The sequence below is a fragment of the Ramlibacter cellulosilyticus genome, from assembly GCF_014297465.1.
GTDB lineage: Bacteria > Pseudomonadota > Gammaproteobacteria > Burkholderiales > Burkholderiaceae_C > Ramlibacter > Ramlibacter cellulosilyticus.
The window spans coordinates 168,521-276,592 of the sequence record NZ_JACORT010000007.1 but is presented as its reverse complement, the minus strand read 5'-3'; the positions used below and the strand labels follow the sequence as shown (position 1 = coordinate 276,592).

112 protein-coding genes (2 of these 112 only partly in view) are annotated in these 108,072 nt (G+C 70.1%); 62 read left to right on the top strand and 50 right to left on the bottom strand.

Features of this window, described 5'->3' with window-relative positions; translation table 11 throughout:
- Positions 1-183 carry the start of a M23 family metallopeptidase gene (locus H8N03_RS17450; protein ID WP_187077478.1) on the bottom strand. It extends 1,173 nt beyond the left edge of the window, so 183 of the gene's 1,356 nt are visible here — the first part of the coding sequence; the start codon lies at positions 181-183; the stop codon falls past the left edge of the window.
- A 182-nt stretch (positions 184-365) separates the two neighbouring features.
- Here H8N03_RS17450 and tyrS point away from each other — a divergent pair, with 182 nt between their 5' ends.
- Genes tyrS through vapC form a run of 3 tightly spaced genes read left to right on the top strand, consistent with a single transcriptional unit; the run spans position 366 to position 2,337 of the window.
- The gene (tyrS, locus tag H8N03_RS17445) at positions 366-1,601 is read left to right on the top strand and encodes a tyrosine--tRNA ligase (protein ID WP_187077477.1); all 1,236 of its coding nucleotides are present in this window, start codon (positions 366-368) and stop codon (positions 1,599-1,601) included.
- Positions 1,602-1,642: 41 nt separating this feature from the next.
- Positions 1,643-1,930 (top strand): type II toxin-antitoxin system VapB family antitoxin, encoded by a 288-nt coding sequence (locus tag H8N03_RS17440; RefSeq protein ID WP_187077476.1) that lies wholly within the window; start codon positions 1,643-1,645, stop codon positions 1,928-1,930.
- Positions 1,930-2,337, top strand: coding sequence for a type II toxin-antitoxin system VapC family toxin (gene vapC, locus H8N03_RS17435; protein WP_187077475.1), 408 nt, complete (start codon positions 1,930-1,932; stop codon positions 2,335-2,337). The genes H8N03_RS17440 and vapC overlap by 1 nt, the downstream gene beginning before the upstream one ends.
- Before the next feature lie 4 nt (positions 2,338-2,341).
- Here the strand turns inward: vapC and H8N03_RS17430 are convergent, their stop codons facing one another.
- The 4 genes from H8N03_RS17430 to H8N03_RS17415 all read right to left on the bottom strand — a co-directional run bounded on the left by H8N03_RS17430 (position 2,342) and on the right by H8N03_RS17415 (position 5,699).
- Positions 2,342-3,028, bottom strand: a complete 687-nt coding sequence (locus H8N03_RS17430) for an ankyrin repeat domain-containing protein (RefSeq protein WP_187077474.1) — start codon at positions 3,026-3,028, stop codon at positions 2,342-2,344.
- Complete coding sequence (locus tag H8N03_RS17425) at positions 3,025-3,516, bottom strand: GlcG/HbpS family heme-binding protein (protein ID WP_187077473.1); 492 nt, start codon at positions 3,514-3,516, stop codon at positions 3,025-3,027. Before H8N03_RS17425 ends, H8N03_RS17430 begins: the two co-directional genes overlap by 4 nt.
- Before the next feature lie 111 nt (positions 3,517-3,627).
- Complete coding sequence (locus H8N03_RS17420; protein WP_187077472.1) at positions 3,628-4,254, bottom strand: response regulator transcription factor; 627 nt, start codon at positions 4,252-4,254, stop codon at positions 3,628-3,630.
- Positions 4,251-5,699: a sensor histidine kinase gene (locus H8N03_RS17415; RefSeq protein WP_187077471.1), complete on the bottom strand. Its 1,449-nt coding sequence runs from the start codon at positions 5,697-5,699 to the stop codon at positions 4,251-4,253. The genes H8N03_RS17420 and H8N03_RS17415 overlap by 4 nt, the downstream gene beginning before the upstream one ends.
- 39 nt (positions 5,700-5,738) lie before the next feature.
- On the opposite strand from H8N03_RS17415, the gene H8N03_RS17410 reads away from it, so the two are divergent.
- Positions 5,739-6,656, top strand: a complete 918-nt coding sequence (locus H8N03_RS17410; RefSeq protein ID WP_187077470.1) for a cation diffusion facilitator family transporter — start codon at positions 5,739-5,741, stop codon at positions 6,654-6,656.
- Entirely contained in the window at positions 6,656-7,096 is a 441-nt protein-coding gene (dtd, locus tag H8N03_RS17405; protein WP_187077469.1) for a D-aminoacyl-tRNA deacylase, read from the top strand. The genes H8N03_RS17410 and dtd overlap by 1 nt, the downstream gene beginning before the upstream one ends.
- Positions 7,097-7,222: 126 nt before the next feature.
- Here the strand turns inward: dtd and ybeY are convergent, their stop codons facing one another.
- Both ybeY and H8N03_RS17395 read right to left on the bottom strand, forming a co-directional pair.
- A complete protein-coding gene (gene ybeY, locus H8N03_RS17400; RefSeq protein ID WP_187077468.1) occupies positions 7,223-7,669 on the bottom strand; it encodes an rRNA maturation RNase YbeY in 447 nt (148 codons plus the stop codon).
- A complete protein-coding gene (locus H8N03_RS17395; protein WP_187077467.1) occupies positions 7,669-8,613 on the bottom strand; it encodes a PhoH family protein in 945 nt (314 codons plus the stop codon). The genes ybeY and H8N03_RS17395 overlap by 1 nt, the downstream gene beginning before the upstream one ends.
- Before the next feature lie 27 nt (positions 8,614-8,640).
- Here H8N03_RS17395 and ruvA point away from each other — a divergent pair, with 27 nt between their 5' ends.
- Genes ruvA through H8N03_RS26540 form a run of 3 tightly spaced genes read left to right on the top strand, consistent with a single transcriptional unit; the run spans position 8,641 to position 12,013 of the window.
- Positions 8,641-9,216, top strand: coding sequence for a Holliday junction branch migration protein RuvA (gene ruvA, locus H8N03_RS17390; RefSeq protein ID WP_187077466.1), 576 nt, complete (start codon positions 8,641-8,643; stop codon positions 9,214-9,216).
- Positions 9,217-9,223: 7 nt separating this feature from the next.
- Positions 9,224-10,288: a Holliday junction branch migration DNA helicase RuvB gene (gene ruvB / locus H8N03_RS17385; protein ID WP_187077465.1), complete on the top strand. Its 1,065-nt coding sequence runs from the start codon at positions 9,224-9,226 to the stop codon at positions 10,286-10,288.
- 60 nt (positions 10,289-10,348) lie between these two features.
- Complete coding sequence (locus H8N03_RS26540) at positions 10,349-12,013, top strand: rhomboid family intramembrane serine protease (RefSeq protein ID WP_187077464.1); 1,665 nt, start codon at positions 10,349-10,351, stop codon at positions 12,011-12,013.
- 55 nt (positions 12,014-12,068) lie between these two features.
- On the opposite strand, the gene H8N03_RS17375 is transcribed toward H8N03_RS26540, so the two are convergent.
- The 17 genes from H8N03_RS17375 to H8N03_RS17295 all read right to left on the bottom strand — a co-directional run bounded on the left by H8N03_RS17375 (position 12,069) and on the right by H8N03_RS17295 (position 27,624).
- Positions 12,069-13,511 (bottom strand): iron-containing redox enzyme family protein, encoded by a 1,443-nt coding sequence (locus tag H8N03_RS17375; RefSeq protein WP_435531671.1) that lies wholly within the window; start codon positions 13,509-13,511, stop codon positions 12,069-12,071.
- Between the two features lie 130 nt (positions 13,512-13,641).
- Complete coding sequence (locus H8N03_RS17370) at positions 13,642-15,438, bottom strand: lysoplasmalogenase family protein (protein ID WP_187077463.1); 1,797 nt, start codon at positions 15,436-15,438, stop codon at positions 13,642-13,644.
- A gap of 19 nt (positions 15,439-15,457) precedes the next feature.
- Complete coding sequence (locus H8N03_RS17365; protein ID WP_187077462.1) at positions 15,458-16,651, bottom strand: DSD1 family PLP-dependent enzyme; 1,194 nt, start codon at positions 16,649-16,651, stop codon at positions 15,458-15,460.
- Positions 16,620-17,264 (bottom strand): histidine phosphatase family protein, encoded by a 645-nt coding sequence (locus H8N03_RS17360; protein WP_187077461.1) that lies wholly within the window; start codon positions 17,262-17,264, stop codon positions 16,620-16,622. The genes H8N03_RS17365 and H8N03_RS17360 overlap by 32 nt, the downstream gene beginning before the upstream one ends.
- Positions 17,265-17,318: 54 nt before the next feature.
- Entirely contained in the window at positions 17,319-17,909 is a 591-nt protein-coding gene (locus H8N03_RS17355; RefSeq protein ID WP_255428263.1) for a DUF4136 domain-containing protein, read from the bottom strand.
- 40 nt (positions 17,910-17,949) lie between these two features.
- Positions 17,950-18,867 (bottom strand): tRNA 2-thiocytidine(32) synthetase TtcA, encoded by a 918-nt coding sequence (gene ttcA, locus H8N03_RS17350; protein ID WP_187077459.1) that lies wholly within the window; start codon positions 18,865-18,867, stop codon positions 17,950-17,952.
- 44 nt (positions 18,868-18,911) lie between these two features.
- Entirely contained in the window at positions 18,912-19,052 is a 141-nt protein-coding gene (locus H8N03_RS17345) for a hypothetical protein (RefSeq protein ID WP_187077458.1), read from the bottom strand.
- 63 nt (positions 19,053-19,115) lie between these two features.
- Positions 19,116-20,465 (bottom strand): ATP-binding protein, encoded by a 1,350-nt coding sequence (locus tag H8N03_RS17340; RefSeq protein ID WP_187077457.1) that lies wholly within the window; start codon positions 20,463-20,465, stop codon positions 19,116-19,118.
- Positions 20,462-21,130: a winged helix-turn-helix domain-containing protein gene (locus tag H8N03_RS17335; protein ID WP_187077456.1), complete on the bottom strand. Its 669-nt coding sequence runs from the start codon at positions 21,128-21,130 to the stop codon at positions 20,462-20,464. The genes H8N03_RS17340 and H8N03_RS17335 overlap by 4 nt, the downstream gene beginning before the upstream one ends.
- 4 nt (positions 21,131-21,134) lie before the next feature.
- Positions 21,135-21,830 (bottom strand): cytochrome b/b6 domain-containing protein, encoded by a 696-nt coding sequence (locus H8N03_RS17330; protein ID WP_187077455.1) that lies wholly within the window; start codon positions 21,828-21,830, stop codon positions 21,135-21,137.
- Positions 21,802-22,275: a diheme cytochrome c gene (locus H8N03_RS17325; protein ID WP_187077454.1), complete on the bottom strand. Its 474-nt coding sequence runs from the start codon at positions 22,273-22,275 to the stop codon at positions 21,802-21,804. Before H8N03_RS17325 ends, H8N03_RS17330 begins: the two co-directional genes overlap by 29 nt.
- 7 nt (positions 22,276-22,282) lie before the next feature.
- Positions 22,283-22,693, bottom strand: coding sequence for a DUF1924 domain-containing protein (locus H8N03_RS17320; protein WP_187077453.1), 411 nt, complete (start codon positions 22,691-22,693; stop codon positions 22,283-22,285).
- A 52-nt stretch (positions 22,694-22,745) separates the two neighbouring features.
- Positions 22,746-23,714, bottom strand: a complete 969-nt coding sequence (locus H8N03_RS17315) for a Bug family tripartite tricarboxylate transporter substrate binding protein (protein WP_187077452.1) — start codon at positions 23,712-23,714, stop codon at positions 22,746-22,748.
- Positions 23,715-25,118 (bottom strand): sensor histidine kinase, encoded by a 1,404-nt coding sequence (locus H8N03_RS17310; RefSeq protein WP_187077451.1) that lies wholly within the window; start codon positions 25,116-25,118, stop codon positions 23,715-23,717.
- On the bottom strand, positions 25,099-25,764 hold the full coding sequence (locus tag H8N03_RS17305; protein ID WP_187077450.1) for a response regulator: 666 nt from the start codon (positions 25,762-25,764) through the stop codon (positions 25,099-25,101). Before H8N03_RS17305 ends, H8N03_RS17310 begins: the two co-directional genes overlap by 20 nt.
- 43 nt (positions 25,765-25,807) lie before the next feature.
- Complete coding sequence (locus tag H8N03_RS17300; RefSeq protein ID WP_187077449.1) at positions 25,808-26,788, bottom strand: Bug family tripartite tricarboxylate transporter substrate binding protein; 981 nt, start codon at positions 26,786-26,788, stop codon at positions 25,808-25,810.
- A gap of 134 nt (positions 26,789-26,922) precedes the next feature.
- Entirely contained in the window at positions 26,923-27,624 is a 702-nt protein-coding gene (locus H8N03_RS17295; RefSeq protein ID WP_187077448.1) for a CBS domain-containing protein, read from the bottom strand.
- Between the two features lie 98 nt (positions 27,625-27,722).
- On the opposite strand from H8N03_RS17295, the gene H8N03_RS17290 reads away from it, so the two are divergent.
- Entirely contained in the window at positions 27,723-28,613 is an 891-nt protein-coding gene (locus H8N03_RS17290; RefSeq protein WP_187077447.1) for a LysR family transcriptional regulator, read from the top strand.
- 44 nt (positions 28,614-28,657) lie between these two features.
- A complete protein-coding gene (locus H8N03_RS17285) occupies positions 28,658-29,926 on the top strand; it encodes a sensor histidine kinase (protein WP_187077446.1) in 1,269 nt (422 codons plus the stop codon).
- 35 nt (positions 29,927-29,961) lie between these two features.
- Here the strand turns inward: H8N03_RS17285 and serA are convergent, their stop codons facing one another.
- The 8 genes from serA to H8N03_RS17245 are packed head-to-tail and all read right to left on the bottom strand — an operon-like array spanning position 29,962 to position 37,667.
- A complete protein-coding gene (gene serA / locus H8N03_RS17280; protein WP_187077445.1) occupies positions 29,962-31,182 on the bottom strand; it encodes a phosphoglycerate dehydrogenase in 1,221 nt (406 codons plus the stop codon).
- Positions 31,183-31,200: 18 nt separating this feature from the next.
- Complete coding sequence (gene sufT, locus H8N03_RS17275; RefSeq protein WP_187077444.1) at positions 31,201-31,743, bottom strand: putative Fe-S cluster assembly protein SufT; 543 nt, start codon at positions 31,741-31,743, stop codon at positions 31,201-31,203.
- Positions 31,740-32,204 carry a Fe-S cluster assembly sulfur transfer protein SufU gene (sufU, locus tag H8N03_RS17270; protein ID WP_187077443.1) on the bottom strand — a complete coding sequence of 155 codons (465 nt, stop codon included), beginning with the start codon at positions 32,202-32,204 and terminating at the stop codon, positions 31,740-31,742. Before sufU ends, sufT begins: the two co-directional genes overlap by 4 nt.
- Entirely contained in the window at positions 32,201-33,442 is a 1,242-nt protein-coding gene (locus H8N03_RS17265) for an aminotransferase class V-fold PLP-dependent enzyme (RefSeq protein ID WP_187077442.1), read from the bottom strand. Before H8N03_RS17265 ends, sufU begins: the two co-directional genes overlap by 4 nt.
- The gene (locus H8N03_RS17260) at positions 33,435-34,649 is read right to left on the bottom strand and encodes a SufD family Fe-S cluster assembly protein (RefSeq protein WP_187077441.1); all 1,215 of its coding nucleotides are present in this window, start codon (positions 34,647-34,649) and stop codon (positions 33,435-33,437) included. The genes H8N03_RS17265 and H8N03_RS17260 overlap by 8 nt, the downstream gene beginning before the upstream one ends.
- Positions 34,650-35,420, bottom strand: coding sequence for a Fe-S cluster assembly ATPase SufC (gene sufC, locus H8N03_RS17255; protein ID WP_187077440.1), 771 nt, complete (start codon positions 35,418-35,420; stop codon positions 34,650-34,652).
- Positions 35,421-35,443: 23 nt separating this feature from the next.
- The gene (gene sufB, locus H8N03_RS17250) at positions 35,444-36,898 is read right to left on the bottom strand and encodes a Fe-S cluster assembly protein SufB (protein WP_187077439.1); all 1,455 of its coding nucleotides are present in this window, start codon (positions 36,896-36,898) and stop codon (positions 35,444-35,446) included.
- Positions 36,891-37,667 carry a helix-turn-helix domain-containing protein gene (locus tag H8N03_RS17245; protein WP_187077438.1) on the bottom strand — a complete coding sequence of 259 codons (777 nt, stop codon included), beginning with the start codon at positions 37,665-37,667 and terminating at the stop codon, positions 36,891-36,893. Before H8N03_RS17245 ends, sufB begins: the two co-directional genes overlap by 8 nt.
- A 303-nt stretch (positions 37,668-37,970) precedes the next feature.
- Between H8N03_RS17245 and H8N03_RS17240 the strand changes: the two genes are divergently transcribed.
- The 7 genes from H8N03_RS17240 to H8N03_RS17210 are packed head-to-tail and all read left to right on the top strand — an operon-like array spanning position 37,971 to position 42,932.
- A complete protein-coding gene (locus H8N03_RS17240; protein ID WP_187077437.1) occupies positions 37,971-38,363 on the top strand; it encodes a group III truncated hemoglobin in 393 nt (130 codons plus the stop codon).
- Complete coding sequence (locus H8N03_RS17235) at positions 38,363-40,009, top strand: cbb3-type cytochrome c oxidase subunit I (protein WP_187077436.1); 1,647 nt, start codon at positions 38,363-38,365, stop codon at positions 40,007-40,009. Before H8N03_RS17240 ends, H8N03_RS17235 begins: the two co-directional genes overlap by 1 nt.
- The gene (locus H8N03_RS17230; protein ID WP_187077435.1) at positions 39,999-40,601 is read left to right on the top strand and encodes a cbb3-type cytochrome c oxidase subunit II; all 603 of its coding nucleotides are present in this window, start codon (positions 39,999-40,001) and stop codon (positions 40,599-40,601) included. The genes H8N03_RS17235 and H8N03_RS17230 overlap by 11 nt, the downstream gene beginning before the upstream one ends.
- Before the next feature lie 16 nt (positions 40,602-40,617).
- Positions 40,618-41,220: a c-type cytochrome gene (locus tag H8N03_RS17225; RefSeq protein WP_187077434.1), complete on the top strand. Its 603-nt coding sequence runs from the start codon at positions 40,618-40,620 to the stop codon at positions 41,218-41,220.
- A 16-nt stretch (positions 41,221-41,236) separates the two neighbouring features.
- Positions 41,237-41,698, top strand: a complete 462-nt coding sequence (locus tag H8N03_RS17220) for an RrF2 family transcriptional regulator (RefSeq protein ID WP_187077433.1) — start codon at positions 41,237-41,239, stop codon at positions 41,696-41,698.
- Positions 41,698-42,333, top strand: a complete 636-nt coding sequence (locus H8N03_RS17215; RefSeq protein ID WP_187077432.1) for an SCO family protein — start codon at positions 41,698-41,700, stop codon at positions 42,331-42,333. The genes H8N03_RS17220 and H8N03_RS17215 overlap by 1 nt, the downstream gene beginning before the upstream one ends.
- The gene (locus tag H8N03_RS17210) at positions 42,330-42,932 is read left to right on the top strand and encodes a hypothetical protein (RefSeq protein WP_187077431.1); all 603 of its coding nucleotides are present in this window, start codon (positions 42,330-42,332) and stop codon (positions 42,930-42,932) included. Before H8N03_RS17215 ends, H8N03_RS17210 begins: the two co-directional genes overlap by 4 nt.
- Positions 42,933-42,995: 63 nt before the next feature.
- Here the strand turns inward: H8N03_RS17210 and H8N03_RS17205 are convergent, their stop codons facing one another.
- Together H8N03_RS17205 and H8N03_RS17200 are read right to left on the bottom strand one after the other, a co-directional pair.
- Positions 42,996-43,364 carry a dihydroneopterin aldolase gene (locus tag H8N03_RS17205; protein WP_187077430.1) on the bottom strand — a complete coding sequence of 123 codons (369 nt, stop codon included), beginning with the start codon at positions 43,362-43,364 and terminating at the stop codon, positions 42,996-42,998.
- The gene (locus tag H8N03_RS17200) at positions 43,361-44,125 is read right to left on the bottom strand and encodes an SDR family oxidoreductase (protein ID WP_187077429.1); all 765 of its coding nucleotides are present in this window, start codon (positions 44,123-44,125) and stop codon (positions 43,361-43,363) included. The genes H8N03_RS17205 and H8N03_RS17200 overlap by 4 nt, the downstream gene beginning before the upstream one ends.
- Positions 44,126-44,142: 17 nt before the next feature.
- On the opposite strand from H8N03_RS17200, the gene H8N03_RS17195 reads away from it, so the two are divergent.
- From H8N03_RS17195 to H8N03_RS17155, 9 genes are all read left to right on the top strand, one after another.
- Entirely contained in the window at positions 44,143-45,237 is a 1,095-nt protein-coding gene (locus H8N03_RS17195; RefSeq protein ID WP_354005138.1) for a class I SAM-dependent methyltransferase, read from the top strand.
- A gap of 334 nt (positions 45,238-45,571) precedes the next feature.
- On the top strand, positions 45,572-46,741 hold the full coding sequence (locus H8N03_RS17190) for an ROK family protein (RefSeq protein WP_187077526.1): 1,170 nt from the start codon (positions 45,572-45,574) through the stop codon (positions 46,739-46,741).
- A 58-nt stretch (positions 46,742-46,799) separates the two neighbouring features.
- Positions 46,800-48,284: a sugar ABC transporter ATP-binding protein gene (locus H8N03_RS17185; protein ID WP_187077428.1), complete on the top strand. Its 1,485-nt coding sequence runs from the start codon at positions 46,800-46,802 to the stop codon at positions 48,282-48,284.
- Entirely contained in the window at positions 48,265-49,269 is a 1,005-nt protein-coding gene (locus tag H8N03_RS17180) for an ABC transporter permease (RefSeq protein ID WP_187077427.1), read from the top strand. Before H8N03_RS17185 ends, H8N03_RS17180 begins: the two co-directional genes overlap by 20 nt.
- 53 nt (positions 49,270-49,322) lie before the next feature.
- Positions 49,323-50,291 carry a substrate-binding domain-containing protein gene (locus H8N03_RS17175; protein ID WP_187077426.1) on the top strand — a complete coding sequence of 323 codons (969 nt, stop codon included), beginning with the start codon at positions 49,323-49,325 and terminating at the stop codon, positions 50,289-50,291.
- Positions 50,292-50,484: 193 nt separating this feature from the next.
- The gene (locus H8N03_RS17170) at positions 50,485-51,495 is read left to right on the top strand and encodes a sugar phosphate isomerase/epimerase family protein (protein WP_187077425.1); all 1,011 of its coding nucleotides are present in this window, start codon (positions 50,485-50,487) and stop codon (positions 51,493-51,495) included.
- 29 nt (positions 51,496-51,524) lie between these two features.
- The gene (locus tag H8N03_RS17165) at positions 51,525-52,634 is read left to right on the top strand and encodes a Gfo/Idh/MocA family protein (RefSeq protein WP_187077525.1); all 1,110 of its coding nucleotides are present in this window, start codon (positions 51,525-51,527) and stop codon (positions 52,632-52,634) included.
- A 170-nt stretch (positions 52,635-52,804) separates the two neighbouring features.
- Positions 52,805-52,999, top strand: a complete 195-nt coding sequence (locus H8N03_RS17160) for a DUF2905 domain-containing protein (RefSeq protein ID WP_187077424.1) — start codon at positions 52,805-52,807, stop codon at positions 52,997-52,999.
- 4 nt (positions 53,000-53,003) lie between these two features.
- Positions 53,004-53,930 (top strand): ROK family protein, encoded by a 927-nt coding sequence (locus H8N03_RS17155; protein WP_187077423.1) that lies wholly within the window; start codon positions 53,004-53,006, stop codon positions 53,928-53,930.
- Here H8N03_RS17155 and H8N03_RS17150 read toward each other — a convergent pair.
- The 4 genes from H8N03_RS17150 to H8N03_RS17135 all read right to left on the bottom strand — a co-directional run bounded on the left by H8N03_RS17150 (position 53,903) and on the right by H8N03_RS17135 (position 58,381).
- On the bottom strand, positions 53,903-55,033 hold the full coding sequence (locus H8N03_RS17150; protein WP_187077422.1) for a multifunctional CCA addition/repair protein: 1,131 nt from the start codon (positions 55,031-55,033) through the stop codon (positions 53,903-53,905). The two genes, H8N03_RS17155 and H8N03_RS17150, sit on opposite strands and share 28 nt — an antisense overlap.
- A 77-nt stretch (positions 55,034-55,110) precedes the next feature.
- Positions 55,111-55,797, bottom strand: coding sequence for a glutathione S-transferase family protein (locus H8N03_RS17145; RefSeq protein WP_187077421.1), 687 nt, complete (start codon positions 55,795-55,797; stop codon positions 55,111-55,113).
- 82 nt (positions 55,798-55,879) lie between these two features.
- Positions 55,880-56,380: an MgtC/SapB family protein gene (locus H8N03_RS17140; RefSeq protein ID WP_187077420.1), complete on the bottom strand. Its 501-nt coding sequence runs from the start codon at positions 56,378-56,380 to the stop codon at positions 55,880-55,882.
- A 3-nt stretch (positions 56,381-56,383) separates the two neighbouring features.
- Complete coding sequence (locus H8N03_RS17135; protein ID WP_187077419.1) at positions 56,384-58,381, bottom strand: lytic transglycosylase domain-containing protein; 1,998 nt, start codon at positions 58,379-58,381, stop codon at positions 56,384-56,386.
- Between the two features lie 9 nt (positions 58,382-58,390).
- Between H8N03_RS17135 and H8N03_RS17130 the strand changes: the two genes are divergently transcribed.
- A complete protein-coding gene (locus H8N03_RS17130; protein WP_187077418.1) occupies positions 58,391-58,987 on the top strand; it encodes a 5-formyltetrahydrofolate cyclo-ligase in 597 nt (198 codons plus the stop codon).
- Positions 58,988-59,143: 156 nt separating this feature from the next.
- On the opposite strand, the gene H8N03_RS17125 is transcribed toward H8N03_RS17130, so the two are convergent.
- Positions 59,144-60,127: a LysR substrate-binding domain-containing protein gene (locus tag H8N03_RS17125; protein WP_187077417.1), complete on the bottom strand. Its 984-nt coding sequence runs from the start codon at positions 60,125-60,127 to the stop codon at positions 59,144-59,146.
- Positions 60,128-60,242: 115 nt separating this feature from the next.
- On the opposite strand from H8N03_RS17125, the gene H8N03_RS17120 reads away from it, so the two are divergent.
- The 3 genes from H8N03_RS17120 (at position 60,243) to H8N03_RS17110 (ending at position 62,369) form a co-directional block, all read left to right on the top strand.
- Positions 60,243-60,737, top strand: coding sequence for a DUF2917 domain-containing protein (locus tag H8N03_RS17120; RefSeq protein WP_187077416.1), 495 nt, complete (start codon positions 60,243-60,245; stop codon positions 60,735-60,737).
- Positions 60,738-60,816: 79 nt separating this feature from the next.
- Positions 60,817-61,806: an MBL fold metallo-hydrolase gene (locus tag H8N03_RS17115; RefSeq protein ID WP_187077415.1), complete on the top strand. Its 990-nt coding sequence runs from the start codon at positions 60,817-60,819 to the stop codon at positions 61,804-61,806.
- 260 nt (positions 61,807-62,066) lie between these two features.
- Positions 62,067-62,369, top strand: a complete 303-nt coding sequence (locus H8N03_RS17110) for a hypothetical protein (RefSeq protein WP_187077414.1) — start codon at positions 62,067-62,069, stop codon at positions 62,367-62,369.
- Between the two features lie 171 nt (positions 62,370-62,540).
- Here H8N03_RS17110 and H8N03_RS17105 read toward each other — a convergent pair whose 3' ends face one another.
- Together H8N03_RS17105 and H8N03_RS17100 are read right to left on the bottom strand one after the other, a co-directional pair.
- Complete coding sequence (locus H8N03_RS17105; protein ID WP_187077413.1) at positions 62,541-63,674, bottom strand: MFS transporter; 1,134 nt, start codon at positions 63,672-63,674, stop codon at positions 62,541-62,543.
- Entirely contained in the window at positions 63,671-64,552 is an 882-nt protein-coding gene (locus H8N03_RS17100) for a DUF6279 family lipoprotein (RefSeq protein ID WP_187077412.1), read from the bottom strand. The genes H8N03_RS17105 and H8N03_RS17100 overlap by 4 nt, the downstream gene beginning before the upstream one ends.
- Before the next feature lie 18 nt (positions 64,553-64,570).
- Here H8N03_RS17100 and glmU point away from each other — a divergent pair, with 18 nt between their 5' ends.
- A complete protein-coding gene (glmU, locus tag H8N03_RS17095; RefSeq protein WP_187077411.1) occupies positions 64,571-65,974 on the top strand; it encodes a bifunctional UDP-N-acetylglucosamine diphosphorylase/glucosamine-1-phosphate N-acetyltransferase GlmU in 1,404 nt (467 codons plus the stop codon).
- A 137-nt stretch (positions 65,975-66,111) separates the two neighbouring features.
- Here glmU and H8N03_RS17090 read toward each other — a convergent pair whose 3' ends face one another.
- Positions 66,112-66,609: an Lrp/AsnC family transcriptional regulator gene (locus H8N03_RS17090; protein WP_187077410.1), complete on the bottom strand. Its 498-nt coding sequence runs from the start codon at positions 66,607-66,609 to the stop codon at positions 66,112-66,114.
- A 129-nt stretch (positions 66,610-66,738) separates the two neighbouring features.
- On the opposite strand from H8N03_RS17090, the gene glmS reads away from it, so the two are divergent.
- The gene (gene glmS / locus H8N03_RS17085) at positions 66,739-68,583 is read left to right on the top strand and encodes a glutamine--fructose-6-phosphate transaminase (isomerizing) (RefSeq protein WP_187077409.1); all 1,845 of its coding nucleotides are present in this window, start codon (positions 66,739-66,741) and stop codon (positions 68,581-68,583) included.
- 200 nt (positions 68,584-68,783) lie between these two features.
- Here glmS and H8N03_RS17080 read toward each other — a convergent pair whose 3' ends face one another.
- Positions 68,784-68,969: a hypothetical protein gene (locus H8N03_RS17080; RefSeq protein WP_187077408.1), complete on the bottom strand. Its 186-nt coding sequence runs from the start codon at positions 68,967-68,969 to the stop codon at positions 68,784-68,786.
- Between the two features lie 175 nt (positions 68,970-69,144).
- On the opposite strand from H8N03_RS17080, the gene H8N03_RS17075 reads away from it, so the two are divergent.
- From H8N03_RS17075 to H8N03_RS17065, 3 genes are all read left to right on the top strand, one after another.
- Positions 69,145-71,550, top strand: a complete 2,406-nt coding sequence (locus H8N03_RS17075) for a type I restriction-modification system subunit M (RefSeq protein ID WP_187077407.1) — start codon at positions 69,145-69,147, stop codon at positions 71,548-71,550.
- Between the two features lie 95 nt (positions 71,551-71,645).
- The gene (locus H8N03_RS17070; protein WP_187077406.1) at positions 71,646-72,815 is read left to right on the top strand and encodes a Fic family protein; all 1,170 of its coding nucleotides are present in this window, start codon (positions 71,646-71,648) and stop codon (positions 72,813-72,815) included.
- A 110-nt stretch (positions 72,816-72,925) separates the two neighbouring features.
- Entirely contained in the window at positions 72,926-73,483 is a 558-nt protein-coding gene (locus H8N03_RS17065) for a restriction endonuclease subunit S (RefSeq protein WP_187077405.1), read from the top strand.
- Positions 73,484-73,593: 110 nt separating this feature from the next.
- Here H8N03_RS17065 and H8N03_RS17060 read toward each other — a convergent pair whose 3' ends face one another.
- Positions 73,594-73,854: a helix-turn-helix domain-containing protein gene (locus H8N03_RS17060; RefSeq protein ID WP_187077404.1), complete on the bottom strand. Its 261-nt coding sequence runs from the start codon at positions 73,852-73,854 to the stop codon at positions 73,594-73,596.
- A 299-nt stretch (positions 73,855-74,153) separates the two neighbouring features.
- On the opposite strand from H8N03_RS17060, the gene H8N03_RS17055 reads away from it, so the two are divergent.
- Positions 74,154-74,990, top strand: a complete 837-nt coding sequence (locus H8N03_RS17055; protein ID WP_187077403.1) for a cyclic nucleotide-binding domain-containing protein — start codon at positions 74,154-74,156, stop codon at positions 74,988-74,990.
- Positions 74,991-75,102: 112 nt separating this feature from the next.
- Here the strand turns inward: H8N03_RS17055 and H8N03_RS17050 are convergent, their stop codons facing one another.
- The gene (locus H8N03_RS17050; protein WP_187077402.1) at positions 75,103-77,064 is read right to left on the bottom strand and encodes a helix-turn-helix domain-containing protein; all 1,962 of its coding nucleotides are present in this window, start codon (positions 77,062-77,064) and stop codon (positions 75,103-75,105) included.
- A 181-nt stretch (positions 77,065-77,245) separates the two neighbouring features.
- On the opposite strand from H8N03_RS17050, the gene H8N03_RS17045 reads away from it, so the two are divergent.
- The 21 genes from H8N03_RS17045 (at position 77,246) to H8N03_RS16945 (ending at position 98,892) form a co-directional block, all read left to right on the top strand.
- Positions 77,246-78,037, top strand: a complete 792-nt coding sequence (locus H8N03_RS17045) for an SDR family oxidoreductase (RefSeq protein ID WP_187077401.1) — start codon at positions 77,246-77,248, stop codon at positions 78,035-78,037.
- A gap of 25 nt (positions 78,038-78,062) precedes the next feature.
- Positions 78,063-79,310, top strand: coding sequence for a branched-chain amino acid ABC transporter substrate-binding protein (locus H8N03_RS17040; RefSeq protein WP_187077400.1), 1,248 nt, complete (start codon positions 78,063-78,065; stop codon positions 79,308-79,310).
- A gap of 3 nt (positions 79,311-79,313) precedes the next feature.
- Entirely contained in the window at positions 79,314-80,255 is a 942-nt protein-coding gene (locus tag H8N03_RS17035; RefSeq protein WP_187077399.1) for a branched-chain amino acid ABC transporter permease, read from the top strand.
- Between the two features lie 4 nt (positions 80,256-80,259).
- Positions 80,260-81,522, top strand: coding sequence for a branched-chain amino acid ABC transporter permease (locus H8N03_RS17030; protein WP_187077398.1), 1,263 nt, complete (start codon positions 80,260-80,262; stop codon positions 81,520-81,522).
- A complete protein-coding gene (locus tag H8N03_RS17025; protein ID WP_187077397.1) occupies positions 81,519-82,274 on the top strand; it encodes an ABC transporter ATP-binding protein in 756 nt (251 codons plus the stop codon). The genes H8N03_RS17030 and H8N03_RS17025 overlap by 4 nt, the downstream gene beginning before the upstream one ends.
- Positions 82,271-82,987, top strand: coding sequence for an ABC transporter ATP-binding protein (locus H8N03_RS17020; RefSeq protein WP_187077396.1), 717 nt, complete (start codon positions 82,271-82,273; stop codon positions 82,985-82,987). The genes H8N03_RS17025 and H8N03_RS17020 overlap by 4 nt, the downstream gene beginning before the upstream one ends.
- Before the next feature lie 12 nt (positions 82,988-82,999).
- A complete protein-coding gene (gene kce / locus H8N03_RS17015) occupies positions 83,000-83,932 on the top strand; it encodes a 3,5-dioxohexanoate:acetyl-CoA acetone transferase (RefSeq protein ID WP_187077395.1) in 933 nt (310 codons plus the stop codon).
- Positions 83,929-84,837: an SDR family NAD(P)-dependent oxidoreductase gene (locus tag H8N03_RS17010; RefSeq protein WP_187077394.1), complete on the top strand. Its 909-nt coding sequence runs from the start codon at positions 83,929-83,931 to the stop codon at positions 84,835-84,837. Before kce ends, H8N03_RS17010 begins: the two co-directional genes overlap by 4 nt.
- A 149-nt stretch (positions 84,838-84,986) precedes the next feature.
- Positions 84,987-86,714 carry a tannase/feruloyl esterase family alpha/beta hydrolase gene (locus H8N03_RS17005; protein WP_255428261.1) on the top strand — a complete coding sequence of 576 codons (1,728 nt, stop codon included), beginning with the start codon at positions 84,987-84,989 and terminating at the stop codon, positions 86,712-86,714.
- Positions 86,715-86,753: 39 nt separating this feature from the next.
- Positions 86,754-88,670, top strand: coding sequence for a PAS domain-containing hybrid sensor histidine kinase/response regulator (locus H8N03_RS26640; protein WP_187077393.1), 1,917 nt, complete (start codon positions 86,754-86,756; stop codon positions 88,668-88,670).
- A gap of 97 nt (positions 88,671-88,767) precedes the next feature.
- A complete protein-coding gene (locus H8N03_RS16995; RefSeq protein ID WP_187077392.1) occupies positions 88,768-90,084 on the top strand; it encodes an aromatic ring-hydroxylating oxygenase subunit alpha in 1,317 nt (438 codons plus the stop codon).
- Positions 90,081-90,584 carry an aromatic-ring-hydroxylating dioxygenase subunit beta gene (locus H8N03_RS16990; protein ID WP_187077391.1) on the top strand — a complete coding sequence of 168 codons (504 nt, stop codon included), beginning with the start codon at positions 90,081-90,083 and terminating at the stop codon, positions 90,582-90,584. The genes H8N03_RS16995 and H8N03_RS16990 overlap by 4 nt, the downstream gene beginning before the upstream one ends.
- 9 nt (positions 90,585-90,593) lie before the next feature.
- Positions 90,594-91,289: a GntR family transcriptional regulator gene (locus H8N03_RS16985; protein WP_187077390.1), complete on the top strand. Its 696-nt coding sequence runs from the start codon at positions 90,594-90,596 to the stop codon at positions 91,287-91,289.
- Between the two features lie 29 nt (positions 91,290-91,318).
- Entirely contained in the window at positions 91,319-93,031 is a 1,713-nt protein-coding gene (ilvD, locus tag H8N03_RS16980) for a dihydroxy-acid dehydratase (RefSeq protein WP_187077389.1), read from the top strand.
- 21 nt (positions 93,032-93,052) lie between these two features.
- The gene (locus H8N03_RS16975; protein ID WP_187077388.1) at positions 93,053-93,943 is read left to right on the top strand and encodes an NAD(P)-dependent oxidoreductase; all 891 of its coding nucleotides are present in this window, start codon (positions 93,053-93,055) and stop codon (positions 93,941-93,943) included.
- Between the two features lie 3 nt (positions 93,944-93,946).
- The gene (locus H8N03_RS16970; protein WP_255428260.1) at positions 93,947-94,738 is read left to right on the top strand and encodes a hydroxypyruvate isomerase family protein; all 792 of its coding nucleotides are present in this window, start codon (positions 93,947-93,949) and stop codon (positions 94,736-94,738) included.
- The gene (locus tag H8N03_RS16965; protein WP_187077387.1) at positions 94,735-95,697 is read left to right on the top strand and encodes an NAD-dependent epimerase/dehydratase family protein; all 963 of its coding nucleotides are present in this window, start codon (positions 94,735-94,737) and stop codon (positions 95,695-95,697) included. Before H8N03_RS16970 ends, H8N03_RS16965 begins: the two co-directional genes overlap by 4 nt.
- 26 nt (positions 95,698-95,723) lie before the next feature.
- Positions 95,724-96,764 (top strand): TRAP transporter substrate-binding protein, encoded by a 1,041-nt coding sequence (locus H8N03_RS16960; protein WP_187077386.1) that lies wholly within the window; start codon positions 95,724-95,726, stop codon positions 96,762-96,764.
- 9 nt (positions 96,765-96,773) lie between these two features.
- Positions 96,774-97,256, top strand: coding sequence for a TRAP transporter small permease (locus H8N03_RS16955; protein ID WP_187077385.1), 483 nt, complete (start codon positions 96,774-96,776; stop codon positions 97,254-97,256).
- Positions 97,249-98,541 carry a TRAP transporter large permease gene (locus H8N03_RS16950; protein WP_187077384.1) on the top strand — a complete coding sequence of 431 codons (1,293 nt, stop codon included), beginning with the start codon at positions 97,249-97,251 and terminating at the stop codon, positions 98,539-98,541. Before H8N03_RS16955 ends, H8N03_RS16950 begins: the two co-directional genes overlap by 8 nt.
- A gap of 15 nt (positions 98,542-98,556) precedes the next feature.
- Positions 98,557-98,892, top strand: coding sequence for an NIPSNAP family protein (locus H8N03_RS16945; RefSeq protein WP_187077383.1), 336 nt, complete (start codon positions 98,557-98,559; stop codon positions 98,890-98,892).
- Positions 98,893-98,901: 9 nt separating this feature from the next.
- On the opposite strand, the gene H8N03_RS16940 is transcribed toward H8N03_RS16945, so the two are convergent.
- Entirely contained in the window at positions 98,902-99,459 is a 558-nt protein-coding gene (locus tag H8N03_RS16940) for a DUF2062 domain-containing protein (RefSeq protein WP_187077382.1), read from the bottom strand.
- A 104-nt stretch (positions 99,460-99,563) separates the two neighbouring features.
- Here H8N03_RS16940 and H8N03_RS16935 point away from each other — a divergent pair, with 104 nt between their 5' ends.
- Positions 99,564-100,673, top strand: a complete 1,110-nt coding sequence (locus tag H8N03_RS16935; RefSeq protein ID WP_187077522.1) for an S-(hydroxymethyl)glutathione dehydrogenase/class III alcohol dehydrogenase — start codon at positions 99,564-99,566, stop codon at positions 100,671-100,673.
- Positions 100,674-100,682: 9 nt separating this feature from the next.
- Here the strand turns inward: H8N03_RS16935 and H8N03_RS16930 are convergent, their stop codons facing one another.
- Positions 100,683-101,996: a flavin-dependent oxidoreductase gene (locus H8N03_RS16930; protein ID WP_187077381.1), complete on the bottom strand. Its 1,314-nt coding sequence runs from the start codon at positions 101,994-101,996 to the stop codon at positions 100,683-100,685.
- Between the two features lie 119 nt (positions 101,997-102,115).
- Here H8N03_RS16930 and otsB point away from each other — a divergent pair, with 119 nt between their 5' ends.
- Positions 102,116-102,871 carry a trehalose-phosphatase gene (otsB, locus tag H8N03_RS16925; protein ID WP_187077380.1) on the top strand — a complete coding sequence of 252 codons (756 nt, stop codon included), beginning with the start codon at positions 102,116-102,118 and terminating at the stop codon, positions 102,869-102,871.
- Between the two features lie 145 nt (positions 102,872-103,016).
- Here otsB and H8N03_RS16920 read toward each other — a convergent pair whose 3' ends face one another.
- The 3 genes from H8N03_RS16920 to H8N03_RS16910 all read right to left on the bottom strand — a co-directional run bounded on the left by H8N03_RS16920 (position 103,017) and on the right by H8N03_RS16910 (position 105,724).
- Positions 103,017-103,631 carry a response regulator transcription factor gene (locus tag H8N03_RS16920; protein ID WP_187077379.1) on the bottom strand — a complete coding sequence of 205 codons (615 nt, stop codon included), beginning with the start codon at positions 103,629-103,631 and terminating at the stop codon, positions 103,017-103,019.
- The gene (locus H8N03_RS16915) at positions 103,624-105,255 is read right to left on the bottom strand and encodes an ATP-binding protein (protein ID WP_187077378.1); all 1,632 of its coding nucleotides are present in this window, start codon (positions 105,253-105,255) and stop codon (positions 103,624-103,626) included. Before H8N03_RS16915 ends, H8N03_RS16920 begins: the two co-directional genes overlap by 8 nt.
- 91 nt (positions 105,256-105,346) lie before the next feature.
- A complete protein-coding gene (locus H8N03_RS16910; protein WP_187077377.1) occupies positions 105,347-105,724 on the bottom strand; it encodes a hypothetical protein in 378 nt (125 codons plus the stop codon).
- 209 nt (positions 105,725-105,933) lie between these two features.
- On the opposite strand from H8N03_RS16910, the gene H8N03_RS16905 reads away from it, so the two are divergent.
- The 3 genes from H8N03_RS16905 to H8N03_RS16895 form a co-directional block, all read left to right on the top strand.
- A complete protein-coding gene (locus H8N03_RS16905; RefSeq protein ID WP_187077376.1) occupies positions 105,934-106,749 on the top strand; it encodes a dioxygenase family protein in 816 nt (271 codons plus the stop codon).
- An 81-nt stretch (positions 106,750-106,830) separates the two neighbouring features.
- Entirely contained in the window at positions 106,831-107,214 is a 384-nt protein-coding gene (locus H8N03_RS16900) for a dienelactone hydrolase family protein (RefSeq protein ID WP_187077375.1), read from the top strand.
- A 24-nt stretch (positions 107,215-107,238) separates the two neighbouring features.
- Positions 107,239-108,072 carry the 5' portion of a BaiN/RdsA family NAD(P)/FAD-dependent oxidoreductase gene (locus tag H8N03_RS16895; RefSeq protein ID WP_354005137.1) on the top strand. The gene runs 426 nt beyond the window's last position, so only the first 834 of its 1,260 coding nucleotides appear in the window; the start codon lies at positions 107,239-107,241; its stop codon lies beyond the right edge, outside the window.

Below are 108,072 nucleotides of genomic sequence, written 5' to 3'. Positions count from 1 at the left end.
CAGGATCTCGCGCACCGGCAGGGCGGCGGGATCCGGACCGAGGGAAGCCACCGCGAACGCACCGCCACCGCCGGTCAGCAGCAGGGCGGCGACGAGCGCCGTGACCTTGCGGGGATGGTGTTCCAGCGCATGGGCTGCGCGGGACACGAACTGCTCCCCGAGGGTCCACCAGGTTTGCTTCACTCAAGTTTCCTTGTCGCCCGCCGGCGGTTTGTCCTACAAGCCGGTCGGGTGTTGCCCTGCACACTGGCGCGGTGCGCGCCGATGGCGGGAGAGGTCGAAAGGCTGCCGCAACTAGAATCGGCAGCCACAAAACGAGCCGCAGTATAGCCAGCTGAACCGGCCGAGCCCCTGTAAAACCCCTTATGAATCAAGAGCTTGTTACAAAAAAATTCCCGGTGACCGACGCGGTCCGGGAGGCGATGGCGGTCAGCCTGCGGGGGGCCGAGGAGCTGCTGCCGAAGGAGGACTGGGAGCAGAAGCTGGCCCGGTCCGCCGCCACCGGCGTGCCCCTGCGGATCAAGCTGGGGCTGGACCCCACCGCGCCGGACATCCACATCGGCCACACGGTCGTGCTGAACAAGATGCGCCAGCTGCAGGACCTGGGGCACCAGGTGATCTTCCTCATCGGCGACTTCACCTCGATGATCGGCGACCCGTCCGGGCGCAACACGACCCGGCCGCCGCTGACGGCCGAGCAGATCAAGGCGAACGCCGAGACCTACCGCGCGCAGGCCGACAAGATCCTGGATCCTGCGAAGACCGAGCTTCGCTACAACTCGGAGTGGAGCGACCCGCTGGGCGCCCGCGGGATGATCCAGCTGGCGGCGAAGTACACGGTGGCGCGGATGATGGAACGGGACGACTTCCATAAGCGATTCACCGAAGGCCGCCCGATCTCCATTCACGAATTTCTCTATCCCCTGATGCAGGGTTACGACAGCGTGGCGCTGAAGTCGGACCTGGAACTCGGGGGCACGGACCAGAAATTCAACCTGCTCATGGGCCGCCACCTGCAGCAGGAATACGGCCAGGAGCCGCAGTGCATCCTGACCATGCCGCTGCTGGAAGGCCTGGACGGCGTCGAGAAGATGTCCAAGAGCAAGGGCAACTACATCGGCGTGACCGAGGAGCCGAACACCATGTTCGCCAAGGTGATGTCCATTTCGGACACGCTCATGTGGCGGTGGTACACGCTCCTGAGCTTCCGCAGCCAGGCGGAGATCGAGAAACTGAAGTCCGAGATCGACGGCGGGCGCAACCCGCGCGACGCCAAGGTGATGCTCGCGAAGGAGATCACGGCGCGCTTCCACGATGCCGCCGCGGCGGAGGGCGCCGAGCAGGATTTCGTGAACCGCAGCAAGGGCGGGGTGCCGGACGACATCCCGGAGGTGACGCTCTCGGGCGCGCCCCTGGGCATTGCGCAGCTGCTGAAGCAGGCGGGCCTGGCGCCGTCGACCAGCGAGGCCAACCGCCTGATCGACGGCGGCGGCGTGCGGGTGGATTCCAGCGCGGTCAGCGACAAGGGGCTGAAGCTCGAGGCCGGCAAGTACGTCGTGCAGGTCGGCAAGCGGAAATTTGCACGGGTGACGCTCGGATAGATGGTGTGTCGTCCATGTGGGTCGGATGTACAATCGACCCCATGATCACCAACATCGACATCGATGAAGACCTCGTCGCAGAGGCGATGAAGGTGTCGGGCGCGCGTACCAAGCGCGAGGTCGTCGATCGCGCCCTGCGGGACATGGTGGCGCGGGCCAGGCGGCCGCGCCTGAAGGATGTCTGGGGGCGGGCGACGGAGGAGACCTACTGGCCGGACTACGACCCCAAGACGCAGCCGGGCGAGCCCGCGGGCGCGCACCGCGTGGAACAGGGCGTCGCCAGCTACCGGGTCGTGCCCCCGCCGCCGCGGACGTCCAGGAAGAAGTGATGCTGCTCCTCGATTCCAGCGTATGGGTCGACATCCACCGGGCCCGGTCGACGGCAGCGACGCGCTACGTCGAGGCGCGGGAAGAAAGCGAAGAGCTCGCCACCACCGGCATCATCTTCCAGGAGGTGCTGCAAGGCATCCGTTCGGAATCCGAGTACGAGTACATGCGGGAGGTGCTCTGGTCGACCCTCCTGCTCCACCCGCGCGAGCTCTCAACGTACGAGGTGGCCGCGCAACTGCACCGAAGCGCGCGCGCCGCCGGCTTCACGATCCGCAGTCCCAACGACTGCCTCATCGCTGCACTCGCACTGGAGCACGGCGCGCTGCTGGTCCACAACGACCGCGATTTCTTCGCGCTCGCGCAGGTGGAACCGGCCCTCATGATCTTCCCGGGCCGGCCCCACTGAACTTTCAGCGGCCTTTCGCGGCCTGCAGCATCTTCACCATCTCTGCGTAGCCGCGCGCCTGCGCGAGCTGCAGCGGCGTGCGGCCTTCGCGGTCGCCGAGCTGCAGGTTCGCGCCCGCATCCACCAGCGCCTTCAGCGTCGCCTGGTGCCTCGGTCCGCCGTCGCCCAGCACGATGGACTCGATCACGGCCGTCCAGTGCAGGTTGTTCACGTGGTCCAGCGGCGCGCCGGCGGCGATCAGCTGCTGCACCACGCCCGCGTGACCCAGGTGGGCCGCGGCGATGAGCGCCGTCCCGTCGTAGCGGCTCGTCACCTGCTTCGCGCTCGCGCCCAGCGACAGCAGCAGCCGCAGCGTCTCCTCGTCGTTCGCGACCGAGGCGATGGTGACCGCGTCGTAGCGGTCGTTCTCCAGCAGGTCCAGCTTCGCGCCGGCCTTGGCCAGCGCCTGGATCGCCGCGCGCTTCTGGGCGAAGGTGGCGACGTGCAGCGGCGTGCGGCCGTGCGCGTCGCGCGCGTCCAGGTCGGCGCCGGCGGTCGCCAGCGAAGCGATGCGCGCGGCATCGCCTGCCTGCGCCGCCGCGTGCAGGCCCTGGTAGCGGGCCGCCTCGGCGGCCGTGGGGCCGACCTGCGCGTGCACGGAGGCCGTGCCCGCGAGGCACAGCGCCAGCATCAGGGCCTGCAGCGTCTTCATTGCAGCTGGCCCTTCACCTTCTCGATCGCGGCGACGGCGCACTGCTCGTCGAGGTGGCCGCCCGGCGCGCCGCCCACGCCCACCGCGCCGATCGTGTCGTTGCCCACCTTGACCGGCACGCCGCCGCCCAGGAGCAGGAAGCCGGGCAGGTAGACGAGGTTGGCGGCCGCGGGGTTCTTCTGCGCGCCTTCCATCATGGCTTGCGTGGCGTTCTTCGCGGAAGCGGATGTCCACGCCTTGCGCTCGCTGGAAGCCAGCGTGTGCGGGCCGGCATTGTCGGCGCGCATGACGGCGCGCACGGTGCCGGCGCGGTCGACCACCGTCGCGGCCACGGCATAGCCGTTCGCGGCGCAGGCGTTCACGGCTTCCGTGGCGATCTGGCCGGCGAGGGCGAGCGAGATGTTGCGTTCGCTGCGGACGGCCTGGGCATTGGCCGCGAGGGCGGTGAAGGCCAGGGCGGCGGCGAGGGTGGCGGGGATGAGGCGCATGGGTTCTCCTTCGTGGTTGGTGGGAGAACTGTAGGAATTGCGGAGGGTGGCGAACATTCGTACGGCTACGCCGCGGGTTCCGTAGAAATACGGAGCGGTGGGTTTGCTTCCCTACCCATCCCCTTCATCGACCACCGCCGCATACTGGCGGATCAACTGCGCCAGCGACTCCGCCTGCAGCTTCGCGAACAGGTTCGCGCGATGCGTCTCCACCGTGCGCGGCGAGAGCGAGAGCGCCCGCCCGATCTCCTTGTTCGTGAGCCCCTGCACGATCAGCCCCACGACTTCCTTCTCGCGCTCGGACAGCTGCGCATACCGTTCGCGCGCGACCCGGTCCGCGGACAGCCGCTCGCGCGACTGCACGTGCTGCCGCACCGCGTTCTGCACGGCCTCCAGCAAGGCCTCGTCGTCGACGGGCTTCTCCAGGAACTCCGCCGCGCCGGCCTTGAACGCGCGCCGGCACATCTCCACCGTCCCGTGCCCGGTCAGCATGATCACCGGCTGGTCCACGCCTTGGGCGACCAGCGTGTCCAGCACCGTGAGCCCGCTGATGCCCGGCATGCGCACGTCCAGCACGATCGCGCCGATGTCCTGCCGCGGGAAGTCGCGCAGGAAGGCCTGCGGGTCCGCCCAGCCCTGCACGCGCAGGCCCACGGTGGAGATCAGCAGCGCGAGGCTGCTGCGCACCGCCTCGTCGTCGTCGATCAGGTGGACCAGGGGCGAGAGCGGGGCGTTCATGCAGGGGATGCGAGCGGAAGTCTCAAGGTGAAGGCGGCGCCGCGCGGCGCGCGGGGCTGCACGCCGAGCTCGCCACCCATGCCGGCCGCAAGGCTCTCGCACAGGCTGAGGCCCAAGCCGAGCCCGTTCTCGCGCGTGGTGAAGAAGGGTTCGAAGATGCGCGGCAGCACCTCGGGCGCGATGCCCGGGCCGCTGTCGCCCACGGTGAGCATGCCCTGGCCGCGGTCCTGCTGCAGTTCCACCGAGAGCTCGCGTTCCTGGGCGGGCACCTGGTCCAGCGCCTGCAGCGCGTTCGTGAGCAGGTTGTGGATGATCTGTTCCAGCGCGACGGGCTCCGCCTGCACGGCGAGCGATGCGCCGCCGGCCTGCAACTTCGGCGCGACCTGGCGCCTGGCGAACTCCGGCTCCAGCAGGTAGAAGGCGTTGCGCACCGCGTCCTGCAGCACCACGGGCTGCAGTGCGGCGGAGTCCGCGGGGCGCTCCACGCCGCGGCGCAGGCGCGCGAGCACGTCGGCCGCGCGCTTCGCCTGTTCCTCCGCCTGGCGCATCGCGCCCTGCGCGGTCGCGAGCTCCGGCGGATCGTCGTCCAGCAGCCGGCGCGCGGCCTGCGTGTTCGCGAGCAGCGCAGCGAGCGGCTGGTTCAACTCGTGCGCCATGCCCGCGGCGAGTTCGCCGAGCGTGTTGAGCCGCGCCACCTGTCCCAGGCGCAGCAGCTCCTCGGCGCGCTCCCGTTCCGCACGCTGCCGACGCGACCATTGCCACAGCGCCACGCCCAGCGCCATCGCGGCGGCCCAGGCGACCATCGCGCGCCAGGGCAGCTCCGCCCAGCCGACGGTGCGTTCCGCGACGACGTCGAAAGGCTGGCTCTCCGCCGCGAGGTGCTTGCGGAAGGTGAAGCGCCACGGGCCTTCGCCGCGCCCCGGCTGCACCGTGAACTGCTGGCCGCCGTTTTCGAGCGCGACGCGCACCGGGCTCGTGTCGACGGCCATCGGCCATTCGTTCCAGGGCACGACCTGGCGCAGGTCGAGGGCGGCGGCGAAGCTGGCTGGCTCCGCGGCGAGGACGAGGCGATAACGGCCGGCGGCCAGGTCCGCATCGGCGAGCGCCGGCCGCCGCTCCACGCGGGACCGCGCTTCGGCCGCGGCGAGCGCCACGTCCGGCCAGGAAGCGCCGGCATCGCGCCGCTGCACGGACAGGATCTGCGGGTACAGCGCCGGCAGCCGCTGCTCCGGCGCGCCGTCGCCCGGCTGCAGCAGGGCCAGCGTGGCCAGCACCGCGTCGTGCTGCACCGCGCGCTGGCTGAGGAGACGGTGCGCGATGCGCGCGTCGGTCTCGAAGGCTTCGCGCAACCGCTGCAGTTCCGCGCGCGCGAGCAGCACGCCGCCCGCCACGCTCAGGGCGAGCCAGAGGGCCAGCGGGGCGCGATGGCGGCCGGGCAGTCGCATGCGGCCATTCTTGCACGCGCCATCCCCCACAATGCAGGCATGACCCTGGCCTCCTCCGCGCAGCGCATCCCGCCCCAGGTGCTCCTGCGCTGGTCCGTCGCGGTCGCGGCGGTGACCATCGCCCTGAAGACGCTCGCGTGGTGGCTCACCGGGTCGGTCGGCCTGCTGTCGGATGCGATGGAATCCATCGTCAACCTGGCGAGCGCCGCCTTCGCGCTGCTGATGGTGAAGATCGCGGCGCGCCCCGCCGACGAGGACCACCCGTACGGCCACCACAAGGCGGAATACTTCTCGGCGGGCTTCGAGGGCCTGATGATCATCGTGGCCGCGGCAGGCATTGCCTGGGCTGCGCTGCTGCGCTTCCGCGCCCCGCAGCCGCTGGAGCAGGTCGGCATAGGCCTGGTGCTGTCGGTGGTGAGTTCGGCCTTCAACGGCGGGCTGGCCTGGCTGATGTTCCAGTCGGGGCGGGCGCACAGGTCGATGGCGCTGGAAGGCGACGCGCGCCACCTGATGACGGACGTGTGGACCTCGGTCGGCGTGATCGTCGGCGTGGGGCTCGTGGCCGCCACGGACTGGCTCTGGCTCGACCCCGTGATTGCCATCGCGGTCGCGGCCAACATCCTGCGCGAAGGCGTGCACCTGATGTGGAAGTCCACGGAAGGCCTGATGGACCGCGCGCTGGAACCCGAGGTGCTGGCGGAGATCGACAGGACGCTGGAGCAGTTCCGCCACCACACGATCCGCTTCGACCACGTGTCCACCCGCCGCTCCGGCAAGCGGCGCTTCGTGGACATGCACATGCACATGCCGGCCAACTGGACTCTCGGCCGGGCGGCAGCGCTGCGCACGACCGTGGAGCAGGCGCTCATGAGCGCCGTGCCGGGGCTGCGCGCTTCCATCCAGCTGCTTCCCAGCGACGTGGAGGCGCATTTCGACGACGAAGAGGACCTGATCTGATGCTGGCGGTGGTGCAGCGCGTGCGCGAGGCGAAGGTGGTGGTGGCCGGCGGGACGACGGGCGCGATCGGCCAGGGCCTGCTGGTGCTGGTCTGCGCGGAGCGCGGCGACGGCGAGGCGCAGGCCGACAAGCTGCTCGCGAAGCTGCTGAAGCTGCGGATCTTCAGCGACGAGGCGGGCAAGATGAACCGCAGCGTGCAGGACGTGGGCGGCGGGCTGCTGGTGGTCAGCCAGTTCACGCTGGCGGCGGAAACCAGCGGCGGGAACCGCCCCAGTTTCACGAATGCCGCGCCGCCGGACGAGGGCAGGCGGCTCTACGAATACTTCGTGGCGAAAGCGCGCGAGGCGCATCCCGTGGTGCAGACCGGCGAGTTCGCGGCGGACATGCAGGTGCACCTGGTGAACGATGGGCCGGTGACGATCCCGATGACCGTGCGGTGAAGCTGGGGTGCGCTGCGCGCAACCCAGCCTACGGGGCGGGCACGCGGCTGGCGCGGTCTTCGTAGGCTGGGTTGCGCGCAGTCTTCGTAGGCTGGGTTGCGCGAAGCGCACCCCAGCATGCCGCGCTCAATAGGGATTCGGATACCCCAACACCCCCATCAGCAGGATCTCCAGCGCCTCCATCTCCAGCGCCCCCTGCTCCCCCGCCTCATGGTCGAACCCTTGCGCATGCAAGGCCCCATGCACCAGCAAATGCGCGTAGTGCGCTTCCAGCGTCTTGCCCTGTTCCTTCGCCTCGCGCTCCACCACCGGCGCGCACAGCACCAGGTCGGCGGAGACGACGGGTTCGCGCGTGTAGTCGAAGGTGAGCACGTTGGTCGCGTAGTCCTTGCTGCGGTACTGGCGGTTCAGCGTCCGGCCTTCCTCCACGCCCACGATGCGCACCGCGATCTCCGCCGGCGCGTCCAGCGCCATGCCCACCCACTTGCGCACGCGCGCGGGGCTCAGGATCGCCTTGTGCACGCCCGCGCCCGGAAAGGTGCCGAACTGCAGCGAGATGTCCGCCTCCGGCATCACGCGTCCTTCTTGCGCGCGGCGTCGTAGGCGTCGACGATGCGCGCCACCAGCGGGTGCCGCACCACGTCGGCGCTCGTGAAGCGCGTGTGGGCGATGCCCTTCACGCGGCGGAGCACGCGCTCGGCATCGACGAGGCCGGACAGGGAGCCCTTGGGCAGGTCGATCTGGCTGATGTCGCCCGTGACCACGCACTTGCTGCCGAAGCCGATGCGGGTGAGGAACATCTTCATCTGCTCCGGCGTCGTGTTCTGCGCCTCGTCCAGGATCACGAAGGCGTTGTTCAGCGTGCGGCCGCGCATGAAGGCCAAGGGCGCGATCTCCAGCGCGTTGCGTTCGAACGCCTTGGTGACGCGGTCGAAGCCCATGAGGTCGTAGAGCGCGTCGTACAGCGGCCGCAGGTAGGGGTCGACCTTCTGCGTCAGGTCGCCGGGCAGGAAGCCCAGCTTCTCGCCGGCTTCCACCGCGGGACGCGTGAGCACGATGCGCTGCACGGCGCTGCGCTCCAGCGCGTCCACCGCGCAGGCGACGGCGAGGTAGGTCTTGCCCGTGCCGGCGGGGCCGATGCCGAAGGTGATGTCGTGGTTGGCGATGTTGTCCAGGTACACGCTCTGGTTGGGCGTGCGCGCCTTGAGGTCGGTGCGGCGCGTGTGCAGCACCAGCGCGCCATCCTCGTCCTCGACCAGCGGGGCCGATTCGCCGGCCACCATCAGCTGCACCTTCTCCTTGGAGATGCTCCGGCCCGCCATCTCGTACAGGGCCTGCAGCACGTCCAGGGCGCGTTCGGCCTTGGCCTTGGGCCCTTCGACGCGGAAGTGTTCCTGCCGGTGGGAGATGCGCACCTGCAGCGCCGTCTCGATCGTCCGCAGGTGTTCGTCCATGGGCCCGCACAGGTGCATGAGGCGGGTGTTGTTCAGGGGGCTGAAGGCGTGGCGGAGAATCAAGCTGATAATCCCGGCAGAGGGACCGCAATGATAGGCAGATTGACGGGGACGTTGGCCGAAAAGAACCCGCCGCAGGTGCTGGTGGACTGCCATGGCGTCGGCTACGAAGTCGACGTGCCCATGAGCACGTTCTACAACCTGCCCGGGCTGGGAGAGAAGGTGTCGCTGCTCACGCACTTCGTCGTGCGCGAGGACGCGCAGATCCTGTTCGGCTTCGGCTCGGCGGGCGAGCGCGAGGCCTTCCGCCAGCTGATCAAGATCTCGGGCGTCGGCCCGCGCACGGCGCTCGCCGTCCTGAGCGGCATGAGCGTGGGCGACATAGCCCAGGCCGTCACGCAGCAGGAGGCGAGCCGGCTCGTGAAAATTCCCGGCATCGGCAAGAAGACGGCGGAGCGCCTGCTGCTGGAGCTCAAGGGCAAGATCGGCGCCGACATCGGCGTCGCCGCCGGCCACGTGGTCGACGATGCGCAGGGCGACATCCTGCAGGCGCTCGTGGCGTTGGGGTACAGCGACAAGGAAGCGCAGGCTGCCCTGAAGCCGCTGCCCAAGGACGTCGGCGTGAGCGAAGGCATCAAGCTGGCGCTGAAGGCGCTGGCAAGATAGCGGGCCAATGGCCATCCAGACCGACGATTTCGCCCCGGCGCCTTCCAAGCGCGTGGTCTCGGCCGCGCCCGCTTCGCCCCAGGAAGAAGCGCTGGAACGCGCCCTGCGGCCCAAGGGCCTGAAGGAGTACGTCGGCCAGGCCAAGACCCGCGAGCAGCTGGAGATCTTCATCGGCGCGGCGCGCAAGCGCGGCGAGGCGCTGGACCACGTGCTGCTGTTCGGCCCGCCGGGCCTGGGCAAGACGACGCTGTCGCACATCATCGCCAACGAGCTGGGCGTGAACCTGCGCCAGACCTCCGGCCCCGTGCTGGAAAAGCCCAAGGACCTCGCGGCGCTGCTGACGAACCTGGAACGCAACGACGTCCTGTTCATCGACGAGATCCATCGACTCTCACCCGTGGTGGAGGAAATCCTCTATCCCGCGCTGGAGGACTACCAGATCGACATCATGATCGGCGAGGGCCCGGCCGCCCGCTCGATCAAGCTGGACCTGCAGCCTTTCACGCTCGTGGGCGCCACGACGCGCGCGGGCATGCTCACCAACCCGCTGCGCGACCGCTTCGGCATCGTCGCGCGGCTGGAGTTCTACACGGCGGAGGAGCTCACGCGCATCGTCCACCGCAGCGCGGGCCTGCTGAATGCGCCGATCGACGAACAGGGCGCCGCCGAGATCGCGCGGCGCTCGCGCGGCACGCCCCGCATCGCCAACCGCCTGCTGCGCCGCGTGCGCGACTACGCGGACGTGAAGGGCACGGGCCGCATCGACCAGGCCATCGCGCAGAAGGCGCTGGCCATGCTGGACGTGGACCCGCTCGGCTTCGACGTCATGGACCGCAAGCTGCTGGAGGCGGTGATCCACCGCTTCGACGGCGGCCCGGTGGGACTGGACAACGTCGCGGCTTCGATCGGCGAGGAGCGCGACACCATCGAGGACGTGATCGAGCCCTACCTGATCCAGCAGGGCTACCTGCAGCGCACGCCGCGCGGCCGGATCGCCACGATGGCGGCGTACCGCCATTTGGGGGTGGTGCCGCCGAATGCGGGCGGGGGAGAATTGTTCGACGCGAACTAGGCTCGCGGGGAAGGGGACCACGGGGCGACACACGTCCCGGGCCCGCAGGGAGAAGAAGCAGTGAAAGACAAGGAAGCCACGCCCGAGGGCGTCTGGCAATACAAGGCGAGCTGGCGCAGCACGCTCGGCTCGCTCACCATCGCGATGCTGGTGTTCGCGCTGTTCACGGCGCTCGTCGCGCTCGCGGCGCCGCGCGGCGGCATCCTCTTCTGGCTGGGCGTCCTGTTCTTCGGCGGCCTGGCGTGGCTGCTCGGCAAGCCCCTCTTCACCCGCGACTGGATCGTGCGCGTCGGGCCGCGCGGCATCAGCGGCTACCTGCTGAATGGGCGCACCGTGCCGTGGCGCGACGTGCGTGACCTGCGCGTGGAGACCGTGCAGGGCAACACCTTCCTCGTCGTCGACATCGCGCCCGGAGCGACGGATTCCCTGGAGAAGACGAAGCGCTGGCTGAGTGGACGCAAGACGGAGCGGCGCATCGTGCTGAACGGCCTGCGCAAGGCGCAGGCGGCCGAGGCGGCCGAGGCCGCCATGGCGACTTTTGCGGAGCGGGCTCGCGACCATGCGGCAGCGGCCATCGAAGCCCGCCAGGAGGAGGCCCGCGCCGAGGCCGAGTTCGAGCAGCAGCTCGCGCGGCACACGAAGGTGACCTGGGCCTTGTACCTCGTCGTCGCCCTGAACGTCGGCATCTGGGTCCTGAATCTCGCAGCCGGCATGTCGCCCATGCGGCCCTCGTCGCAGGACCTGTTCCGCTGGGGCGCGATCTCCGCGTGGGCCGTGACGCACGACCACGAGTACTGGCGGCTGCTGGCCGGCACCTTCCTGCACGGCGGGGCCGTCCACCTGTTCATGAACATGCTGGGCCTGTGGGGCGCGGGCAAGCTGCTGAACCGGATGGTCGGCAACGGGCAGTTCCTGCTGGTCTACCTGCTCAGCGCGCTGGCGGGCGCGTCGGCGAGCCTGCACTTCGGCGCGCAGACGGCGGTCTCGGTCGGCGCTTCCGGCGCCGTGTTCGGCGTCGTCGGCGCACTGGTCGCCGCCGTGCGCCGGCGCCGCGAACACCTGCCCAAGGCGATGGTGCAGCAGATCATGACCAGCGAAGCGGTGTTCCTGGCCTATGCGCTGCTCAATGGCTTCACCCGGCAGGGCATCGACAACGCCGCGCACGTGGGCGGCCTGCTGGCGGGTGCCGCGATGGGCGTGGTGCTCGCGGGCGCCGGGGAGTCGGGCGGCAGGGACATGCGCCGGCTGCGTGCCACCTTCGCCGCCATCGTGCTGGCCGCGGCCGTGGGCCTGGTGGTGGCCACGACCCCGGCGCCGCGCGTGGACCACGGCCGCATGTTCGCGGCGACGCGCATGATGACGGACGTCATGCCGCGCGCGCAGGCGGCCATCGCGGCGACGCAGAAGGACGTCGAGGCCGCCAAGGCGCAGCGCATCACCGAGGACGAATTCATTCGCCGTGTGGAAACCGTGCACCTGCCCGCGATGCGCCGCACGCAGGCCGAGCTGGCGCAGGTCCCGCGCGGCGAAGGCGATCCGCGCGCCTTCATCACCGTGGCCATGGAATCGCTCGCGGCGAAGATGATCGAGGGCCTCGAGGTGGCGCTGCGGCAGCATCGCGGCGAGGCCCGGCCGGGCGACGACATGCGCGCGGAAGCGCTCAAGGGCGAGATCGAGGCGATCCACCGCCGCATGAACGAGCAGGCAGCGGCCCTCAGGAAGTAGGGTGGCGCGGCGAAGCCGCGGAAGGTGAGCGGCAGCGAACCCCACCGGTGGGCGCTTACCCCGCCAGCGCCCCCCAGAACACCCGCGTCGCCTCCAGCCCCGCCGGCGTCCAGTGCTGCGCGGGCGACATGGCCCGCACCAGCAAGGCCGTGCGCTGCTCGTCGTCCGCCGTGCGCATCTGCTCGCGCAGCAGCATCAGGTCGGGGTCGAGCGCGTCATCGGCCGGCGCGGCCAGGCCGGCACCGTTGCGCGCCAGCGCGCGGAAGGTGGCGCGCCGCTTCGGCTTGTCGCCCGCCGGCGCGGTCTCCGTGAACGGGCGCCCGTCGGCACTCGCCGGGCCGCGCATCCAGTCGTGCAGCACCTGCAGCTCGTAGGTGGAGAACACGCCGAACATCTCGGCGCGCGGGCCTTGCAGCAGGCTCCAGAAGCGGCTGTTCTCCGCCGGCTCGCCGAAGCGGATCCAGCCCGCCTGCTCCAGCGCCGCGACGAAACCGGGCATGTCCTGCGGCGTGCCGAGCCAGTCGTTGATGCTGCGGCCCGCGACGCGGCAGTATTCGGAATGCGCGCCGTGGCCGGCCGTCGCCTTGCGCGCGAGGATGCGCAGCGCCTCGCGCTCGCCGTCGAAGCTCGCGATGACGTCGGTCGTGCCCAGCCCCGCGCACGAGAGCTTCGCCCCGGCACGTACGCGCTGCCAGAATGCGCCGCCATCGTCCAGGCGCGGCAGCATGTCCAGCACGGCCTGGCAGGCGCGGCGCGCGTGCCCGGTGTCGCCGTTGTCGACGGTGACGTGCAGCGTGAAGTAATAGGGATCGAGCCCCAGCTCGTTCAATTCGTACGAGGTGATCAGCAGGTGCAGCGGCAGCTGCTCGTAGCCGAGGTTGAAGCCGACCACCTCCGGCAGGAAGGCCTCGGCATTCCACGCGAGCGCCAGCTGGATGAGGCCCTGTTCGTACAGCGCGTCGTCGAGGTCGTCGAGCGGGTCCAGCGCGTAGCGCGCCAGCAGGTTGCGATAGAGCACGACGTGGTTCTTGTCCACGGCGCCTTCGCCGAGTTCCTCCACGTAGGTGCGGACCAGGTCGCCCAGGCGCGGGCTTTGCCAGTGCGGCAGCAGGCCGTACAGCCACGCGCCGTCGACGAGCTTGGTGGGTGCGACGGAGCGCAGGACGTAGAGCGCGTGGGCGCGGTTGAAGAAGTAGCGGCGCGGCGCGCCGGCCTTGCGCTCTTGCAGGTAGGCGGCGTATCGCGCGTGCACGTCGCGCGTGTTCTGCTCCATCCAGGCGACGAGGCCTTCGGGGGCATCCGGCAGGTCGCCGGGCTCGGACGCGACGTCCAGCAGCTTGGCGCGCAGGAAGTCGGCGGCCTCGCGCCGCGTGCCTTCGTCAGGCTCGCGATCGGCGAGTCGGTGGTACAGCTCCTTGTGGAAGGAAGCGGGTCCCGCCGCTTCCTCCGCTCCCGGCATGGACTGCAATTGCCGCCATTCTTGTTGTCCGATGTGCATCCGGCCACTGTGCTATCACGTGGGGTCGCGCGCCATCGGGCCGGTGCGCTCGTGTGCGTGCGGTGGGTCCTACGGTATGGCTGGGCCAGGGGGTGTGGTGCTGCTGGGGTTCGCTGGCGCGAAACCCAGCCTACGGGGTCACCCTCGCATTCGCCGCATTCGCCGCACTCGCCGCACTCGTAGGCTGGGTTGAGCGAAGCTCACCCCAGCGCTCCGCCCCCACCCCCCGCACGTTCCGCACGATCAGCACCTGCGCCACGTAATAGGTCGCCAGCACCAGGAACTGCGCCATCGGCAGCGGCTGCGCGAAGCGGTTGATCGCCAGCAGCGCGTCGCTGAGCATGAAGAACACCGCGCCCACCGCGACGCCCATCGCCGCGGGATCGCGCAGCACCGTGGCGCGGCCGATCGCCTGCGCCGCCATCAGGGCGATCACCAGCGCGTACGCCGCTACGGCCACCTGCAGCACCGGCCCGAGGTGCGGGAACAGGATCGCGTACATCACGACGGCCGCTGCCAACGTCCCCGCGAGGGCGCGCCGGCTCGCGAACCACGGCTGGCCCTGCCGGAACAAGGCCAGGTAGCACAGGTGCGCGCACAGGAAGCTCACCAGTCCCGGAATGAACGGTCCGGGCAGCATCAGGAACACGTCGCCCGCCAGGCACAGCAGCAGCGCCGCGAGGAGCTTCAGGTCGAAGGCGCGGTCCTGGCGCATCCACCCCGGCCGGCTCGCGACCAGCGCGATGGCCAGCACCATCGCCAGCGGCTTGAACACGCGGTGCAGCTCGATCATGCCGTCGGCGGCCGTCGCCGTCGCCAGCGCCGCGGCCTCGACCAGCAGCACTTCCAGCATGCCGAGGCGGCCCTGCATCACCGCACCCACGGCCCACAAGGCCGCCCCGAGAGCCACGAGCCACACCACGGACTGCGACAGCGCCATCTGGTCGGCGCGCCACAGGAACAGCGTCGCGCCCTGCAGCAGCAGCCCGAACTGGATCGCCGCGAACCATGCCACCGCGCGCGTCATGGGCGGGTGGTAGCGCGTGACGCGCTCCATCGCGAAAGGCGTGCGCGGGAAGCGCTCCGCCACGTCCGCCGGACGCCAGCCCGGCGGCTTGAACCACACGCGCAGCTTGTCGCCCCAGGAGCGCGCGTGCCAGCTGTCCCTGGCAAGCGCCCAGTACACCTCGAAGTTGGACCACAGCGGGTCCCAGCTTTCCAGCGGCGCGCGCGTGCCGTACACGCACTTCGCGTCCTCTTCGCGAAAGCTGCCGAAGAGGCGGTCCCACACGACCAGGATGCCGCCGTAGTTGCGATCGAGGTACTCGTCGTTCACCGCGTGGTGCACGCGGTGGTTGGACGGAGAGACGAACCAGCGGTCGAACCAGCCCAGCTTGGGCACGTGCTCCGTGTGCACCCAGAACTGGTACAGAAGGTCGATGAGCGCCACCACCGCGAACACCGCCGGCGGCACGCCCGCCATCGCCATCGGCAGGTAGAACACCCAACCGAGCAACGCGCCGGAGCTGGTCTGGCGCAGCGCGGTGGAGAGGTTGTAGTCCTGGCTCTGGTGGTGCACCACGTGCGCCGCCCAGAACACCGCCACTTCGTGGCCCGCGCGGTGCAGCCAGTAGTAGCAGAAGTCGTAGAACAGCAGCGCGAGGATCCAGCCCGGGATGGAGGTCCAGAAGGCCTCGTTGTGCCACACCGAGACCCAGGAGAACACCGCGGTGTAGATGCCGACGCGCAGCAGCCGCGTGAGCACCTTGCTGATCTCGCTCAGCGTGCCGAGCGAGATGCTGTTGATCGCATCGTTCAGGCGATAGGTGTTCTTCCCGCGCCAGAGGCCCCAGGCGAACTCCAGGCCGATCAGCAGGAAGAAGACGGGTGTCGCGAGGACGATGACCTGCGTGGGGGACAAGTCCATGCCCCCATTCTGGTGCAGGTCAGCTCAGGGCGCCACGGGCATCCACCCGGATGATCTTGTCCACGCGCCCGTTCACCAGCCCGCCCACCACGCCGATCATCTGGTTGTGGAGATTCACGGTCGGATCGCAGTGGCCGGGGATCAGCCAGATGGTCTCGTCCAGGTGCGGCACGCGCTTGTTGCCGTTGGCCGGCTTCAGGATGCCGTGCTCGTCGCCGCCGTTGGCGAATTCCAGTTCGCCGGTGGGATCCAGCGTGAGCACCCGGGGCAGGCCGGAATCGATCGCGTGGCTCTTGTGGCCCGCGTCGCACACGGCATGCAGCAGCCCGGAGCTCATGACCTGCGACTTCACGAACAGCGCGTGTTCGAACGCGGGCTGCGCGGGGTCGCGCTCGTTGGCCGCGTAGTCCGCATCCATGAACAGGAAGGACCCGGCCTGCAGCTCGCCGTACACGCCGCTCGCCGTCTCGTACAACATGCTGCCGGTCCCGGCGCCCGTGACGAGGCCGACCGTCACGCCTTCATCCTCGATCAGCTTCTTCGTGAAGCGCACGTCGCGCGCCACCACCGCGATCGCTTCGCGCCGCTCGCGCGGCGTGCGCAGGTGCTGCGCCTTGCCGTGGTAGGCCTGCAGGCCGGCGAAGCGCAGGGGCGGGTGCTTGCGCACTTCCAGCGCGAGGTCCACCGCGGACTGCCCCGGCGTGACGCCGCAGCGGCCCTGGCCCACGTCGAGCTCCACGAAGACGTCGATGATCGCGGGCTGCCCGCCGCGGCGGCGCTCGTTCATCTCGTGCGCGAGGCGGCGCACGCCTTCCACGCTGTCGACGGCGATCGCGAGCTGGCCGCGTTCGGCCGCGACCTGGTGCGCGAGGTCGGCGACGCGCGCGAGCTTGGCGGGCGCGATCACCTCGTTGCTGATGTAGACGTTGTAGACGCCGCCGGCGACCATGGCCTCGGCTTCGCTCGTCTTCTGCACGCACACGCCGACCGCGCCGGCCTGCATCTGCAGCCGCGCGATGGCCGCGCTCTTGTGCATCTTGGCGTGCGGGCGCCAGCGGATGTCGTGCTTGCGCGCGAACTCCGCCATGCGGCTCAGGTTGCGCTGCATCGCGTCGAGGTCGACGACGAGCGCGGGGGTATCGATGGCGGAGACGGGCTGGCCGACCAGCCGCTTGAGGTCCTCAGAAAGAGGTGTTTTCGTCGAAGGATGCATGGTCCAGGTGCTGGGTGTCCGACCAGCCCACGAGCGTGAAGCCCTGGGGCGTCCACAGCAACCGGTTGATCGCCCCGTTGGGCAGTTGCCACGTGCGCGGCGAGTTCACTTCCTGGCCCGTGGCGATGCGGTAGAGGGCGTCGAGCACGCCCCCGTGGGCCACCACGGCGATCTGTTCGCCGCAATGGCGGGCGGCGAGGTCGCTCACCGTGCGCGTGACGCGCTCGCGCAGCTGCAGCAGCGACTCGCCGCCCTGCGGCGGTTGCCACTCGGGGATGCGCTTCTTCCAGTTCAGCGCGTCTTCCGGCCAGTTCTGCTGGATCTCGTCGAAGGTCTTGCCTTCGAACATGCCGAAGCGGCGCTCGCGCAGGCCGGGATGGGCCACCACCGGCACGCCGGAGGCGTCCGCGATGGCGCGGGCGGTTTCATGGGCGCGACCGAGGTCGCTGGAATACACGGCGCTGAGCGGTTCGGCGGCGAGGGCATGGCCCACGCGGCGCGCTTGCCACCGCCCGGTGTCGTTCAGCTGGATGTCGAGCTGGCCCTGGATGCGCGAGTCCACGTTCCAGGCCGTCTCGCCATGCCGCACGGCAATGATGCGAGTGGCTTCCATGGCGTTGCATTGTAGGGAGGGCGCCGCGGAAACCAACCCGGCCGGATGGACGTGTTACGAATTGGCCCCGAGCTGGATGGCGACGCGGCGCGGTCCGGGCGGCGGGTGGGGGAAGCCCTGCATCGCCGCGTCGAACATGGCGGGCAGCACCACCCGGTTGTCCAGGACCGGCCCGTCGCTGAGCGCATGGGTCTCGTAGACGACGCGGTTGGACGACAGCTCGCGGATGATGACGCCCACCTCCCGGCGGAACCAGTAGGAGTCCGCCCGCGGCCAGGGGCCGCCGAAGCCGATGGCGCCGTGGTGCCCGCCGATGCCGATGCTCCAGCCGCCGGGCCAGCCCCAGTACGGGTCGGCATAGGGGGACAGCACCTGCTCGGTGCGGGCGCTCACCTGCACGCTGAACTGCGGCGCGGTGTCGTCGCGGCGCAGGCCCGCGCGGAACAGCGCGGCGTCGGCCAGGGCCTCCAGCCCGGGCTGCGTTGGGTCCGCCTGCTGCGCGAGCGAGCGCTCGTAGCGGAAGGTCGGCTGCGCCGGCAGGGCCGGCAGCTGCGAGAAGGACTGGACCTGGTTGTCCAGCAGGTAGGTGTTCGCGCACCCGGTGAACAGGAGCACGGCGGCCGCGGCGGCGACCAGGAACTTCATCGTACGCAGCATGCGGCCTCCCATGGCGAGGCGCGGCGCCTCAGAGCTTGATGACCTGGAGCGCGGGCAGGGCGGCCGGGGCGGGGAAGTCTTCGTGGTCGAAGGCACGGTCCCCCTCCGGGTCGGCCTCGCCATGGGCGACCAGGCCCTTGAAATCGTACAGGGATGCGTCCGCCAGGTGGGACGGCACCACGTTCTGTAACGCGTGGAGCATGTTGTCCAGGCGGCCGGGGAAGCGCTTGTCCCATTCCTTCAGCATGGCGCCGACCTGCTTGCGCTGCAGGTTCTCCTGGCTGCCGCACAGCGTGCACGGGATGATGGGGAAGGCCTGCACCTCGGCCCAGCGCACCAGGTCCTTCTCGTCCACGTAGGCCAGGGGCCGGATCACCATGTGCCTGCCGTCGTCGGACACCAGCTTCGGCGGCATGCCCTTGAGCTTGCCGCCGAAGAACATGTTCAGGAAGAGCGTCTGCAGCATGTCGTCGCGGTGGTGGCCCAGGGCGATCTTGGTCGCGCCCAGTTCGTCCGCCACCCGGTACAGGATGCCGCGGCGCAGCCGGCTGCACAGGCTGCACATCGTCTTGCCCTCGGGGATCTTGTCCTTGACGATGGAGTAGGTGTCCTGCTCCTCGATGTGGAAGGGGACGCCGAGGGACTTCAGGTATCCGGGGAGGATGTGCTCGGGGAAGCCGGGCTGCTTCTGGTCCAGGTTGACCGCCACGATGTCGAAGTGCACCGGCGCGCGCCGCTGCAGCTTCAGCAGGATGTCCAGCAAGGCATAGCTGTCCTTGCCACCCGAGAGGCAGACCATGACCTTGTCGCCGGCCTCGATCATGTTGTAGTCGACTATGGCCTGGCCCATGAGCCGGCACAGGCGCTTCTCGAGCTTGTGGTTCTCGCGCTCGATGCGGCGGTCCGCCTCGGGGGACGGTTCTTGGGGGATCCAGACGGCGCTCATGCGCCGCATTTTCTCACCCGGCGGCGGAAGACGCCCGGGCTGGGTCAATACCGGGACGGGCCCGGCGAGCTGGCGGCCCGGACGGGATCCGACGGGGTGTACGTGGCCGGCTTGGCGTCGCCGGGCGTGAAGGGGATGGTGCAGCCGGCGAGGGCCAGCAGGACCGCGATGAGGAGGATGCGCATGCCCCAGTGTCCCGAGCGGCCGGGGCGGGCGCATTCCGGCGAAGGGGCGGCGACGGCTGCCCCTTACCCGCGCGCCGCCGGGAACAGCGCCTGCACCGCCAGCCCGCCGAGCCGCCCGGACCGGCTCGCGTGCACGCTGCCGCCGTGGGCTGCGGCGATGCGCTGGAGGATGGACCAGCCCAGGCCGCTGCCGCTCGCCCCCGTGCCTTCCCCGCGGAAGAAGCGCTCGCCCAGGCGCCGCAGCTGTTCCGGCGGCAGCCCGGGGCCGCTGTCGTCCACGGTGAATTCCACCTGGCCGGCGCGCGGGAACACCTGCACGAGGATCCGCGCACCGTCCGGGCCGTAGCGGATGGCGTTGTCGATTGCGTTGCGGGCCAGCACGGCCAGCAGCGTTTCGTCCCCCAGCACCGATGCGGCGCCGGGCGCTTCGAGTTCCAGCGACTGCCCGCGCGCGAGGCTCGCCGGCGCCAGGTCCGCGATCACGCCGCGGACGACCTCTGCCAGGTCCACCCGGCGCGCGGCGGGCGCGGCTCCCGCTTCCAGCCGAGACAGCGTGAGCAGCTGCTCGACGAGCCGCGTCGCGCGGTCGCATCCCGCGAGCGTCGCCTGCAGCGCATGCCGCCGCTGGGCGTCGTCCGCCGCGGCGAGCGCGACCTGCGCCTGCGCGCGGATCGCCGCGATGGGCGTGCGCAGTTCGTGCGCGGCATCGCCGGTGAAGCGGCGCTCCCGCTCCAGCAGGGTGGCGATGCGCGCGAACAGCGCGTTGAGCGGCTCCAGCAGCGCGCGCACCTCGCGCGGCGCGTCTTCGGTCGGCAAGGCCTGCAGGTCGCCCGGGTCGCGTGCCCCCAGGGCCTTGCCGGCCGAACGCAGGGGCCGCAGCCCCACGCGCACTGCCACCCAGGCGGCGAGCGCCAGCAGCGGCAGGGCGATGGCGACCGGCCACAAGGTGCTGCGCAGCACCGCCTTCAGGATGGAAGCGCGGGACGCCTCGCGCTCGCCGACGAAGACCTGCACGTCCTGCTCGGCGCCGCGCGTGGCGAAGACGCGCCAGCGCTCGCCACCGAGGTCCACGGTGTAGAAACCGTGCACGGAGCGGCGGCCGCCGGTGACGAGGGGCGTGGCCGGCGCATTGGCGGAACGCAGCGCCAGGCGGCCTTCGTGGAAGACCTGGAAGCTCACGCGCGGCGCGTAGCGGTGCAGCGAAGGCGCGTCGATGCGCTCGTCGTCCTCGCCGTGCGCCTGCTGCGCGACCAGCAGCGCGGCAGCCTGCGCCAGGTGGCCGTCGAGCAGTTCGTCGAGTTCGTGCCGCGCATCGCGCCAGGCGAGCACCCCGGCCGCGAGCCATACGCAGAGCGCGGTGCCCAGCACCAGCGTGAGCAGGCGCGCCTGCAGCGAACGCGCCGGCGTCGTCACCCGGGCGCCTCCCGCTGCAGCAGGTAGCCCACGCCGCGCACGGTGCGGATGCGGTCGCTGCCCAGCTTGCGGCGCAGGTGGTGCACGTGCACTTCCACGGCGTTGCTGTCCACCTCGCGGCCCCAGGAGTACAGGTGCTGCTCCAGCTGCTCGCGCGTGAGGACGCGGCCCGCGTGGAGCATCAGCGCGTGCAGCAGGTCGAACTCGCGCGACTGCAGCGCGACCGGCCGCCCTGCCTGGCGCACCGTGCGCGCGGCGGGGTCGAGCTCCAGGTCGTCCAGGGCGAGCACTTCGCTCGGCTGGCCGTGGGCGCGGCGCACCAGCGCGCGCAGCCGTGCCGCGAGCTCCTGCAGGTCCACGGGCTTGAGCACGTAGTCGTCCGCGCCGAGGTCGAGGCCGCGGACGCGGTCGGGGATGGCATCGCGTGCGGTCAGCACGAGAATGGGCGCGCGCACGCCGGCCTTGCGCACCTGCGCGAGCACGTCCAACCCGTCGCGGCGGGGCAGCCCCAGGTCGAGGACGGCGGCGGCGTACGCGCCGCTGCGCAGCTCGCGCTCCGCCGCGTCGCCGTCGCGCACCCAGTCCACCGCGAACCCGAGCTGGCGCAGGCCGGATTGCAGCCCGTCCCCGAGCAGCGCGTCGTCCTCGACGAGCAGGATGCGCATGGCTTCAGTCGTCCTCTTCGGCCTGGCTCGCGAACGGCGTCGCGCCGCCGTTCGCGGGCGCCGATTGCCACTGCGTCCACCAGAACCCCAGCACTGCCACGAGCATCAGCGCGCCGACGGTGCGCCGGGCACTGCGGATGCCTTCGGTGGGCGGGACCGGCTTGCGGCCGTGGACCATGGACGCCACCAGGTTTTCGTGGTGCAGGCGGCTGCTCACGACGACGGCGACGATGTGCACGGCCACCAGCGCCAGCATGCCGCTCGCGAGGGCCTCGTGCACTTCCTCCAGCCAGTGTCCGCCCAGGTCGGCGTAGTTCGCCCACCCCGTCGCCGTGGTCAGCGCGGCGAGCGCGAGCAGGCCGACGATCGCCAGCGCGCCCGCGGGGTTGTGCCCGGCGTGGTGTTCGGGGCGGCCGCTCGCCAGCGAGCGCAGGTAGCCGAGCACCGCGCGCGGGCCGCGCACGAAGTCCGTGAAGCGCGCGTGCCGCGTGCCCACCAGGCCCCACAGCAGGCGGAACACGACGAGACCCGCGACCGTGTAGCCGGCGGTGACGTGCACGAGCTGCCAGCGCTCGCTCTCCGCGCTGATCCAGGCGACGGCAAAGCTGCCGGCCAGCAGCCAGTGGAACAGGCGGGTGGGCAGGTCCCACACCAGGGTGCGCGGCTTGCGTTCAGCGGGGGATGCGGACACGGTGTTCATCGAAGACTCCCTGGTCGGCGGTGGTGTGGCAGGCGGCGCAATTGGCGGGGCTCTTCACGGCGGGGAGCTTCCACGTGGCCGGCGAAACATCGTCGTGCTTGCGCTGGAACCAGGCCGAGCGCGTGATGCGGTCCTGCGGCGGCTCCTCGCGCACGCGCTTGTAAGTGCCCGCGTTGGCCTGCAGCCAGTGCGAGATGGACTGGACGGTGGCCGCGTCGAGCGAGGCATCCGTGCCGAAGTGCTGCGGCAGGTTCGCCATCAGCCGCTGCCACGACGCGGCCGGCAGCATGCCGGGCGGGTAGGCGATGTGGCAGGCGGCGCATTCCGAGCGGTACTGGGGCAGCAGGGGCACGGCGGCGCGGCGTTCGTCGGCCAGGGCCGGGACCACCGCCGCGACGGCGAGCGCTGCGGCCACGCAGCCTTTGAGGTTCAGTCTGGCATGCATGGCGGCCTCACTTCTTGAGCGTCATCAACCAGGCCAGCACGTCGGCCTTCTCGCCGGCGCTGCACTCGCGCCCGGCGACGTCGTTGCAGTTGCGGCGGAACCATTTCTCCACCTTCGCGGGGTCGGTGAAGCGGTCCGGGTTGAAGGCGGGCGCGAGCGGCGCGATGGACTTGCCCGTGGCGGCGTGCTTGCCGCTCGCGGTGGGCGGCGTGCCGTGGCAGGAGGCGCAGCTCCACTCGCGCCCGTGCGCCTGGGTGAAGAACTGCTCGCCGCGCGCCGCGGAGGGCGGGGCGGCGGCCTGCGCCGCGTAGCCCGCGGCGAGCTCCGCGGGGCCGGCGGCATGGGCCGCGGCACCGCAGGCGGTCAGGAGCGCGGCGAGGGCGCCGCGGCGAAGGGGGGAAAGGTTCGGCATCTCCATGGATGCCGATGGTGCGGAGGGGGGCTTAGCGTTTTCTTAACGCATCCGTCCGTCAGCGAACCGGCAGGTGCAGCGACCGTGCCAGTTCGCGCATGCGTTCCACCTCCGCACGCACGTATTGCTCGACTTCGGCGCCGGCCATCGGCCGGGGTTCCAGCCCGCGGGCGCGCGTGGCGCGGGCGAATTCCGGCGTCGCCATGATCCGGCGCAGCGTGCGAACCCAGTCCTCGTAGTCGCGCGCGGGCACGTCCGGTCCCATGTACAGCCCGCGGACCGTCGGCCAGGTGAGGTCCAGGCCCTGTTCGCGCGCGGTCGGCACGTGCGCGAGCGGCCCGGCGAGGCGCTGCGGCGCGAGCACTGCGACGAGCTTGATCTCCCCCGCCAGGAAGGCCTTCGTCGCTTCGGCGGCATCGCCGCAGAAGACGTCCACGTGCCCGCCTCGCAGGGCGGCGACGGCCTGGCCGCCGCCTTCGAACGACACGAAGCGCATCGCGCGGTGGTCCTTGCCGGCCGCCTTCACGAGCAAGGCCGCCTTGATCCAGTCCTGGCTGCCCACGCCGCCGCCGGCTCCGAAGACCAGGCCTGCCGGATCCGCCCGCAGGCGCATGCGCAGCGTCGACAGCGAGTCGATCTGCGAATTGCGGCGCACGGCCACGACGCCGTACTCGGTGCCGAGCGTCGCCAGCCAGCGCACCGCATCCGGCGGATGCGGGCCGAACTTGCCCTGCGCGAGGTTGACGAGCGATCCGGTGGAGAAGGCGACCACCGTGCGCGGGTCGCTCCAGCGCTGCGTGACCGCGCGGTCGAAGGCCACCGCGCCGATCCCGCCGGGCAGGTAGCGCACGTCCACGTCGGCGGGTGGCGCCGCCGCGGGCAGGCGCAGCAGGTCGCGCAGGAGCTGGCAGGTGAGGTCGAAACCGCCTTCGGCCTTGGCCGGCGCGATGCACTCCGTGCGCGGCGCGGCGTGGGCGCACGCCGCGACCAGCGTGGCAAGCAGGACCAGTGGGACACGAATGCGCATTCAGTTCTCCCGCACCGTCGAGGCGCGCGGCCAACGCAGGGTCGCGACGAGGCCGCGGCCGTCCGCGCCGGCCTCCAGCCGCAAGGTGCCGGCGTGGCGGGCGGCGATCGCCCCCGCGATCGCGAGGCCCAGCCCCGAGCCGCCCGCGCGGCCGCCCTGGCCGCGCGCGAAGCGCGAGCCCGCGCGGCCCTGCAGCTCCGCCGGCAGGCCGGGGCCGGTGTCCTCCACGGACAGGCTCCAGCCGCTCGCATCTTCCGCGGCGCGCAAGGTGATGCTCCCCTCCGGCACGTACCCGACGGCGTTGGCCACCAGGTTCACCAGGGCCTCGCGCAGCAAGGCGGCGTCGCCCCGCGCCTGCAGCGCCTCGGCCTCCACGCCGAGGTCGAGGCCCTTGGCGCGCGCGGTCGGGAGGAACTGGCGCGCCACCTCCTGCAGGAGTTCGCGCGCATCGAAGAAGGCCAGGTGCAGGTCGACGGCTTCGCTGCGCGCGAAGCTCAGGAGCTGGTTGGTGCTGCGTGTCGCGCGCTGCAGCTCCTCCCCCAACGCGGCGAGGGTGGCGCGTACCTCGCGCGGGTCGTGCTCGCGCAGCGCGAAGTCCACCTGCATGCGCAAGGTGGTCAGGTGGGTGCGCAGCTGGTGCGAGGCGTCGTCCAGGAACATGCGCTGCTGTGCTCCCAGGGCATGGGTGCGCTGCATGTGCTGGTTGATCGCGTCCACGAGCGGCCGCACGTCGCCGGGCAGGTTCCCGTCGGCGAGCGGCTGCAGCTCGCCGGGCGAGCGCTGCGCGACTTCGCGCGAGAGGCGGCCCAGCGGCCGCAGCACGAAGACGACGGCCACGATGCAGGCGGACGTGGCGAGCACGAGGAAGGCCGCGTTCGACCAGGCCGCGCGGCGCACGAACGTGCGGCGGAACTCGTCGCGCGACTGTGTTCCTTCCGCGACCTGGATGACCACCTGCCGCGAGGCGGAACCATGGGCCGGCTTCTCCAGCTCCCGCGCATAGGCGGCGATGCGCACGGGGGAACCGAAATAGGTGCCGTCGTAGAACTGCGGCACGCCGAGCTGCAGGCTGCGCGGCGGCGCGGGCAGGTCGGGGCTGCCCAGCTCGACCAGGCCGTCGGCGGTCGCGACGCGGTACTGCACGGGCCCGCTCGCCGTCAGTTCGAAGAACTCGAACAGGCGGTAGGGCAGTTCCACCGCGAGCCCGCCCGACTCGGTCGAGACGTTCGCGTCGATCGACTTGAGCGCGCCGAGCAGCGACCGGTCGTACGCGGCATCCGCGGCGCGGCGGACGTCCTGCGCCGTGAGGCGCAGCTCCGCCAGGGACAGCAGCACCAGCATGGGGAGCAGCAGCAGCAGCAGTTGCTGCGCGAGCCGCAGCCGGCTAGGCCGCTTCCAGCGCATACCCGAGGCCCCGGTAGGTGGTGATGCGCAGGCCGGGACCGTCGATGCGCTTGCGAAGCCTGTGCACGATGACCTCCACCGCCTCCGGCTGGATGTCCTTTTCGTCGGACACCACGCGTTCCAGGATCTGCTGCTTGGACATCGGTTCGCCTGCGTGCTGCAGCAGCACGCGCAGCACCGCGGCTTCGCGCGGCGACAGCGGCAGCGGCTGGCCTTCCAGGGTGAACCGGCGCAGCGCGAGGTCGTAGGCGAGGGGCCCGCAGGCGAGGCGCGCCGCTTCGACGCCGCGCGCGCGGCGCAGGAGGGCGTGCAGGCGGACCTGCAGCTCCTGCAGCTCGAAGGGCTTGGTCAGGAAGTCGTCGGCGCCGGCGTGGAAGGCGCGCACCTTGTCGTCCAGCGCGTCGCGCGCCGTGAGCACCAGGGTCGGCACGCGGGGGTCTCGCCGACGGATGTCCGCGAGGACGTCCTGCCCGTCGCGGTCCGGCAAGCCGAGGTCCAGCACGATGACGTCGTGGTCGCCGGCCGCGGCCGCCGCCAGCGCGGTGCGACCGTCGCCGACCCATTCCACGACGATCCCGGCCGCGCCCAGTGCCTTGGACAGCCAGGTGCCCAGGGCGTGTTCGTCTTCGACCAGGAGGATGCGCATGGCGGGAAGGGCGGGGTTGACCGCGCCCCGGGAGCGCAGCTGTTCACTCGGGCTTGATTCTCGCCCGATCCACCACCTGCTTCCAGCGCTTCTGCTCGCTGGCGATGAACTGCGCGAACTGCGCGGGGCTGCCGCCCACCGACTGGGCCGCGTCCTGGTTCAGGCGCTCCAGCGCGCCCTGCGACTTCATCGCCTTCTGCGCTTCGGCCGCCAGGCGGTCCACGTTGGCCTGCGCCATGGTGGCCGGGGCGAGCAGGCCGTACCACTGCGTCATCTCGAAGCCGGGGAAGCCCTGCTCCGCCACGGTGGGCACGTCGGGCAGCTGCGGCAGGCGCTGCGCGGAGCCGGTGGCGATGCAGCGCAGCTTGCCGGCCTTGATGTGCTGCAGGATGGCCGAGGCGCCGACGGAGGCTGCCTCGAGCCGGCCGGCGAGCAGGTCGGTGAGTTGCGGGCCCGTGCCCTTGTACGGGATGTGCGTGATGAAGATGTTGGCCGTCATCTTCAGGTATTCCATCGCGAGGTGGCCGGCGCTGCCGTTGCCGGCCGAGCCGTAGTTCATCGTGCCCGGCTTCGCCTTCACGAGGGCGATGAATTCCTTCAGGTCCTTCGCGGGCACGGCGGGATTCACCACGTACAGGCTCGGGACCTTCGCGAGCAGGCTCACCGCCTTGAAGTCCTTGTTGGCGTCGTACGGGAGCTTGTCGTACATGTAGGGATTGACGGCCAGCGTGCCGATGTGGCCGAGGATCACGGTGTGCTGGTCGTCGGCGCGGGCCACCTCGGCCATCGCGATGTTGCCGGACGCGCCCGGCTTGTTGTCGACGAAAACGTTCTGGCCCAGCGTCTTCGCCATCTCCGCGGCGGCGGAGCGGGCGATGATCTCGGAGCTGCCGCCCGGCGCGAACGGCACCACGAAGCGGATCGGCTTGGAGGGCCAGCTCTGCGCGAAGGCCCGCAGCGGCAGCGCGCCGGCAAGGGAGGCGGCGCCGGCGGCGCCGAGGAGGGTACGTCTCGTCGGGTTCATGGGATCCTCTGGCCGGCATCGTGCCGGAGCGCAGGGACTTTGGCGGCGCGCGCCTTTCAGGCTGCTTTCAATGGCCCTTCGCGGCGGCACGGGCGCACGGGTCCGACCGCCCGTTGCCCACCAGCGCGTGCGCGTCAGACCATGCCCGCGAACTCCGCCATGGGGTGGCGCTCGTCCTGGACGTCCCGCACCCCGCGGATGTTTTCCGCGGCGACCAGCGAAGCGCGCCGCTGGGCGTCGTTGTCGTAGAAGCCCGTGAACCGCACCACGCCGCCGCTGACCTCGACGGCGACGATGCTGGCGTTCCACCACGGCTGGTGGCGAAGCTCCGCGAGCAGGGCGGCGCGGATGCCGTCGTCACCCGGCAGGTGCGGAGCGGCCGCAGGGAGCCCCGCCCCGCGGCTCAGCGCCCGCACGAGATCCGCCGACGCCACGATGCCGATCACGCGGCGGTCCTGCACGACCGGCACGCGGCCGATGCCGTGCTTGTCGAACAGGCGGGTGATCTCCGGCAAGGAGGTGCGCGGCTCCACGACGACGACGCCACGGGTCATCACGTGCCGGGCGCACCGCCCGTGCGACTTGATGTACCAGGCCGGCGCCAGGTGTGGCTGCATCACGCGCCGCCACCATGCGGAGGACAGGTTCCGGCGTTGGGTGCCGAGTTCCCGCCGGTGCAGGAGGTCCGTTTCGGTCACGATGCCCACCAGCTCCCGGTCCGCGAGGACGGGGACCCCGCCGATGCGCCTTTCCTGCAGCAGGGCGGCGACCTGCAGGACCGGGGTTGCCGGATCGACCGACAGGACCGGGCTGCTCATGATGTCGCTGGCATTCATCGCATTTCCTTTTCCATTTGCATCAATATAGGAGCCGGCACCGGCGGGGTAAAACGACTTCGCTTGCAGCCAGGCAGCAAGGAAATTGGAGGCACACCGTGGACATCGCGCTCGCCAGGACCTTCCTGGAAATCGTCGCCCAAGGCAGCTTCGTCGCGGCCGCCCAGCGGCTGCACCTCACGCAGACGGCGGTGAGTGCCAGGGTCAAGAGCCTGGAGGAGCAGCTCGGCACGCCGCTGTTCCGGCGGCACAAGGCGGGCACCGTGCTGACCGCGGCCGGTGAACGCTTCCTGCCCTACGCGTCCGCGCTGCTCCAGGTCTGGGAACGCGCGCGCCACCAGGTCGCGCTGCCCTCGGGGCGCGATGCGGTGGTCGTGCTCGGGTGCGAACCGAGCCTGTGGGACCCGCTCCTGCGCGACTGGCTGGGCTGGATGAAGAAGGAAGCGCCGGAGCTGGCCGTGCGCGCGGAAATCAGCTCGTCCGGCAAGCTGCTGGAGCAGATCGCGAGCGGCACGCTGGACATCGCGATCGTCTACGCGCCGCACCACCGGCCCGGACTGCGCGTGGAACTGTTGATCGAGGAACGGCTGGTGCTGGTGACCACGGACGAGGCCGCGTCACCGCCGGAGCCGCACGAGTACGTGTACGTGGACTGGGGGCCGGAGTTCGGCGAACAGCACCGGCTGCTGTACCCCGAATGGTCGCGCCCCTCGCTCTCCTCGGACTTCGGGCCCCTCGTCCGCGAACACCTGCTGTCCGTGGGAGGGGCCGGCTACTTCCGGCTCGGCGTCGTGCGCTCGCACCTGGAGTCGGGCCGGCTCAGGCGCGTTCCCGGCGCGCCCGAGTTCCCTTACCCCGCGTACGCCGTCTACTCGGAAGGTGCCGACGAGGCGGTGGTGGCGCGCGCCTTGCGCGGCTTGCGTCATGCGGCAGGCGTGGAAGCCGCGGACGCAGGGAGCTTCAACGGCATTGCTGGATCGCACCAATAAGATTCGTTTGTCCGTGCGTGGGAGCGCCCATAGGATGAAATCCCATGATCGCCGAAGACACCGATGGACGCGCTTTCGCACGCAGGACGCACCCGGGCGAACGCGCGGGCGGCATGTCGCCGCGGGCGGTGTCCGCCGCCATCGGCGTCGTGCTGATGACCGTCCTGGTGCTCGTGGACTTCGCGACCTGGATCGAGCTGAACATCGCCGTCGCGTACAGCATCCCCCTGGTCTTCGCGGCGGCCTCGCGCAAGCCGCGCATCCTGTGGAGCATGACGGCCTTCCTGGTCGCGGTGACCTTCATCGTGTACCGCGCGCAGGTTCCTGCCGTCCGCGCATGGCCGGTCGAAAGCCCCGGGGGGTTCCTCGGCGTCGGCCATCCTTACCTGGTGGACCGCATCCTCGCCGCGGTGACCCTGCTGCTCACCGCGGCCATCCTCCAGGGCTGGCTGTTCCTGCTGGGCGCCATCGAGATGCGGGACCTCGCCATCGAGCAGAACAACGCGCACCTGCAGGAAGTGAACCGCGAACTGCGGCGGCACCAGGAAGAGATCGCCCAGCAGAACGCCGAACTGGATCGCCGCCGCCGCGAAGCCGAGGACATCAGCCGGCGCAAGACGCAGATGCTCGCGTCGATCTCGCACGACATCCGCACGCCCCTGCAGTCGATCAGCCTGGTCGCCGAGATCCTGCGCCGCACGGCGTCGGACCCGTCGGAGGTCCGCCGCACGTCCATGCTGGCGCAGCGGCTGCAATCGCATGCGCTGTCGGTCGCGGAGCTGTTGTCGGAGGTGATCGACCTCGCGTCGTTCGAGCAGGGCAAGGCCGCGGTGCACGAAAGCGAGTTCGCGCTCGGCGAACTGCTGGAAGAACAGGTGCAGCGCCTCGCGCCGCAGGCGGAGAGCCGGGGCCTGCTGCTGCAGGTCGCCGGCGAGTCGCCGTCCGTGCGCCTGCGCACGGACCGGGCCAAGCTGGGACGCATCCTCGCGAACCTGGTGAGCAACGCCATCAAGTTCACCGACGAAGGCAGCGTCACGCTTTCCTTCGAGGTGGACGCCGCACGCCGCGTCCGCATCCTCGTGCGCGACACCGGCCGCGGCATCCACGCGGAGAACCTGCCGCGCATCTTTGGCGACTTCTCCCAGGAAGATCCCGCCGCGCGCACGGGCAGCGGCTGGGGGCTCGGGCTCGCGATCTGCAAACGCCTCACGGGACTGCTGGGTGGCGAGCTGCGCGTGGAGAGCGAGGTCGGGCGCGGGAGCACGTTCGCGATCGTCCTGCCCGCGCCCGTGGCCCCGGGGCAAAGCGGTTGAAGCGGGAGGTTGCGGTCAGGAACGCAAGTCCGGGCTCAAGCGGGGTGCTCCTGGCCCACGACGAAGCTCCGGAGGGTGCCTTCGATCCGCGTCAGCTCCTGCAGCATCCTGGCGGTCGGGCGGTCGCTCAGGTCCACTGCAGCCACCCCGATGCCGCGGCCGGTCTCCAGATGCAGTTGCGCCACGTTCAGGCCAGCGGCGGCGAGAACGCCGTTGATCCGTGACATCACGCCAGGGCGGTCTTGGTGCAGGTGGACCAGGCGCGCCGGGCCGCGCAGCGCGCCCACCCCCAGCTCCGGAAGATTGACGCTGCCGCGCACGGCACCCAGGACAAGGTAGTCGCGCAACTTTTCCGAAACCTCCACGCCCAGGTTGCGTTGGGCCTCGACGGTCGAGCCGCCGACATGTGGCGTGAGGATCACGTTGTCCAACGCGCGAAGAGGTGATTCAAAGGAATGAGCGGCGGAAGCCGGCTCCACCGGGAACACGTCGATCGCGGCGCCGCGCAACCGCCCGCTCGAAAGTGCGCCATGCAGGGCATCGATGTCGACCGCGTGCCCTCGCGCCAGGTTGATGAGGACGGCGTCTTCCCGCATCCGGGCGAGTTGGGCGCCGCCGATCAGGTGGCGTGTTTGCGGAGTCTGCGGCACGTGCAAGGTGACGACGTCGGCTTCCTCCAGCAGGCTGTCCAGGCTAGTCGCGGCCACGGCATTTCCGAGCGGCAGCCTGGCTTCGACGTCGTGGAACACCACTCGCATGCCGATGGCCTCCGCGAGCAGGCCCGTCTGGGTGCCGATCTTGCCGTAGCCGACGATGCCGAGGGTCTTGCCGCGGATTTCATTGGACCGCCTGGCATCCTTCATCCATTCGCCGCGGCGCGCCGCGGCCTGCCGCTCCGGCACGCGCCGCAGCAGGTGGATGGCGTGGCCGATCACCAGTTCGGCCACCGATCGGGTGTTGGAGAACGGGCCGTTGAACACGGCGATTCCCCGACGGGCCGCGGCGTCGAGGTCGATGTTGTTGGTGCCGGTGCAGAACGCGCCCACCGCGCGCAGGCGCGGTGCCGCTTCGATCACGGCGGCGGTCAGTTGCGTGCGCGAACGCACGCCGAGCACGTCGACGTCGTCCAGCAGCCGCGCCAGTTCGGTGGCGTCGGGAGCATGGCGCAGGCGCCGGATCTGCGCAGTGGGCAGGGCTTGCAGCACGGCGTCCGCACTGGGATGGACTTCTTCGAGCAGGAGAATGTTCAGGGGCATCGTTCTTTCTTCGGAGGTTCAGAGTCCGAGGGCGAGCTGCGCCGCTTCGGACATGCGGGAGCGGTCCCAGGGCGGGTCGAACACCATGTCGACCTTCACCTCGCCGACACCGTCCAGGCCAAGCACTTTGTCCGCGACCTCGTTGGCGAGCAGGTCACCCATGCCGCAGCCCGGCGCCGTCAGTGTCATCCGGATGGCCACCCGCGCACGGCCGTCGTCCATGGGAGCAACGTCGCAGGCGTAGACGAGGCCGAGGTCGACGATGTCGACCGGAATCTCGGGGTCGTAGCAGGTGGCGAGCGTGCGCCAGACGCGAGTCGTCAGGTCCGAGGCAACGTCCTCGGCGAGCGGGTGGGGCGCGGGCACCGGCTTGCCGATCGCGTCGGCATCGCTGCCGGTCAGTCGCGCGAGCTGGCCGTGGATCACGAGCGTGAAATGCGAGCCGAGCGCCTGCGCGATCTCGGCGACCGTGCCGGGATCCACTTCGAACGTTTCCCCGTCGGGAATGCGCTGGACTTCGGCCAGCCGGCGGAAGATGACCTTTTCGCGACGCGGCCTCATGGCTCCCGCTCCTGCACGGCAGGAGACGGCGCGACCGGCTGCGCCAGAGCGTGCATCAGTGCGTGCCAGCCCAGCAGCGCGCATTTGACGCGCGAGGGGTAGTTGCGCACGCCAGCGAGGCTCTCCAGCTTGCCCGCCGGCATCTCCCCGGGCTCGGCCTGCCCCGTCAGCACGGCGCGGAAGCGCTCCTGCAGTGCGCGGGCGGCCTCCACCTCCTTGCCCAGCATGACCTCGGTCATCATCGAGGTCGAAGCAACGCAGATGGCGCAACCCTGTCCGCTGAAGCCGATGTCGCGCACGCGGTCGTCCTCGATCCGCAACTGCACGCGCACCTCGTCGCCGCATTGCGGATTGCGCCCCTGCGCTTCGTGCGTGGGCGCCGCCAGTTCGCCGAAGTGCCGCGGCGCGCGCTTGTGCTCCAGGACCAGGTCCTGGTACAGATCGTCCGGTACAAGGCTCATTGCAGCACCTCCAGTGCCTGCGCGACGGCGTCGGCGAGGCGCTCGACCTCGGCGTGCGTGTTGTAGATGGCGAAGGACGCGCGCGTGGTCGGACCGACGCCCAGGCAGGCCAGCAGCGGCTGGGCGCAGTGGTGTCCGGTGCGCACGGCGATGCCTCGCTGGTCCAGCAGCGTGCCGATGTCGTGCGGATGCACGCCCCGGGCCACGAAGGAGACGATCGCCGAACGCGTCGCGTCGGGGGCCAGCACGGTGACGCCCGGAAGCGCCGACAGTCGCTGCACCGCGTGGGAGCGCAAGGCGCGCACATGCGCATCGATCCGGTCGCGTCCCGTCACGTCGATGAAGTCGGCGGCGGCAGCCAGGCCGACCGCCCCCGCCACGTTGGGCGTGCCGCCTTCCAGGCGCATCGGCAGCCCGGCGAAGCCGGCGTCCGCCTCGCTCACCCATTCCACCATGTCGCCGCCGAAGCGCAGCGGCGTCAGCGCTTCCAGCGCGGCACGCCGGCCGACCAGCGCGCCGGTGCCCATGGGCCCGTACATCTTGTGGCCCGAGAAGGCCATGAAGTCGCAATCGAGCCGTGAAACATCCGGGACGTCGTGCGCGACGGCCTGGGCGGCGTCGAGCACCGTCAGGGCGCCGGCCTCGGCCGCCAGCGCCAGCAGCTCCTCGTAAGGCGGGCGCTCGCCTGTCGCATTCGCGCAGGCGGTGACGGCGAACACCCGCGTGCGCGGGCCCACGAGCCGCGCCAGGTCGTCGGGATGCAACCGGCCGCCCGCATCGGGCCGCAGCACCAGCAGCTCCGCGCCGCTGCGACGCGCCGCCAGCTGCCACGGCACGAGGTTCGCGTGGTGCTCCAGCGCGGTGGTGATGATCTCGTCGCCGGGCCGCAGCACGGGCACCGCATGTGCGGCATCGGACAGGCCGGACGCAACCAGGTTGAGGGCGTCGGTCGCTCCGGAGGTGAATACCAGCTCGTGCGCATCGCCGGCGCCGACGAATCGCTTCAGCGTGGTGCGTGCCTGCTCGAACGCGTCGGTGGCCCGCTGGCTGAGCGTGTGGACGCCACGATGGATGTTGGCGCGGCTGTGCGCCTCGAACGCGTCCATGGCCTGCCGCACGGACAGCGGCATGTGCGTGGTCGCGGCGTTGTCCAGGTAGGCGAGCGGCGCGTCGTTCACGCGCTGGTCCAGTCCGTGGAAGCCGCCGGCCAGCATGGCTGCGGACATCATGTCACCCATGGGAGGCCTCCGTCGAAGGTGCGGTGGTGCCGAGATGGCGCGCCAGGGCGGCGGCCAGCGCAAGCTCCAGGCGAAGCGCTTCGGGCAGATCGTCGTCCGCGATCGCGCGCGACAGCACCGAACGCGCGAGGCCAGCCAGGATCATCGACTTGGCCGCGGTTTCCTCCAGTCCCCTCTGGCGCGCATGGAACAGCGCCTCTTCCGGCAGGGCGCCCCAGGTCGCGCCGTGCGCCGCCTGCACCTGGTCGTGGTGGATCTCCAGGTGCGGGCGCAGCACGATGCGCGGCTGCCCCGAAGTCGGGATGCCGCCCAGGCGCTGGCGCGCCTGGGCCTCGTCGCAGCCGGCTGCGATGCGGGTGTGCGCGCTGGCCACCACGCGGGCCGCAGCGCCCGGCAGGGCGAGCATCTCCACCGCGCTGCGCGTGCGGGCCGCGGCATGCCGCGTCAGAACCTGTTGCTCGAGCCCGCCCTCGACGGCGAGCAGCACCCCCGCCGCACGGGCCGAGGCGCCCTCGCCATCCAGTTCGAGGAGGGTGCGCTGCAGGTGGTAGTCGCCGCCCGTGGCGAGCAGGCACTGGGCGTAGCTCGCCTGGCGCTGCACCTGCACGTGCACGTGGTGCGCCCAGCGGTCGGCAGCCAGCGGAGCGGCCACGCGCAGGTGCTGCAGACTCGCGCCTTCGGCCAGCCGCACGTACACGTGCAGGTTCTGCACCGTGGGCGGCCCCGGCTGGCGCTCGTGCGCTTCCAGCAGGACGCAGCGGGCGCCCGGCAGCAGGTCCACCACCAGCAGCGGCGCTTCCACGGGCTGCGACACGCGGTGATCCAGTTGCAGCAGCGTGGGCCCGCCGGCCGCGGCAATGCGCACCCGGAGTCCTTGCCGCACCAGCGCGCGATGCGCCCAGGCGAACGGGGCCGCATCGTCTTCCCCGGGCGGCGGCAGCCCCGAGAACAGCGCGATGCGCTGCCCTGGATCCGCGGCGTCGTACCAGCGCAGGTCCACCCGGCCGGCCGGTGCGCCGGGCAGCGTGCGCAGCGACCACCCGTCGTCGAGCGCTCCCCCGGAAAACGGCGGCGCGTCGCCACCGAGCCAGACGGCGGCCGGCGGCGGTGGGAGGTGGCGGAACAATTCCGCCTTCGGGGCGATCCAGCCCCGGTCGGCCAGACGGTCGCGTGCGGCATGCGAATCGGCGCGGGCCAGGTCCGTCATTCAGGCCTCCAGCGCCTCGGGCACGGGCGCATAGCCCGTGCGCGCGATCTCGTGCACCAGTTCCAGGCCGCCGGTCTGCGCGATGCGGCCCTGCGCGAGGCGCAGCACCGCATCCGGCGCAAGCATCTCGATCATCTGCTGGTAATGCGACACGACCAGGAAGGCCGTGCCCTGCGCGCGCAGCGCGCCTACCAGTTCCACCGTGGCACGGACGCCGTCGACGTCCATGCCGGAATCGATCTCGTCCAGGAGGGCCAGGCGCGGCCGCAGCATCGCCAGCTGCAGCAGTTCGTTGCGCTTGCGTTCGCCCCCGGAGAAGCCTTCGTTGACGGGGCGGTTCAACATCGCCTCCTGCAGGCCCAGGCGCCGGGCCGCGCCGCGCGCCTCGCCGAGGAAGTCGAACGCGTCCAGCGGCGTTTCGCCGCGCGCTTCGCGCACGGCGTTGACGGCCGTGCGCACGAACAGGTTGTTCTTGACGCCGGGGATGTCCGGCGGCGACTGGAAGGACAGGAAAAGCCCGGCGCGCGCGCGCGCTTCCACGCTCATGGCCAGCAGGTCCTGCCCGGCGAAGGTGGCACTGCCCTCGACCACCGGGTAGCGCGGGTGGCCGGCCAGCGCCAGCCCCAGCGTGCTCTTGCCGCTGCCGTTGGCGCCCATGAGCACCACCACGGCGCCTGGCTGCACCTGCAGAGAGACCGACTGCAGCACGGTGCGGCCGGCGACATCCACGCGCAGGTCCTGCACCTGCAGCACGGGTTGGTTCGTATCCATCGATGGCTTCCTTGTGTTCCGTTTCAGCCGACCGCGCCTTCGAGCGACACGGCGAGGAGCGCGCGTGCCTCGAGCGCGAATTCCATCGGCAGCTCCGCCAGCACGGCCTGGCAGAAGCCTCCGACGATCAGTGCGGTCGCCTCCTGCGCATCGATCCCGCGCTGCTGGCAGTAGAAGAGACGCTCCTCCGAGATGCGGGTGGTGGTCGCCTCGTGTTCCACGGTGGCGTCCTCGCGGGCGGCCTCCACGTAGGGAAAGGTGTGCGCTCCGCAGTTCGCGCCGATCAGCAGCGAGTCGCATTGCGTGTGGTTGCGCGCGCCCTCCGCGCCGGGCGCCACCCGCACCAGCCCGCGGTAGCTGTTGTGCGCGTGGCCGGCGCTGATTCCCTTGGACACGATCCGGCTGGTGGTCTTGCGCCCGAGGTGGATCATCTTGGTGCCGGTGTCGGCCTGCTGGAAGTGGTTCGACACCGCGACCGAATGGAATTCGCCGCTGGACTCGTCGCCGCGCAGCACCACGCTGGGATACTTCCAGGTGATCGCCGAACCCGTCTCGATCTGCGTCCAGGAGATGCGCGACCGCTTGCCGGCGCACAGCCCGCGCTTCGTCACGAAGTTGTAGATGCCGCCGCGCCCGCGCTCGTCGCCGGGATACCAGTTCTGCACCGTCGAATACTTGATGCGGGCGTCGTCGTGCGCAACGAGTTCGACCACGGCGGCGTGCAGCTGGTTCTCGTCGCGCTGCGGCGCGGTGCATCCTTCCAGGTAGCTCACTTCGCTGCCGGCCTCGGCGATGATCAGCGTGCGTTCGAACTGGCCGGTATTGCGCGCGTTGATGCGGAAATAGGAGGACAGCTCCATCGGGCAGCGCACGCCGGCCGGCACGTAGACGAAGGAGCCGTCGGAGAAGACCGCGGAATTCAGCGCGGCATAGAAGTTGTCCCCGGGAGGCACGACGGTCCCCAGGTAGCGCTCGACCAGCTCGGGGTGGTTCGCCACGGCGTGCGAGAAGGAGCAGAAGATGACGCCGGCTTCGGCCAGCTGCTCGCGGAAGGTGGTGCCCACCGAAACGCTGTCGAACACCGCGTCCACGGCGACGCCGGCCAGCCTGGCGCGCTCGTGGAGCGGCACGTTGAGCTTCTCGTAGGTCTCCAGCAGCTTGGGGTCGACCTCCTCCAGGCTCCGGGGCCCGTCCTTCAGCGACTTCGGCGCGGAATAGTAGGAAAGGGCCTGGAAATCCGGCGGCTCCAGGCGCAGCTTGCCCCAGTCGGGATGCGCCATCTGCTGCCACCGCGCGAAGGCGGCGAGGCGCCAGCGCAGCAGGAATCCGGGCTCGCGCTTGCGGCGCGAGATCTCGCGCACCGTGTGCTCGTCCAGCCCCGGAGGCAGCGCATCCGATTCGATGTCGGTGACGAAGCCGTGCGGGTAGGCATGCTGCAGGGTCCGCTCCAGTGCGGCGTTGGCGTCGACGTCAGCCATGGCGGACCCCCGGAAGTGCGGCGCGCTGCCTGGCGGCCGCCGTATCGAACAAGCGCAGGAGCGCGGGACGATCCAGCAGCCACACGTGGCGACCGCTCACCTCCAGCATGCCGCGGCGCTGCATGGCCGAGAAGGCGCGGCTGACGGTTTCGACCTTCAGGCCCAGGTAGCTGCCGATCTCGCTGCGCGTCATGCGCAGGTTGAACTGGCTGGCCGAATAGCCGCGCGTCTCCATCCGGCGCGACAGGTTCAGGAGAAAGGAGGCCAGCCGTTGTTCGGCACCCATGGCCGAAAGCAGCACGGCGAGCTTCTGGCTGCGCACCAGTTCGCGACCGAGCAGCCCCGGCAGGATCCGTTGCAGTTCTCCCGGCCGCCCCTGCGCGGAGACCGCGTAGGGGAGGGCGACGACTTCCGAGTCTTCCAGTGCGATGGCCGACGTGGCGTGGCGGCCGTGTCCGAGGCCATCGAGGCCCAGGACCTCGCCCGCCACCTGGAAGCCGGTGACCTGCTCGTGCGCGTCCAGGGTACAGAACGCGGACTTGAACGTCCCGGTCCGAACCGCGTAGATGGACACGAACGGGTCGCCCTCGAGGTAGAGCGGCTGCCGCCGCTTCACGCGCCTGGACGCGACCTGCGGCAGGCCGGATGGATCGGCGCCGGCCGCGAGCGCGCAGGGAACGCAGGGATCCCCGCTCTGCCAGGCTTGGCAGGCACTGGCGATCGAGGCCGCGAGGCCCTTGTCCACGGGCTGGCTGGAGGCGGGGTTCATGCCGTGCCTCCATCCTGCGCAGCAGACGCGGCCTGCGCGAGGAATGCCGGCGAGCCGGATCCCCTGATGGTCGTCGAGAGCGGCTGGAGTTCGGCGGCGCGCTTCATGGTCGGCAAGTTAAAGATGCATAGAAGATGAATCTATTCTAGGCTCGCAACCGTTGCATGGCGACAGTGACCATGCCGCCAGTACAGGTGCTGTGTTCAATTCTCCCGATGTCCCTTGCGCGGTACCGGAAATATGAAGATCTATCGTTGATGCATCTTAAAATGCCGCGCAAGCGCACTCTGGAGAACACCCGACATGCCCACTGCAGATCTCTGCACGGAAGAAGACGTCCATCAACTGGTTCACGGCTTCTATGCCGACGTGCGACGCGATCCCGTGCTCGGCCCCGTCTTCGATGCGCACATCACGGATTGGGACCGCCACCTCGCCACCATGGTGGACTTCTGGTCTTCGGCACTGCGTGGCACCGCGCGCTTTCGCGGCGCACCGATGCCGAAGCACGCAGCGCTGCCCGGGCTGAGCGCGGAGTTGTTCCAGCGCTGGCTGACGTTGTTCGGGGAGACGACGGCCCGCCTCGGCAACCAGGAGATGGCCTCGCGCGCCAGGGCCCTGGCCGTGCGCATCGCGGAGAGCCTCTGGTACGGCTACCAGGTGAATCAAGCGCGCGAGCAGCAGGGAGCGGCGTGATGGACAGCGCCGTCCTCAGCCTGCTGGCCGCGTTCCTGCTGTCCATCATCGGCCTCTTCGCATTCATCTGGTCGCTGCGCAAGGGCTTGCTGGTCGAAAACCCGGCCGCGGCTTCGGTGATCTTCGCGCGTGGCGAAGTCGGCCGCGTCGACGACCCCGCGCTGCATGCGGAAGACCATCGTTCCCTGCAGCGCGCCGCCGCCGGCGCGGACGGCCCTGTCGCCGACCCATCGGACCTGCAGGCGCGCGTGCTGGCCGACCGCTCGAGCGCGCTCCCGGTCTTCATGTTCGTGGCCTTCGCCTGCTTCTGGCTGCTGCTCGGGTCGGTGGCCGGCCTGACCTCCTCGATCAAGCTGCACGCGCCCGACTGGCTGGTGGAGCAGGGCTGGCTCACCTTCGGGCGGATCCGCACGGTGCACCTGACGGCGGTGCTGTACGGGTGGATCACCAACGCCGCCCTGGGCCTGATCCTCTGGCTGCTGCCGCGGCTGCTGCGCACCGAACTGCGCGGCGCCGCGTGGACCCTCCTGGGAGGCGCGCTGGTGAACACGGGCATTGCCGCAGGCATCGGCGCCATTTCGGCCGGCTGGAGCGACGGCATGGAGTACCTGGAGATCCCGTGGCAGATCGGCCTCTTCATGGCCGCCGGCCTCGCCATGATCATCCTGCCGGTGCTGTTCACCCTGGTGAACCGCCGCGCCGAGCACCTCTACGTGAGCGTCTGGTATTGCGTGGCGGGGCTGCTGTGGGTCACGCTGCTGTTCGTCGTCGCCAAGATGCCCGGCGTGCACACCGGCGTGCAGCAGGCCACCACCAACTGGTGGTACGGCCACAACGTGCTGGGCCTGTGGTTCACGCCGGTGAGCGTGGGCGCGATCTACTACTTCCTGCCCAAGATCATCGGGCGGCCGGTGCGCTCGTACAACCTCTCGATCCTGGGCTTCTGGACCCTGGCCTTCTTCTATGGCCAGGTCGGCGGACACCACCTGATCGGCGGCCCCGTTCCCGGCTGGCTCGTCACGCTCTCCATCGTGCAGAGCCTGATGATGGTCATTCCCGTGATCGCTTTCACCATCAACATGGGCGGCACCCTGCAGGGGCGCATGCACCTGGCACGCTGGTCGCCGACCCTGCGTTTCATGATGTTCGGCGGCCTGGTCTACCTGGCATCCTCGCTGCAGGGCTCGATGGAGGCACTGCGCAGCGTCAACGCCGTCACCCACTTCACCCACTACACGGTCGGCCACGCGCACCTCGGCGCCTACGGCTTCGTCAGCATGGTGCTGTTCGGCGCCATCTACTTCATGCTGCCGCGCGTGCTGAACTGGGAGTGGCCCTATCCGCGGCTCATCACGCTGCATTTCTGGCTGGCGGCCGCCGGCATCTCGATCTACTTCGTGGCACTCACGGTCGGCGGCTGGCTGCAGGGCCTGGCCATGCTGGATCCTGCGCGCGCCTTCATCGAGTCGGTGACGGTGACGCTCCCCTACCTGAAATGGCGCTCGGTCGGGGGCAGCCTGATGGTCGCGAGCCACCTGGTTTTCGTCGGCCACTTCCTGGCCATGGCGCTGCGGTTCGGACCGGTGCGCACCGGCGCGGCCCTGTTCGCGCCCGCCAGGGACCTGGAGCTCTCGTATGGAAAATGAAATCAAGCTGGCATCGGGGGCGATGGTGGCGCTGGGCGTCGCGACGGCCGCCCTGGTCGTGATGCCGTACCTGCAGGTCCGCGACGTTCCGGCGCCCGCCAGGCTGCAGCCCTATACCGATGCGCAGCTGCGCGGCCGGCAGGTCTACATTGCTAATGGCTGCGTCTACTGCCACAGCCAGCAGCCGCGCGACCGCAGCCTCGGTCCGGACCTCGAACGTGGCTGGGGCCGGGCCTCCGTTCCCGGCGACTACGTCCACGACAAGCCGCACCTCCTGGGCAGCATGCGCACCGGCCCCGACCTGCTGAACATCGGCGCCCGGCAACCCAGCAAGGACTGGCACCTCGGCCACCTGTACCAGCCGCGCGCGTACGTGAAGGAGTCGATCATGCCCTCGTACCCGTTCCTGTTCTCCGTGAAGGACGAAGCCGAGGCGCAGCGCGAAGGCGAGCAGCCGTTGAAGCTGCCCCCCGGCTACGGCCCCGCGGTCGGTCGGGTGGTGGTGCCCACGCCGGAGGCGCTGGATCTCGTCAAGTACCTGCAGGCCCTGGACCGAACCTATCCGGTGCTGCCCGCACCCGCGAAACCCTGATCGAGAAGGAAGGCCCATGCCGAGCCATGCCCCCGCCCCGACGCCCGCCCAGATCCGCGAGCAGGCGGATCCCACCGAGCGCAGCCAGCCCATCCCCCTGCTGGTGGCCGGCATCACCGTCGCCATGGTGCTGGCCGGAGCGGGCTATATCCTGCTGTCGGAGCCCTTCGGTGTGCCCGGCCTGGGCGACCAGCGCACGGTGGCCGACCTGCGGCCGGCTCCCGCCACCGTCGGCGCGGTCGACGGCAAGCGGGTCTACACCGCGAACTGCGTAGCCTGCCACCAGGCGGGCGGCACTGGCGTGGCGGGCGTGTTTCCGCCCCTGGATGGCTCCGAGTGGGCGACCGGCAACCCGCGCGTGCTGGCCAACATCCTGCTGCACGGCGTCGCGGGAGACATCTCCGTGAGGGGCGTGGCGTACAAGGGCGCGATGCCGTCGTTTTCCCAGCTTGGGGACGCGGAACTGGCGGCAGTGGCGAGCTACGTGCGCACAAGCTGGTCCAACAAGGCGGCACCCCTCGACGCGCAGCTGTTCGCGGCCGAACGCAAGCAGAATCCGCGCAGCAAGCCATTCGACGGGGGCGCCGAGCTCGAGGCGCTGTCCGCCCGTTCCCCCTGAGCACGAGGACTTCCAGATGCGGCTCGCACGCATGACCGATTACGCCATCCGGCTGTTGATGTACGTCGCGCAGCATCCGGACCGGCTGTGCACCATCGCCGAAGTGGCGGCGGCCTATGACATCTCCGAGGCGCACCTGATGAAGATCACGCACCAGCTGGCCCTGGACGGCTGGCTGGAAACCACCCGTGGCAAGGGCGGCGGCATGCGGCTCGCGCGGCCCGCCACGGAGATCCGGATCGGCGAAGTCGTGCGCACCATGGAGCCCGACTTCTTCATCGTCGAATGCTTCGCCACGGGCCACAGCTGCATGCTGCACGGCAGCTGCGCGCTGACCGGTGCGATGGACGGCGCCTTGCGCAGCTTCATGGACCATCTGGACGGCATCACCCTGGCCGACGTGCTGCCCGCAAGGGCGATTGCCGGTCGCCCCAAGCCGCTGCGCTTCCAGGCACGCAGCAAGACACTGGCGCGCTGATGTTGCGCACGCTGCTGTCCTGCACCGCCTTGCTCTATGCTGCCTATGCAGCCGCAGCCTGGGTCACGCACGACTTCCAGGCCTGGACTGCGGAAGGCGCGCGCCGGCTCGAGGTGGCTCGCGTGCCGGTGCCAGCGCCCCCCGTGTCGCTGCAAGGGACGGGAGTCCCGCACGACGGATTGCAGGAAGTGCTGGCGAACGGGCGCGACGTCACGATCGTGGACTTCGTCTACACGCATTGCGAGACGCTCTGCCTGTCGCTCGGCACGGTGTTCCAGCAGATGCAGGCGACGCTGCAGCAGGCGCCCGCGGGAAGCGCCGCGGACCGGGTGAAGTTGCTGTCGATCAGCTTCGACCCCGAACGGGACACGCCGGACGTCCTGGCGGCGTACGCGTCCCGCATGGGCGCCGATCCGCGCACATGGCGCTTCGCACGGGTGCCCGGCACGGCCGACACGCGACGGCTGCTGGACGCATTCCGGGTCGTGGTGGTTCCGTTCGGGCAGGGGGACTTCGAGCACAACGCCGCCCTGCTGGTCGTGGCTCCGGACGGACGCCTCATGCGCGTGTTCGACATCGCGCAGCAGCAGATGGCGCTTGACTACGCCGTGGACCTGGCCGAAGGCGGAAGATGAACACGCCGTCCCCACGCCTGGGAGCGGTCGCCGCGAGCGTTGGCGTGTTGCTGCTGGCACTGCCGGTGGCGCGCCGGACCCTGGAGCAGGCGATGAGCGTGCAGATGCTGCTCCAGTTTCCGCTATTGGTCCTGGCCGGTTGGCTGCTCGCGCGCGCACTTCCCGCCCGATGCCGGCATCAGGCGGATCGCTGGAACAACCACGGCATTCCGGGACTGCTGGCAGTCGCGCTGGTCCTGGCGATCTCGATGGTTCCCCGCGTGCTGGACCTCGCGCTGGTGGATTCCCGCGTGGAATTCGCGAAGTTCGTCCTGCTTGTTGGCTGCGGCTCGGCACTGCAGCTGTCGTGGCACCGGGCGGGACATCTCGTGCAAGGCTTCTTCCTGGGGAACGTGCTGCCCATGACGGCGGCCGTCGGCCAGCTGTACCAGGATTCGCCGGTGCGCCTGTGCAACGCCTACCTGCTGGGCGACCAGACGCGCCTCGGGCTCTCCCTGGTGGTCCTGGCGGTGCTCTTCGGAGTGGCCTGGATCGGCGCATTGTTCCGCCGCATGTCCATGTCGAACAGCAGCCAGCTGTTGCCGAAGGAGTCGTCGTGAATGCGTTCGTCTCCCCTGGCGAGAGCCTGTCGCACGATCATGAACTGCACGCAGGTCTGAAGATCACCAGAGCCCGGTCTCGACCCGGATCGCCACTTCGCAGTCGTCGAAGATCTCCAGCTTCGCGATGCGCACGCGCACGCCCAGCACGCCGGGCAGCTGCATCAGGCGATGCGCGAGCTTGCCGATCAGCGTCTCGAGCAGGTTCACGTGCGTGGCCGTGCACTCCTCGATGATGATGCGGCGCACCTTGCGGTAGTCGAGCACGTGCGTGATGTCGTCGTCGCTCGGGAGCAGCGGCTGCGTGCCCAGGTTCAGCTCCGCGTCGACGCGGATCGGCTGCGGCGCGGTCTTCTCGTGGTCGAGGATGCCGAGGTTCGCGTCGAAGCGCAGGCCTTCGAGGGTGAGGATCTGGGTGCCGGCCTTGCTCATGACATCATCGAAAAGTCGCGGTCGAACTTCATCAGGTGCTGTCCGCCATCCACCAGCAGCGTGGTGCCGGTGACGGACCCGTTCTCCAGCGCGAAGCGCACCGCATGCGCCACGTCTTCCGGCGTGGAGGACCGCCCCAGCGGCGACAGCTTGTGCAGCTCCTCGAACTTCTCCTGTGGCAGCAGGTGGCTCGTGAGCGTGAGGCCGGGCGCGACGCCGACCACGCGCACGCGCGGCGCCAGGCCTTGCGCGAGCAGCGTCGTCGCGGCTTCCAGCGCCGCCTTCGACAGGGTGTAGCTCAGGAAGTCCGGATTCGGGTTCCACAGCTTCTGGTCCAGCAGGTTCACGACGGCGCCGGTCGCATCGCGCTGCTCCAGGTGCGCGGCCAGGGCCTGCGCCAGCAGGACGGGCGCGGCCGTGTTGGAGGCGACATGCGCGGCGAGCCCCGCGGCGGTGAAGCTGCGCGCATCGTCGTGCTCGAAGCGGGAAGCGTTGTTGACGACGGCGTCGATCCGGCCGAAGCGCTGCACGACGGCGGGCACGAGCGAGCGCACCTCGGCTTCGTCGGCCAGCTCGGCGTGGAAGACATCGGACGGTGCATGGACGTTGCACTCGCCCGCGGTCTGCCGGGCCTCGTCTTCCGAACCGCGGTAATGCACCGCGACCTGCCAGCCGGCCGCGGCCAGGTCGAGCGCGATCGCGCGGCCGAGCCGACGCGCGGCGCCGGTGACGAGCACGGTGCGGCCTGCGGCGCCCTTCATTCGCGGACAATCGCCCGGTGGAATCCCATGCGAACAGTGTAACCAGCGCACTGCACCGGCTGATCGCCGGCCAGGTCGCGCGCAGCGGCGGGTGGCTGCCGTTCGACCGCTACATGGCCCTCGCGCTGTACGCGCCCGGGCTCGGCTATTACGCGAACACCTCGCGCAAGTTCGGCACCATGCCGGGCTCCGGCAGCGACTTCGCCACCGCGCCCGAGATGAGCCCCCTCTTCGGCCAGTGCCTCGCGGTGCAGGTCGACGAGGCGCTGCAGAAGACGGACACCAGCGAGATCTGGGAGTTCGGCGCCGGCTCCGGCGCGCTGGCCCGCGAACTGCTGCAGGTGCTGCACCCGCGGGTGCGCCGCTACACGATCGTGGAACTCTCGGCCGCGCTGCGTGAGCGGCAGCAGCAGGCGCTCGCGCCCTTCGCCGACCAGGTGGAGTGGGTGAGCGAGCTGCCGGAGAAGATCCGCGGCGTGGTGGTCGGCAACGAGGTGCTCGACGCCATGCCGGTGAAGCTGGTCGTGCGCAAGAACCTGCTGTGGCACGAACGCGGCGTGACGGTGCAGGACGGCAAGCTGGCCTGGTCCGACGTGCTCACGCACCTGCGGCCGCCGCACGAGCCGCCCGGCACCCACGACTACCTCACCGAACTGCACCACCAGGCGCAGGCCTTCCTGCGCACGCTCGCGGAGCGCCTCGACGCGGGCGCGGCCTTCTTCATCGACTACGGTTTTCCCGAGGCGGAGTACTACCACGCGCAGCGGCACATGGGCACGCTGATGTGCCACCGCGGGCACATGGCCGACCCGGACCCGCTGGATTCGCCGGGCGAGAAGGACATCACCAGCCACGTCGATTTCACCGGCATCGCCGTGGCCGCGCAGGAGGCTGGGCTGCCCACGCTGGGCTATGCCTCGCAAGGGCGCTTCCTGGTGAACTGCGGCATCGTCGAACGCATGGCGTCGCTGTCCGTCCCGCAGCAGGCGGCGGCGCAGCGTCTCGTGGCGGAGCACGAGATGGGGGAGCTGTTCAAGGTGATCGGCTTCCAGCGCGGGGCCTTCTGGAACGCGATCGGGTTCCGGTATGGGGATCGGACGCATGCGCTTTGAGTGAGTTGGGGTATTGCTGGGGTGCGCTGCGCGCAACCCAGCCTACGGTGCGCTTCGCGCAACCCAGCCTCCGGCGCGCTGCGCGCAACGCAGCCTACGCACCCGCGCCACCCAGCCCGCGAGCCCGCCAGCCGGCATGGCCCGTTCGTAGGCTGGGTTTCGCGCAGCGAACCCCAGCATCCCGCACACTTTCCCCACTTCGGCCTAAATCTGGCCGAAGATCAGTCTTGCCCGGCTAAAGTCACCGTCCTAGCATCCAGACCCACCCGGCAAGCACAGCCGGGAGCAGGAGACAGACAGCGTGACCCGCTGGGACGAATTGACGCCCGCCGAGATGGACGTGCTCCAGACCGTTTTCTGGTCGCTGGGGAGCTCGCGCCATGTGCTCGCCAGCCGCCTCGACTGTTCCAGGAGCAAGGCCAACGCCCTCGCGGCCGGCCTCATCGAACAAGGGCTCCTCGAAGAGACGGGCCTGCAGGCCTCCTCCGGCGGCCGCCGCCCGGAGACCCTCCAGCTCGCCAGTGGCCTCGGCGTGGTGGTCGGCGTCGACCTCGGCGCGACCAGCCTCGACGTCGCCGTGATGCGCCCCGACCTGGGCGTGCTGGCCCGCCATTCGGAAGACGCCGACGTGCGCGACGGCCCCGGCGTCGTGCTGGCCCGCGTGCGCGACACCATGCGCGAGCTGCTGGCGCGCTGCGGCATCCCCGCGAAGAAGGTGATCGGCATCGGCATGGGCGTGCCCGGCCCGGTGGACTTCGCGAGCGCGCAGTTGGTCGAGCCGCCGCTGATGCCCGAGTGGGACAGCTTCTCCATCCGCGAGTACCTGGGCGAAGCCTTCACCGCGCCCGTGTTCGTCGACAACGACGTGAACCTCATGGCGCTGGGCGAGCTGTGGCGGCTGCAGCGCAGCCTGCAGAACTTCCTGGTGATCAAGGTCGGCACCGGCATCGGCTGCGGCATCGTGTGCCACGGCGAGGTGTACCGCGGCGCCAACGGCTCCGCCGGCGACGTGGGGCACATCTGCGTCGACCAGGCCGGCCCGCGCTGCCACTGCGGCAACTTCGGCTGCGTGGAGGCGATGGCGGCCGCGCCCGCGATCACGCGCATGGCCGTCGATGCGGCGCAAGCCGGCGAGAGTCCCGCGCTCGCCGCGGTGCTGCAGGCGAACGGCCGGCTGACCGCAGTGGACGTGGGGCAGGCCAGCCGCGCGGGCGATGCAGCCGCCAACGCCATCATCCAGAAGGCCGGCAGCCTCATCGGCCAGATGCTCGCCTCGGTGGTGAACTTCTTCAACCCGTCGCACGTGTTCATCGGCGGCGGCGTCACGCAGATCGGCCCGCTGTTCCTGGCCTCGGTGCGGCAGAGCGTGTACCACCGCTCGCTGGCGCTGTCGACGCGGCATCTCGACATCCAGTACACGCCGCTGGGTGGCCAGGCCGGCTTGGTCGGCGCCGGTGCGCTGGCGATGCAGGAGTCGCTGCGGCTGCACGGGAGCAAGGCATGAGCGCCGCCCGGCCGCCCGAAGGCGCTCGCACCGCAGTGCGCAGCACGGAGGTGTTCCTGTGACTCTTTCCGTCGAATTCCGGGAGATCACCCGCAATTTCGGCCCCGTGCAGGTGCTGCACGGCGTGAGCTTCTCGCTCGCGCCGGGGCACGTCGTCGGCCTGCTCGGCGAAAACGGCGCGGGCAAGTCCACGCTGATGAAGATCCTCTCCGGCTACCTGGAACCCACCAGCGGCGAGCTGCTGGTGGACGGCAAGCCCGTGCACTTCCGCAGCTCGCGCGAGGCGGAAGCGCAGGGCATCGTGCTGATCCACCAGGAGTTCAACCTGGCCGAGGACCTGACGATCGCGCAGAACATCTTCCTCGGCCACGAGAAGACGCGCGGCTGGGTGCTGGACGACGCCGCCATGCGCGAAGCCACGCGCGAGGTGCTGCGGCAGGTGGGACTGCAAGCCGACCCCGACACCCGCGTGCGCAACCTGATCGTCGCCGAGAAGCAGCTGGTGGAGATCGCCAAGGCACTGGCCCGCAAGGCGCGCCTGCTGGTCATGGACGAGCCCACCGCGACCCTCACGCCCGGCGAGACGCAGCGCCTGTTCGCGCTGATGGCGCAGCTGAAGGCCGAAGGCGTGACGCTCGTCTACATCTCGCACAAGCTCGACGAGGTGGAGAAGGTGACCGACGAAGTGGTCGTGATGCGCGACGGACGCTTCGTCACGCGCCAGCCCACGCGCGAGCTCACGCGCCACGCGATGGCCAACCTGATGGTGGGCCGCGAGATCTCGGACCTGTTCCCGGCCAAGGACGCCGCGCCGGAGGGCGCGCCGCTGCTGCAGGTGCGGGGCTTCAGCGTGCCGGGCTGGGCGCAGGACGTGAGCTTCGAGGTCCGCCCGGGCGAGATCCTCGGCTTCGCGGGTCTCGTCGGCGCGGGACGCACCGAGCTGTTCGAAGGGCTGCTCGGCCTGCGCGAAGCGAGCGCCGGCGAAGTGCGCCTGGATGGCCGCGAAGTGCGGCTGCGCAACCCCCGCGACGCCGCCAACGAAGGCATCACCTACCTGAGCGAAGACCGCAAGGGCAAGGGCCTGCTCGTGGACTTCGGCCTGCGCGAGAACCTCACCCTCATGAACCTGCGCGCCTACGCGCAGCCCGTGCTGGCCCCCGCGCGCGAACAGCAGGCGCTGGAAGAGGCCGTGCGCGCCTACGGCATCCGCACCGGCGACCTGCGCCAGCGCGCCTCGGCCCTGTCGGGCGGCAACCAGCAGAAGCTGGCGCTCGCCAAGGTGCTGCAGCCGAAGCCGCGCGTCGTGGTGCTCGACGAGCCCACGCGCGGCGTCGACGTCGGCGCGAAGCGCGACATCTATTTCCTGGTCCAGCGCCTGGCGCGCGAAGGCCGGGCCGTCATCGTCATTTCGTCCGAGCTGCTGGAGCTGATCGGCCTGTGCCACCGCGTCGCGGTGATGCGCGGCGGCCGGCTCACCGCCACGGTGCACGACGAACACCTCACCGAAGAGGAACTCATCGCCCATGCCACCGGAACTCGCTGAAACGCGGCCCGCCTCCGCCCGCGCCGCCGCACTGTGGGGGCAGCTGCACGGCTTCGGCCCCGTCGTGGGCCTGGTGCTCCTGTGCATCGCCGGCACGCTGCTCAATGGCGAGTTCGCCACCGTCGACAACCTGCTGAACGTGCTGACCCGCACCGCCTTCATCGGCATCATCGCCGTGGGCATGTGCTTCGTGATCATCAGCGGCGGCATCGACCTGTCGGTGGGCTCGATGGCGGCGCTCATCGCGGGCTGCATGATCCTGGTGATGAACAAGGCGGCCGGCAGCCTGGGCTCGCCGGTGCTGGTCATCGTGCTGGGCATGCTGCTGTCGCTCGTGCTCGGCGCGGTGTTCGGCCTGGTCCACGGCCTGCTGATCACCAAGGGCCGCATCGAGCCCTTCATTGTCACGCTCGGCACGCTGGGCATCTTCCGCGCCTACCTCACCTACTTCGCCGACGGCGGCGCGATCACGCTGGACAACGCGCTGGCCGACGTCTACAGCCCCGTCTACTACGGCAGCCTGCTGGGCGTGCCGTTCCCCGTCTGGGTGTTCGCGCTGGTCGCCCTGGCCGGCGGCTTCATCCTGAACCGCACCGCGTACGGGCGTTACGTGCAGGCGATCGGCTCCAACGAGCAGGTGGCACGCTATGCGGCCGTGGACGTCGACAAGGTCAAGGTGCTCACGTACATGCTGCTCGGGCTGTGCGTGGGCATCGCGACGCTGCTGTACGTGCCGCGCCTGGGCTCTGCCTCGCCCACCACCGGCATCCTGTGGGAGCTGGAAGCGATCGCCGCGGTGATCGTCGGCGGCACGGCGCTCAAGGGCGGCGCGGGCAGCGTCGCCGGCACGGTGGTCGGCGCGATCCTGCTGTCCGTGATCAGCAACATCCTCAACCTCACCAGCATCATCAGCGTGTACCTGAACGCGGCGGTGCAGGGCTTCGTGATCATCATCGTCGCCTTCCTGCAGCGGGGCCGGCGATGAACCCCTTTTCCAACCCCGGCCGCGAGGGCGGCTTTCATCCCAAGGAGACGAGCATGAAGAACGTGACCCGCAGGCTGGCGCTGGGCGCCGCGGCCCTGGCAGCGGCGCTGGCCATGGCGCCCGCGATGGCGCAGCAGAAGAAGGAGATCCTGGGCGTGTCCATGCCCGCCGCCACCCACAGCTTCATGGCCGGCGCCGTGTACTGGGCCAACGAGGCGAAGAAGGACCTGGAGAAGGCGAACCCGAACATCCAGGTGATCGTGAAGACGGCCGCCAACGCGTCCGAGCAGGCCAACCAGCTGCAGGACCTGGTGACGGTCAACAAGATCACTTCGCTGGTCGTGTTCCCCTTCGAGTCCGCCGCGCTGACCAAGCCGGTCGCGCAGGTGAAGGCCAAGGGCATCTACGTGACGGTGGTCGACCGCGGCCTGACCGACACCAGCGCGCAGGACGCCTACGTGTCCGGCGACAACACCGCCTTCGGCCGCATCCCCGCGGAGTACATCGCCAAGGCGCTGAACGGCAAGGGCAACATCGTGGCATTGCGCGGCATCCCGACCACGCTCGACAACGAGCGCATGGATGCCTTCAACGCGGTGATGAAGAACCATCCCAACATCAAGCTGCTGGATGCCAAGCACGGCAACTGGAACCGCGACGACGCCTTCAAGGTGATGCAGGACTACCTGACGCGCTTCAAGGAGATCGACGCCGTCTGGGCTGCCGACGACGACATGGCCGTGGGCGTGCTGAAGGCGATCGAGCAGGCCAAGCGCAAGGACATCAAGCTGGTGTTCGGCGGTGCCGGTGCCAAGGGCGCGATCAAGACGCTGATGGACGGCAGCGACCCGCTGATCCAGGCCAACGTGTCCTATTCGCCCAAGTTCATGTACGACGCCATCAAGATGACGGGCGAGGCGCGCCTGAAGGGCCAGAAGCTGCCGGCGAACAACATCGTGCCGTCGGTGCTGATCACGAAGCAGAACGCGAAGGAGTTCTACTTCCCGAACTCGCCGTTCTGAGGCCGATCGGTGGGGTTCGCTGACGCTCACCTTCGGCAGCTGTCGCTGCCCCGCCCTACACAACCGCGAACGCCGCGCCCGTGACCGCGAACGCGAACGCCGCGCCCGTGACCGCGAACGCCGCGCCTCGTAGGGTGGCGCGGCGAAGCCGCGGAAGGTGAGCGAAGCGAACCCCACCGAAGAAGGAGTCACCATGCCCCGCCCCATCACCCTCTTCACCGGCCAATGGGCCGACCTCTCCCTTTCCGAGCTCGCGCCCCTCGCCAAGCAGATGGGCTACGACGGCCTGGAGCTCGCCTGCTGGGGCGACCACTTCAACGTGCAGGAAGCGCTCAGGAGCGATGCCTACGTGCGCGACAAATGGGCGCTCCTGAAGAAGCACGGCCTCACCTCGCTCGCGATCGGCAACCACCTGGTCGGCCAGGCGGTCTGCGACCTGATCGACGAACGCCACAAGTCGATCCTCCCCGAGCACGTCTGGGGCGACGGCGACCCCGAAGGCGTGCGCCAGCGCGCCGCGAAGGAGCTTGCCGACACGGCACGTGCCGCGAAGAAGTTCGGCGTCCGGACCGTCACCGGCTTCACCGGCTCCTCCATCTGGCACGCCACCTACGCTTTCCCGCCCACCACCCAGGCCTACTGGGACGCGGGCTTCGCCGATTTCGGCAAGCGCTTCACGCCCATCCTCGACACCTTCGAGCGCGAGGACGTCGACTTCGCCCTCGAAGTGCATCCCACCGAGATCGCCTTCGACATCGCATCGACGCAGCGCGCGATCGCAGCCGTGCAGGGCCACAAGCGCTTCGGCTTCAACTTCGACCCGAGCCACCTCGCCTACCAGGGCGTGGACTACGTCAAGTTCATCCGCACCTTCCCCGACCGCATCTACAACGCCCACATGAAGGACGTGTGGTGGGGCCGTGGCGACGGCACCGTGGGCGTGTTCGGCGGCCACACCAGCTTCGGCGACGCGCGCCGCTTCTGGGACTTCCGCAGCGTCGGCCGGGGCATGGTGGACTTCGAATCCATCATCGTGGCGCTCAACGACATCGGCTACGCCGGCCCGCTCTCGGTAGAGTGGGAAGACAGCCGCATGGACCGCGTGCACGGCGCCACCGAAAGCGCCGCCTTCTGCCGGCGCCTGGACTTTCCGGCTGCCGCGAGCGGCGCGTTCGACGCGGCCTTCGCCAGGGAGAACCAGTGAACGAAGTTCCGCGCAGGCTGCGCTATGCCATGGTCGGCGGCGGGCAGGGCGCCTTCATCGGCGCCGTGCACCGCAAGGCGATGGCGCTGGACGGGCAGTACGAACTGGTCGCTGGCGCGTTCTCGTCCACGCCGGAGAAGGCGAAAGCTTCCGGCCGCGAACTGGGCGTCGCGGACGACCGCAACCACGCCGACTGGCAGGCGCTGCTCGCGGACGAACAGCGGCGCGACTCCTCCGATCGTGCCGACGTCGTGGTGATCGTCACGCCCAACCACGTGCACTTCCCGGTCGCCAAGGCTTTCGTGGACGCCGGCTTCCACGTCGTGTGCGACAAGCCGCTGGTGCACACCGCGGCGCAGGCGGAGGAACTGGTCGCGGCGGTGCGCCAGCGCGGCACCGTCTTCGGCGTGACCTACAACTATGGCGGCTACCCGCTCGTGCGGCAGGCGCGCGAGATGGTGCGCGCCGGCGAGCTCGGGACGATCCGCAAGGTCGTCGTCGAATACAACCAGGGCTGGCTCGCCACGCGGCTGGAGGCCGAAGGCAACAAGCAGGCGGCCTGGCGCAACGACCCGGCGCAATCCGGCGGCGCCGGCGCGCTGGGCGACATCGGCTCGCACGCGGAGAACCTCGTCGCCACGGTGACGGGGCTGGAGATCGAGAGCCTGTGCGCCGACCTCGGCTCGCTCGTGCCCGGGCGCGCGCTGGACGACGACGCCAACATGCTGCTGCGCTTCCGCGGCGGCGCGCGCGGCGTGCTCGTGGCCTCGCAGATCAACACCGGCATCGAGAACGGCCTGCGGCTGCGCGTGTCGGGAACGCTGGGCACGATCGAGTGGTGGCAGGAAGAGCCGAACCGGCTCACGCATTTCCCCATCGACGGGCCGGCGCGGGTGCTCACGCGCGGTTCGCCCTGGCTGCACGCGGCGGCACAGCGCGCGTCGCGCATTCCGCCGGGACATCCGGAGGGGTTCATCGAGGCGTTCGCGAACGTGTACCTCGGCGTGGCGGCGGCGATCCGGGGGGAGGGCGAGGCGGATTACCCGGATGTGGAAGCGGGGGCGCGCGGCGTGCGCTTCATCGAGGCGGTGCTGCGGTCGGCGAAGGGCAGCGAGAAGTGGACACGGGTGGTTGCGTGATCGCGCGTTCGTAGGCTGGGTTGCGCCGCAGGCGCACCCCAGCGATCCGGCGAAGCGCGAACAAGCTGGGGTGCGCCTGCGGCGCAACCCAGCCTACAGGCCCGCGAAGCAACCCGGCGCGAAAAGGCGGGCGACAACCGCGGCCCCCGCCCAGCCCCTACACTCTGGCGATGATCCGCTGGATGATCGTCGTCTTCCTCGCGCTGGTGCTGATCAGCTGGTTCTCGCCCGTGCTGCAGAAGCTGGGCTTCGGCCGGCTGCCGGGCGACCTGCGCTTCAAGCTCTTCGGGCGGGAGATGTTCATTCCCCTCACGTCGACCATCCTCCTCAGCATGGCCGCGGCCGCGATCGCCAAGTTCCTGTAGTCCCATGAAAGCCTGCATCGACATCGGCGGCACCAAGGTCGCCGTCAGCCTCAACACCGGCGCCGGCCTCGACCTGGTCGGCCGCCGCAGCGAACCCACCGCCAAGACCGGCAGCAACGACGCCGTCGCGCAGCAGGTGATCCGCATGGTGGACGAAGCCTGTGCCGAGGTCGGCGTCGACCCTTCGCGCGTGCAGCGCTGCGGCGTCTCGTCCGCGGGCCCTTTCGTGCTGAACGCCGGCCTCGTGGAACTGGCCTCGCCCAACATCTGCGGCGGCATGGCGGGCCCGGCCCGCGGCCTTCCGAACGACTGGATGACGGCGACGATGGAAGCGCCCCTGCGCCGCCGCTTCACCGAAGGCGTGCGCGTGGAGAACGACGCCGTGTCCGCGCTGGAAGCCGAACGCCGCTGGGGCGCGCTGCAAGGCTTCGAGCACTGCGCTTACGTCACCTGGAGCACGGGCGTCGGCATGGGCCTGTGCGTCGACGGGCGGGTGCTGCGCGGCAAGAACGGCAATGCGGGCCACGGCGGCCACATGTTCGTGAGCGACAACGACGACGCGCTGTGCGGCTGCGGCAACGTGGGCGACCTCGAGGCGCTGGTCGCGGGCAATGCGGTGGCGCGGCGCTTCGGTGCGGATGCGGCCACGCTGATGCAGCGGGCGAGCGGCGGCGACGTGGCGGCGGTGGACGTCGTCGACGAACTGTGCCGCGTGATGGGCCGCGCCCTCTACAACGCCACGGTGCTGCTGGACCTGCAGCGCATCAGCCTGGGCGGCAGCGTGTTCCTGCACAACCAGCAGCTGCTGTTGCCGCGCCTGCGCGCGCAGGTCGCCGGCAAGCTGCCGGCCCTGACCAGCGGGCTGGAACTCGTGCCGGCGGGCCTCGGCGAGAAGGTCGGCGACTACGCCGCGCTCGCCCTGCTGGTCTGAGCGTCGCGCACGACCTGCACCCGCGCCTGCTGGATGCGCTGGCCGATCGCGTCGCCGGCCAGGCCTTCGTCCCGCGCCCTGGCGGCGATGACTGACGTATCCACCGACCGCGCCGCCCGCAGCGCAGCCGAGAGCTGCGGGCGCTGCGGATAAGGCCGTTCCCCCGACGCGCTGCGCGCGATGCACTCGCAGGCCAGCAGCACGTCCTCGAAGCGCTGCGGCTTGCGGAAGGCATCGCAGCGCTCCAGCAGGCGCACCATCGCTTCCGCATCGGCGGGCGGCGTGGAGTCGATCGCAGCGCGTTCGCGTGCAACCACCTCCGCGAGTTCGCGGCATTCGTTGGGCACGCGCAGGCGCTCGCACAGTTGCTTGACTTGCGCCGCCTCGAGCCCCGCCGTCAGGCATGCGAAGCGGACGGGAAGCGGCGCGTCCACGCTCGCCGCCCGGTCCACCACGCGCAGGATCGCCTCACTGGCTGCGACCTCGGGGACGATGCGCGCCAGGGCACCGCAGGCCTGCAGGATCTCCAGCATGCGCGCGGGGCGGGGCTCCATCAGCCCGCGCGCGAGTTCCTGCCACACGCGTTCGGGCACGAGGTGGTCGGCTTCGCCTTCGGCCACCATCGCGCGCATCAGGTCCAGGGTTTCCGGCGCGAGCGCGAAGTCGTGGAAGCGCGCCCCGAAGCGCGCCACGCGCAGGATGCGCACCGGGTCTTCGCGGAAGGACTCGGTGACGTGGCGCAGCACCTTGCGCCGCAGGTCCTGCTGGCCGCCGAAGGGATCGATCAGCGAGCCGTCGTCGGCCTGCGCGATGGCATTGATGGTGAGGTCGCGCCGCGCGAGGTCCTCCTCCAGCGTGACTTCCGCAGAGGTGTGGAAGCTGAAGCCGCGGTAGCCGCGGCCCGTCTTGCGCTCGGTGCGCGCGAGGGCGTGCTCCTCGCGCGTATCGGGATGCAGGAAGACGGGGAAGTCCTTGCCGACGGGCAGGTAGCCCGCCTGGATCATCTCCTCCGGCGTCGCGCCGACGACCACCCAGTCGGTGTCGTTGACGGGCAGGCCGAGGAGGGCATCGCGGACGGCGCCGCCGACGCGGAAGGTGCGCATGGGGCGCAGTTTAAGGGGCTAGGGGTTAGGGGCTAGGGGTTAGGGCGCTCTGCTCCCTAGCCCCTAGCCCCTACTCCCTAACCCCTCGACGTCCGATAAGGCTCGTCGAACGCGACGAAGTCCTTCTCTTCCAGCGCGGCATCCAACCACGCCTTCACGCCCGGCAGCGCGCAGACCCGGCGGATGTAGTCGGTGATGTGGCCCGGCACCGGCAGCGCGTAGGTGAGGATGCGCGTGCACACGGGCGCATAGAACGCGTCCGCGGCGCTGAACTCGCCGAACAGCATGGGGCCCTTGTGCTCCTCCAGCAGCGAGGTCCACATGCCGACGATGCGTTCCATGTCCGCGCGCACGCCGGCCTGGTCGCGCCACACGAGCGCGCCGATGTGCGGCAGCGAAGCCTCGATGTTCATCGGGCAGTGGGTGCGCAGCGCGGCGAAGCCGGAGTGCATCTCGGCGCAGACGCTGCGGGCCCGCGCGCGGGCGCGCGCGTCGCGCGGCCACACGCCGCGGTCCGGGTGCTTCTCGGCGGCGTATTCGACGATGGCCAGCGAGTCCCACACCGCGAGGCCGTCGTCCACCAGCACCGGCACGCGTCCCGCGGGGTTCACCTTCAGCACTTCTTCCTTGAAGTGCGAGTCGCCGTCGAAGGAGTCGAAGCGCACCAGCTGCTCCTGGAAGGGGATGCCGGCCTGTTTCAGCGCCACCCACGGCCGCATGGACCAGGACGAATAGTTCTTGTTGCCGATGTAGAGCGTGGCCATCGCGGTCTCCTTGGAAGTTCTGCGCGCGATGCTAACGGGGACGGCGGCGGCATTGATGCAAAAAGCCGCCGCCATTGATGACTCAATCGTCGGGCGACTGGGGCCGGGCACCCATGCGGCGTCGGATCGGCCCTTCCAGGAGCAGGATGCCCAGCACGATCAGCGTGCTGAGGGCGGCGGTCATCTCCCGCCCCAGGCCCGCGGCGATGCCGATCGCCGCCGTCATCCACACGCCGGCGGCGGTGGTGAGGCCGTGGACCTGCTCCTCCTTTTCCAGCTTCAGGATGGCCCCGGCGCAGACGAAGCCCACGCCGGACAGCAGGCCCTGCAGCACGCGGCTCAGGGCCTCCTTGTCCATGCCGCTCTGCGTCGCGACCAGCACCACCAGCGCCGAACTCGCGGCCACGAGCATGTGGGTGCGCACGCCCGCGGGCTTGCCCTGGCGCTCGCGTTCGTAGCCGAGGATGCCCCCGAGCAGGGCCGCGAGCAGCAGGCGCACGACCAGCTGCGTCACGTCGCGGACGTCGCCGAGGTCCGAGAACTCGGCGACAATGGTGTCGGCGACCTGTTGCCAGACCGTCATCGATTAAGGCAGGTCCCCGTTGGGCGCGGGCTGCGCGGTGTCGCGCGGGCCGATCATGCCCAGGCGCGCCTTCAGCGACTGCGGCTGGCCCGTGAGCATGGCGGCGTAGAAGGTGGTGTTGGCCAGCACCTTCTTCACGTAGTCGCGCGTCTCGGTGAACGGCACGTTCTCGGCCCAGGCCGCGCCTTCCATCAAGGGCCCGTTGCGCCACGCGCGCGGCCGGCTGGGGCCGGCGTTGTACGCCGCGGCGGCCATCGGCATGGAGCCGCCGAAGTCGTCCAGCACCAGCTTCAGGTAGCCCGTGCCGATGGCGATGTTGGTGTCGCGGTCGTGCAGCTGGTCGGCCTTGAAGTTGTCCATGCCGATCTTGCGGGCCGTCCAGCGGGCCGTGGCGGGCATCACCTGCATCAGGCCCGAGGCGCCGACGCTGGAGCGCGCGTCCATCACGAAGCGGCTTTCCTGCCGGATCAGGCCGTAGACGTAGGCGGGGTCGAGGTTGATCTCCTTTGCGCGGCGCACCACCGATTCCCGGAAAGGCGTCGGATAGCGCTGCTCGAAGTCGAACTCCACCTTGGTCCGCTCGCTGGTGTTGATGCAGCGGTCCCAGACCTCGCGGTCGCAGGCGTATTGCGCGGCGGCCAGCAGCTCGCGATCGTTGAAGCCGCCGGGGCGGTGCAGGTTGGTGGTGTAGTTCCACTCGCGGTTGCCTTCGCCGCGCAGGCCCAGCGCGATGGCGTACAGCGCGCGGTTGAGGCCGGGCTCCTGGCGGGCCGATTTCTTTTCCTCGTCCGTGATCGGCTGCGGCTTGGCCGGCACGCCGATCTTCTGCCCCAGCTCCTCCAGCGCGAGCTGCTCGTAGAAGCCCTTGGCCGAAGCGATGGACTGCAGCAGCTTCTCCGCCTCGGCGCGGTGCGCCTCGGTGGGGTGGGGCGAGGCGAGCAGGGCGCGCGCCTTCCAGTACACCCAGGTGGGGTCGGCCTGGGCCTCGTCGCTCATCGCGTTGATCGCTTCGAGCACGTTCTTCCAGTCCGTGCCCCGGGGCGCGCGCAGGGCGGCGCGCACCTTCCAGCCGAGCAGTTCGTCGCTGAGGTAGCGGTCGCGCTCGACCTTGGAGAAGTACGCGTTGGCGTCGGGTTGCATGCGCTGGGCGGCCTGGCGGCCGATCACGCCCCAGATCCAGTCCCGTTCCTCGGGGTGCAGCTGCGGGCCCCACTTGTTTTCGAGCTGCGAGGCGGCGTTCTCGATGTCCGAAGTGGCCATCTTGATCAACGCCAGCCCCACCACCTCGCGCCGGGTGCGCGAAGCGGCGAACACCTTGCTGGAGAGGAACTTGCTCGGCTGCGCCATCAGCTCCTTCAGCAGGGGCTCGGCTTCGGGCTTGACGATCTGCAGCGCGTCGGAGGCGGCGCGCGGGCGGTTGGCTTCGACCGCCTGGCGCGCCTTGCGCCAGCCGTCGCCGGCGGTCAGTTTCGAACCCGGCTTGCCGAGGACACTGGCGGCCGCCAGCGTGCAGCCGTCGTCGGCTTCGCGCTGGGCGAGCCAGTTGCGGCGGACGTCCTCCGAGACGGCGGGCAACGTGTTCGGGTCCTTCAGGGCCGTCACGAGCAGCGCGTAGCAGCGCACCTCGCGGTCGTCCTTCATCCGGAACTTCGGGTATTCCTGCGCGAAGGTGTCCCAGTCGCGGCGCTGGCCGAGCACTTGCAGCCAGTCGTTGCGCAGGCGATCCTCCTGGTACGTGCCGGGAAAGCGCGCGAAGAACTGCTGCAGCTCGCCGGCCGACGCCGTGTCCAGGCGGGCGCGCAGCTCCCAGTAGGCCGCCCAGGGCTCCAGGGCATGGCCCTGGGCGAGGGGCAGGAGCTGCGCCAGGCGGGCCTTGTTGCCGGCGGCGAAGGCCTTCTGCATCTCCAGGATCACGTCGTCGCGGGGCTGCGTGGTCTGCTGCGCGTGGGAACAGGCGCCGAGGACGACCGCCAGGGATGCCAGAATCGTTCTCAACTTCATCGGGGAATTATGGACAGGTCGGAAGAAAAGAGGGCTTTGCGCCAGCGGCTGGTGGAACAACGCCTGAAGATGCCGGATCGCCTACGCCGCGCCGACCTGTTGCAGCAGGTCATGCGCATCTGGCTGGTGGGCCGTTCCGACACCGTCATTGGCGCCTATTGGCCGATCAAGGGCGAATTCGATCCGCTGCCGGCGCTGCACCGCTGGAAGGAGGATGGCGAGCTGCTGGACGAACCGCAGCTGCGCCGGATCGCACTGCCCGTGATCGACAAGGTTCATCAGACGCTGAAATTCCACGCATGGTTCCCCGGCTGCCCGATGGAAGAAGACGCCTTCGGCATCCCGAAACCCAAGGACACCGAAATCGTGGTCCCCACGCTGCTGTTCGTGCCTTGCGTCGGTTACGCGGTGGGCGGCTACCGACTGGGCTACGGCGGCGGTTTCTACGACCGCACCCTGGCTCAGCTGCAACCCCGGCCCTTCACGGCCGGGCTCGGCTTCGCCGCGGGCTTCCTGCCGGAATTCGAGCCGGAGGCGCACGACGTGCCGCTGGACGCGATATTGAACGAGCTGGGGGTGGTTTGGCCGATTTCTTTGGGTGACTGAAAGGCGGGAACGGACATCCGAACGCAAAGGGCGCAAAGGTTTCGCAAAGGACGCAAAAGGAAAACTTCAAGAAGCTTCTTCTTGGATTCTTTTGCGTCCTTTGCGTAGTTTTTGCGCCCTTTGCGTTCGGATGTCCGCTTTCAGGATGTCCGCTTTTCAGTCGATGTTGTCCACCGTATCCGGATCGGGCACTTCCCCGATCGTCTGCCTTGTGATCCGGCTCTGGACCATCAGCCATTCGCAGAAGGCCCGGATCTCCGGCCGCTGCGGGCTGCGCGGGCCCACGATCAGCCAGTAGGCCATGGGGGAATCCATGCGCAGCCTGGGCAGCGGCTCGATCAGGTCGCCATTGGCCAGGCTCTCCGCCACGAGCGGCAGGCGCGCCAGCACGATGCCCTGGCCGGTCAGCGCCGCCTGCACCATCTGGTACGCATAGTTGAAGTAAAGCCAGCGCTTGGGCTGCAGCTTGGTGAGGCCGTGCTCGTCGAACCAGCGGCGCCACGTCAGCCACTCCAGGTGCGTCTGGTGCGCATCGCCGGCCTCGATCAGCGTGAATTGCGCGACGTCCGCGGGTTTCGCCAGGGCGGGACTGCCTTTCAGGAGCCAGGGGCTCGCCACCGGCGTGAGCTGCTCGCCGAACAGGCGGATCGCCTGCGACGGCATGCTGGCCGTGGGGCCGTAGCGCAGGGCGAGGTCGACGTCGGCGACCTCCAGGTCCAGCGTGGCGTCGCTCGCGTCGATGCGGATGTCGATGTCGGGGTGGTCGCGCTGGAACTGCTCCATGCGCGGGATCAGCCACATCGAGGCGAAGGACGCGAAGGTGGTGATCGCCACCGAGCGCCGTCCGGCGCTCTGGCGGATCTGCCGCACCGCGTTGTCGATGCGCGGCAGCGACTGCGACACGGCCATCAGCAGTTGCGCGCCGGCGCTGGTCAGTTCCACCGCCCGCGTGTGGCGCAGGAACAGGCTCACGCCCACCTCTTCCTCCAGCGACTGGATCTGCCGGCTCACCGCGGACTGCGTCAGCGCCATCTCCTCGGCGGCGGCGCGGAAGTTGAGGTGGCGCGCCACCGCCTCGAAGGCGCGCAGGTGGCCGGCGGCGATCGGGCGGGTGCGCAAATGGGTCTGCGAATGCTGCATGGCGCGTTCGGCGATTGATGCGATTCGGGAATCAATAGGTTAGCCGGATTTCATTGGACCGCCAAGGGGGCGTGAACCATCATTCGATTCCGAAAAACGATCGCTGGAGAACACCATGTTCGACCTGTCCGCCACCCGCCTGCTCGCCTCCGCCCCCACTTCCGCCCTGCCCGGCACGTGGAAGCTGGCCCGCGGCCGCGCGATCACCCTGCGCCCCGCCACGGACGGCATCGTCCGCGTCGCGCACGGCCGCGTGTGGGCGACCGTGGACGGGCCGCATGGCGTCACCCCCGACGACTCCGGCGACCACGTGCTCGAAGTGGGCCGCTCGATGTACGTGAAGGCCGGCCAGCGCGTGGTGCTGGAAGCCTGGAACCAGGCTGGCGCGTCCTATTTCGCCTGGGACCCCGTGCTCGCGACCGTGCGGGTGGTGCGCCCGCGCCTCAATTTCTCCGGCGTGCTGCAGCCGCTGGCGGACCTGCGCATGGCGGCGGCGATCGGCTTCCGCGCGCTGGGGCAGCTGGCGACGGGGCTCGTGCGCCTCGCGTGGCAAGTGGTGCGCCCTGGCCGCGCGGTGCCTCCCGCTCGCGGGCGGCGCGCGTACGGGTGAGGGCTTCTCGCGTTCAACAATGCGTAACGCGTTACGCTAAGTAGAATGCCGGGAATCCACCGCGTGTAGCAGGAGACCCATGAGCAAAGCCTTCGCGAGCCAGGCCGACCTGGCCGACAAGAAGATCACCTTCGAGCAGCTGTCCCCGCATTGCTGGGCGTACACCGCCGAAGGTGACCCCAATTCCGGCGTGATCATCGGCGACAAGTACGTCATGGTCAGCGACTGCACGGCCACGCCGTCGATGGCGCGCGACCTGATCGCGCGCATCCGCACGGTGAGCGACAAGCCGATCAAGTACGTGCTGCTCACGCACTACCACGCCGTGCGCGTGCTGGGCGCGAGCGCGTACTTCAAGGAAGGCGCGAGCGAGATCATCGCCAGCCAGGGCACGTACGAGCTGATCGCCGAGCGCGGCAAGGAAGACATGCAGTCCGAGATGGACCGCTTCCCGCGCCTGTTCCGCAACGCCGAGGAGATCCCGGGCCTGACGTGGCCCACGCTGGTGATCGGCGGCGGCGTCCCCGGCAAGGGCGAAGCCCCCGGCCGCCTGACCGTCGACCTCGGTGGCGTGCGCGTGCAGATCTGGTCGCCCGGCAACGGCCATACCCGCGGCGACACCATCGCCTGGGTGGAGGAGGAGGGCGTGCTCTTCTCCGGCGACCTGGTCGAATACAACGCGGGCGTCTACACGGGCGACGCGCACCTGGCCGAGTGGCCGGCGACGCTGGAGCAGCTGCGCAAGCTGAATGCGCAGGCGCTGGTGCCCGGGCGCGGCGAGGCGCTGAAGGGCCGCGACCAGGTCGCCGCCGGCATCGCGTACACCCAGCGCTGGGTGGAGACGCTGTTCCGCTGCGCCAAGGAAGCCGCCGCGCAGAACATGGACCTCAAGGCCGCGATGGCGCACACGCGCAAGTCGATGGACCCGATCTTCGGCAACGTGTTCATCTACGAGCACTGCCTGCCCTTCGACGTGAGCCGTGCCTACGACGAAGCCCGCGGCATGGCGATCCCGCGGGTGTGGACGGCGGAGCGGGACAAGGAGATGTGGGCGTCGCTGCAGGATTGACGCCCATCGGTGGGGTTCACTTCGTTCACCTGCCGGCGCTGGCGCGCCGCCACCCTACGAAGTCCGCATTCGCCGCGCCCGCCTTGTAGGGTGGGCCGCCGTAAGGCGGCGAAGGTGAGCGAAGCGAACCCCACCGCAACGTAAGCCCGCGCCGACACGCCGCTCCCGCACCGGACGACATCTTCCCGCCAGCTCGCTTCCTAAGCTGGACAGGCGCGTGCCGCGACGGCCGCGCCATCCACCTCGAGGAGAACGACCCCATGGCGAACGAAGACAAGAGCCAACGCTCCCTGCAGCAGCAGCCCCAGCGCGAGAGCGACCCGCAGCAGCAGCGCTCCGGCGCGACCGACTTCCAGTCGCGCCCCGATGCGCAGGGCAGCCAGGTGGAAGGCGAAGGCAGCTACACCGCCACGCGCGACTACCAGAAGAACATCAAGGACTACCTCGACAAGGCCGACGTGAAGTCGGACGCCGAGGCGTCGAAGCCGCGTTCGGAATCGGAAGCGCGCGAGATGGAAGAAGCCGAGCGCGAAGGCAAGTCGCATTCGAAGGGCGAGAAGTAGGCTGCGGCGCTTGCTGGGGTGCGCTTCGCGCAACCCAGCCTACGGCGGCTGCGCTGCATCCAGCACCGCTGCTGGGGTGCGCTTCGCGCAACCCAGCCTACGGCGGCTGCACGCCATCCAGCATCGTAGGCTGGGTTCGGCGAAGCCGACCCCAGCAAGGCTCTCGCACCCTCACGCCGCCCGGCGCGCCGCCACCAGTCCCGCGGCCGCCAGCACCGACAACGCCACCGCGAGCCCCAGCGCCCCGCCACCCTCCAGCGCCGCGCCGCTCGCCAGCGGCCCCAGCGTCCCGCCCCATGTATAGCCCGTGATCATTGCGGCGGTGCCGCCCGCCGTGGCGCGGCCCGCGAACGCGTGCGCCACCTGCACCATGCTCAAGGTGTAGAGCGCGCCGCCCATGCCGCCCCACACGATCCCGCACACCCACAGCAGCCACGGCGCGCGCGTGACGAACGCCATCGCCAGGCTCGTGAGCAGCAGCGCGCCGGCCGCGGTGACGAACACGTTGCGCAAGGGCCAGCGGTCCGCCGCCCAGCCCGCCGGGTACTGGCAGAGGAAACTGCCGACCCCGATCGCACCCGCGACGCTTGCCGCCGCCCGCAGGCTCGATCCCGTCTCCGATGCATGCGCGGCGCCGACGGCACCCAGCCCCGCCTCGAACGCACCGCCGCAGAACGCGATCAACCCGAGCCAGGGCACCATCCGCATGGCCTGCCAGGTCCCCGTGTGCGTCGCGGCCTGCACCCGCGGCAGGTGCGGGCGCGCCGTGACGGCCAGCAGCAGGCAGCCCGCGACCATCCCCACGGCCAGCCACAGCACCGTGCCGCCCTCCAGTTGCAGCAGGCCGGGAACGAAAGGGCCCAGTGCCAGCGCCGCGCCCAGGGCGGTCTGGTACAGGCCCATCACCCGGCCCCGGATCTCCGGCGGAGCCTCCTCGGCCAGCAACGCTTCGGTCGTGTTCCACAGCGCGGCGGCGCCGCAGCCGGTGACGATCGAGCCCAGCACCCAGACGCCCACATGGCTGGAGACCGCATAACCGGTCACACCCGTGAGCTGCAGCACCGCGCCGGCGCGGTAGGTGCGCACCGTGCCCCAGCGCTTCAGTACACGCGGCATCAGCGGGATCAACAGGCCCACCATGAGGAACTGGATCATGGAAAACGCGCCGACGAAGGTCGTGCCGTGGCCGGCCTGCTGCAGCAGCACGGCGAGCACGGGCCCCGCCATGGAGAAAGCCATCACGATCAGCGTCGTGGCCGTGCCGAGGCGCCAGACGAGGGCGAGGCGGTGCGGGCCTTCCGTCACTGGGGCTGCGCCGACAGCTCGCGCAGGTCGCGCTGGTACGCCTGCAGGCGGCGCACGGCGTGCTCGCGCTGCGCTGCCGTGGTGCTGCGGTGCACGGCGGCGAACATGCGGCAACCCTCCTGCACCAGGCCTTCCTGCCATGTGCGGTAGGCGGCGTCGGGCGAGTGCATGGCGCGATCGAGCCAGGCGAGGAGCTGGCCGCGCGCTTCCTCCGGCGCCATGCGCGCGCGCGAGACGTGGCGCAGCGTCTGCAGGAGGTCCTGCTGGCGGCGCTGCCGGTCCGCGAGGATGCGCGCCGCGTCGTAGGCGGACTGCGCGACGCCGTCCCGCAGCACCTGCCGCTGCGCATCGCCCAGGCGGCCGTAGACCGTCTCCAGCCGGTCCAGCATCTGCTCGTACCGTTTCTCGTGCGCCTCCGCGGGCGGCACGTCGACGCTCTCCTTGCGGAACTTGTCGTTGCTGCGGCGGAACCGGCGCTCGATGTGCCGCAGCTGCGCGTCGCTGAAGCTGGCCGCGATGGCGCCCGCCGCGGGGCCCGCGCCGTGGGCCGCCGCACGCAGCCGCGCCTGCGCATCGGCCACGACGCCGCAGGCTTGCTGGGGCGTGATGTCCCCGGGCGCCAGCGCTTCCATGCGGGCCAGGACGTCGACGACCGGCGGCAGCTCCTGCTGGCGGTGCCAGCGGTGCAGGCGGGCGAGCTCGTCGCGCATGCGGGGCGCCTGCGCGTCGCTGAAGTCGGCGTAACCGTCGAGCCACCAGTACAGCAGCTCCGGCAGGTTGGCATAGCCCAGCTTGATCGCGCTGCAGCCGGAAAGCGCCAGCGCGAGGCCGAGCGCAAGGATAATCGCCGGCATGCGGACGGAGCGGTTCGGCTTCATGGATGTAAGGGTACGGGAATGACAGCAGTCGATGTGGTGGTGATGGCGGCCGGCAAGGGCACGCGCATGAAAAGCCGGACGGCCAAGGTGCTGCACCGGCTGGGCGGCAAGCCGCTGGTCGGGCATGTGATGGACACGGCGCAGGCGCTGCACGCGCGGCGCACGATCGTGATCACGGGCCATGGCGCCGAGGAGGTCGAGGCCTGGGTGCGCCAGTCGGAGCAGGCCGCGGGCCACAACGCTCCCGACTTCGTGCGCCAGGAGCCGCAGCTGGGCACCGGACACGCGGTGCAGCAGGTGGTGCCGGTGCTGCCGGACGACGGCATCGCGCTGATCCTCAATGGCGACGTGCCCCTGGTGCGGCCCGAGACCTTGCAGGCCCTCGTCGACAAGTGCGCGGGCGAGCGCCTGGCGCTGCTGACGATCGAAATGGCGGACCCCACCGGCTATGGCCGCATCGTGCGCCAGGGCGAGGCGGTGCAGGCGATCGTGGAGCACAAGGACGCCACGCACGCGCAGCGCGCCATCCGCGAGGTCTACACGGGCTTCATGGCCGTGCCCGCGAAGAAGCTGAAGGCCTGGCTCGCGCGCCTGACCAACGACAACGCGCAGAAGGAGTACTACCTGACCGACATCGTGCAGTTCGCGGTGCAGGACGGGTGCGAGGTCGTGGCCTCGCCAGCGCTGGAACAGGTGGAAGTCGACGGCGTGAACAGCCCCGTGCAGCTCGCGGACCTGGAGCGCGCGTACCAGCGCCGCCGGGCACGCGCGCTGATGGAGCAGGGCGTGCGCCTCGCCGACCCCGCGCGCTTCGACGTGCGCGGCAAGCTCACGTGCGGGCAGGACGTCGAGATCGACGTGAACTGCGTGTTCGAGGGCGAGGTGGTGCTGGGCGACAACGTGCGCATCGGACCGAACTGCGTGATCGCCAACGCGAAGATTGCCGCGAACGTGGTGCTGCAGGCGTACACGCACATCGAAGGCGAGAACGTGGGCGTGGAGATCGGCGAAGGCGCGCTCATCGGCCCGTTCGCGCGGCTGCGCCCGGGTGCGAGCCTCGGCCCCGAGGTGCACATCGGCAACTTCGTCGAGGTGAAGAATTCGACGATGGCGCGCGGCGCGAAGGCGAACCACCTCGCCTACCTCGGCGACGCCGCGGTCGGCGAGCGCGTGAACTACGGCGCGGGCAGCATCACGGCGAACTACGACGGCGCGAACAAGCACCGCACCGTGATCGAGGCCGACGTGCACGTGGGCAGCAACTGCGTGCTGGTGGCGCCGGTGAAGGTGGCGCAGGGCGGGACGGTCGGTGCGGGCAGCGTGGTGACCAGGGACACGGACCCCGGCGTGCTGACCGTGGCGCGCGGCAAGCAGGTGAGCATCACGAGCTGGACGCGGCCGAAGAAGGCGGCGAAGAAGTAAGGGGCGGGCGATCGCTGGGGTGCGCTTCGCGCAACCCAGCCTACGTGCGCTTCGCGCAACCCAGCCTACGTGCGCTTCGCGCAACCCAGCCTACGTTTGCGGCAGGTAGGCTGGGTTTCGCCGCAGGCGAACCCCAGCTAGGCCCCCCTCCCCGGCACCGGAATCCGCGGCCGGAACTTCCCCCGCTTCACCGAAAAGAACGCCTTCACGTTGCGCACGTTCGCATCGCTCGTGAACAGGCGCTGCGCCAGCGCGAGGTAATCCTGCATGTCCCGCGCATGCACCACGAGGATGAAGTCCGGCCCCGGCGACACGCGGTAGCACTGCTGCACGGCATCGTCCGCGATCACGCGTTCCTCGAAGGCCTCCTGCGCCTCGTTGCCCTGCCGGTCCAGCGAGACCTCGACGACTGCTTCCATCCCATGACCCAGCGTGGCTGCCACGCGCTCCGGGTTCAGGATGGCCATCTCGCGCTCGATCACGCCTGCGTCCCACAGCCGCTTCACGCGCCGCAGGCAGGTGGCCGGCGAGATGTGCACGCGCGCCGCCAGGTCCTGGTTGCTCAGCGAGCTGTCGTCCTGCAGCTGGGCGAGCAGGGCCAGGTCGGTGGAATCCAGTTCCGGAATTTCGTCCATTTCGGAATCTTATTGCATCAACTGCTTTACACGAAAGAAAATTCCGTAGACCAAGCAAACTAGCAAACATATTGCACAACCCCAAGCCTACAGTCCGTCCATCCCAGGCACTCACCAAGGCAGTCCACCATGTGCGGCATCGTCGGCGCGGTCTCCACCCGCAACATCGTCCCCATCCTCGTCCAGGGCCTCCAGCGCCTGGAATACCGCGGCTACGACTCCTGCGGCGTGGCCGTCTACGCCGACGGCCTGAAGCGCGCGCGCTCGGTGGCGCGCGTCGCCGAACTGATGTCGCAGGTGGACAGCGAGAAGATCGCCGGCGGCACCGGCATCGCCCACACGCGCTGGGCCACGCACGGCGCGCCCGCCGTGCACAACGCGCACCCGCACTTCAGCCACGGCCCCGGCGAAGCCGCGCCGCAGGCGCCGGGCCGCATCGCACTGGTCCACAACGGGATCATCGAGAACCACGACGAACTGCGTGCCGCGCTGCAGGCGAAGGGCTACAAGTTCACCAGCCAGACCGACACCGAGGTGATCGCGCACCTGGTGGACAGCCTCTACGAGGGCGACCTGTTCGACGCGGTGAAGGCCGCGACGAAGCAGCTGCACGGCGCGTACGCCATCGCGGTGTTCTGCAAGGACGAACCGCACCGCGTGGTGGGCGCGCGCGAAGGCTCGCCGCTGGTGCTGGGCGTGGGCAAGGACGAGAACTTCCTCGCCAGCGACGCGATGGCGCTGGCGGGCGTGACCGACCAGATCGTGTACCTGGAAGAGGGCGACCTCGTGGACCTGCAGCTCGGTCGCTACTGGATCGTCGACCGCAACCACAAGGCCGCCGAGCGCCCGGTGAAGACGGTGCAGGCGCACAGCGGCGCGGCCGAACTCGGCCCGTACCGCCACTACATGCAGAAGGAAATCTTCGAGCAGCCCCGCGCGATCGGCGACACGCTGCAAGGCGTGGAGAGCGTGACGCCGGAGCTGTTCGGCGACGGTGCGTACCGCATCTTCAAGGATGTGGACTCGGTGCTGATCCTCGCCTGCGGCACCAGCTACTACAGCGGCTGCACGGCGAAGTACTGGCTGGAAGCCATCGCGAAGATCCCGACCCAGGTCGAGATCGCGAGCGAGTACCGCTACCGCGAGAGCGTGCCGAACCCGAAGACGCTGGTGGTCACGATCAGCCAGTCGGGCGAGACCGCCGACACGCTGGCGGCGTTGAAGCACGCGCGCTCGCTCGGCATGGAGAACACGCTGACCGTGTGCAACGTGTCGACGTCCGCGATGGTGCGCGAGTGCAAGCTCGCCTACATCACGCGCGCCGGCGTGGAGATCGGCGTGGCCTCGACGAAGGCCTTCACCACGCAGCTCGCCGGCCTGTTCCTGCTGACGCTGTCGCTCGCGCAGGTGCGCGGCAAGCTGACCGAGACGCAGGAAGCGCAGCACCTCAAGGACATGCGCCACCTGCCTACCGCGCTGCAGGCCGTGCTGGCGCTGGAGCCGCAGGTGATCTCCTGGGCGGAAGACTTCGCGAACAAGGAGAACGCGCTTTTCCTCGGTCGCGGCATGCACTACCCCATCGCGCTCGAAGGTGCGCTGAAGCTCAAGGAGATCAGCTACATCCACGCCGAGGCGTATCCCGCCGGCGAGCTGAAGCACGGGCCGCTGGCGCTGGTCACCAGCGAGATGCCGGTGGTGACCGTCGCGCCGAACGATGCGCTGCTGGAGAAGCTGAAGTCCAACATGCAGGAAGTGCGCGCCCGCGGCGGCTTGCTGTACGTGCTGGCCGATGCGGATTCGAAGATCGAGAGCAGCGAAGGCGTGCACGTGATCCGGATGCCGGAGCACTACGGGACGCTGAGTCCGCTGCTGCACGTCGTGCCTCTGCAGTTGCTGGCGTATCACACGGCGCTGGCACGGGGGACGGATGTGGACAAGCCGCGAAATCTGGCGAAGAGCGTCACAGTCGAATGACGAACGCTTCGCCACATGAGTGGTTTGGGGGTTCACTCATATCGCGCAGCGATGTGAGTGAACACCACAAGCCACGGAACCTGGGGAAGTCGGCGACGGTGGAGTGAGCGGGCGGCTGCGTGCTTCCCTAGGGCACGAAGCAGAGCTGCGTACCCGAAGTCGGTAACTGCGCTAAGGCGAGGCCACCGCCTCGCCGGAGTTCAGGATCCGCCTTTCTTGTCCGACTTTTCACTCGCTGCCGGCGTCTGGTTACCCTGGCGGGATTGGTCGTACGCGACATGGTCGGGGTTGAGCTGGTCGCGCCGATTCTCGACGCTCGCTTGGTGACCTGGGTTGTTCGGATTGCGGTCGTTCGCACTTTGATCTTGCGACTGCTTGCTGGTCATGAGGCTCTCCTTGGGGGTGTCGAGACCCCCAGTTTCTGCCCGTGCCGCGCTCTTGGGTCGCCGAGGAAACAGGCTGTTGCCCCGGCCGTTTCTGACGGCTGCCTGCTGATGCTGCTGAATCCGTGCCGGTAGGTCCCGCTACCATCCTTCCTTTTCGTTGCAGCCGTCGCCGTCCATGGCCCTGAAGAAGTCCGAACTCTATTCCTCCCTCTGGAAATCCTGCGACGAGCTGCGCGGCGGCATGGACGCCAGCCAGTACAAGGACTACGTCCTCGTGCTGCTGTTCGTGAAGTACGTTTCGGACAAGTACGCCGGCGACCCGAACGCGCTGCTCGAAGTGCCGCCTGGCGGCAGCTTCGCCGACATGGTGAAGCTGAAGAACGACAAGGAGATCGGCGACAAGATCAACAAGCTGATCGGCCGGCTCGCGGACGCCAACGAGAGCCTGAAAGGCGCCATCAACGTCGCCGACTTCAACGACGAGGAGAAGCTGGGCAAGGGCCAGGAGATGGTGGACCGGCTGACCAAGCTGGTGGGCATCTTCGAAGGCCTGGACTTCGGCGGCAACCGTGCCGGCGGTGACGACCTGCTGGGGGACGCCTACGAATACCTGATGCGGCACTTCGCCACGGACTCGGGCAAGAGCAAGGGGCAGTTCTATACGCCGGCCGAGGTCTCCCGCACGATGGCGCTGGTGCTGGAGATGGGCAAGGCGAGCAACGCGGGCCAGAGCATCTACGACCCGACCTGTGGCTCCGGGTCGCTGCTGCTCAAGGCGCACGACGAAGCAAAGCACCGCACCGGCCTCGACCTGGCGATCTACGGCCAGGAGATGGACAACGCCACGTCCGCGCTGGCGCGCATGAACATGGTGCTGCACGACTGCCCGACGGCGGAAATCTGGCAGGCGAACACCCTGGCCAATCCGCACTTCACGAACAAGGAGGGCGGGCTGCGCACCTTCGACTTCGTGCTCGCGAACCCGCCGTTTTCGAACAAGGCCTGGACCAGCGGGCTGAACCCGGCGGAGGATCCCTACGAGCGTTTCGAGTACGGCATTCCGCCGGCGAAGAACGGCGATTACGCCTTCCTGCTGCACATCCTCAAGAGCCTGAAGAGCACCGGCCGCGCGGCGGTGATCCTGCCGCACGGCGTGCTGTTCCGCGGCGGCGCCGAAGCCGCGATCCGCACGCGGCTGGTGAAGCAGGGCTACCTCAAGGGCATCATCGGCCTGCCGGCCAACCTGTTCTACGGCACCGGCATTCCGGCCTGCATCATCGTCATGGACAAGGCCGGCGCCGCGGGACGCAAGGGCATCTTCATGATCGATGCCAGCAAGGGCTTCATCAAGGACGGCAACAAGAACCGGCTGCGCGCGCAGGACATCCACCGCATCGTGGACACCTTCGTGCGGCAGCAGGAGGTGCCCAAGTACGCGCGCATGGTGCCCCTCGCCGAAATCGAGGGCAACGATTTCAACCTGAACCTGCCGCGCTACATCGACAGCAGCGAGCCCGAGGACTTGCAGGACATCGAGGCCCACCTGCTGGGAGGCATTCCCGAGGCCGACATCGATGGACTGGCGCCTTACTGGAAGGTTCTGCCGGGCGTGCGCGCGGAACTCTTCGCGACGGCGAACCGGCCTGGCTACTGGCAGACCCGGGTGGACGCCGCGCAGGTGAAGCCGGCGATCTTCGGTCACGCGGAGTTCAAGGCTTTTCAGGCGAGCGTGACGGCGCTGTTCGACCTCTGGCAGGAATGGGCCGCACCGGTGCTGACCGGCCTGCAGCAGGGACTGCGTCCGAACGCCCTGATCGAAGACCTGTCGGAGCGGCTGCTGTCAACCTTCCGCTCCGATGCAGCGGTGGCTTCCCTCGTGGACCCCTATGGTGTGTACCAGCACCTCATGGACTACTGGGACGAGACGCTGCACGACGACGCCTGGATGATCTCCGCCGACGGCTGGCAGACGCTGCAGGACGGCAAGCCGAACGTGGACCTGATCCCGCCGCACCTAGTGGTGGCGCGCTACTTCGCTGCCGACCGCAAGGCGATCGACGAATTGGAGGCGCAGCGCGAAGCGATCGCGCGCCAGCTGGAGGAACTGGAAGATGAGCACGGCGGCGAGGGCGGCCTGCTGTTCGAGGCGCAGACGGACAAGGGCAAGCTGACCCGCGGCAGCGTCAAGGCCAGGCTGGCGGCGGCGCAGGAGGGCGGAGCGGATGTGGCCGTGCCCGGCGAGATCGACATGCTGCGGGAGTACCTCGAGCTGATCGAGCAGGAGGCTGCGGCGGCACGCAAGGTGAAGGACGCCGGCAAGGCGCTGGACGCCAAGGTGGCGGCGCGCTACAAGCAGCTGGCGCCCGCCGACATCCAGCAACTCGTGGTGCACGACAAGTGGCTCGCCGCGCTGCGCACGCGGGTGGACGGCGAGCTGGATCGCGTGAGCCAGGCGCTGGCGGGGCGCGTGAAGCAACTGGCCGAGCGCTACGCTAGGCCCTTGCCGCAACTGGCGGAGGAGGTCGCGGTGCTCTCGGCCAAGGTCGACGAGCACCTGCGGAAGATGGGGTTCGCCTGGTAGGTCGTCAGCCGTTGAGTCAGGCGGCTTATTAAAGTAAAGTCGCCCTGTGTTGAATAACCGCTTTTCTTATTCAAGCCTCGTCGGCACCGTCGCCCATGCGCCGTGAGGCCTCGGGTCGCCACGCCAGCAGCGTGGTGGGTGGTGAAACCGTGCGGGCCTTCGTGCCCTTTCCGCTGCCGCCCGCGCCGCCCCTGCAACTAACGGGCGAGCGCCAGGGCCTGCTGGAGCGGGCCACGCTGGCCCTCGGTCGGCTGGACAGCATCGCGCTGCTGCTGCCGGATCCCCAACTGTTCCTGTACGCCTACGTGCGGCGAGAGGCCGTGCTGTCGTCGCAGATCGAGGGAACCCAGTCGTCGCTGTCGGACCTGCTGCTGTTCGAGCTGGACGAGCAGCCCGGCGTGCCTTTCGACGACGTGGTGGAAGTCTCCAACTACGTCGCCGCCCTGGAGCATGGCATGGCGCGGCTGCGCGAGGGCTTTCCCCTCTGCAACCGGCTGCTGCGCGAGATGCACGCCCGCCTCATGGAGCGGGGCCGCGGCAGCGAGAAGCTGCCGGGCGAGTTCCGCCGCAGCCAGAACTGGATCGGCGGCACGCGGCCGGGCAACGCGCACTTCGTGCCGCCGCCGCCGGGCGAGGTGGAAGCCTGCATGGGAGCGCTTGAAGGCTTCATCCACGGAGGCCAGGACGGTGGCGCGCTGCCCGTGTTGCTGAAGGCGGCGCTGGCGCACGTGCAGTTCGAGACCATCCACCCTTTCCTCGACGGCAACGGCCGCCTCGGGCGCCTGCTGATCGCGCTGCTGCTGCATGACGGCGGCGTGCTGCGGCAGCCGCTGCTCTATCTGAGTCTCTACTTCAAGCAGCACCGCGCCGTGTACTACGAGCGGCTGGACGGCGTGCGCGCCGGCGGCGACTGGGAGGCGTGGGTCGACTTCTTCCTGGAAGGCGTGGAGCAGACGGCGCAGGGCGCCGTGGACACGGCGCGGCGACTGGTGGCCCTGTTCCAGGCCGACACGCAGCGGGTGCAGGAGGCGGGCGGGCGCAACGCGGCCAACGTGCTGCGCGTGCTGGATGCGCTGCGGCACCGGCCGATGTGCAGCCTGCGGCAGATCAGTGCGAGCACGGGGATCACCTTCCCGACCGCGAGCAAGGCCATGCTGGCGCTGGTGGACATCGGGATCGCGCGGGAATTGACGGGGCAAAGGAGGAATCGGGTGTTCGTGTATGACGCGTATTTGCAGGTGTTGAACGAGGGTGGGGAGGCGTGAGGTGACCAAGATTGCGAAAGGCCAAAAGCGAACCCCCGTAGGTCCTGTACCTAAAGATTGGGCCGTTGCCACGATCGGCGACATTGCGAGCACGGGCGAAGACGCTGGACTTGCACTGTGCCGAGATCGAAGATACTGACGAGAGGGTCACGCCAGCCGCGCCCGAAGAGACCTCGCTGAGACTGTATCCGGCGGGCACCGTGCTCGTCGCGATGTATGGTGGCTTCAATCAGATCGGCCGCACCGGGCTCCTCCGAAAGCCTGCGGCCGTGAATCAAGCGATCAGCGCAATTCAGGTTTCGCCAACCAAACTTTGGCCAGATTACCTGCTGGCCGTACTGAATCTCAGTGTGCATCACTGGAAATGGGTGGCAAGCAGTAGCCGCAAGGATCCCAACATCACAGCCGCGGACGTTCGGGGGTTCCCGATCGCTATTCCGCCGATGAATGAGCAGCGAGCAATTGCGGCAGCGTTGCGTGACATTGCAGGCCTCACAGGATCGCTGGACGCCTTGATTGCTAAGAAGCGCGACCTCAAACAGGCTGCGATGCAGCAACTGCTCACCGATCAGTTCACGAAGCTGCTGGACGCCCACCTCCCCGACTGGCGCGAGCGCAGGAAGGAACTTCAACAATCGACCTTGGGGGCGGAAGAATGGTCGTTGTGAGGCGATCCTCTGATACCACCTCCGGCAGAGCTTCTTGCGAGGGAGCAAACTCTGGAGCGCGAAAGCTGCGCGCCGACCGGCACTCGGGACCGCCGCGCGCAGGCCTGCTCTCAGGAAGCCCGCGTCAGGTTCCACAGCCGCAAGGTCATGTGGACCTCCAGCGCGCGCGTCGCGTTGCCGAGGTGGCCGATCAGGTCCTCGATCGTGTCCAGCCTCTGTCGCCCCGTGTTCACGTGGATGCCCAGGCGCTGCGCGGCGAGCTTGGCGTTCTGGTTGCAGTCGAAGTAACTCAGAAAGCTCGGCGCCAGTTCCGAGCCGCGCCTGGCGTCGTGCCCCATGAGGGCACGCGAAAACGGGGTCAGCACGAACATGATGAACACGGTATCGAGAGCTGGTCAGGGCTCTCGGCGGGCCAAGGCTCCATGCCCTAATGTTCGGGGAAAAGAGCGAAAGAGCGTCACACGAGCGCGAGCAGCGGCGATGAGGCGAGCCGAATCTCGACGTCCCCACCTTCGCGGAATCAGGCGATCCACAATTCGCGCACGCGAGCTGGCTCACCAGCCCTGAGCGACGGCGCCGTGCCTAAGCCCAAGGTCCAATACCCCCCTGGCCATGCGGCCGCTACCTTCTCGCCGAAGGTGCCCGACTCCTGGGTGGTGAGGGGGATGTGATGACTGCCGACACCGCAGCAATCCGCGAGCCGGGCCGCAGCGCAAGCGTGTTTGTCGCAGGGGTCGATCGGCTTGCAAGGCCGCATGCGCTTCCACGCGCACCCTGTTCCACCTGCCACCTGCGCCATTGCTGCGTCCCGGCCGGTCTGTCCCCTGCGCAGGTGGAAGGCCTCGATCGCCTGCCGTTCTCGCGCAGGCGCGTGCAACTCGGCGGGACGCTCTATGAACCTGGCGATGTGTTCAAGTGCCTCTACGCCGTGCGGAACGGCATGTTCAAGTCCTGCGTCACCCTGGAAGATGGCCGGCAGCAGGTGACCGGCTTCCACCTGCCTGGCGAGTTGCTGGGCCTGGACGGAGTGGCCACAGGAAGGTATGCCAGCAGCGCCACCGCGCTCGAGGACAGCGAGATCTGCGCCATTCCCTATGCGGACTTGCGCACCACTTCGTCCGCGGACCTGGAGCTGCAAGGCGCCATTGCACGCCTCATGAGCCGAGAGATCGTGCGAGAGCACAGCCTGATGCTGATGCTCGGCAGCATGAGCGCGGAGGAGCGCCTCGCCGCGTTCCTCCTGAGCCTCTCCACGCGCATGAAGGTGCGCGGCTTCTCGCCCATCGAGTTCCATCTGCGCATGTCGCGGGCGGACATCGGCAGCTTTCTCGGTTTGAAGCTGGAAACGGTGAGCCGCACCTTCACGTCCCTCGTGCGGCAAAGGCTCCTGCACGTGGACAAGAAGCACGTGCGCATCCTCGACTTGCACCTTCTCCGGTCCGCGCTCGACATGCGTACGAGCCCTTTGAGGGCAGCTGGTCCACACGGGGACGGCAGACGACGCTGAACCCGGCCAGGCGTCCGACCCGGTGTTCCATGTGACAGGGGCGAATGCCTGCTGCGAGGCGCGATCGAAACGTCAGGCCCTTGCGGGAGATCTCGCGCGCGCCTTCGTGCCCTCAGGACGGCCGCGTCAGGTTCCATAGCCGCAAGGCCATGTGGATCTCCAGCGCGCGCGTTGCGTTCCCGAGGTGGCCGATCAGGTCCTCGATGGTGTCGAGCCTCTGTCGCACCGTGTTGACGTGGATGCCCAGGCGCTGCGCCGCGAGCTTGGCGTTCTGGTTGCAGTCGAAGTAACTCAGCAAGGTCGGCGCCAGTTCCGAGCCGCGCCTGGCATCGTGCCCCGTGAGGGCGCCGATGGTCGCCTCCAGGAAGGCCGCCAGGCTGGTCTGGTCGTGCGTCTCGAAGAGCGTGGAATACAGCGCCATCTCGTTCTGGTTGACGACGTGCCCGTTCACGCCGATGCGGCGCAGCACCGGCAGCGCGCGCCGCAGCGTGACGTAGGCGGCGGGCAAGCTGGCCGGCCCGGCCAGGGGGCGTGAAAGCACGCCGCGGTAATCGCTGCCGGTCTCGGCGCGCGCGAGTTCCGTCGCCAGCTTGCGCACCTCGTCGGCCTGGGACGTGGCGCACAACACCGTCAGCACGCCGTCCATCTCGTCGAACACCGTTCCCGGCAACAGCCTGGCGGCACGCAGCCGCCGCACCGCCTGGCCGGCGTGCGGATCGCCCAGGTCCAGCAGCAGGAAGGAGCAGGGCTGCGCCAGCTCCAGGCCGAAGCGGCCTGCGCGTTCGCACAGCACGGCCAGGTCGTCCTGGCGCGGCGACACCAGCGCGCGCAGCAGCGCCGACTGGTCGCGGCTCTGGCTGGCTTCCATGCGCTCGCGCGCCAGCAGCACGATGCCCACGACGCTGGTGGCGCGCTCGAAGGTGCGCACCGACATCTGGTCCAGCGTCCCGCGCCGGAACAGCAGCACGGCGCCCAGCACGTCGTCGCCGGCGATCACCGCGCTCACGCGGCACGCCTCGCCGTGCGCCTCGTACGCGACGACCGAGCGGCCCACCTGCCGGCTTTGCCGCAGGGCGGCGGCCAGCGCGCTGCTGTGGTTGCCGTTGGCTTCGTAATGCTGCGCGGCACGGCCGCCGCCGCCGGGCGCGGTGGCGCGCGCGATCACCTGCGCGGCTTCGTCCAGCACCAGCACGTCGCCTTCCATCAGCCGCGCGACCGCTTCGCACAGCGTCGCCAGCGAAGCACCGCGCGCCAGCAGTGACGTCATTTCCTCGTGCGCCTCGGCGGCGGCCTGCACCTTGCGCGCGTGGTGCTCCAGCTCGGCGCGCGCCGCCTCGGCGCTGGCCAGCGCCGCACCGGCCTGCTCGAAGGCCATCGCATTCTTGATGGCGACGGCCGCGTGCGTGGCCAGCGTGGACAGGATGGAGATGTTCTGTGCGGTGTGCGTGCGGTGGTACCGGTCCGCCACGAACAGCAGGCCGATCACCTCGTCCTCCCACAGCAGCGGCACGCCGACGACGGCGGCGATGCCCTCGTCGCGGAAGGTCTGGTCCAGCGCCGCGTCGTGGGCGAAGCGCGTGTCGCTCAGGTAGTCCGCGGTGGTGAAGGGCAGCCGCGTGCGCACCACCACGCTGACGATGCCGAGATCGCGCGCCGCGGTCATGTTGCCGGTGCTGCGCGCCAGCGCGCCGTCGGTGGCCATCACGTGGAAGGCGCCCAGCGACTCGTCGAAGGAGGAGATCCACGCCACCTGCGAGCCCAGCATGTTGCGCGCGCGGGTGACGATGGCGCGCAGCAGCTCCTGCAGGTGCAGCCGGCTGGAGAGGTCGCGCGCCGACTCGATCACGGCCAGCATGCCGCTCTCGCGCTGCTGCGAAAGATCGAGCCGGTTGCGCAGCGCCATCGCCATGCGCACCAGTTCCACCAGGCCCGGCTTGGCGCGCTCCTGTTCCGGCAGGGCTTCCACTTCGGCCAGCCGCGCGGCGAACTCCTCCGCGGGCGCGCCCTGGTGCAGCAGCCGGATCAGGTCCCAGGCGATCGCCTGCGCGGCGCCTTCCTGGAGTTCGATGTCCATGCCTTGTCTCCTTCGTGGGTCGCGAGGCTAGACGGGTCGCGCGCGCGCACCTCCTAGGGTTTCTCCGGAGTGAGGCGTCTACATCGCCAAGGTGTGACCGATGTGGCCGCGTCACATTGGTTCAGGCCGACGGCTCCGCGACAGTCCTGCCAACGCAAGACGCACCGCAGGAACCGACCGCATGACCATCCTCGACTCGCTTCGGCCCCGGCCCGGCCTCAGGGTCCTCGTGACCGCCGGCGCGAGCGGGATCGGCGCCGTGATCGCGCGCGCCTTCCAGGAAGCCGGCGCCCACGTGCACGTCTGCGACGTCGACCGGGCCGCGCTCGATCGCCTCGCCGCCGACGCCCCCGGCATCAGCAGCAGCGCCGCCGACGCCTCGATCGCCGACGACGTCGACCTGGTGTTCGACGACGTCCAGGGCACGCTGGGTGGCCTCGACGTCCTGGTGAACAACGCCGGCATCGCCGGGCCGACCGGCACGGTGCAGGCGCTGGACCCGGGCCTGTGGGAGCGCACCGTCGCCGTCAACCTGAACAGCCAGTTCCTGTTCGCGCGCCGCGCCGTGCCGATGCTGAAGGACTCGCGCGCGGACCCCTGCATCGTCGCCATGAGCTCGGTGGCCGGCCGCCTGGGCTATGCCTTCCGCACGCCGTACGCGGCCACCAAGTGGGCGGTGATCGGCTTGATGAAGTCGCTGGCGATCGAGCTCGGCCCGCACGGCGTGCGCGTCAACGCCATCCTGCCCGGCACGGTGGAAGGCGAGCGCATCAACGGCGTCATCGCCGCGCGAGCCGCCGCCACCGGCGTCACCCCCGAGGCGATGCGCGAGGAATACATCCGCAAGACCTCGCTGCGCCGCATGGTCACCGCCGAGGACGTGGCGGCCATGACGCTGTTCCTGTGCTCGCCCGCCGCCCGCAACGTGAGCGGACAGGCCGTGAGCGTGGACGCCAACACCGAGTACCTCTGATTCCAACCACGAAGGAGACATCACGATGAAACGCATCCGCTCCCTGCGCCTGGCCACGTTCGCCGCCGCTGCCGTCCTGGCCTGCGGCGGTGCGCTGGCCGACCCGGTCAAGATCGGCCTGATCGAGACGCTCTCCGGCCCGCAGGCCGCATCCGGCCTGATGTACCGCGCCGCCGCGCGCTACGCGATCGAGCGCATGAACGCCGAGGGCGGCTGGAACGGCCAGCCGGTGCAGCTGCTGGAGTACGACAACCAGGGCGGCCCCGCCGGCGCGGCCGACAAGATGAAGGCGGCCATCGCCGATGGCGTGCACCTGGTGGTGCAGGGCGCTTCGTCCGCCGTGGGCGGACAGATCACCGAGGACGTGCGCAAGCACAACCTGCGCAACCCCGGCAAGGAAATCATCTACGTGAACGTCGGCGCCGAGGCGCTGGAGCTCACCGGCGAGAAGTGCCACTTCCACCACTTCCGCTTCAGCGGCAACGCCGAAGTGCGCACCAAGGTCCTGGTGCTGGCGATGAAGCAGGCCAATGCGCTGGGCGCGCGCGTCTACGCGATCAACCAGAACTACTCCTGGGGCCAGGACATGGAGAAGGCGATCGCCGAGAGCGCCCAGCTCGGTGGCTACCAGGTGGTGGAAAAGACGCTGCACGACGTCAACAAGATCCAGGACTTCGCGCCCTACGTCGCCAAGATCGGCGCCGCCAGGGCCGACACCGTGATCACCGGCAACTGGTCCAACGACCTGCTGCTGCTGATGAAGGCCACCAAGGCCGCCGGCCTCAAGGCGCGCTTCGGCACCGTGTTCCTGGACCAGCCGGGCAACATCGCCAACGGCGGCGAGCTCACCCTCGGCCACTTCATCGCCCACACCTTCAACGCCGAGGCGGGCGGCGCGGAAGGCGAGCGCTTCGTCGCCGACTACAAGGCGAAGGCCGGCCACGCGCCCGTGTTCATCGAGCCGCAGACGGTGCTGGGCCTGGCGATGGTGGCCGACGCTCTGAAACGCGTGAAGCCCGAGGGCGGCAAGCTGAACGTCAACGCGCTGGCGCGCGCGATCGAGACCGCGAAGGTCCAGACGCCGGTCGGCGAGATGAGCATGCGGGCCGCCGACCACCAGGCGCTGCTGCCGATGGTGGTGTCCACGGTGACCAAGGACGCGCGCTACAAGGTGGACGACACCGACATGGGCTTCAAGCCGGTCAAGGTGTTCACCGCCGCCGAAGCGTCCACGCCGGCGCAGGCCAGCTGCAAGATGCAAAGGCCCTCCTGACCCATGGACACGCTCGTCGTCTCGCTGCTCAACGGGGTCATCTACGGCTTGCTGCTGTTCATGGTCTCCGCCGGGCTCACCCTGATCTTCGGGATGATGGGCGTGCTCAATTTCGCCCACGCCTCCTTCTACATGCTGGGCGCGTACTTCGCGTACGCGCTGCAGCCGGTGCTGGGCTTCTGGGTCGCGCTGGTGGTGTCCCCGCTGCTGGTGGGCTTCGTCGGCACGGTCGTCGAGCGCTTCTTCCTGCGGCGGGTGCACCACCACGGACATGCGCACGAACTGCTCCTGACCTTCGGGCTGTCCTTCATCATCGCGGAGCTGGTCAAGCTGTTCTTCGGCAACTACCCGGTCAACTACCGGATCCCGAAGGCGCTCGACTTCGCCGCCTTCACGGTGGGCAGCGCGGACTATCCGGCCTACCGGCTGCTGATGGGAGGCGTGGCGGTGGCGATGTTCGTCGTGATCTACCTGCTGCTCACGCGCACCCGCGTCGGCATCGTGGTGCGCTCGGCGATCTACCGGCCGCGGATGGCGGAGGCGCTGGGCCACAACGTGCCGCTGGTCTTCATGGGCGTGTTCGGCGTCGGCGCGGCGCTCGCCGGCCTCGCCGGCGCGGTGGCCGGCGCGTTCTACACCACCAACCCGAACATGGCGCTGGAACTCGGCGTGATGGTGTTCGTGGTGGTGGTGGTCGGCGGCCTCGGCTCGCTGGAGGGCGCGATGCTGGCCTCGCTGCTGATCGGCGTCATCACCTCGCTGGCCGTCGCGGTCGATGCGACCGCGGCCGATGCGCTGGCCCTGGTCGGCGCGCGGGACTGGGCGCAGTCGGTCGGCGGCCTGCTCACGCTGAAGGTGTCCAGCCTCGCCGCGACCATCCCGTTCGCATTGATGCTGCTCGTGCTGCTGGTGCGGCCCGGCGGCCTGCTCGGCGAGAAAGGCTGAGACCATGTCCCGATCCTTCGTGGCGGGCGTCGCCGCCGCCGTGCTGCTGCTCGCCGCCTTGCCCCTGCTGCTGTCGCAGGGCCTGGTGAACGCGGCGATCCAGATGCTGATCGCGGCGCTCTTCGCCAGCGCCTACAACGTGCTGTGCGGCCAGGCCGGCATGCTGTCCTTCGGCCATGCCGCCTACTTCGGCGTCGGCGCCTTCGCCACCGTGCACGCGATGAACGCGGTCGGCGGCACCGGCCTGCTGCCGACGCCGCTGCTGCCGCTGGCCGGCGCGCTCGCGGGCCTCCTGGTCGGCGCCGCGGCCGGCTGGTTCGCGACGAAGCGCACCGGCACCTACTTCGCCATGATCACGCTGGCCATCGCGGAGCTGCTGCACGCGCTGGCCCCGCACCTGAAAGGCCTGTTCGGCGGCGAAGCGGGCGTGTCCGCGATGCGCATGCCTTCGCTCGGCCTGAGCTTCGGGTCGACCGTGCACGTCTACTACCTGACGCTCGCGTGGGTGCTGGCCTGCCTCGGCCTGCTGTACTTCTTCACCTTCACGCCGCTGGGACGGCTGTCGCTGGGCCTGCGCGAGAACAGCCACCGCCTGGCTTTCCTGGGGTACGACGTGCATCGCCTCGGGGTGATGGTGTTCGCGGTCTCGGCGATGTTCTCGGGTGTCGCGGGCAGCCTGCAGGTGATCAACAACGAGGCCGCCAACTACGTGGTCTTCGACGCGCACCTGTCCGCCGCGGTGGTGCTCAACACGTACATCGGCGGCGTCAAGGTGTTCCTCGGCCCGGCGCTCGGCGCCTCGATCATGACCTTCTTCGGCTACGCGGTCTCGGACCTCACGCGCTCCTGGCTGCTGTACCAGGGCATCCTGTTCGTGCTGGTGATGATGTTCATGCCGGAAGGCCTCGCGGGCCTGTTCGGCGCGGCGGGCCGCCTGCGCCGGCGGGTCGGCGTGGTGCGGATGCTGCCGGTGGTGCTGGGCTGCCTCGTGGCTGCGCTGCTGCTGGCGGCCGCGACCGCCTTCACCGTCGAACTGCTGCAGCGCGTGTTCTCGCAGGACTACCGCGCCGGCGCGCTCGTGCCGCTGTTCGGACGCACCTGGGCGCCGCTGGAGGCCGGCACGTGGGCCGTTCCCGTGCTGCTGCTGGCGGCCGGCGCAGGAGGCATCCTCGCCGTGCGGCGCATGTTGCGCCGGCTGGCGGACGACGACGGCAGCGCCGCGCCGGTGGCCACGACCATCGCACAACCGAGCGGGAGCGCGGCATGAGCGACGCCATCCTCACCCTGCGCGGCCTGCGCAAGTCCTTCGGCGAGACGGAGATCATCCGCGGCGTCGACCTGGAGCTGCTGCCGCACGAGCGCCATGCGCTCATCGGCCCCAACGGCGCCGGCAAGTCCACGGTGTTCCACCTGGTGTCCGGCATGCTCCAGCCGAGCGCCGGCGAGATCGTGTTCGACGGCCGGCACATCGAGGGCCGGCCGCCGCAGGAGATCAACCGGCTCGGCCTCTCGCGCTCGTTCCAGATCACCAACATCTTCCCCCGCCTGACGGTGTTCGAGAACCTGCGGCTGGCGGTCATGCGGCCGCACGGCCTGCACCGCAAGCCCTGGACGCTGGTGAGCCGCGACGCCAGCGTGCGCGAACACACCGAGCGGCTGCTGGAGCAGGTGCGGCTGCAGGGCCGCGCCGACGCGGTCGCCGGTGAACTCTCGTATTCCGAGCAGCGCTCGCTGGAGATCGCGATGACGCTCGCCGCCGATCCCAAGGTGATCCTGCTGGACGAACCGATGGCGGGCATGTCCAACGAGGAGACGGCCTACACCGCCGGACTGATCCGCGAGGTGAGCCGCGGCCGCGCGCTGCTGATCGTGGAACACGACATGCAGGTGGTCTTCGCGCTCAGCGACCGCATCAGCGTGCTGGTGTACGGCCAGGTGATCGCCACCGGCACGCCGGCGGAGATCCGCGCCAATCCGGCGGTGAGGGAAGCGTACCTCGGCGAGGAGGTGGCCGCATGAACGCCGCCCCGTTGCTGGCCCTCGACGGCGTCCACGCCCACTACGGCAAGAGCCACATCCTGCACGGCGTGAGCTTCGAGGTCCGCGCCAACGAAGTGGTGAGCCTGCTCGGGCGCAACGGCTCGGGCCGGTCCACGACGATGAAGGCGATCATGGGGCTGGTGCCGCCCACCGGCGGCCAGATCACCCTGCGCGGCCGGGACATCACCGGCGCGCGGCCGCATGCGATCTGCCGTGCCGGCGTGGCCTACGTGCCCGAAGAGCGCGAGGTGTTCGCCAACCTCACCGTCGACGAGAACCTGCGCATGGGCGAGCAGCGCGCCGCCGAAGGCGTGACGCGCTGGACCGTCGACGACATGTTCGCCTACTTCCCGCGCCTGAAGGAACGGCGCAACACCAAGGCGGGCAGCCTCTCCGGCGGCGAGCAGCAGATGCTGACCATCTGCCGCTCGCTCCTGGGCAACCCGCAGGTGATCCTGGTCGACGAGCCCACCGAAGGACTCGCGCCGAAGATCGTCGCCGCCGTCGGCGAATGCATCCGCGACATGCACCGCAAGGGCGTGTCGGTGGTGCTGGTCGAGCAGAAGCTGGCGATCGCGCTGAAGGTCTCCACGCGCGTGTGCGTGATGGGCCATGGCCAGATCGTCTTCGAAGGAAGCCCGCAGCAGCTCGCCGCGGACGACAAGCTGCTGGCCGACTGGCTGGCCGTCTGACCCGAGGAACCCATGGCAAGAACCCAGGACAAGGTCATCATCTCGTGCGCGGTCACCGGCTCCGTGCACACCCCGGCGATGTCGCGCTGGCTGCCGCTGACGCCGCAGCAGATCGCCGACCAGGCGATCGAGGCGGCGCAGGCCGGTGCGGCCATCCTGCACCTGCACGCGCGCGATCCGGGCGATGGGCGCCCGAGCGCGGACCCGAAGGTGTTCGACCAGTTCGTGCCGCGCATCCGCGAGGCCACCGACGCCGTCATCAACATCACCACGGGCGGCAGCACGCGCATGACGCTGGAGGAGCGGCTCGCCTATCCCCTGCAGGCCCGGCCGGAGATGTGCTCGCTGAACATGGGGTCGATGAACTTCTCGATCCACCCGGCCGCGCGCAGGATCCAGGAGTGGCGGTACGACTGGGAGAAGCCGTACATCGAGGGGATGGAGGACCTGATCTTCCGCAACACCTTCGGCGACATCAAGCGCATCCTGAAGTTGCTGGGCGAGGACTGCGGCACGCGGTTCGAGTTCGAGTGCTACGACGTCGGCCACCTCTACAACCTGGCGCACTTCCTCGACGAAGGACTGCTGCCGCCGGGGCCGCTGTTCATCCAGATGATCGGCGGCATCCTCGGCGGCATCGGCCCGGATCCCGAGAACCTGGTGTTCATGAAGGCGACGGCCGATCGCCTGTTCGGCGACCGCTACCGCTTCTCGGTGCTCGGCGCCGGCCGCCACCAGATGCCGCTGCTCACCGTGGGCGCCGTGCTGGGCGGCAACGTGCGCGTGGGTCTCGAGGACAGCCTCTATCTCGGCCGCGGCCAGCTGGCGAAGTCGTGCGCGGAGCAGGTCCGCAAGATCCGCCGGATCCTGGAGGAACTGTCGCTGGAGATCGCCACGCCCGACGAGGCGCGCGCGATGCTGCATTTGAAAGGAAGGAACGCATGAAGAAGGACCTGCAGGACAGGGTGGCGATCGTCACGGGAGCGGGTGGCGGCCTCGGCCGCGCGCACGCGCTGGAGCTGGCGCGGCACGGCGCGCGCGTGGTGGTGAACGACCTGGGAGGCGACAGGGAAGGCTCCTCCGCGCAGCAGGTCGCCGAGGCGATCCGCCGCCTGGGCGGCGAGGCGCTGGTGGACGGCGGCGACGTGCGCGACTTCGCGCGCATGGAAGCGATGGTGGAGGGCGCGGCCGCCCGCTGGGGCCGCGTCGACATCCTGGTGAACAACGCCGGCATCCTGCGCGACAAGTCCTTCGGCAAGATGACGCTGGACGACTTCCGCCTGGTGCTGGACGTGCACGTGATGGGCGCGGTGAACTGCACCAAGGCGGTGTGGGAACGCATGCGCGCGCAGAAGCACGGCCGCATCGTGATGACGACCTCGTCCTCCGGGCTGTACGGCAACTTCGGCCAGGCCAACTACGGCGCCGCCAAGATGGCGCTGGTCGGCCTGATGCAGACGCTGGCGCTGGAAGGCGAGAAGCACGGCATCCGCGTGAACTGCCTGGCGCCGAGCGCCGCCACCGGCATGACGGCGGGCGTCCTGCCCGAGGATGCGCTGGCGGGCCTGGCGCCGGAAAAGGTGAGCCCCGGCCTGGTCGCGCTGGTCGGCGACGACGCGCCCACCCGCATGATCCTGCTGGCCGGCGCCGGCAGCTTCGAATGCGCGCACGTCACCCTGACGCATGGCGTCTTCGTCGGCGACGCGCCCGACGCCGCGGCGCAGGTGCGGGCCCGGCTGCACGAGATCCGCGCCCGCAACGGCGAGACGGTGCCCGGCTCCGGCTGGGAGCAATACAAGCTCGAGCTCGCCAAGGCCGGGTTCGCGATGGAGCTGGCCGCCACCGAGTGACGCCGCGGGGCCGGGCGCCGTGCACCGGCCACACCTGCCAATGCGCGCAGGTGTCGCCCGGCCACATTGGCCCGGCCGACCGGCCACACCAGACTCGGCGCCGGGTCCGCCCGTGCGCCGGCCCATCCTTCCTACAACCCGGAGACAACATGGATCGCACATTCGTCCTCAAGCGCAGCCGGCTCTCGCTCGGCTTCCTGGCCGCGATGACGCTGGCGGCCTGCGGTGGTGGTGGCGGCACCGCCGTGGGCCCCGCACCCGCACCCGCACCCGCGCCGGCGCAGCCTATGGCCTGCGGCGCGCTGGCCGGCATGGCCATCCCGGCCAGCGCCATCGGCCTGCCGACCTCGGGCGGCACGGTGACCTCCGCCACCGTCGTCCCGGCGAGCGGCACCGGCGCGGCCAGCGTGCCGGAGCACTGCCTGGTCAACGCCAGCATCACCGCCGTCGACACCGCCGCGCCGAAGATCATGATGCGCGTCGCGCTGCCGACCATCTGGAACGGCAAGGCCCTGATGTACGGCGGCGGCGGCTTCGACGGCAGCATTCCCAACGTGGTGGGCAACGTGCCGCAGGGCGCGACCGACCAGCCGCTGCCCCTGGCGCGCGGCTATGCGGTGTTCGCCAGCGACTCCGGCCACCAGGCCAACGCGCGCGGCTCGCTGGATGGCAGCTTCGGCTTCAACGACGAATCGCTGCGCAACTGGGGCGGCGAGGCGCTGAAGAAGACGCGCGACACGGCCATGTTCCTGATCAAGTCGCGCTATGCGGAGGCGGCGGGCAAGGCTTACTTCGCCGGCGGCTCGACCGGTGGACGGGAAGCGATCCAGAGCATCCAGCGCTGGCCCGCCGACTGGGACGGCGCCATCGCCTGGTACCCGGCATGGAACCAGGCCTCCGCCATGCTCGGCGGGCAGGCGGGCTCGCTGCAGCTGGCCAAGCCGGGCGCGTATCCGAACCAGAACAAGCGCCTGGCGCTCTTCACCGCTGCCATGCAGGCCTGCGACGGGCTCGATGGCGTCACCGACGGCCTGGTGAGCAACCAGGCCGCGTGCAACGCCAGCTTCGATCCGGCGACGGCGACGCTCAATGGCGCGCCGCTGCGCTGCGCCGGTGGCGCGGACACGGGCGACACGTGCCTGTCCGACGCGCAGATCGCCGCGCTCAAGGCGATCAACGCGCCGGTCACCTTCGGCTTCGCGCTGGCCAGCGGCGAGACCGGCTACCCGGGCTACAACGTGTGGGCGGCGGACCTGGGCATGACCTCCGCGTCGCCCGTGCAGCCGACGGTGACCTTCCTGAACTTCGGCACCAGCGCGCCGGCCAACCCGATGCCGACCACGGCGCCCTACATCAGCCAGCAGCTGGAACAGGTGTTGAAGAACATCATCACGCGCGACGGCAGCTTCAACCCGCTCACCTTCGACCCGACGGGGCCGACGCCGTGGGCCTCGCGCTGGGGCGACCTGAGCAAGATGATCGACCAGTCGAGCGACCTCTCCGGCTTCGCCGATCGCGGCGGCAAGCTGCTGCTGGCCCACGGCGTGCATGACGTGCTGGTGAGCTCGCGCGCGACCGCCGATTACTACGGCCGCCTGGTGCGGAAGTTCGGCCAGCCCAAGGCGGACACCTTCGTCCGCTACTACGAGGTGCCCGGCTTCGGCCACGCCGTCAGCAGCCAGTTCAACGCGACCTGGGATTCGCTGACCGCGCTGGAGCGGTGGGTGGAGCAGGGCACCGCGCCGGCGGCGCAGGTCACCCGCGACACGGTGGGCGTGCCCGGGCGCACGCGGCCGATGTGCGACTACCCGAAGTGGGCGCGCTACAACGGATCGGGCGACGTGAATGCGGCGGCGTCGTTCACCTGCGTGAACTGAACGGCCGCGTGGAGGGGCGGGGGTGGGCACAATGCCGGGGTGACCTCCCCCTCCACGCCCGCAGCCGGCGTCCAGACTGAGCAGCGCTTCCAGACCCTCTTCGAGCAGGCCCCCTTCAGCGTGCAGCTGCTGTCGGTGGACGGCAGGACGCTGCAGGTGAACCGGGCGTGGCAGGACCTCTGGGGGACGCATGCAGGCGACCCGCTCCTCGCCTACGTGCTGTCCGGGTACAACATGCTCACCGACCCGCAGCTCGAGGCGAAGGGCGTCACGCCCTACCTGCGCCGCGCCTTCGCGGGAGAGGCCGTGCGCATCCCGGCGATCCATTACGACCCCGCCGAGATCGGAAAGGCAGGTACCGCGCGCTGGGTCGAGGCCACCGCGCGGCCCATCAAGGCGCCGGACGGCCGCGTCGCGGAGGTCATGTTGATCCACGAGGACGTGACGGAGCGCCTGCTGGCGGAGCGGCAGCTGCGCGCGAGCGAGGCGCAGTTCCGCACCATCGCCGACGCCATGCCGCAGATGGTGTGGTCCACGCTGCCGGACGGCTTCAGCGACTACTACAACCAGCAGACGTACGAGTTCACCGGCATGCCGCCGGGGTCCATCGACGGGGAGCGCTGGGCGGAGATCCTGCACCCGGACGACCGGCACGCCGCATGGGCGCGGTGGCGGCTCAGCCTGGAGACGGGCGAACCCTACGAGGTCGAATTCCGTTTGCGCCACCACTCCGGTGAGTACCGGTGGGTCCTGGGTCGCGCGCTGCCGGTGCGCAACGAGCAGGGCGAGCTCGTGCGCTGGATGGGGACCTGCACGGACATCCACGAGCAGAAGCGCATTCGCGACGAGCTGCTGGCGAGCAACCGGCGCAAGGACGATTTCCTGGCGATGCTCGCGCACGAACTGCGCAATCCGCTCGCGCCGATCAGCACCGCCGCGCACCTGCTGAAGGCGGCCTCTTCCGATCCGGCCAAGGTGCAGCGTTCGGCCGACATCATCGAACGGCAGGTGCGGCACATGACGGAGCTGGTCGACGACCTGCTGGACGTGTCGCGCGTCACGCGCGGGCTCGTGGAGCTCGATCGCCAGCCGGTGGAGATGAAGGCCGTGCTGGCGCATGCGATCGAGCAGGTGCGGCCGCTCATCGAGGCGCGCGGACACGAGCTGGCGATGCGCATGCCTTCGGGAGACGTCCACGTGCTGGGTGACCGGCCGCGCTTGGTGCAGGTCGTGGCCAACCTCCTGAACAACGCCGCCAAGTACACGCCGCCGGACGGCGCCCTGTCGGCGACCATGGCGGTCGACGGCGACGTGGAGATCCGCGTGGCGGACAACGGGATGGGCATCGAGCGCGAGCTGCTGCCGCACGTCTTCGAGCTGTTCACGCAGGGCGCGCGCACGCCGGACCGGGCGCAGGGCGGCCTGGGCCTGGGGCTCGCGCTCGTGAAGAGCCTGGTGGAGCTGCATGGCGGGCGCGTGGCCGCGGAGAGTGCAGGGCCGGGAACGGGCGCTGCGTTCACCGTCAGGCTGCCGCTGCTGAAGACCGAAGGCCGGGCGGGGTCCGCGCCGAGCGACGCGATGGCGCTGCCCCCTGCCGCGCGCAAGCTTCGCATCCTGGTGGTCGACGACAACCAGGACGCCGCCGAAACCCTGGGCATGCTGCTGGAGACGCTGGGCCACGAAGTGCACCTGGCGCACGACCCCGGACGCGCCATCGAGGTGGCAAGGAACGATGCGTTCGAGGCCTATGTGCTGGACATCGGCTTGCCGGGAATGGACGGCTACGCGCTGGCCCGCAGGTTGCGCGCCCTTGCCAGCGACGATGCGACCTTCATCGCGCTGACGGGCTACGGCAGCGACGGAGACAGGCACCGCGGCGACGAGGCGGGGTTCGACCACTACCTGGTGAAGCCGGCGGACCTGGGGGAGCTGGCGCGGCTGCTGCAGCGGGGTTGAGGGGCGGGCTGGGGTTACTCCCCAGAGGGTGCCCGGCGGTTTGCTGTATCTTTGATCAAAAATCGCAATCCCACTGCCGCCCCCGGGCGGCTTTTCCATGCCCCTGCCGCCCGTCATCGACGACCGCCCCGCCGAAGGCATCTTCCGCGTCCATCGCGACGTCTTCCGCGACGCCGCGCTGTTCGAGCGCGAGATGCGCACGTTCTTCGCGGGCCACTGGGTGTTCGTCGGCCACGCCTCCCAGGTGCCGGCGCCGCATGACTACCTGACGCTGCGCCTCGCCGGCCAGCCGCTGGTGCTGATGCGCGACGGCGCCGGCCGCCTGCATTGCGTGCACAACTCCTGCCGGCACAAGGGCGCGATGGTGGTGCACCACCGCCGCGGCAACCGGCGCACCCACGTCTGCGCGTACCACGGGTGGAGCTACGGCAGCAACGGCGCCAACATCGCGATCAAGGCGGAGGCGCAGGGTGGCTACACGGCGGCCTTCGGCGCCGAATGCCACGACCTGGTGCCGGTGGCGCGTTTCGCCGAGTACCGCGGCTTCCTCTTCGCCAGCCTGTCCGCGGACGTGCCGCCGCTGGAGGAATACCTCGGCGACGCCCGCGTCTTCATCGACATGGCCGTCGACCAGGCGGAGCAGGGCCTGGAGCTGGTGCCGGGCTCCGTCACCTACAGCTACCAGGGCAACTGGAAGCTGCAGCTGGAAAACTCCACCGACGCGTACCACTTCACGTCCACGCACCCGTCCTACCTGCGCCTGCTGGAGCGGCGCGCGCGCATGCCCGGGCGCGCGGACGTCGAGAAAGCCATCTGGCAGGCGGAGAAGAAGCAGGAGGAGACGATGGGCTCGTTCGGCTTCCCGAACGGCCACGCGCTGGTGTGGACCACGACGCCGCAGCAGAACCATCCGCTGTTCCCGCAACTGCCGCAGCTGCGCTCGCGCGTGGGCGACACGCGCGCCGACTGGATGCTGCGCACGCGCCAGCTGAACATCTTCCCCAACCTGCAGATCGCCTCCAACGCGGCGCTGCAGATGCGGGTGATCACGCCGCTGGCGGTCGATCGCACCGAGATCACCTCCTACTGCCTCGCGCCCGTCGGCGAGTCGCCGGAGCGCCGGCGGCAGCGGCTGCGGCAGTACGAGGACTTCTTCAACCCGAGCGGGCTCGCCACGCCCGACGACACGGTGACCTACGAGGACTGCCAGCGCGGCTTCGCCAGCGGCGACATCGAGTGGCAGCAGGGCTACATGCGCGGCATGCAGCGCGTGGTGCGCGGCGCCGACGCGCATGCCGCGGAACTGGGGATCACGCCCGACACCTCCGTCTCCGGATCGTTCGAGATGAGCGACGAGACGGTATTCCACGCCCTGTACCGGCACTGGGCCTCCCGCATGGAAGCCGCCGCATGAAGCTGTCCGCCGCCACCGTGCTCGCGGCGCAGGCCGTCGTCGGCCAGGAGGCACTGCACCTCGACGCGCAGCGCTGGGACGACTGGCTGGCGCTCTTCACCGACGACGTGCAGTTCTGGGTGCCGGCGTGGACCGACGAACACACGCTGGGCGCCTCGCCGGAGAGCGAACTCTCGCTGGTGTACATCACCGCGCGCGCCGGTCTCGAGGACCGCGTGTGGCGCGTGCGCTCGGGCCTGTCGGTGGCGTCGACCGTGCTGCCGCGCACCTGCCACCAGGTCACCAATTGCGTGGTCGCCCCGGCAAGCGAGGGCGAGCTGCGCGTCGAATCCAGCTGGAGCTGCCACCAGGTGCGCCTGAAGGACCGCAGCCAGCACGTCTTCTTCGGCCGCTACGAACACCGGCTGCGCGAGGTGGATGGCCAGTGGCGCATCGCCGGCAAGAAGGTCGTCCTGCTGAACGACGTGATCCCCACGATGCTGGACTTCTACTGCATCTGAGTCCGCACCATGAAAGCCACCCGCTCCCTCGCCGAAGCCGACCCGCTGGAAGTGCTGCAGCCCATCGTGCGCCAGCCCGTCAACGAGGCGGTGTACCAGGCGCTGCGCAGGAAGCTGATGCACGGCGAGTACCGCGCCGGCCAGGTGCTCGGCATCCAGTCGGTCGCCGACGCGCTGGGCACCAGCACGATGCCCGTGCGCGAAGCGCTGCGCCGCCTCGTCGCGCAGAACGCGCTCGAAGCCATGCCCAACGGAACGACGCGCGTCCCGCTCACCACGCAAGCAAGGCTCGCCGACGTGCGCCGCGCGCGCCTGCTGATCGAAGGCACGGTCACCGAGTGGGCCGGCCCGCAGTTGTCGTCGCCGGAACTCGACACGCTGGACCAGCTCGCGCAGGAGATCACCGCCGCACGGCGCACGCGCGAAGGCGTGGCGAGCAGCCTGGAGAAGAACCGCGTCTTCCACTTCACGATCTACGCCGCCGCCGGGTCGCCGGTGATGATGGCCGCGATCGAGAGCCTCTGGCTGCAGTCGGGCGCGTACCTGCGCGCCACCCGCGAGCTGCTGCACAGCGAGGAGCAGCCGGCCGACCGGCTGCACGAAGCCACCGTCGCTGCCCTGCGGCGTGGCGACTTTGCTCAGGCGCGCCGCTGCATCGAGGAGGACATCTCCTGGGTGTTCGACCGCCTGGCCCTCACCGACTAGACCCCCCGACTTTCCCGCAGGGACACCCGATGCTGAAGAAACACCGCTCCCACATGGTCACCGAAGGCGTGACCCGCACGCCGCACCGCGCCTTCCTGCGCGCCACGGGCCTCGACGACGAGGACCTGCAGAAGTCGATGGTGGCCATCATCGGCACGGCCGGCGACAACACGCCGTGCTCCAAGTCGCTGGGCCCCCAGGCCGACAGCGCCCGCCTGGGCGTGGCCGAAGGCGGCGGCGTGCCGGTCGTGATGAACACCATCTCCGTCTCCGACGGCACGTCGATGAACCACGACGGCATGCGCATGAGCCTGGTGTCGCGCGAGCTGATCGCCGACAGCATGGAGCTGGCCGTGCGCGGCCACGCGTACGACGCCCTCATCGGCTTCGGTGGCTGCGACAAGACGCTGCCCGGCACGCTGATGGCGATGGTGCGCCTGAACGTTCCTTCCGTGTTCGTCTACGGCGGCTCCATGCTGCCCGGCCACTCGCCCGACGGCCAGGAGAACACGGTGCTCACCGCCATCGAAGGCGTGGGCCGCTACCAGACCGGCACGATCAACATGGAGCAGCTGCGCGGCATCGAGCGCACCTGCGCGATGACGGTGGGCTCCTGTCCCGGCCAGTTCACCGCCAACACCATGGGCATGGTGGCGGAGGCGCTGGGCCTGTCGCTGCTCGGCTCGTCCACCATCCCCGCCGTGTACAGCGAGCGGCACGCGCTGGCGCGCCGCGCCGGCCGCGTGGTGATGCAGATCCTGGAGAAGGGCGGTCCGCTGCCGCGCGACCTCGTCACGCGCAAGAGCCTGGAGAACGCCGCGGCCGCCGTGGCCGCGACCGGTGGCTCCACCAACGCGGCCCTCCACATCCCCGCCATCGCGCACGAGGCCGGCATCCGCTTCACCGTCGACGACCTCGCGGAAGTCTTCAACCGCACGCCCCTCGTCGCGGACCTGAGCCCGGGCGGCCGCTACCTCGCGAAGGACCTCAACGTCATCGGCGGCGTGCCGGTGGTGCTGAAGGCGCTGCTCGAAGGCGGCCACCTGCATGGCGACGTGCCCACGATCACCGGCGAGACGCTCGCCGAAGCGCTGGCGCGCTTCCCGGGGCCGGACGGCCGCATCGTGCGCGCCGCGGGCCAGCCCATCATGCCCACCGGCGGCCTCGTGGTGCTGAAGGGCAACCTCTGCCCCAACGGCGCGCTGCTCAAGGTCGCGGGCCTGCGCTCGCTCACCTTCGAAGGCCGCGCGCGCGTGTTCGAGACCGAGGAAGACTGCATGGACGTGGTCTCCGCCCGCACCTACGAGGCCGGCGACGTGCTCCTGATCCGCAACGAAGGCCCCAAGGGCGGCCCCGGCATGCGCGAGATGCTGAGCGTGACCGCGGCGATCTACGGCCACGGCAACGGCGAGAAGGTGGCGCTGCTCACCGACGGCCGCTTCTCCGGTGCCACGCGCGGCATGTGCATCGGCTACGCCAGCCCCGAAGCGGCGGCAGGCGGGCCGATCGGCCTGGTGCGCGACGGCGACCGCATCACCATCGATGCGGTGGCCGGCACGATCCAGCTGCAGGTGAGCGACGAGGAACTGGTGCAACGCCGCGCGCAATGGAAGCCCTACGTGCGCTTCCCGCTGGCGGGTGCGCTGGAGAAATACGCGAAGCTGGTCGGCCCCACGCACGAGGGTGCCGTCACCCATTCGGGCGCCGCCGTCTGGCCGCACGAAGCCCACCAGGACCGCTGAAGCGAACGGAAGGCGAAGACGATGAAACTCGGATTCTGCGGATTGGGCCTGATGGGTGCCCCGATGGTGCGTCGGCTGCTGGCCGCCGGCCACGAAGTGAAGGTGTGGAACCGCTCGCCGGCCAAGGCCGCGCCGCTGGCGGAGCACGGGGCGCAGGTGGTGGCCACGCCGCGCGAAGCTGCGACCGGGGTCGACGGCGTGCTGATGTGCCTCTTCGATGCGAAGTCCTCGGAGGCAGTGGTGTTCGGCCCCGACGGCGTCGCGCAGGCCCCGGGCCTGCGCTGGGTGGTCGACCACGCGAGCATCCCGCCCGAGGCGACGCGCGGCTTCGCCGCGCGCCTCGCACAGCATGGCGCCGACTGGCTGGATGCGCCGGTGTCCGGCGGCGTCGGTGGCGTCGAAGCCGGCACGCTCGCCATCATGGTGGGCGGCGAGGCGCGCCACCTTGCACAGGCCACGGAGGCGATGCGCGCCTACGGCGCCAACATCACGCACATGGGCCCCTCCGGCGCCGGGCAGGCCACCAAGCTGTGCAACCAGACGATCGTCGCCACGACCATCGTCGCCGTGGCCGAGGCGCTGTCCTTCGCCGAGCGCAACGGCATCGATCCGCGCCGGCTCGCTCCCGCACTCGCCGGCGGCTGGGCCGACTCGAAGCCGCTGCAGGTGTTCGCGCCGCGCATGACCGAGGCGCAGGAGAAGTCGATCGGCGGCCTGAACACGATGCTCAAGGACGTCGACACCGTCATCGACACCGCGCGGCAGAGCGGCGCCCCCATGCCCGTCACGGCCAGCGTGCAGCAGGTGCTGCGCCTGGCAGCGGTGCTGGGCCTCGGCGAGGCGGAGCTGTCGGCGGTGATCAGCGTGCTGCAACCCGAGAAGCGCGCGGCCTTCCTGCGCCAGGTGCACTGAACGATGGGGATGCGACTCGCCGGCAACCTGACCTGGCTGTACCCCGACCTGCCGTGGGCGGCGCGCTTCGACGCCGCCGCGCGCGACGGCTTCCGCGGCGTGGAGATCCTGCTGCCCTACGACGAATCGCCCGCGTGGTACGCGCAGCAGCTGCGCGCCAGCGGTCTCGAACTGGCGCTGTTCAACACGCCGGTCACGCCCGGCGCGGGGCGCCTCGGCTGGGCCGCCGTTCCCGGCGCGGAAGCCTCGTTCCGCGAGGCGTTCGATGCAGCGCGGGGCGTCGCCGCTGCGACCGGTTGTCGCACCATCCACGTCATGGCCGGCCACGTCGCGGACCACGATGCCGCGGACTGCGCCGCGGCGCTGCGCCGCAACCTGTCGCATGCACTCGCGCTTGCCGAGGCCGACGACCTCACGCTGGCGCTGGAAGCGCTGAACCGCGACGACATGCCCGGCTACTTCTACGCGCGGCCGGCACAGGTGATCGAGGTGCTGCGCGGGTTCGCCTCGCCGCGCCTGCGCCTGCAGTTCGACTACTACCACTGCATGAAGGAAGGCCTGGACCTGGCGGCCGCGGTGCGCGACTGCGCGCCATGGACGGGCCATGCGCAGATCGCCGGCGTGGACGGCCGGCACGAGCCCGATCTCTCGCAGCATGGACTGGAAGAGGCCGTGGCCTCGCTGGCGGACCTCGGCTACGACGGCTGGCTCGGATGCGAATACGCGCCGCGCGGGCAGGCCGCCGAAGGACTCGCGTGGGCCGCGCCCCTGCGCGCGCGGGGCGTGCTCGCATGAAGAACGTGCTGGTGACGGGAGCCGACGGCTACATCGGCCGCGCCGTGGCGCACGCGCTCGCGCAGCGCCTGGCCGCCGGCGACATTGCTTCGCTCACGCTCACCGACCTCGCGCTGCGCGACGCGCCGCAAGCAGAAGGCGTGCGCTGCATCGAAGGCGACCTCGGCGATGAACGCGTGCTGCATGCTGCCACGACGCCGGCACCCGACACGGTCTTCCACTTCGCCGGCATCACGAGCCGGCTGGCCGAGGAGCAGTTCGCGCTGGGACTGCGCGTGAACGTGGGCCACGGCATCGCGCTGTTCGAACGCCTGCGCACCGCCGCGTCCTGCCCGGTGCTCGTGTTCGCCAGTTCCATCGGCGTCTTCGGCACGCCGCTGCCCGCCGCGATCGACGACGCCACGGCACCGGCGCCCACCCTGAGCTACGGCGCGGAGAAGCGAATGATCGAGATCCTGCTGGCGGACTACGCGCGCCGCGGCTGGATCGATGCCCGCTCGGTGCGCCTGCCCAGCGTGGTGGCCCGCCCCGCGCAGGCGCAGGTGGCGCTCTCTTCCTTTGCCAGCGATCTCATTCGCGAACCCGCCGAGGGCCGGCCGTACGCCAGCCCCGTCGGCCCCGATGCGCAGATCTGGCTGCTCTCGCTGCCCGCGTGCGTGGAGCACCTGCTGCGCGCCGCGACCGTCGATGCTGCATCGCTGCCCCCTGCCCGCGCGTGGACGCTGCCGGCCCTGCGCGCCAGCGTCGGCGAGATCGTCGACGCCCTGGGTCGCCGCTTCGGCGCCGACGTGGCCGGCCTCGTGCGCTACGCACCGCAGCCCGCCATGCAGGCGCAGTTCGCGCAGTGGCCGCCCCTGCGCACCGGGATCGCAGAACGTCTCGGCATGCGCCACGACGGCGATCTCGACACCTTGATCCAACGGGCCTTGCAGCCCGACACCCGCCTCTCCACTCCCTGAACCGAGAACCTGAAAGGAAGCCTGCGATGAAGATGAAATGGACGTCCTCCCTGCTCACGCTGTGCGTGGGCGCCGCGCTGCTCGCATCCGCGCCCGCCCGCGCGCAGAAGCCGGTGGAGCTCACCTTCTCGGCGTGGATCCCGCACACGCACGTGCTCGTCGCCGACTTCATGATGCCGTGGGCGAAGGAGGTCGAGCAGCAGACCGAAGGGCGCGTGAAGATCACCTTCCTGCCCAAGCCGGTGAGCAACCCGGTCGGCCACCTCGACGCCGTGCGCAACGGCGTGGTGGACCTGGCCTTCATCTCGCACTCGTACTACCCGGGCCGCTTCGACCTGATGAAGTTCGGCATCCTGCCGTTCTCGGGCAACAGCGCGGTGTCGACCTCGGTGGCGTCCTGGCGCATCTACGACAAGTACCTGCGCGCGGCCGACGAGCACCGCGGCGTGAAGCTGCTGGGCATCTACGGCCACGGCCCGGGCGGCGTCTACACCACGGGCAAGGCGGTGCAGAAGGTCGAGGACTTCGAAGGGCTCAAGCTGCGCATCGGCGGCGGCATCCAGGCCGACCTGGCGCGCGTGCTCAAGTTCAACGCGGTCGTGAAGCCCGCGCCCGAGTCCTATGAGCTCATGAGCACCGGCGTCGTCGACGGCGTGCTGTTCCCGCCGGAGTCGGTGTCGTCCTTCCGGCTCGACTCGGTGGTGAAGAGCGCCACGCTGTTCCCGGGCGGCCTCTATGCCGACCTGCACGGCATCATCATGAACAACGACGCGTTCAAGCGCCTGCCGGCGCGCGACCAGGCGATCCTCACGAAGCTCTCGGGAGAGCACATCGCGCGCATGGGCGGCAAGGCCTGGGGCGACGCCGACACGGCGGCCCTCGCGGCCCTGAAGGCGAAGAACGTGACCTTCCACCAGGCGAACGACGCGCTCGTGTCCGGCATCCGCGCGCGCACCGCCGGCTTCGAGCAGGAGTGGCTCGCCGCCGCCAAGGCCAAGGGCATCGACGGCCCGAAGGTGCTCTCCGATTTCCGCGCCGAACTGAAGGCGCTGGAAGCGGGCAAGTAAGCGCCGCGCATGCACCTGCTCCTGCGCATCCTGCGCGGCGCGTTGAAGCGCGCGGCCGAACTCTGCCTGGCCGCGCTCGCGCTGCTCACGCTCGCCGACGTGCTGGGAAGATACGTGTTCAACGTGTCGATCACCGGCGCCGTGGAACTCACCGAGATCCTGATGGTGGGCGTGATCTTCTGCGGCATGGTGCTGGCCACGGGGCGGCGCGAGCACGTCGCCGTCGACCTGGTGCCGGTGCCGCGCAGCCGCGCGGGATCGCTCGCGCTCGCGACGCTCAGCCACCTGCTCGCCGTGGGCGTGAGTGTGCTGCTCGGCGCGGCGAGCTGGCAGCAGGCGCAGTCGGCGCTGGAGTACGCGGACCAGACCACCATGCTGCGGCTGCCGCTCGCGCCTGTGGTGTTCTTCATGAGCCTGATGTTGTTCGTGAACGCGATCGTGCAGCTCGGGCTGCTGTGGGCCGACGCGCGCCGCAAGGAGGCGCATGACTGAAGCGATGCTCGGTTTCGGGGCCATGCTGGTCCTGATCTTCCTGCGCGTGCCGATCGCGTTCTCGATGGCGCTGGTCGGCCTGACGGGCCTCGCCACGATGCGCGGCTGGCCCGGCGCCTTCGCCATGGTCGGCGGCGTCGTGCGCGAAAGCGGCTTCCAGTACCTGCTGTCGGTGGTGCCGCTGTTCATCCTGATGGGCAACTTCATCACCCACGCGGGTCTCTCGCGCGAGCTGTATGCGGCGGCCTATGCCTTCCTGGGCCACAGGCGCGGCGGGCTCGCCATGTCCACCGTGGTGGCCTGCGGCGGCTTCGGCGCCGTGTGCGGCTCCAGCCTCGCGACGGCTGCCACCATGTCGAAGGTGGCCTATCCCGAGATGCGCAAGCTGGGCTACAGCGACGGCCTCGCCTCCGGCTCCATCGCCGCGGGCGGCACGCTGGGCATCCTGATCCCGCCTTCGATCGTGATGGTGGTCTACGCCATCCTCACGGAACAGAGCATCGGCAAGATGTTCGCCGCCGGCATCCTGCCGGGCCTGGTCGCGATCCTGTTCTACCTGGGCGCCGTGCGCTGGACGGTCTGGCGCAATGCCGATGCCGGCCCGCCCGGTCGCCGCATGCCGTGGCCCGAGCGGCTGCGCGCCTTGCGGGAGGTGTGGGGCGTGCTGGTGCTCTTCGCGGTGGTGATGGGCGGCATCTATGGCGGCGTGTTCAGCTCCACGGAGGCCGCGGGCATAGGCGCCTGCGGGGCGTTCGTGTTCGCCCTGCTGCGCGGCCGCCTGACCTGGAAGGTCCTGTCGGACGTGCTGCTGGAATCCTCGCGCACCACGGGCATGCTGTTCCTGGTGCTGATCGGCGCGCTCACGTTTGCCAACTTCATCAACTTCACCACGCTGCCCGCCGACCTGCAGGAGTACGTGCGGCACTTCGGGATCCGCCCGCTCTTCGTCATCCTGCTGATCTGCGCGATCTACATCGTGCTGGGCTGCCTGATGGAGAGCATGTCGATGATCCTGCTCACCGTGCCGCTGTTCTACCCGCTGGTGCAGTTCCTCGGCTACGACCTGATCTGGTTCGGCATCCTGGTGGTGGTCGTCACCGAGATCAGCTTCATCACGCCGCCGGTCGGCATGAACGTGATGGTGCTCAAGAGCCTGCTGCCCGACGTGTCCATGGGAACGCTGTTCCGCGGCGTCGGCCCCTTCGTGGTGGCGGACCTGCTGCGGCTGGCCGTGCTCATCGCCTTCCCTTCCATCGCACTGCTGCTGCCGCGTTTCGTGGCCTAGGCCGGAGTCCCAACGATGATCGTCGACCAGAGAACCTACACCATCCAGATCGGCCTCGTGCGCGACTTCCTCGCGCTCTACGCGGCCGAGGGCCTGCCCGTGCAGAGCGAGCACCTCGGCCCGCCCCTGGGCTACTACACCACCGAGGTGGGCGAGGTGAACGAGGTGGTGCACCTCTGGCAGTACACCGACATGGCGGACCGCGAGCGGCGCCGCGCGGCGCTGGAGGCGGACCCGCGCTGGCTCGCCTACCGGCGCAAGGCCGGCGCGGCCGGGCAGGTGCTGCGACAGCGCAATGCGATCCTGCGGGCCGTGGACTTCAAGGCGCTGGTGCCTGCGCGGCCGGCCTGAGCGTCGCCCTCACGACGTGCGCCGCACCCGCCGGCGCCGCTTCACCAGCACCGCCACGGTCCAGCCCACCTGCACGAGCACCCAGGCCAGGATGCTCCCCGCCACGGCGAAGATCACCATCCCGACGATGATCGGGCGGCCGATCTCGCGCGCCCGCTCTATCCAGTCCCGCGCACCTCCACGTGCCGGGGCGGCGCTGGACTGCTCCGTGCCCCGTGCCAGCGCCTCGGCTTCCTCCGGTCGCGTGGGCTCCCCCAGCACGGCGGAGCCCGTGCGGTAAGCCAGCACGAAGATGGGGCCGAAGGTCACGGGATTCGTGACGAGCGTCGAGAGCGCCGCCACGGGCAGGTTGGCGCGCAACAGCAGCGCGAGCAGGGCGGCCCCCGCGATCTGCGCCACCGGGATCATGAAGCCGCAGAAGACGCCGGCGGCTGCGCCCAGCGCCACGCGGCGCCGGCTGAGTTGCCACAGCACCGGCCGCCCGAGCAGCGGCGCGAGCCAGCGCAGCCCCGGCTGCTGCCGCAGCTTCTCCTCGGTCGGTGTCCAGCGTCGTATCCAGTCGCGCATCCGCGCATCCTACAGGCGTCACCCTGGAGCAAGAGTGCCGCGCCGATCTCCGATACATTCCCCTGGCCACTCCTCCATTCCAAGCAGGTTCCTCCATGCAATCCATCAAGAGCCGCGCCGCCGTGGCCTTCGCGGCGGGCCAGCCGCTGCAGATCGTCGAGCTCGATGTCGCTCCGCCCCGCAAGGGAGAGGTGCTGGTCAGGATCACGCACACGGGCGTGTGCCACACGGATGCGTTCACCCTGTCGGGCGACGACCCCGAAGGGCTGTTCCCCGCCGTGCTGGGACACGAAGGCGCCGGCATCGTCGTCGAGGTGGGCGAGGGCGTCACCAGCGTGAAGCCTGGCGATCACGTGATCCCGCTCTACACGGCCGAATGCGGGGAATGCCTGTTCTGCAGGAGCGGCAAGACCAACCTGTGCGTCGCCGTGCGCGCGACCCAGGGCAAGGGCGTGATGCCGGACGGCACCACCCGCTTCTCGTACCAGGGCCAGCCGGTCTACCACTACATGGGCTGCTCCACGTTCAGCGAGTACACGGTCGTGGCCGAAGTCTCGCTCGCGAAGATCCATCCCGACGCGAACCCCGAACAGGTGTGCCTGCTCGGTTGCGGCGTGACCACCGGCCTCGGCGCGGTGAAGAACACGGCCAAGGTGCAGGAGGGCGACACCGTCGCCGTGTTCGGCCTCGGCGGCATCGGCCTGGCCGTGATCCAGGGCGCGAAGATGGCCGGGGCGGGCCGCATCATCGCGATCGACACCAACCCGGGCAAGTTCGACCTCGCGCGGACCTTCGGCGCGACGGACTGCGTGAATCCCAAGGACCACGAGAAGCCCATCCAGCAGGTGATCGTCGAGATGACGGGCTGGGGCGTCGACCATTCCTTCGAGTGCATCGGCAACGTCAACGTCATGCGCGCGGCGCTGGAGTGCGCGCATCGTGGATGGGGCCAGTCCGTCGTGATCGGCGTCGCCGGCGCGGGCCAGGAAATCTCCACGCGCCCCTTCCAGCTCGTGACCGGCCGGCGCTGGCTGGGCACGGCGTTCGGCGGCGTGAAGGGCCGCAGCCAGCTCCCCGGCATGGTGGAGGACGCGATGGCCGGCCGCATCCAGCTCGCGCCCTTCGTGACGCACACGATGCCGCTCACCGGCATCAACGAGGCCTTCGACCTGATGCACGAGGGCAAGTCCATCCGTTCCGTCGTGCACTACTGATCGCCGCGGCTAGGGCGCGGAAGCCACCTTCGCCCCCGGCGCGATCGTCGGGGGCGCTGCATTCAGCGCTTCCATCGCGAAGCCCGCGGCCGCCTTGTAGCGCGCCATGTAGGCTTCGCGCTCCGCGGCCGGGATCACCTGGTCGATGTCGTCGAAGACGCCGCCGCAGCGCTCGTCGACCAGCCCGAGCAGCCCGAACGGACCCGAGCCGCGGTTGCGCAGGACCAGCGCGGAAATGTCCGCGCAGAGCTTCCGGTCGTAGGCCTGCAGCGCTTCGGCGCCGACGCCGTGCTCCACCATCGCCGCGCCCAGCACGCGCGCATCGACGATCGCCTGGCTCGCGCCGTTGGAGCCCACCGGGTACATCACGTGCGCCGCGTCGCCCAGCAGCGCGACGCGCCCGTCCACCCAGGTCGGCACCGGATCGCGATCGATCATCGGGTACTCGAAGATTTCGCTCGCGCCGCGCAGCATGGAAGGCACGTCGAGCCAGCTGAAGTCCCAGCCGTCGAAGTGGTGCGCGAAGTCCGCGAGCTGCACGCGGCGGTTCCAGTCGCCGTGCGTCCAGCCCTCGCGGTTGTCGACGGTGATCTCCGCGATCCAGTTGATCGTGGCGAGCCCGGTCTTCGCATCAGGCTGCGAGATCGGATAGAAGACGACGCGGTGCTTCAGGCTGCCCACGCCCACGAAGGAAGCGCCGGAGCGGATGGGAACACCCGGCGTCGTGCCGCGCCACATGATCGCGCCGCCCCACTGGATGGGAGGCTGCGCCGGATGCATCTGCGCGCGGATGGACGAATGCAGTCCGTCCGCCGCCACGAGCAGCGAGCCCTGCACTTCCAGCGTGCGGCCGTCGCGCGTCTGGATCGTGGCGACGACGCCGTCGGCCTCGTTGCGGTAACCGAGCACGCGGTGCCCGAGCTGCACGGAGCCGGGGCCCAGCCGCTCCAGCACCGCGCGGTACAACAGCATCTGCAGCCGGCCGCGATGCACGGAGTACTGCGGCCAGCGATAGCCGGCGAGCAGCCCGCGCGGCTCGCTGTAGACGTCCTTGCCGTTGCGTCCGACGAGGGCCCACTCGCGCGCCTGGATGCCGATGGCGTCGAGCACGGATGCATCCAGGCCGAGGTCGAACAGCTCCCGCACGGCGTTCGGTTGCAGGTTGATGCCGACACCCAGCGGCTGCACTTGCGCCACCGCTTCGAAGACGACGCACGGCACGCCGACCTGGTGCAGCGTCAGCGCCAGGCCGAGGCCGCCGATGCCGCCCCCGGCGATGAGGACGGGGCGTTGCGGGCGGGTCGGGCCGGCGGCGGCAGTCATGCGGCCATTGTCCGTCATCGCCCCGGGTCCCCGTAAGGGCTCACCCTGCGCAAGGGCGTGCGAAGTCGGATGCACCTACACTTTCCGCATTGCCGGCAACCCCTCCCTGCGCTCCACCCATGCGGCATCTCTTCAGCCCGGACGGCCTCGCGGCCCTGGACGCGGTCATCTCCCGGGCACCCCTCGTCGGCTTCGACTTCGACGGAACCCTGGCTCCCATCGTCCCGCGGCCCGAAACCGCCCGCGTGCCGCTCCCCTTGCGCCATCGCCTGGAGCGCCTGTCCGCCCTGCTGCCCGTGGCCGTCGTCTCCGGCCGCAGCCTGCCGGACCTCTCGGACCGGCTCGGTTTCGAGCCGCGCTACACCGTCGGCAACCATGGAGCCGAGCGCCAGGGCGGCACGTCCGCGGCGGGGCACGAACTCGATGGCTTGCGCGACTGGCTGCGCCGGTACGCGGCGGGCTTGCACGCGGCGGGCGTGGTGGTGGAGGACAAGGGCCTGTCCCTCGCGCTGCACTACCGGACGGCGTCCCGGCCCGACCACGCGCTGGCGACCATCCGCGAGTTGCTGCGTCCCTTCGGCGCGGCGCTGCATACCTTCCCCGGCAAGATGGTGGAGAACGTCACCGCACCGGGCAGTCCCGACAAGGCGGTGGCCGTGCACGACCTCGTGCGCGAGAGCGGCGCGCCTTGCGCGGTCTTCTTCGGCGACGACGTGAACGACGAACCCGTCTTCGCTTCCGCTCCGGCCGACTGGCTCACCGTGCGCGTGGGGTTCGACGACCGCGAGACGCAGGCCGCGTTCTTCATCCACCACACGCAGGAGATGGTGCCGGTCATCGACCGCATGCTCGCGCGGCTGGTGGCGGACGCCTGAGGCACCAAAAAAAGAAGCGGCCAGGGGCCGCTTTGCAAGAGTCCTCGTTCTGGACAACGCATTGTCCGCTTGCGCCGCGCCTTTTCCGCGGACGCGCCCGTAAGGGCGAACCCGCGGCGCGCCGGCGTCCCGGCGGGGCCTCGCGTCAGGCGGCGTCCTTGCCCGCGGCGTTGGCGATCCGCATCAGCTCCGCGAGGTTGCGCGCGCCGAGCTTCGTCATGATGCGGGACTTGTGGACTTCCACGGTGCGCGGGCTGATGCCGAGGCGCTCGCCGATGCCGCGGTTGTCCACGCCGTCCACCACCAGCGCCAGCACTTCGCGTTCGCGCTGCGACAGCGCGGTGGCGGCCGGGCGCGTCCCGAGCGCGCTGGCATCCGGTGGCAGTCCTGCCATCCCACGCTCGATCGCCGCCAGCAGCTGCGCGTGGTCGAACGGCTTCTCGATGAAGTCCACGGCGTTCCAGCGGAACGCCTGGCGCGCCGCGGCCAGGTCGCCGTGGCCGGTGATGATGATGACCGGCAGCCGGGAAGGGTGCTTCGCGAGCGCTTCCTGCATCTCCAGCCCCGACATGCCCGGCATGCGGATGTCCGCGATCACCACGCCGCGCCAGTCGGGCGTCAGCGCGCCGAGGAAGTCCTCGGCGCAGGCGAAGAGGGCGGTCGGGTAGCCGCGCAGGCTGAGGAGCAGCGAGAGCGCGTCCCGTACCGAGGCGTCATCCTCGACGATGAACACGGACTGGCGGTGGAGGGGGCTATGCATCGGCGACGGGGGATTCGAGCGGAAGCGTGAACAGGAAGCGCCCGCCGGGGCCGGGCTCGGCCCACAGCCGGCCGCCGTGGGCCTCGACGATGGAGCGGCTGATGGCCAGGCCGATGCCCATGCCGCCCGGCTTGTCGGAACGGCGCCGTTCGAACACGAGCGCGAGGTCTTCGCCGTGGAGGCCGGGGCCGCTGTCGGTCACCGCGATGACCATGTCGGCGTCTTCCTGTTTCGCTTCGACCGCGACCCACGCCGGCAGGTTCCCGCCGCGCCCCGCGGCGGAGGCTGCATCCATGGCATTGGCCAGCAGGTTGCGCAGCACCACGCCGACCTGCAGCGGGTCGACCCATGCGACGGCGTCGGCGGGTTCGCAGTGCCAGGACAGCTGCAGGTCCAGGCCGACGGCCCGCGCGATCTGGTCGCGATGCGCTTCCTCCAGCAGCTGCGCGAGGGAGGTGGGCTTCAGGTCGGTGGCGCGGTCGCGGAAGAAATCGCGCAAGCGCCGCACGACGTCGGCGGCACGGTGCGCCTCCTCCGCGAGCTTGGCGGTGATGTCCAGCATCAGCTCGGCCTGGCTGCGGTCGCCTTGCCGGATCTGTTCGGCGAGCACCTGCGACGCGTGGGCATAGGTGCTCATGGCCGTGAGCGGCTGGTTCAGTTCGTGCGCGAGGCCGGCCGCCATGTCACCCGCGGCCGCGAGGCGCAGCGACGCGCGCAGCGTGCGCGCAGCTTCCTCGCGCTCGTCCACCGTGGCCCCGAGCAGCAGGCTCGTGACCGCGAGCACGGCGACGAGCACCTGCAGCTGGAACACGGTGAGCGGCTGGTACTCCGCCGCCTGCACGGCGGCGATCACCGCGAGCTGCAGCACCGCGGTGGACCAGACCGCGCCCGTGATGCCATGGCGCGATGCGCACCAGACCACGGGAAGGAACAGCACGTAGAAGTACCGGAACTGCTCTTCCGCCGGCCGCGAGAACACCGCGATCACGGCGACCGCGGTGACGAGGACGGCGGCCCACCATTCGGGGTTGCGGAACATCGCCCGCGTGGCGGCGCGCCGCTCGCGGCTGCCCAGGAGCAGCAGCAGCGGCAGCGTGACCACGAGCGCGGCACCGTCGCCGATCGCGCTGCGATGGATGGCGGTCAGCACGCGGTCGGCCGCCACTTCGCCCGTCCAGTACAGGCCCGCCACCTGCAGCGTCGAAGCGAGGAGGGCGCCGCCGCCCGCGATGACGAAGAAGCGCAGCAGCAGCCTGCGCGTGACCGGTTCGGACCCGGGCCGTGCCCAGCGCCGCAGCGCGGCCGCCGTGGCCACGTAGCCGGCCACCAGCAGCGCGGTGGAACCGAACAGCGCGGCCCCTCCGAGCGGGCGCTCGGGCACCAGCGCTTCGCCCGACAGCGTGGCGAGCCACACGAGCCACCAGCTGCGGGGATGCCACAGGAGCATGCCGACCGCGAGCGCGGTCTGCGGGTTCCAGGGCGTGATGTTGAGGCCGCGCGCGGGATGGATGAAGCTGACCCAGGCGAGTGCCAGCGACAGCGCCAGGTAGGCCGCCAGCCGCGCCTGCGGTCGCGCCCATGCCGCTGCGAGCATGCGCGGCACGCGCGTGGAAAGACTGGCCATGCCCGATTCTGCCGCCGCCGCGGGGCGGGTCACTGGACTACCCTCCGCGCTACGCGCTGCGGGGCCATGAGCCTTGGGGCGACCCGGCGGCTCATGGCGGGGCGCGCAGCAGGTGGCGGCAGGCCTCTTCCATCAGGCCGGCCGCGACGAAAGCCTGCGGCGTCGGCCGCTTGCCGTGGGGGCCGCGGTCCTCGTGGTACCAGTGCAGGGCGGCCTGCAGGTCGCCGAAGTGGCGCTCGGCCACGCAGAGCACGCGCACGACGTTGCGAAGGTAGCGCTGCAACCTTTCGTCCGAGCCGGGAGCGCCCCGCGGCGCGGAGCCCAGCGCCTGCTGCATCAGCGAGGATGTGCCGGTGCCGACCAGGATCGCCACCGCGGAGGCCTGCAGCGGGTGGCCCGCCCCCATGGCGTGCTCGAGGTCGGCGAGGAGGCGGGACTTGAGCGCCCTGGGTTCGGCTCCGGAAATCATGGTGTTCGACAGAGCGGCGCAGTGTGCCACCCGCTGCGCGCGCGCGGCGGCGCGGCGCCCCATCGCGCGGGTTCGCCCGTAAGGGGACCATTGGCTTGATATCGTGAACAAACAGTCTCGCGTTGCTCGGTTTATCGTGGCGACGCAACCCAATACAGTGGATGCAAGCCCCGCACTCCGGGGCAGCTCCCCCTCGGAAAGGATTGCCAATGACCCCGCTGCCCTCCCTCTTCGTCTCCCACGGCGCCCCCACGTTCGCCATCGAACCGGGGCTCGCCGGGGCCCAGCTGCGCGCGCTGGGGCAGGCGCTGGGCAAGCCGCGGGCCATCGTGGTGGTGTCGCCGCACTGGATGACGCGCGGCGTGGAGATCACCGCCGTCGCGCGGCCGGAAACCGTGCACGACTTCGGCGGTTTCCCGCGCGCCCTCTACGCGCTGCAATATCCCGCGCCGGGCTCGCCGGAACTCGCCGCACGCACGCAGGAAGTGCTGCGCGCCCGCGGAATCGCCGCGTCCCTGGATCCCCATCGCGGCCTGGACCACGGCGCGTGGGTGCCGCTGCTGCACCTGTACCCGGACGCGGACGTGCCCGTCGTGCAGGTGTCCCTGCCGTTCGACACCGACGAAGCGAAGGCCTTCGCGCTCGGTCGCGCGCTGGCGCCGCTCGCGGGCGAAGGCGTGCTGGTCGTCGGCTCGGGCAGCCTGACGCACAACCTGTACGAGTTCCGCATGGGCGATGCCGCCGAGGCCGCGTACGCGCGCGAGTTCTCGCTCTGGATCCGCGAAGCGGTGGAAGCCGGCGATACGGTGCGCCTCACGCAGGCGCTGGAGCGCGCGCCGCATGCCGCGCGCGCGCACCCGAGCACCGAGCACTTCCTCCCGCTGCTCGTGGCGGCGGGGGCGGCGACGGCGGCGCAGCCCACCACCGTCCTGGACGGCGGCATCCGCCACGGCGTGCTGGCGATGGAGTCGTACGTGTTCGGCCGGCACGTGGCCCTGGAAGTCGAGGAGCCTGTGAATGCGTGATGCGTCCATCGTCGTCGCCCGTCCTGCGCAGGCGACGCAGCTCGTGCTGCTGTTCCACGGCGTCGGCTCGTCGCGGCGGTGATGCCCTCGTTCCTCCAGGCGATCGCCCGCTGGCAGCAGGAGACCGGGATCGCCGCGGACCGCACGGTGCTCGTCGGGTTTTCGCAAGGCGCGATCCTCTCGCTGGAGTCCACGCAGGTGGAGGGCGCGCCCGCTTGTGGCCGCGTCGTCGCGATCGCGGGCCGCTTCGCGCAGCCGGTGCGCCGTGCGCCGCCCTGTCCGGTGCACCTGGTCCACGGGGACCAGGACGGCGTGGTGCCGGCGCAGTCCTCGGTGGATGCGGCGGCGGCGCTGCACGGCCTGGGCGCGCAGGTCACGCTGGACCTGCTGCCGGGCCTCGGCCACGGCATCGACGGCCGCGTGGTCCAGGCGTTGCTGCGTCACCTGGAGCGCCCCACGGCCTGAGGTGCCTGCGACGACAATGTCGCGGTGACTTCTTCTCCTTCCCGCGCCGCCGTCATCGGCGGCGGACCGGCCGGCCTGATGGCCGCCGAGGTGCTGGCCCGCGAAGGGCTGGCCGTCGACCTCTTCGATGCCATGCCCTCCGTCGGCCGCAAGTTCCTGCTCGCGGGCCGCGGCGGCCTGAACCTCACGCATTCGGAACCCGCCGACAGGTTCCTCGCGCGGTATGCGGAGCGCAGCGAGGCGCTGCGGGATGCGATCGCCGCCTTCGGTGCCGACGCGGTGCGGCAATGGGCCGAAGGCCTCGGCATAGCCACCTTCGTCGGCACCTCCGGCCGCGTGTTCCCCCAGGACATGAAAGCCGCGCCCTTGCTGCGCGCGTGGCTGCATCGCCTGCGCGCCGCGGGCGTGCGCGTGCACGTGCGCCATCGCTGGACGGGATGGGACGCGGGCACGGGCGAGCTCGTGTTCGACACGCCGAACGGCCCGGTCCGCCACGCCGCCGACGCCACCGTGCTCGCCCTCGGCGGTGCCAGCTGGCCGCGCCTCGGCTCGGACGGCGCCTGGGTGCCGCTGCTGGGCGCGCGCGACGTCGACATCGCGCCGCTGCAAGCGAGCAACTGCGGCTTCGACGTGGCACCCACGCGGCCGGGTGCGAACGGCTGGAGCGACCACCTGCGCCAGCGCTTCGCGGGCCAGCCCGTCAAGCCGGTCGCTGCGCGCATGCCGGGGCAGGCGCCACAGGAGAGCGTGCAAGGCGAGTTCGTGCTGACCGATACCGGCATCGAAGGAAGCCTGGTGTATGCGTTCTCCGCACGGCTGCGCGACGCGATCGCGGCGCACGGGCAGGCCACGTGGCTC

What these genes read in the sequence shown, in the direction of transcription:
- tyrS (WP_187077477.1), top strand. Translation starts at nt 366, where the DNA reads ATGAATCAAGAGCTTGTTACAAAAAAATTCCCGGTGACCGACGCGGTC.
- H8N03_RS17440 (WP_187077476.1), top strand. Translation starts at nt 1,643, where the DNA reads ATGATCACCAACATCGACATCGATGAAGACCTCGTCGCAGAGGCGATG.
- vapC (WP_187077475.1), top strand. Translation starts at nt 1,930, where the DNA reads ATGCTGCTCCTCGATTCCAGCGTATGGGTCGACATCCACCGGGCCCGG.
- H8N03_RS17430 (WP_187077474.1), bottom strand. Translation starts at nt 3,028, where the DNA reads ATGAAGACGCTGCAGGCCCTGATGCTGGCGCTGTGCCTCGCGGGCACG.
- H8N03_RS17425 (WP_187077473.1), bottom strand. Translation starts at nt 3,516, where the DNA reads ATGCGCCTCATCCCCGCCACCCTCGCCGCCGCCCTGGCCTTCACCGCC.
- H8N03_RS17420 (WP_187077472.1), bottom strand. Translation starts at nt 4,254, where the DNA reads ATGAACGCCCCGCTCTCGCCCCTGGTCCACCTGATCGACGACGACGAG.
- H8N03_RS17415 (WP_187077471.1), bottom strand. Translation starts at nt 5,699, where the DNA reads ATGCGACTGCCCGGCCGCCATCGCGCCCCGCTGGCCCTCTGGCTCGCC.
- H8N03_RS17410 (WP_187077470.1), top strand. Translation starts at nt 5,739, where the DNA reads ATGACCCTGGCCTCCTCCGCGCAGCGCATCCCGCCCCAGGTGCTCCTG.
- dtd (WP_187077469.1), top strand. Translation starts at nt 6,656, where the DNA reads ATGCTGGCGGTGGTGCAGCGCGTGCGCGAGGCGAAGGTGGTGGTGGCC.
- ybeY (WP_187077468.1), bottom strand. Translation starts at nt 7,669, where the DNA reads ATGCCGGAGGCGGACATCTCGCTGCAGTTCGGCACCTTTCCGGGCGCG.
- ruvA (WP_187077466.1), top strand. Translation starts at nt 8,641, where the DNA reads ATGATAGGCAGATTGACGGGGACGTTGGCCGAAAAGAACCCGCCGCAG.
- ruvB (WP_187077465.1), top strand. Translation starts at nt 9,224, where the DNA reads ATGGCCATCCAGACCGACGATTTCGCCCCGGCGCCTTCCAAGCGCGTG.
- H8N03_RS17375 (WP_435531671.1), bottom strand. Translation starts at nt 13,511, where the DNA reads ATGCACATCGGACAACAAGAATGGCGGCAATTGCAGTCCATGCCGGGA.
- H8N03_RS17370 (WP_187077463.1), bottom strand. Translation starts at nt 15,438, where the DNA reads ATGGACTTGTCCCCCACGCAGGTCATCGTCCTCGCGACACCCGTCTTC.
- H8N03_RS17365 (WP_187077462.1), bottom strand. Translation starts at nt 16,651, where the DNA reads ATGCATCCTTCGACGAAAACACCTCTTTCTGAGGACCTCAAGCGGCTG.
- H8N03_RS17360 (WP_187077461.1), bottom strand. Translation starts at nt 17,264, where the DNA reads ATGGAAGCCACTCGCATCATTGCCGTGCGGCATGGCGAGACGGCCTGG.
- H8N03_RS17355 (WP_255428263.1), bottom strand. Translation starts at nt 17,909, where the DNA reads ATGAAGTTCCTGGTCGCCGCCGCGGCCGCCGTGCTCCTGTTCACCGGG.
- ttcA (WP_187077459.1), bottom strand. Translation starts at nt 18,867, where the DNA reads ATGAGCGCCGTCTGGATCCCCCAAGAACCGTCCCCCGAGGCGGACCGC.
- H8N03_RS17345 (WP_187077458.1), bottom strand. Translation starts at nt 19,052, where the DNA reads ATGCGCATCCTCCTCATCGCGGTCCTGCTGGCCCTCGCCGGCTGCACC.
- H8N03_RS17335 (WP_187077456.1), bottom strand. Translation starts at nt 21,130, where the DNA reads ATGCGCATCCTGCTCGTCGAGGACGACGCGCTGCTCGGGGACGGGCTG.
- H8N03_RS17330 (WP_187077455.1), bottom strand. Translation starts at nt 21,830, where the DNA reads ATGAACACCGTGTCCGCATCCCCCGCTGAACGCAAGCCGCGCACCCTG.
- H8N03_RS17325 (WP_187077454.1), bottom strand. Translation starts at nt 22,275, where the DNA reads ATGCATGCCAGACTGAACCTCAAAGGCTGCGTGGCCGCAGCGCTCGCC.
- H8N03_RS17320 (WP_187077453.1), bottom strand. Translation starts at nt 22,693, where the DNA reads ATGGAGATGCCGAACCTTTCCCCCCTTCGCCGCGGCGCCCTCGCCGCG.
- H8N03_RS17315 (WP_187077452.1), bottom strand. Translation starts at nt 23,714, where the DNA reads ATGCGCATTCGTGTCCCACTGGTCCTGCTTGCCACGCTGGTCGCGGCG.
- H8N03_RS17310 (WP_187077451.1), bottom strand. Translation starts at nt 25,118, where the DNA reads ATGCGCTGGAAGCGGCCTAGCCGGCTGCGGCTCGCGCAGCAACTGCTG.
- H8N03_RS17305 (WP_187077450.1), bottom strand. Translation starts at nt 25,764, where the DNA reads ATGCGCATCCTCCTGGTCGAAGACGAACACGCCCTGGGCACCTGGCTG.
- H8N03_RS17300 (WP_187077449.1), bottom strand. Translation starts at nt 26,788, where the DNA reads ATGAACCCGACGAGACGTACCCTCCTCGGCGCCGCCGGCGCCGCCTCC.
- H8N03_RS17295 (WP_187077448.1), bottom strand. Translation starts at nt 27,624, where the DNA reads ATGAATGCCAGCGACATCATGAGCAGCCCGGTCCTGTCGGTCGATCCG.
- H8N03_RS17285 (WP_187077446.1), top strand. Translation starts at nt 28,658, where the DNA reads ATGATCGCCGAAGACACCGATGGACGCGCTTTCGCACGCAGGACGCAC.
- serA (WP_187077445.1), bottom strand. Translation starts at nt 31,182, where the DNA reads ATGCCCCTGAACATTCTCCTGCTCGAAGAAGTCCATCCCAGTGCGGAC.
- sufT (WP_187077444.1), bottom strand. Translation starts at nt 31,743, where the DNA reads ATGAGGCCGCGTCGCGAAAAGGTCATCTTCCGCCGGCTGGCCGAAGTC.
- sufU (WP_187077443.1), bottom strand. Translation starts at nt 32,204, where the DNA reads ATGAGCCTTGTACCGGACGATCTGTACCAGGACCTGGTCCTGGAGCAC.
- H8N03_RS17265 (WP_187077442.1), bottom strand. Translation starts at nt 33,442, where the DNA reads ATGGGTGACATGATGTCCGCAGCCATGCTGGCCGGCGGCTTCCACGGA.
- H8N03_RS17260 (WP_187077441.1), bottom strand. Translation starts at nt 34,649, where the DNA reads ATGACGGACCTGGCCCGCGCCGATTCGCATGCCGCACGCGACCGTCTG.
- sufC (WP_187077440.1), bottom strand. Translation starts at nt 35,420, where the DNA reads ATGGATACGAACCAACCCGTGCTGCAGGTGCAGGACCTGCGCGTGGAT.
- sufB (WP_187077439.1), bottom strand. Translation starts at nt 36,898, where the DNA reads ATGGCTGACGTCGACGCCAACGCCGCACTGGAGCGGACCCTGCAGCAT.
- H8N03_RS17245 (WP_187077438.1), bottom strand. Translation starts at nt 37,667, where the DNA reads ATGAACCCCGCCTCCAGCCAGCCCGTGGACAAGGGCCTCGCGGCCTCG.
- H8N03_RS17240 (WP_187077437.1), top strand. Translation starts at nt 37,971, where the DNA reads ATGCCCACTGCAGATCTCTGCACGGAAGAAGACGTCCATCAACTGGTT.
- H8N03_RS17235 (WP_187077436.1), top strand. Translation starts at nt 38,363, where the DNA reads ATGGACAGCGCCGTCCTCAGCCTGCTGGCCGCGTTCCTGCTGTCCATC.
- H8N03_RS17230 (WP_187077435.1), top strand. Translation starts at nt 39,999, where the DNA reads ATGGAAAATGAAATCAAGCTGGCATCGGGGGCGATGGTGGCGCTGGGC.
- H8N03_RS17225 (WP_187077434.1), top strand. Translation starts at nt 40,618, where the DNA reads ATGCCGAGCCATGCCCCCGCCCCGACGCCCGCCCAGATCCGCGAGCAG.
- H8N03_RS17220 (WP_187077433.1), top strand. Translation starts at nt 41,237, where the DNA reads ATGCGGCTCGCACGCATGACCGATTACGCCATCCGGCTGTTGATGTAC.
- H8N03_RS17215 (WP_187077432.1), top strand. Translation starts at nt 41,698, where the DNA reads ATGTTGCGCACGCTGCTGTCCTGCACCGCCTTGCTCTATGCTGCCTAT.
- H8N03_RS17210 (WP_187077431.1), top strand. Translation starts at nt 42,330, where the DNA reads ATGAACACGCCGTCCCCACGCCTGGGAGCGGTCGCCGCGAGCGTTGGC.
- H8N03_RS17205 (WP_187077430.1), bottom strand. Translation starts at nt 43,364, where the DNA reads ATGAGCAAGGCCGGCACCCAGATCCTCACCCTCGAAGGCCTGCGCTTC.
- H8N03_RS17200 (WP_187077429.1), bottom strand. Translation starts at nt 44,125, where the DNA reads ATGAAGGGCGCCGCAGGCCGCACCGTGCTCGTCACCGGCGCCGCGCGT.
- H8N03_RS17190 (WP_187077526.1), top strand. Translation starts at nt 45,572, where the DNA reads ATGGACGTGCTCCAGACCGTTTTCTGGTCGCTGGGGAGCTCGCGCCAT.
- H8N03_RS17180 (WP_187077427.1), top strand. Translation starts at nt 48,265, where the DNA reads ATGCCACCGGAACTCGCTGAAACGCGGCCCGCCTCCGCCCGCGCCGCC.
- H8N03_RS17175 (WP_187077426.1), top strand. Translation starts at nt 49,323, where the DNA reads ATGAAGAACGTGACCCGCAGGCTGGCGCTGGGCGCCGCGGCCCTGGCA.
- H8N03_RS17170 (WP_187077425.1), top strand. Translation starts at nt 50,485, where the DNA reads ATGCCCCGCCCCATCACCCTCTTCACCGGCCAATGGGCCGACCTCTCC.
- H8N03_RS17165 (WP_187077525.1), top strand. Translation starts at nt 51,525, where the DNA reads ATGGTCGGCGGCGGGCAGGGCGCCTTCATCGGCGCCGTGCACCGCAAG.
- H8N03_RS17160 (WP_187077424.1), top strand. Translation starts at nt 52,805, where the DNA reads ATGATCCGCTGGATGATCGTCGTCTTCCTCGCGCTGGTGCTGATCAGC.
- H8N03_RS17155 (WP_187077423.1), top strand. Translation starts at nt 53,004, where the DNA reads ATGAAAGCCTGCATCGACATCGGCGGCACCAAGGTCGCCGTCAGCCTC.
- H8N03_RS17150 (WP_187077422.1), bottom strand. Translation starts at nt 55,033, where the DNA reads ATGCGCACCTTCCGCGTCGGCGGCGCCGTCCGCGATGCCCTCCTCGGC.
- H8N03_RS17145 (WP_187077421.1), bottom strand. Translation starts at nt 55,797, where the DNA reads ATGGCCACGCTCTACATCGGCAACAAGAACTATTCGTCCTGGTCCATG.
- H8N03_RS17140 (WP_187077420.1), bottom strand. Translation starts at nt 56,380, where the DNA reads ATGACGGTCTGGCAACAGGTCGCCGACACCATTGTCGCCGAGTTCTCG.
- H8N03_RS17135 (WP_187077419.1), bottom strand. Translation starts at nt 58,381, where the DNA reads ATGAAGTTGAGAACGATTCTGGCATCCCTGGCGGTCGTCCTCGGCGCC.
- H8N03_RS17130 (WP_187077418.1), top strand. Translation starts at nt 58,391, where the DNA reads ATGGACAGGTCGGAAGAAAAGAGGGCTTTGCGCCAGCGGCTGGTGGAA.
- H8N03_RS17125 (WP_187077417.1), bottom strand. Translation starts at nt 60,127, where the DNA reads ATGCAGCATTCGCAGACCCATTTGCGCACCCGCCCGATCGCCGCCGGC.
- H8N03_RS17120 (WP_187077416.1), top strand. Translation starts at nt 60,243, where the DNA reads ATGTTCGACCTGTCCGCCACCCGCCTGCTCGCCTCCGCCCCCACTTCC.
- H8N03_RS17115 (WP_187077415.1), top strand. Translation starts at nt 60,817, where the DNA reads ATGAGCAAAGCCTTCGCGAGCCAGGCCGACCTGGCCGACAAGAAGATC.
- H8N03_RS17110 (WP_187077414.1), top strand. Translation starts at nt 62,067, where the DNA reads ATGGCGAACGAAGACAAGAGCCAACGCTCCCTGCAGCAGCAGCCCCAG.
- H8N03_RS17100 (WP_187077412.1), bottom strand. Translation starts at nt 64,552, where the DNA reads ATGAAGCCGAACCGCTCCGTCCGCATGCCGGCGATTATCCTTGCGCTC.
- glmU (WP_187077411.1), top strand. Translation starts at nt 64,571, where the DNA reads ATGACAGCAGTCGATGTGGTGGTGATGGCGGCCGGCAAGGGCACGCGC.
- H8N03_RS17090 (WP_187077410.1), bottom strand. Translation starts at nt 66,609, where the DNA reads ATGGACGAAATTCCGGAACTGGATTCCACCGACCTGGCCCTGCTCGCC.
- glmS (WP_187077409.1), top strand. Translation starts at nt 66,739, where the DNA reads ATGTGCGGCATCGTCGGCGCGGTCTCCACCCGCAACATCGTCCCCATC.
- H8N03_RS17080 (WP_187077408.1), bottom strand. Translation starts at nt 68,969, where the DNA reads ATGACCAGCAAGCAGTCGCAAGATCAAAGTGCGAACGACCGCAATCCG.
- H8N03_RS17075 (WP_187077407.1), top strand. Translation starts at nt 69,145, where the DNA reads ATGGCCCTGAAGAAGTCCGAACTCTATTCCTCCCTCTGGAAATCCTGC.
- H8N03_RS17070 (WP_187077406.1), top strand. Translation starts at nt 71,646, where the DNA reads ATGCGCCGTGAGGCCTCGGGTCGCCACGCCAGCAGCGTGGTGGGTGGT.
- H8N03_RS17060 (WP_187077404.1), bottom strand. Translation starts at nt 73,854, where the DNA reads ATGTTCGTGCTGACCCCGTTTTCGCGTGCCCTCATGGGGCACGACGCC.
- H8N03_RS17055 (WP_187077403.1), top strand. Translation starts at nt 74,154, where the DNA reads ATGACTGCCGACACCGCAGCAATCCGCGAGCCGGGCCGCAGCGCAAGC.
- H8N03_RS17050 (WP_187077402.1), bottom strand. Translation starts at nt 77,064, where the DNA reads ATGGACATCGAACTCCAGGAAGGCGCCGCGCAGGCGATCGCCTGGGAC.
- H8N03_RS17045 (WP_187077401.1), top strand. Translation starts at nt 77,246, where the DNA reads ATGACCATCCTCGACTCGCTTCGGCCCCGGCCCGGCCTCAGGGTCCTC.
- H8N03_RS17040 (WP_187077400.1), top strand. Translation starts at nt 78,063, where the DNA reads ATGAAACGCATCCGCTCCCTGCGCCTGGCCACGTTCGCCGCCGCTGCC.
- H8N03_RS17035 (WP_187077399.1), top strand. Translation starts at nt 79,314, where the DNA reads ATGGACACGCTCGTCGTCTCGCTGCTCAACGGGGTCATCTACGGCTTG.
- H8N03_RS17030 (WP_187077398.1), top strand. Translation starts at nt 80,260, where the DNA reads ATGTCCCGATCCTTCGTGGCGGGCGTCGCCGCCGCCGTGCTGCTGCTC.
- H8N03_RS17025 (WP_187077397.1), top strand. Translation starts at nt 81,519, where the DNA reads ATGAGCGACGCCATCCTCACCCTGCGCGGCCTGCGCAAGTCCTTCGGC.
- H8N03_RS17020 (WP_187077396.1), top strand. Translation starts at nt 82,271, where the DNA reads ATGAACGCCGCCCCGTTGCTGGCCCTCGACGGCGTCCACGCCCACTAC.
- kce (WP_187077395.1), top strand. Translation starts at nt 83,000, where the DNA reads ATGGCAAGAACCCAGGACAAGGTCATCATCTCGTGCGCGGTCACCGGC.
- H8N03_RS17010 (WP_187077394.1), top strand. Translation starts at nt 83,929, where the DNA reads ATGAAGAAGGACCTGCAGGACAGGGTGGCGATCGTCACGGGAGCGGGT.
- H8N03_RS17005 (WP_255428261.1), top strand. Translation starts at nt 84,987, where the DNA reads ATGGATCGCACATTCGTCCTCAAGCGCAGCCGGCTCTCGCTCGGCTTC.
- H8N03_RS16995 (WP_187077392.1), top strand. Translation starts at nt 88,768, where the DNA reads ATGCCCCTGCCGCCCGTCATCGACGACCGCCCCGCCGAAGGCATCTTC.
- H8N03_RS16990 (WP_187077391.1), top strand. Translation starts at nt 90,081, where the DNA reads ATGAAGCTGTCCGCCGCCACCGTGCTCGCGGCGCAGGCCGTCGTCGGC.
- H8N03_RS16985 (WP_187077390.1), top strand. Translation starts at nt 90,594, where the DNA reads ATGAAAGCCACCCGCTCCCTCGCCGAAGCCGACCCGCTGGAAGTGCTG.
- ilvD (WP_187077389.1), top strand. Translation starts at nt 91,319, where the DNA reads ATGCTGAAGAAACACCGCTCCCACATGGTCACCGAAGGCGTGACCCGC.
- H8N03_RS16975 (WP_187077388.1), top strand. Translation starts at nt 93,053, where the DNA reads ATGAAACTCGGATTCTGCGGATTGGGCCTGATGGGTGCCCCGATGGTG.
- H8N03_RS16970 (WP_255428260.1), top strand. Translation starts at nt 93,947, where the DNA reads ATGGGGATGCGACTCGCCGGCAACCTGACCTGGCTGTACCCCGACCTG.
- H8N03_RS16965 (WP_187077387.1), top strand. Translation starts at nt 94,735, where the DNA reads ATGAAGAACGTGCTGGTGACGGGAGCCGACGGCTACATCGGCCGCGCC.
- H8N03_RS16960 (WP_187077386.1), top strand. Translation starts at nt 95,724, where the DNA reads ATGAAGATGAAATGGACGTCCTCCCTGCTCACGCTGTGCGTGGGCGCC.
- H8N03_RS16955 (WP_187077385.1), top strand. Translation starts at nt 96,774, where the DNA reads ATGCACCTGCTCCTGCGCATCCTGCGCGGCGCGTTGAAGCGCGCGGCC.
- H8N03_RS16950 (WP_187077384.1), top strand. Translation starts at nt 97,249, where the DNA reads ATGACTGAAGCGATGCTCGGTTTCGGGGCCATGCTGGTCCTGATCTTC.
- H8N03_RS16945 (WP_187077383.1), top strand. Translation starts at nt 98,557, where the DNA reads ATGATCGTCGACCAGAGAACCTACACCATCCAGATCGGCCTCGTGCGC.
- H8N03_RS16940 (WP_187077382.1), bottom strand. Translation starts at nt 99,459, where the DNA reads ATGCGCGACTGGATACGACGCTGGACACCGACCGAGGAGAAGCTGCGG.
- H8N03_RS16930 (WP_187077381.1), bottom strand. Translation starts at nt 101,996, where the DNA reads ATGACTGCCGCCGCCGGCCCGACCCGCCCGCAACGCCCCGTCCTCATC.
- otsB (WP_187077380.1), top strand. Translation starts at nt 102,116, where the DNA reads ATGCGGCATCTCTTCAGCCCGGACGGCCTCGCGGCCCTGGACGCGGTC.
- H8N03_RS16920 (WP_187077379.1), bottom strand. Translation starts at nt 103,631, where the DNA reads ATGCATAGCCCCCTCCACCGCCAGTCCGTGTTCATCGTCGAGGATGAC.
- H8N03_RS16915 (WP_187077378.1), bottom strand. Translation starts at nt 105,255, where the DNA reads ATGGCCAGTCTTTCCACGCGCGTGCCGCGCATGCTCGCAGCGGCATGG.
- H8N03_RS16910 (WP_187077377.1), bottom strand. Translation starts at nt 105,724, where the DNA reads ATGATTTCCGGAGCCGAACCCAGGGCGCTCAAGTCCCGCCTCCTCGCC.
- H8N03_RS16905 (WP_187077376.1), top strand. Translation starts at nt 105,934, where the DNA reads ATGACCCCGCTGCCCTCCCTCTTCGTCTCCCACGGCGCCCCCACGTTC.
- H8N03_RS16900 (WP_187077375.1), top strand. Translation starts at nt 106,831, where the DNA reads ATGCCCTCGTTCCTCCAGGCGATCGCCCGCTGGCAGCAGGAGACCGGG.